This window comes from Paramesorhizobium salinisoli (assembly GCF_003335045.1).
Taxonomy (GTDB): Bacteria; Pseudomonadota; Alphaproteobacteria; order Rhizobiales; family Rhizobiaceae; genus Paramesorhizobium; species Paramesorhizobium salinisoli.
Genome location: NZ_QOZG01000006.1, coordinates 283,480 through 364,550, shown reverse-complemented (window position 1 = coordinate 364,550; position 81,071 = coordinate 283,480). Strand labels below are relative to the sequence as shown.

The window sequence follows — 81,071 nt, the reverse complement described above, 5'->3', positions numbered from 1 at the left end:
GGCGCCGGGGGCTGAAGGCGTTCTGGAGGCCGGTTTCGACGGCAACCACGGCTGGTTCTGTCGCAATCGCGGCAAAGCTGACGTCACCATTACCCTGCGCACGAATGGCGACTATGCCGAGATCAAGTGCATGATGTGACCAGTTCGTCCTATCGCATCACCAGACCGGCGCGATAGCGAGAGGGAGGCCCTGCCCATACCGGGCAGGGCTTTTTCACAAGAGGCAGCGCAAGCAGGATGTTCACGAGGATCTGTCGACCGGGATAAGCATTTCAGCGATCACGCGGGAAATTCGCGACCAGCCGACAGACTATTATGACGGTACGCGACGAGGGTTCACCATCCGTTCGATCTTAGCGTGTCTGGGAGAACAAACCTTGTTCCGACCCCATCCTTGATTTTTTGAACCGCTTCCAGCCGGTTCAGCTCTTTCTGCGACATGGTGATCAAACAAGACATGGAAGCTCCATCAGCACTTCGGCGTCGGACACCAGTCTTCCTCCCAGCGTTGAACTTGACCAGCTAGAAGGGCGAAAACTGTCGCATATCTAACTGGCCCAACTGTCGCATTACTAAATGGCTGCTATATAATCCGATCACATAACATGTATTATGGAACCAGCACCGAAGGTTCCGGGAAGGCGATATTGGGATTTCCCTTATGCTTCGAAAGACTTCTTGCACAAAAGCCGGTGATCACCCGGCAGTCGGTCTTACCGTTATTTATTTACGCTGTAGGGGCATCTGCCTTGGCAGCGATCCATACGCTTGTTGATCTCGCGGCTGGGGTACGGGTCGATGCGACTACCAGAGCGGAACGTCGTTCCTCGCCAAGTCAGCCGTCAACTGCAACAGCCATGTTCCCACAATGTTCTTCAGCTTGGCCAAAATCGAGCTTCGGGCAGACGGGGCCGCGAAGTTGTGCTTCTTCGTCACAAACATAGATACTTGATGCGTATCCCGGATACGATTATATTGCCCCCTATCGGAGTTGTCACCATGTCTGCAAAAGAACGCATCAAGAAGTACCGAGAGACTGGAGGAGCATCCGATCTCGTGAGGGTGGAGGTTCTCGTTCCCAAAGCACGCAGAGATGAGATCGTGAGTGTCGCGGCAGAATTGCGATCTGCGCATCGGGCTGAAAAGAGTCGTCTTTTGGAGTTTATCAGGATTGCTACCGAGAGGTATGGGCTGAGAGTTTTCGATAACATCGACATCGAAAAGCTGAACGATCTTCCGCAGAAGGCGCGAGTTGTCGCCAATGCACTTATGGAGCGCGGTGACGCGCGAGCTTATGCGATGGGACGAAAAATGGTCGTCGAGCTTGGAGATGGGCGCTGATGGTACTGACACAGATCCAAAAAGAAATCATGGCCTCCATCGCCGGGAACAGATCTGACACCAGCTACATTGCTGGCGGCTTGGTCTTAAATATGAATTGGCCACGAATGTCCGATGACATTGACATCTTTCATGATACCGACGAGGAAATTGGGGTCTCTGCGGGTACTGATATCGCGAAATTAGAGACTGACGGTTTCAAAGTCTCGATCGAAGTCAACGTTTACGGTTGCGTTGAAGCAAGTGTAATGCGCGGCGGGGAGCGTACCCTTGTCCAATGGATGAGCGAGACCCGGACACGCTTCTTTCCACTTGTCAGGGATGATGAATGGGGAGCCCGTCTGCACCCTGCTGATCTTGCCGTGAACAAGGTGATCGCTGCCTCTACGCGGACGAAGGCTCGGGATTACGTCGATTTGCTGATGATCGAAAACCATATGTGCCCGTTAGGGTCGGTAATTATGGCCGCGGCAGGCAAACCTCCTTACTTCTCGCCATTGCGTATAACCGATGAGATTCGGCATAAAGCCTTGTCCGTCACGAATGAGGACTACACGACGGTTCGTGGTCTACCTTCTGATTGGACTGCCACAATGATCCGGGACGAACTTATTATTGCTCTGGATCGCGCGGAGAACTACCTGCGCAATGCGCCCTCCGAACTCGTAGGGATATTGGCTATAGACTCTGCGGGCGTTCCGTTGAAGGTCTATGACCTCAACACCACCGGGATCGGATACCGGAAGGCGACCTCTGAGCCTGAGGTGACGCCAGATTTGCCTGAAGCACGCAACCGCTGGGGGGATAAAGTCTAACTCGGCGCATGAGTGGATGCTGTGGACTTCTCACGCCTATTCGTCTGGCGGCAGTTGCTACCTAATTCCGTAGGCTAACGCCGCCAATCTCCCTACTGCAACCGAAGGCCGAATGCGCAGGAACACCTCAACTGCGATTGCCGGCTGTATTATTGATTGGGATAGCAGGCGGAAGCCTTCAACTCCGTTCCACCCGCGAGAACGTCGATCAGCTTTGGCACGGCGGTTCGAAATTGGTATTCGATCGCCACCGACGAAAAACCGTTGAGCCCCCGACAATCTGCGTCATGGTCCAGGCGGATCAATGTAGGGTCAAGTGTAACGAACCAGCCGTTGGAGGTACTCTCGGCAAATGCGGTTGCTCGAGCCAGGTTATAAATTCCTTCCAGGCTGCACTCAACCTGCGGAACGCCCATGCACCGCGCGGTGGCAATCGCCGTCTCCTGCAAGGCATGACTTGTCCAGAAAAGCCGGCCGAACTCAACGATCCCGAACAGCATCAGCAGAAAGACCGGCAGGACAAGAGCGAACTCCACAGCGCTGGCTCCGCACTTGGATTGCCGAAAAAGCTTCAGGACACGTTTCATTGAGTTCGCGCGATTGCAGCGGCGGAAATAGTATCGTCCCGGATTATGCCATAGCCCGAAAAGAGCGGTTTATAGGGCTGCTGCACGGCAATCGCGACAAACTTTCCAGCTCGTGTTCCATCAGGGCAGAGCGCGCCGCATTCTTTCATGGCGCCCCAGACAAGCGACCTTGCGCTACCCGTTGGACAGTAACATTTGTTCGCATTCGAGGATTGCTGACTGACCTTGATGACAACTCCGTCGTAGCCCGCATCGGGACCGTTGTTTACGACGACGGTCGCCCCCGTGTTACCCGCCCTCACCGCGATCAGGCTAGCAATCCGCTTGGCCAGCTCTGAGCCATTTTCGGAACTGACCATGCTCGAATTCACCAGCGCGTAGCTCGCTGCGCTGGATACAGTGGAATCCAACTGGAAGCGCGAATAGACGGCCATGCCGAGGTCGAGACTGCCGGCCAGAATAAGGGCGAATACCGGCGCAATTACTGCGAATTCTATGGCTGAGGCGCCCTTGTTTTCGCTGACCAGGAAACGCTTGAGGAAGATGTGGGCAGCCTGTAACCATCTCAACGGGCTTTGGAAAATACTCATTGGATCAAAGCCACTTTACCGTTTCCATCCAGGCCGGCACATTTTGAGATTGCTTTTGCGCCGCCGGACAACGCAATGCTTGCGCCGATGAGCTGCATGCAATCGGTAGGGCCGTTTTCTATCCGTCCGCCTCCTCCAAGATCGATTTTCGCGTATGGAAAATAGAACGCCCCGGAGATCTGGCCGCGCCCGCCCGCCGCGATCGTCACGCCGCCATCATTATCAGAGGATTGAGGACCGACGACCGCCAGCCTGGCAAAAGGGCCGGACTTGGGCGCCATCAATGTAATGCCGTTGCCGCCGTCGAGGCAAAACACCTGTCCCCTGCATGCTCCGCCCGATGCAGTATCGCGCCCTGAAATCAGAAGCGTGACGTCCTTGCCATAGACCGCGCCGGTTCCGTCGCACGTCGCGCCGCCTACGTCCGCCGCGAAATATCCGTCAATGGTATAGATGCCCGCCCCGAGCTTGACCGCACCAGCCAGGTGAACGTTACCTGAAATATCGTGGTGCTCACTGGCCGGCAGAACGATGCAACTTCCGCCGCCGTGGCCATTGATGTTGCCGTTGAGCCGAAAGACGCTGCCATTCGCGCTCGCATCGGCAAAATAGGTTTTGGAGCCGCCGCCGACACTGATGCCATTGCCTGCGCTTGAATGATTGATGATGTAACTATTCGACTGTCCCGAGCCGAGCGTCAGCGTCGCACCGTCACCGGTATAAATCCCCCCGTCGAGTATGAACCTGCTCGGGCCCCCAAACGTCATCGTTCCGGAACTGCAGACGCTGTAGCGCTGCTCCGGATATCCACAGGCTTCATCACCCATTCCAATATGGAAGGTGCCCGCACCAAAGCTCATGGAAGCGCCATATACACCTTTGGCGATATTGAAGATGCCAGGGCCAAAGACGATGGAAGTTCCAGGTCCGCCCTTAATACTTCCTGAGAAGTTATAGATGGTATCAGGACTTCCAGAGGCGTTGAACGATACTTTTGCGTCGTTTCGGACCTCAATTGATCCGATATATATTTTCTTTTTGCTACAAGTAATAACCCACGTGGATGTATAATACTGATTATAGTATTTCGGATCAAAACTGCATTGAATATCATTCAATGCTTTTGCGGCGTCGGCAGGGTTTCCGTCTCCGAAAATTATCTTCGGCTCTATTCCATTGGAGGTAACTTTCGCCGGCCAGGATGCCTTCCAGATCGTTGCGAACCGATCGTCGAATGTCGCAACTCCGGAATTGTTCTTCAGCGGATCATCCGTGTACTGTTTGACGACAGGCGCCGGATTCCCCTTCAGGGTCACGAAACTGTTGTCCCATTTGCAGGGTGCAAGCTCTCCCGCATAATAGGTGACGCTCTCGGTCGTAATTCTGGTGCCGCATGGCGCCGTAATGCCCGCATTGGAGGAGACGCGATAACATTCGCCATCGATATGAACGCCACCGGAAAGCGTGATCCCTGATCCAGCTTCATCAAGGGCCAGGATGCAGCTACTGCCTGATTTGCCGACTGACGCAAAGGCGCCGGCAGCAATGCTCAACTCAGGCTCGACGCCAAGGACCGGCGCAAGATAGAGTGTGTTCTTGGTGGTAATCGTGACATTCACAGCCTTGCTGCTGGAATCCTTCGGCGATGTTACGAGCGCGACCGCAACGTCATTCGCTGCCACGCCGTTGAGTAGAGCGGCGCTGCGCGCCGCGGACGCCATATCCTCTTGTGAGCTCGTTTCGTTGTAGGCAAGCGCACCGGCATACGAAGCCAAATCGGCTACACGCTGGTTCTCAGCCCGGCGGAGCAGACCGTAGCCATATTCAACCGAAAGTGCGGCAAAGCCGAGCACGACAGGCAGTGCCAGCACCGCTAGGATCGTAATCGTGCCGGATCTGTCATGCAGAAATGCTGCGCAGATCCTACGGTATCCGTCTCTTTCCCCATTCTTCCCCATTATTCTTGCGTGCTCCCCTATGTCGTTGGTTTCTTAATTGAGGGGGGGTGGGTAAATGAACCGTTTACAATGGAAAACTTGGCACGAAATTGTATGCAATTTGGACAGGACAGACGTGCGCTCGTCCCCGTCGGGAGCAGAGGAGCCAGGCGATATTGCAACGGTTGTCCGGCGCGCTCGGGTAACGATATGGCATCGGGTTCTCAGAAGCAGCCGGCATCCGATTTCGATGCCTGGTGTTTCATCGTCTGTGCTCCAGCCGCGGTCAGCGGCGGGATCGCCACAGCGCAATGCGGTCCTGCAGCCGGTAGCCTTGAATGATGGCCGGCATGAACCACGGATTGCCACGATAAAGCGGGATGAAAGCAGGTGGCCGGAAGTCAAAAGCCGTGCGCGCTCGCTCGCTGTACCCCATCAGCTTGTAAGCCGCACGGGTGCCAATCCATGGCGCCCAGACAACCCCCGAACCGCAGAAGCCGGTGGCATAAACCACGCCGTCTTTCTCGAAGATGCGGGGCATCATGTCGCGGTTCATCGCCACATTGCCGAACCAGCTATGCGAAAGGCGAACCTTTTCCAGTTCCGGGAAAAGCTCCACCAACCCGTTACGCAGGCGAAGCGTCGGCGCCGCTGGATCGCCCACGCGGGAACTGTCGCGGCCGCCCAGCAGAATGCGACTGCCATCGGGTGAAGGGCGATAATAGAAGCCCAATTCACGGTTCTCGCCCATCATCATCAGCTTCGGCATCAGGCGGGCCATCGTTTCAGGCGCGAGTTCCTCGGTCGCGATGATCCGGCTGCGAACCGGCACCAACCGCCGGCGCAGAAAAGGGCTGGCACCATCGGTATAGCCGTTTGTGCACACCAGAACCTGCCGCGCCTGAACGGTTCCGGCAGACGTCACAACACGGAATCCGGCGCCATCTCTCTCTATCGAGATCACGGGCGTACTCGAATGGACCGTCAGTCCGGAAGCGAGCGCCACCCGCAGGAGCTCGGCGTGGAACTTGGCCGGGTGCAGCCCGCCAATGTCCATCCGCACCGTGCCGCCGCGGTAGAAGTCGGTACCGATGTAGCTGCGCTGCTCGGCATGCGGAACGGCACAGGACTCGATCCCTAGCCTCTTCGCCAGCGCCTCGGCACTGCGCGCCATCTTCTCGTACTGGTCATACCCGATAGCACCAGTAAACCGGCCGATCAGTTGAAAGTCGCAGTCGAGCTTTTCGGTCTTGATGAAGTCGTAAAGAAATTCGCGCGCGATCTTGCCTTCGGCCTCGATCGCTATGGCCTTCTCCTCACCGAAGCGCCGGGTGATCGTGGCGTAGTCCGGCCGGATGCTTCCACTGGTGATTCCGCCGTTGCGCGACGAGGCCCCCTCGCCCGGGTTCATCGCATCGAAGGCCGCAACCGAACGCCCCTCGCGCGCCAGCGCCATCCCCGCCGAAAGTCCTGCATAACCCGCGCCCACGATGAGCACATCGAGCTTTTGGGGCAGTGGCTGGCGCGGCAGTGGCTTGACGGGTGCGGCTTCCCACCAAAAGGATGTGTTCTTGTCTGCGACCTTGGGCTCGTGCACGGGACTGACTTTTCGTTTCATGTTCAGGAAGCGGGAATTTGCTGAGAAATCAAATATGGTCATTTCTGACATCCAGAGCGTCGCGCAGCCCATCGCCGATGAAGTTGAAGCTCGTCACCGCGATCGTGATAGCGGCGCCGGGGATGATCGCCAGCCACGGCGCGCTGGCTAGATACTGCTGGGCGCCGTTGAGCATGTTGCCCCAGCTCGGCAGCGGTGGCTGGATGCCGTAGCCGAGGAAGCTGATATAGGCCTCCAGTAGAATCGCACGGGCGACCGTCAGGGTGGCGGCCACGATGATCGGGCCCATCGCGTTGGGCAGGATCTCGCGGAACATGATATGCGCTCCACTCAGCCCCAGCATGCGCCCGGCCTGGACGAACTCGCGTTCGCGTAGCGAGCGGACCTCGGCCTCGACAATTCGGGCGACCTCCATCCAGCTCGTAACGGCGATGATGACGGTGATCATCACCGGGCTCGGCTTCAGCGCCGCCGCCAGCGCCAGCAGGAGGAAGATCGACGGAAATGCCAGAAAGCCGTCCACCATGCGCATCAGCGCCGCGCCGATCCAACCGCCGCGATAGCCGGCGATCACGCCGATGAGCGTGCCGACCAGCGTCGAGAGCACCATGGCGAAGAAGCCGACCAGCAGCGATATCCGTCCGGCCATGAAGAGCCGTGCCGCAACATCACGCCCCAGCGGATCGGTGCCCAGATAATGCTCACCGGCCAGCGGGGGGGCAAAGCGTGCGCGCAAGTCGATGTGAAGCGAGTCGTACGGAAGGACATAAGGGCCAAAGACGCATGCCAGCGTCAGTACAATGATCATCGCCAGCCCCAGAAGCGCAAGGCGATGGCTCATGAAACGGTGTGCCGCACGGCTGTGCCACCAGCGGCTTGCACCTGGATTTGCGGCGAGAGCGGTCATATCAGAAGCCTCCTAGGACGTAAGGTCACGCGCTCAGCTAAGGCGGATGCGCGGGTCGACGATAGCCACGACAATGTCTGCGATCAGGTTTCCGAAAATGGCAAGGATCGCGGAGAACATCAGCAGCCCCATCACCACCGGGTAGTCGCTGTAGCCGAGGCTATCGAGGAACAGTCGCCCCATTCCTGGCCAGGTAAAGACTGTCTCGGTCACCAGCGCGCCGGTCAGGATCGATGGAAGCTGCATCCCCGCCAGGGTGATCATCGGCAGAAGGGCGTTGCCGACGACATGTTTCATCAGGACCCGGCGCTCGGTTAAACCCTTGGCGCGCGCGGTCTTGACGAAATCGTGGCTGATAGCGTCAAGCGTCGCCCCGCGCATGTAGCGGCTCCAGATCGCGACATGCACCAGCGATAGCACGATGCTTGGCAAAATCAGGTGGTGCAGGTAATTCAGCACCGAGCCGTCGCCGATCGTGTACATATTGCCCGCAGGCAACCAGCCCAGTTTCAGAGAGAAAACGTAGATGCCGACGAGCCCGAACCAGAAAGTCGGGATCGACAGCGCGACCATGGCGCCGACGGTCGCCGTATAATCGAACAGCGAATAGCGATGCGTGGCGCCGCGGATGCCGATCCAGGTGCCAATCGCGATTGCGAACGCGGTGGACGTGCCCATCAGCAGCAGGGTGGCGAAGAGGTGCCGGCTGATCACCGACAGCACCGGCGCGCCGTCGCGGAAGGAGTGCCCCCAGTCGCCCTGCACAAGCCGCCAAGCCCAATCGAAATACTGGATCCAAAGCGGCCGATTCAGCCCCAGCTGCTCCTTGAGGCGTGCGATGTCCTCCTGGGTCATGCCAGGATCGAGCCCATATTGCGCCAGCGGCCCCCCCGGAATGAGGTTTAGAATGACGAAGCCGATGATGGAGACGATCACCAGCAGCACTGCGCTCTGCGAGAGGCGATTGAGCAGGAAGCCACGCATTCAGCTCTCCATTTTGTTTTACTATGACGGTATCCCTGAGTTGCCGCCGCCCGTGACCCCGAAGGACCTGGCGGCGGCGGCGTGCATCAGCTCGCCCAATACCAGTCTGCTGCCTTCCAGGATTCGGTGCGCGTGTTGGTGTTGGGCACGAATCCCTCAATCCCTTCCTTGCGTCCGTACACTGAAGTATTCGCAAACAGCGGCAGCAAAGGCAGGTCATGACGGACCAATTCCTGGACACGGAAATAGATCTCGCGCCGCGCTTCCGGATCGAAGGTGCGGCTGCCTTTCTCAAGCAAGGCATCGACCTCGGGATTGGAGTATTGCGCATTGTTCGAGCCGCTGCCGCCCTGTGCGGCGATCGCACGCGTGTGGAAGCGGTTGGTAACGTCCGGGTCCGCGCCGATCAGATAGGTGATACCCACCATGGCCGTGTCGAACTGCGATTGTGACCAGAACTCGCCCCACATCACTGCCGCCGGCAGGTTCGAGATGGTCATCTCCACGCCGATTTCGGCAAACGTCTGCTGAAGGAACTGCTGTGCTTGCTCGCGCAAGTGGTTGCCTGACGTTGTGGAGTTGGCGAAGGACAAGCGTACCCCGTCCTTGGCACGGATCCCATCCGGTCCGGGCACCCAGCCGGCATTGTCGAGGATCTTGCGCGCGCGCTCCAGATTGAACTCCTGCTTCGGCAGGTCAGGGTCGTAGTAGAAGGACTGCCGAGGCATGAAGGTCTCGGTCAGGCTCGGCACACCGTAATAGAGCCCTTCGATGATCGCCTTCCTGTCCATCGCCGCGTAAAGCGCCTCCCGGACGGCGAGGTCCTTGAACTGCGGGCGTTTGAGATTGAGATAGATCGACTCCACCGAGGATGCGGGCACAAGCGACACTACCCGGCCCGGCAGGGTGCGTGCCTCCTCGTAGTTGTCGGGGGTGATGTATGTCTGGCCCACCAGGTCGATGTCACCGCTCTTGAACTGCGTATAGAGCACGGTGACGTCCGGGATATATTTGAAGATCAGCCGCTCGACATAGGGTCCGTCGCCGAAGTAGCCGGGGTTTGCGACGAGCTCGACATGGTCGCCCGGAACCCGCTGGCCCCACTTGAACGCGCCGGTGCCGATTGGAGCCTGGTTGAAGGCGGCCGCATTGGGATCGGCGTCTTTCTCCAAAATGTGCTTGGGGACGATAAAGGTTTCAGTCAGGAATGACAGATAGGGCGCGAAGACCTCCTCCATCCGCCAGGTGATCTCAGTGGGTGATACCACAGTGATGTCGCGCACCAGTGAATGGCCGGTCGTGCGCCAGGCGCGGAAATCCGGATTCGTGATGAGTTCGAGGGTGAACTTCACGTCCTCTGCCGTGAACGGCTCGCCGTCGTGCCAGCGGACGTCGTCCCGCAGGCGGATGCGCCAGTTCAAACCGTCTTCGGATATCCCGCCATTGGCCTGGGTCGGCACTTCGACTGCCAGATTAGGCTGGATGGAGCCATCGGGAGCTATGCGGAAGAGCGCGTCGAAGAGCGAGAAATGCACACCGTCGTCAACCTCGATATGCGCCATCAAGGGGTTGAAGACAGTTGGTTCCTGCGAAATTCCGACGATGACGCGGCCGGCAGGGGTCGCAGGAGGGGTCTGGGCGAAAGCGGGCCTGCCCAGCAGATTGGGCGCAATAAGGCCGGCAGCGCCGCCGATTGCCATCATGCGCAAGGCATCGCGCCGGGTATAGGCTGATTTGATTTTTGATCGCTCGGTCATTGGAAGTTCCCCTTGTTATCGGCGGCGTACGCCGTTTCTTTAACCGTTTGCTGCAACCGGCCGGGTTCCGCCCGGTTGCTCCCCTGGAATCGCCGCCACCAGCTCACGCGTGTAGGCTGATTGCGGGTCCAGGAAGATTTGCGAGGGCGGTCCGCGTTCGACAACCCGCCCTTTCTGCATCACTGCGATTTCGTCGCAGATCTGACTTGCGACGCGCAGATCGTGGGTGATGAAGATCATCGATACGCCGGTTTCCCGCTGAATCTGGTCCAGGAGCTTCAGGATCTGGGCCTGGATCGATACGTCGAGCGCCGAAACCGCCTCATCGGCAACCAGCAGCTTCGGCTTGAACATCAGTGCCCGCGCGATGCCTATGCGCTGGCGCTGCCCGCCCGAAAACTCATGCGGATAACGGCCAAAGGCTCCGGCATCGAGACCGACATGGGCAAGAAGCGCCCGCGCCTCCTCGCGCGCCTGGACATAGGGCGTTCCGTGCGCGACCGGGCCAACGGTCAGGATGTGGCCGATCGTCGAACGCGGGTTGAGCGAAGCGAAGGGGTCCTGGAAGATCATCTGGATCTGCGGCCTCAACGGGCGGAATTCGGCCTCGGAAAGACCTGCAATGTCGCGGCCCTCGAACAGAATTCGGCCGCCGTCGCTATCCAGCAGCTTGATCAGAACCCGTCCCAGCGATGATTTACCGGAACCGCTTTCGCCCACAACGCCCAGTGTGCGCCCGGGCGCCAATTCGAAGGAAACGTCCTTCACAGCGGGCACGATCCGCTGCTTGCCAAACAATGTGCCGCCGCTGCGATAGGTCTTCACAAGTCCCTCGACCTTCAGGATCGGCTCGTTGCTGGCGACATCCAGAGGTGTGCGATCCTTGCCGGTCAGACGCGGCACAGCCGCGATCAGGCGCTTTGTATAGGGGTGGCTGGGCGACTTCAGCACCTGCTCGGCGCTGCCCTGCTCGACGATCCGACCCTTCTCCATCACCACGACGCTGTCTGCTATCTCAGCCACCACCCCGAAATCGTGGGTGATGAACATGACGCTCATTCCCTTACGGCGCTGAATGTCGCGGATCAGCTCCAGGATCTGCGCCTGGGTTGTCACGTCGAGCGCAGTCGTCGGTTCGTCCGCGATCAGGATCATTGGCTCGAGCGCCAGCGCCATGGCGATCATAACGCGTTGCCGCTGCCCGCCAGAAAGCCGGAACGGATACTGATGATACATGAGCTCCGGATCGGGCAGGCCCACCTCGGTCAGCAGCTCAATGGCGCGGCTGCGGCGGGTCTGCGGCGTACCAACGCCATGCGCCGCCATGACCTCGTCGATCTGCGCGCCTGCGGTCATCAGCGGATTGAGCGCCGAGAGCGGGTCCTGAAAGATCATAGACACGACCCGGCCGCGCAGACTGCGCAGCCTGTCGTACGACAGACCTACGACATTCACCCCGTCCAGCTGAATTGCGCCCGAGGAGACGTGGATGACCCTGGGCAGTAGCCCCATTGCCGCATTCGCGGTGACCGACTTACCCGATCCGGATTCGCCTATGATACACAGGATCTGGCCGCGCTTCAGATCAAAGGAGATGTTTTCCACCGCATGGACCCGCTCCATGCCTTCCGGCAGGCGTACGGTCAAGTCGCGCACCGAAAGCGCCACTTCGTGGGGGACTACAGCGTGAATGCCAGCGACCATCGATTCTCCCCCCCCCCCTAGCAACCGCGCCGGCTCGCAATCGAACGATCCTGCCCGTCAAGGTCCCCCGCGCCTACCTGCCTGTTGGCAGATATTCGGAATGTATTCCTCCGTTGTGCCAATGAGTTTGGCACTTTCTGTCCAGCAGAGTCGCCGAAACGTGGCGCTTGTGCAGCACGAACTTCTGAAAAGGGCGCCGAAACTGGCATATCACTCTGCGCCCAATACGCTCAATTGTAGTTATCGGCCTGGCTAAGCGCGTGGACCAGTTCCCAGTCTTCACGTCGATGCGGCCATCCGGCCTGTCGGGACAATTCGACGGCATCGTCCAGATGCTCTGGCATCATCGTTTCGAATATGATTTGTTTTGCCGTCATGAGGCATTCCGGGCCGAGATATTCATGAGCCCAAGATAGAATGCCGAAGACAGCAGTTCCTCCTGACCAGCAACTGCGAGAGACGCGGTTTCACTGTCCTTTGCAGGCGGCGCCGCATCTTATGCCGACGCAACCGCGATCCCGCCGGCAAATCGGCGCTGCCGCCCGGGTTCCGAGTGAGCCTGGCGCAACTCTGTGCCAAAGCCGCGATGCAATACAAAACGATCTGCTTGATGCCGCTGCGAATGCAGTGATTAGTCTCCCCATCGCTCGTTATGATGATTGCGGTAGAGGCACGGTGCCGAAAGGATCAGGAGGATTGACGCCATGACCAAGTTCAGACCGAAATACATTACCTTCGACTGCTACGGAACGCTGACCAATTTCGACATGGCCGGCGCGGCGCAGCGCGTTTATGGCGCGCAGCTGTCGCCCGCCGCCATGACGCAGTTCATCAAGGATTTCGCCGGCTACCGGCTGGACGAGGTCTTCGGCGCCTGGAAGCCCTTCATCGAAGTGGTGCACAATTCCGTGGAGCGCACCTGCAAGCGCAACGGCATCGCATTTCGGCCGGAGGATGCCCAGCGCATCTATGACGAAGTGTCCACATGGGGTCCGCACCCGGACGTTCCAGCGGGCCTGTCCAAGGTTGCCAAGGAGATCCCGCTGGTGATCCTGTCGAACTCGATGAACAGCCTGATCATGTCGAATGTGGAGAAGCTCGGCGCGCCCTTCCACATGGTCATCACGGCGGAAGAGACCGGCGCCTACAAGCCGCTGATGAAGGGCTTCGAGTACATGTTCGACAAGCTCGGCTGCGGGCCCGAAGACGTCACCCACGTGTCCTCCTCGTTCCGCTACGACCTGATGACCGCCTACGACCTTGGCATCAAGAGCAAGGTCTGGGTGAACCGGGGCCATGAGCCCGCGAACCCCTACTACGAATATACCGAGATCAAGGATATCGGCGGACTGGCCCGTGCCGTCGGCCTGGAGCCCGCGCTGCAAAGCGCTTGAGCGGCGACATCGCTTCTTGGGACAAGACACCAGGACATCGAAAAAGGGGGCGGTTGAGCCGCCCCCTTTCCATTTTTCAGCCACCGGCCTTTACAGCCCGCCGACATGAAGCGTCTTGACCTCAAGATATTCCTCTATCCCGAGTTGCGCGCCTTCACGCCCCACCCCCGACTGCTTCACGCCACCGAAGGGCGCGACTTCGGTCGAGATCATGCCGGTGTTGAGCCCGACCATACCGAACTCTAGCGCGTCGGCGACCCGCCACCGCCCAGCCACTGGTCTTCAGCGCCTGTTTTGCAGCCTGTACCGCGCGGTCCAGGAGAGCTTCATCCGCGACCGGACATGCACCATAGTGTTTGCCGTCGGAAGGCCGTCGCATTTCCAGTGCGCCAGCCGCCTCGACGCGTTCACCACCGATGAAGTATAAAGGGGAAGCTCGAGTGTGTCAGGATCGAAGCTTAACGTCATGAGAGCACCTCGCACCAAAGCTTTTTGCAGTCAGATGGGTTCACCTGACGTCGCCCAAATGCGGCGAACCAACGGATAGAGCGAGCGAACCCATTCCGCTCTGTTTCTCCTTAGAATAATAGGGGACCGAACGCCGCATTTTTCATTGAGGACGAACCGCCTGACGGCGTCGAAATGCGTCAGGCTGGACCTGGAAAGTTGATTGTTCTGGAATTGCGGTGCGCCGTCATGGGCGCACCTTGAGCACCTTGAACATTGCACTTAGTCGTAGGCGCAGACGTAGATCTTGCGCACGGTCTCGATGGTGCGCCAGACGCCGACAAAGCCAGGTTTCATAACGAAGCTGTCACCGGCGCGGTAGGTCTTCGTCTCACCGCCCTTTTCCTCGATCTCTACGAGACCTGAAATGATGTGGCAGAACTCGTAGGTGGTGCCCTTGATCGAATGCGTCTCGCCGGGGGTAGCCTCCCAGACTCCTGTCGCCACCTTTTCTCCCTTTGAGGCATCCTGTGCCCAGGTCTTGAAGGATGGGTTGCCCGAAATGAGCCGTTCCGGGGCCGGCACGGCCTCCTTCGGTGTGAAGTTTGGGTCAGTGTCGATGGTGATCAGAAGTGACATGCCGTGTTTCCTGGTTTAGTAGCCGAGTGTCCGATCGACGAGGCCGATCAGGTTTTCCCCGGCGCGGTGGCGCCGGATATTTTCAATGACCGATTGTGCTGCCGTGCGCGGTTGCGTCACGGAGGCGATATGCGGCGTAATCATCACCTTGGGATGCGACCAGAGCGGATGGTCTTCCGGCAGCGGCTCGGGATCGGTGACATCCAGCATTGCCGCGGCAAGATGGCCGCTGTCGAGCGCCTCGATCAGCGCAGTCTGGTCAAGCTGCGGCCCGCGCCCGACATGCAGCAGCCGTGCGCCGGCGGGCAATGACGAAAAGAGCCTTGCGTTGAGAATGCCACGCGTTTCGTCGGTCAGCGGCAGAAGGCAAACAAGAATATCCGTCTGCGCCAGAAAACCGGCAAGCTGGTCGGCACCATGAAAGCAGGTAAGGCCTCCAATTTCTTTTGTGCTGCGGCTCCATCCGGCGAGGGGAAACTGAAACGGCTTCAGACGCTCGATGACCGCTTGCGCCAGCATGCCAAGCCCCAGGAACCCCACCCGACGCTCCGAGGCCTGCGGAGCCGCAAGCGCTTGCCACCTATGCTCTCCTTGCTGCTCACGATAGGCGAGCATTTCCCGGTGAAGCGTCAGCACGCCGAGAACGGCATATTCCTGCATCATGCGGATAATGCCGTCTTCAACCATCCGCACCAGTTTCACATGTCCAGGTACCTTCTCGCTCTTGAACTGATCGATACCGGCGCCGATGGAAAACAGCACTTCTAGATTGCGATAGCGGGATATGTCCTCAGGCACCGTCCAGGTCACGAGATAGCATATCTTCTCAGGGTCCACGACTTCGCTGGCGTGGAAGAATTTCAGGTCCGGGAGTTCGCGCGCAAAAGCCTCGCGGAAGACCGTCCCGCGCGCGGCATCTGAATTGAAAAGAAATGCCATTAGAGATCATCCTATTAAGTCATGCGGCAAGGCGCGCGCCAAGATCCTCGATCATCTTCTGGCACGCCGCGAGTTCGCCCAATTCGATATATTCATCGGGACGATGGCCGCGGCTGATATCGCCGGGTCCACAAATGATCGCGTCGATGCCGGCCTGCTGAAAACCCGGCCTCCGTGCCATAGCTCATCGCAACGAAGGATTCCTGCCCTGTCAGCTCAGTCAGAAGGGTCGTCAGTTCGCTCCCCTCGGCAGGCGCAAGGGCGGGATAGGCGCTCAACTCGTGCCAGGCTACTTCGAAGCCGCTGTCGCGGAGGGCGAAAAGCTGCGCCCTTATTGGCTCGAGCAGGGACGACGGATATAGACCAGGCACAGCGCGGACCTCGATATCGGCAGTGCAGCGATCGGGAATGATATTGACCGCCTGACCGCCGGCGATGACGCCAACCTGCAGGGAAGAATACGGGGGCGCGAAATTACGGTCAAAGGGCCCTTCCATCAGGGACTGGCCGTAAGCTGCAGCCTGCGTGATCACGCCGGCCATGGCGTGAACGGCATTGAGTCCCAGATCAGAGCGTGACGAATGTCCGGACCGTCCGATCACCTCGAGCCGCACCGCCGCCTTGCCCTTGTGTGCCCGCACGGCCTGCATCCGGCTCGGCTCACCGATAACCGCACCGAGCGGCTTCTCGCACAGGCTCGGCAGCGCGGCGATGAGATGCGGAACGCCACGGCAACCCGCCTCCTCGTCATAGGAGAAGGCAAGATGAATCGGCCGCTGCAAGTTCATGACCGCAAGCCGTGGCAAAGCGGCCAGCGCGCAGGCAAGAAAACCCTTCATGTCCGTAGTGCCACGGCCGTAAAGCCTGTCACCATCGCGGCGCAGGACAAAGGGGTCCGCGCTCCACTCCGGCTCGCTCGCCGGCACAACCTCCATATGGCCGGACAAAATGTAGCCGCGTACCTCACGTGGGCCAATCGTGACAAACATGTTGGACCGGTCGCCTTCGGGACCGGGGAGGACCGACATTTCGACCCCAGCTGTCTGGGAATATCCGCGGATCCAATCGACAATTGGATCGGTTGGCATTCCCACAACGGAGGGAAAACCGATCAGCCTCGCGAGAATTTTTTCAACATTCATAAGCGGCCATATTGTTTGCGGAATTTATCGGATGCCGACCAATTTAGGTTTAGCCGCGAGTTTTCTCTGCCAAATAGTGCTGCGCATCGGCTGAAGATTGCGAATTATGCCCCTGAACAAGCAAAACTTGCTGGCTTTTCGATGCAATGCTGCGCAAAAGAGATGTGCTGCAGCATTGCAATAGGCAGCAGAATGAAAAACACCATATGCCCATAGAAGGGGCATGGGGTGAAGGAGCGGATAAGCTGAAATGCAACGATCAGTGCGCCTGAAATCATTCGAACTGGTGGCGCGGGATATAGCTGAAGTTGATGTGAAGCTGCTTCACGCGCTTTCCATCGGTGTTGGCTGGCCGCACCGGCCCCAGGATTGGGAGTTACTGCGCCGCGCCGGTCACGGTATCGTTGCCGTTGACGGCATCGGACGCGTTTTCGGCAGCGCAATGTGGTTCCCTCAGGGAGACGACCTCGCCACGATCGGCTCGGTTATCACAGCGCCCCGTGGCCAGGCGCAAGGAGGCGGCCGATGGCTCATGGACCTGGTGCTTGAGCAGTGCGGCGATCGCATTTTGACCCTGAATGCGACCCATCCCGCCTATCCTCTTTATGTGTCACTCGGCTTTACGGCGGAAGCGATCGTATATAAGTGCCAGGGAGAAGTGCCGCCAGAGCTTCCGGCAACGCCTGTTCTGGAAGGTGAACTGAATGTGAAATCAAGCAACAGGCTCAAGGAGATCACGTCGCTGGATACGCGTGCATTTGGGACGAACCGCGAAAGGGTGCTCGCATTGCTTTCGGAAAATGCTTCCGTTTGTACTTTAAAGCGCGGTGGGGAAATCGTCGGATATTCCATGAGGCGCGAGTTCGGCCGCGGGCATGTGATCGGCCCTATCGTCGCTAAAAATGATCATGACGCGATCCATCTCACAGCCGTTCATCTGAAGGATCTCACAAGGCGGTTCGTCCGCGTCGATACACGCGAAAAAGACGGCATGTTTGCCGAGTTCCTTCAGCAGAGCCGCCTCGGCTTATCCGACACCGTTACGACCATGTCCAAAGGACGCCGATTCCTGACCCGGGAAGACAACGGGCCATGGGTTTACGGTTTGGCCGGCCATGCATTGAACTGATTGCAGCAAGCTCTTGCATTCACACTCTCCGGTTGCAGGAGGCGTGCCTCACTCGGTAGATTTCATCGCCGTGCATGGCTGGAAGCTTCTAGCTTCTAAATGTGGCGCGCCGGTTTCGACGAACGATCTCGTCCAGCATATCTGTCTTCCATTGTTCGGCATGACCCATTGGACGTTCATTTCGGCAGGAAGGGAAAGGCAGGTCCGCCTTTCCGCACGTTTTTCCTCCAGTACGATCCAAGGCTACCATGCGACGTGCCTTGCCGGTGGCGGCATCGCCCTCCTCGCTGTCTGGAGTGTTGAAGAGGATTCTGAAGGCGGGTCGTCTCAGCGCATCGATCTAGGGAGGATGCGGTGCCCCGGGCCGATCAATATGGGCTATCCATCCGACAAGCAGACTGGTCCCGCAAAAGGTTCGGGTGCTGATATTGGAATTGCGCGGCGCGCTCACCGCAGCAGGATCAAAGAGTGAGATGCAGCAACGCTTCCTTCTCGTTACCCGAGCGCTAGATGCGGCTTCGCCGATGGGAAATCAGCCTCAGCCAGGGGCTTGCGTGAAATAAGGCCATCAACCCATACATCGTTGCCATACCGGTGATTTGCCATGCACCATGCGTGGTCGAGCAGAGCATAGCCGGCGCTTCACCGGAAAGACCAGAAAGCATAGCCATGACTGCGAAAGCCGGCGCCGCCGCGAGAGACAGCAAGCCAGCCACACGGTCGGGCGCATCCCTGCATTCACTGTGGGCCGCATCATACAGGCTTGCGCCGATATCAGCTTTGGTCGGGGCCATTGCTCTTGTCTCCTTCTTTTGGCTTGATGGGGCACGGGATAGATTAGCGCCGGACCGCGAAACAATAGGAGTGACAAGTGTGACGGGATTCCGATGGACTCGCTGATTACCGCCGCCGCACGCGCGCTCGCGGCCGGTGATCCCATCAGCGCATTGAAACGGGTCGCGCTGCGTGACGATGCCCCTGCGCTTGCCCTTCGTGGCATCGCGATGGCTCAGCTCGGCGATTTCGTGCGAGCGAAAACGCTCCTTAAGAGTGCGGCGCGCGCCTTTGGCCCGAGGGAGGCGGTTGCTCGCGCGCGGTGTGTTCTCGCAGAAGCCGAGATCGCCCTTGTCTCGCGCGACCTCACCTGGCCTCAAAAGGCCCTGGAAAGGGCGCGCACGACGCTCGAAGCGCGTGGTGATCGCATCAATGCGGCGCATGCGCGCAATCTTGAAATCCGGCGCCTGCTCCTGATCGGTCGGCTGGGCGAGGCCGAGCACCTGCTTGCCGGCATGGACCCCGCGGCGCTCCCGCCTGCATTAAAGGCAGCTCACGAACTCGCGATCGCCGGAATCGCCATCCGGCGCATCAAGGCGAAGGCGGCACGTGAAGCCCTGACACGGGCGGAGCTTGCCGCACGGGCGGCCGGCATACCCGGCCTGACAACGGAGGTCGAAAGCGCCTTTCGCCTGTTGAACACACAAGCAGCGCGGCTGATTGCCTCCGGCGAAGAGCGTCCTCTTCTGCTCGATGAGGTCGAAGTGCTGCTGGCGTCAGGGGCGCTCGTGGTGGATGCGTGCCGCAATGTCGTACGAGGAGCTGACGTGGTCGTCTCGCTCGCGACACGCCCGGTTTTATTCGCATTGGTCCGTGCTCTGGCCGAAGCTTGGCCCGCAGATGTTTCGAGGAGCGCCCTGCTCGCCCGCGCTTTTGGCGCCAGATATGCCGACGAATCGCATCGCGCGCGGTTGCGGGTTGAAATCGGACGGCTTCGCGCCGAACTTCGGGAACTGGCTGATGTCAGCGCGACGACCCGCGGCTTTGCGCTGGCGCCCTGTCGGGCTCCAGAGATCGTCGTATTGGCACCGCCCGTCGAAGAGAGCCATGCGGCAGTGCTCGCCTTCCTTGCCGACGGCGAGTCATGGTCGAGCTCGGCCCTGGCGATTGCGCTCGCAACCAGCCCCCGCACTGTACAACGCGCGCTCGAACACCTCGCGGCAGCGGGCAAGGTGCAGTCGTTTGGCCGGGCGAGAGCCCGGCGTTGGATGATGCCGCCCTTGCCCGGATTCCCGACGGCATTGTTACTCCCCGGCCCCCTGCCGAGCGGCTAAGCTTCTTCACAGGTGAAAAAAATTATCGAGGAAGAGACCATGAAACAGACACAAGCCGAAATCCTCCATGAATACGGCCCCTTTCCGGGCGCTGACCAGGTTCATGGCGTCACCTTTGACGGTCAAAACATCTGGTTCGCCTCAGGAGACAGGCTCAACGCCCTGGATCCGACGAGTGGGAAGAAGGTTCGCTCGATCGATGTCGCCGCGCATGCGGGAACGGCTTTCGACGGCGAGCATCTGTTTCAACTTGCCGAGGACCGCATCCAGAAAATCGATCCTGAAAGCGGTCGCGTGCTCGCCACGATCCCGGCGCCGGGCAATGGCGGTGGTTCAGGCCTCGCCTGGGCCGAAGGAACGCTGTGGGTGGGACAATATCGCGAGCGCAAGATCCATCAGATCGATCCACAGACCGGGGCCATTCTGCGCACCATAGATTGCAGCCGCTTCGTCACCGGGGTCACCTGGCTTGACCACGAATTGTGGCACGCCACCTGGGAAGGTGACGAAAGCGATTTGCGGCGCATAGATCCTGAAACAGGAGAAGTCCTGGAAAAACTGGAAATGCCTGCCGGGGCGGGCGTGTCGGGACTTGAGTCCAATGGCGGCGATCAGTTTTTCTGTGGCGGCGGAGACAGTGGCAAGATAAGGGCAGTCCGCCGACCCAGATGAGACTGCGGAGGACGACAATTCCTAATCCTGCGATGAAGCGAGTAGCTGAGCGCTGGCTGCAACATTGATATAAATGTCGCCAATTCAGCCAGCCTCGCAAGCAGGCTGGGTCTACAGGCAACCGGGCTTGCAATGTGCAAAACCGTGGACATGGAACATGCGGCTGCTCTATGTCCGCCGACAGTCACAATAGAGAAGGCCGGCCTTCGATCTGCATCGTGCGGGGCGTTGGTGGGTCTATCGCCGCAAGACTCGACCATTATCTGGCGCGCGGACCGTACGTCATTTTGCAGCGGTCCGAGCAGCGCATTACCGGCTTGACGAGACCCGCGCATAGGCGCCGAGGATGAAACGTTCCGCTTGAACGAGGTAGGCCTCCAGCGTGTCGGCGGCATCGGCGGCCTTGCCGCTCTCCAGCTGCGTTACGATGCTGCGGTTCTGATCGATGAATGGGCTATGCAGAAATTCCGGGTCTTGCAGCAGCCCGAAAACCAGCCTGAGCTCCAGCGCGATCTGCGCATAAAATCCCGAGAGCCGAGGACTATCCGCCAGTTCGATGATTGCGGCGTGAAACGCGATATCCGCACTGCCCACGCCGAGCCAGTCGCCGGCTTCCTGGCATTGGTGGGCCGCCTCGACCGCAGCCCGCATGTTCTTTGCGCCGGGATGGCGTGGATGGGCATTGGCCAGGGCGGGGCACTCGATGAAACGCCTGATCCGGTAGATATCGATAATGGTGGACATGCTAGGCGTCGATACGAAGACGCCGCGATTGGCCTCGTATCGCAGCAGGCCTTCCTGGGTCAGCAACCGGAAAACCTCACGCAAGGTATTGCGCGAGACCTGCATTTCTTCGCTGAGTGTGAGCTCCGAGAGATGGCTGCCGGGGGTAAGCTTGCCTGAAACGACCTTCTCGCGAATGCGCGAAGCCACCGTTTCCGCCAACGTCAGGGTCGGCTCGGATGAGGCGCCGCTCGTCCGATCCACGGACTTCGCGCCATCTGTCTTTTGCTTGCTCGCCGCCAAAGCCGTTTTTCCGCCCATCCCAACCAATTTCATTGTCCCGATGCTCGCGCTGCATAAGCGATCGCAGAGATATGCGCTTCACTTCAACAGGAAAGCGAGGGGATTTCGATTCTCACAATCCATATCTGATTTGCATGGCACCGGCAATTTGTAGGATGATAAAGGATAATTGTTCAACACTATGGACAGGATTGTCTGCTCTTGCTAGCGTTCATCATCTTGAGTGGAGCGGTTCTATGCTGACGATCGACCTTAACAGCGATTTGAGTGAAAGCTTCGGTGCCTGGAAGATGGGCGACGATGCCGCGATGCTCGACGTCGTGAGCAGCGCGAACATTGCCTGTGGCTTTCATGCAGGCGATCCGGCGGGTATCTTGAGGACACTGCGCGCGGCAGATGAGCGCGGCGTGGCCATCGGCGCCCATGTCGGCTATAGGGATTTGGCCGGGTTCGGACGCCGGAACATGGATCCGAGCAGCGAGGAGCTCATCGGCGACGTCATCTATCAGATCGGTGCGCTGAAAGGGCTGGCAACGGCAGCCCGCACGCGGATCACCTATGTGAAGCCGCATGGCGCCCTGTACAACACGATTTCCTTTGATAAACGCCAGGCAGGTGATGTCATTGCCGCGATACTTGCGGTTGACCCGAGCCTGGTGCTTGTCGCACTGGCCGGTTCGCCGCTGATCGAGCAGGCACGGGCCTCCGGCCTTTCAGTCGTGGCCGAGGCCTTTGCGGATCGCGCCTATACGGCGGAAGGCAAGCTCGTGTCACGGCGGGAAGCAGGCGCGGTCCTGCATGATCCGGACCTCGTGGCGCAGCGCATGCTTCGCCTCGTCAAGGAGGGTGTAGTGGAAGCGATCGACGGCAAAACGGCAAAGGTCGACGCGCAAACCATATGCGTGCACGGCGACAATCCGGATGCGGTCGCAATCGCGGTCCGGTTGCGCGCCCTTCTCGAAGCGTCCGGTCTGGTCATCCGCCCATTCACTGACCTGGCAAAAGGGTGACAATGCAGGCTGCAACGCTTGGTCCGACGCGAGACGCATCGATGCGCATTCTGCCTGTCAGGGCGGGATGCATCCTGCTCGAACTTGCCGATCTCGATACCAGCCTCGGCATGCTCGATGCCTTGCGGGCCAATCCCATCACTGGCATTCGCGAAGTCATTCCCGGCGCCCGCACCTTGCAGATCCAGTTCGATCCCGGCCTGATTGGCCTGGCGGAACTGACATCGGCGATAGCCTCCCGGAGCGGAACCGAAAGAAAGCTCTCGAACGGCCCGCTGGTGGAAATACCCGTGCGCTACAATGGCGAAGACCTTGCTGAAGTCGCAGATTTTGTGGGGATGAGCGTGGCGGATGTGGTGCGTCTGCACACGCAGAGCGAATATCGGGTGGCGTTTACCGGTTTTGCGCCCGGATTTGCATATCTGGCGGGGGGCGATCCCCGTCTCGTCGTGCCGCGGCGCAAATCGCCCCGCACACGCGTTCCCGCCGGTGCGGTTGGTCTGGCCGGTGAATTCAGCGGCATTTATCCCAAGGCCGGTCCAGGCGGCTGGCAGTTGATCGGGACGACGCAGCTTGCCCTGTTCGACACCGATCGGACGCCCGCTGCGCTGTTGCAGCCGGGCAGCCGTGTGCGCTTCCGCGACATGGCGAGGGATAAGGCGTATGAGATAGCCACGCCGGTCAGGATGCCCGCCGTGGCACGCGGCGCCTCCAGCACCGCATCGCCAGCCCTGGAGATCGTTTCCGTCGGTCTCCCGGCCCTGTTTCAGGATCTGGGGCGGATGGGACAGGCAAATCAAGGGATCAGCCCTTCCGGCGCGGTGGATCGGGGCAGTCTCAGGAGAGCCAACCGCCTCGTCGGCAATGCGCCGGGTAAGGGTGCTCTGGAGATCACTCTCGGGGCTTTAAGCTTTAGGATGCGCGGTCGCGGCGTCATGGCGGTCGCCGGTGCTCCGACTGTAATGACGATCATCGATGCCGAGGGCAAAGAGATCGCCGCGCCGCATGATCAGGCCGTCGCGCTCGATGACGGTGACATGGTCACGCTCCAGCCACCATCCGCGGGCCTGCGCTCCTACCTCGCCTTGCGTGGCGGCTTCGACGTACCTGATGTTCTGGGCAGCGCCTCGAGCGACACGCTGGCCCAGATTGGACCGCTTCCCGCGATGCCGGGCGACATCATCCCGATCCTCGCCGCGCCGCCAGGATCGATTGTCTCGACACACGAACTGCCCGCCTTTGTGATGCCGCATCGCGGTGAAACCGTGAGGCTTGACGTGAACATGGGTCCGCGCACCGACTGGTTCCTGTCCCGGTCGGTCGAGAGGTTTCTCGCGCAGGAATGGCTGGTGACGCCGCAGTCGAGCCGCGTTGGCATCAGGCTTGAGGGCGAAGCGCTCGAACGCGGGAACCATGGCGAACTGCCAAGCGAAGCGACTGTCCGCGGCGCTATTCAGGTGCCGGCCAATGGCCAGCCGATCCTGTTTCTTGCCGATCACCCTCTCACCGGCGGCTACCCCGTCATTGCCAATGTTGCAGAGCATCATCTCGATCTTGCCGGGCAAATTCCCCCCGGCGCGCGCATCCGCTTCTCCGCAATCAGCCGGTTCACTTCTGATTTCATTCCCGGGAAACAACGATGAAAAAGGTTCTGGTAGCAAATCGCGGCGAGATCGCGGTGCGGATCATCCGGGCCTGCAAGGATTATGGCCTCACATCGGTGGCGGTCTACGCGGACGCGGATGCCGATGCCCTGTTCGTCGGCCATGCCGACGAGGCCTATGCGCTGGGTGGCGCAACGGCTAAAGACACCTATCTCGACATCAATAAACTGGTTGCTGTCGCCAAACGATCCGGTGTCGATGCGGTCCATCCCGGTTACGGCTTTCTCTCGGAACGTGCCGAGTTTGCACGAGCGGTAATCGACGCCGGCCTCATCTGGATTGGTCCTGATCCGCAGGTGATCGAGGCGCTGGGCGACAAGCTCCAGGCGCGCCGCATCGCCCAGCGGGTCGGAGCGCCGCTGGTGGCCGGCAGCGAGGGCGCAATCGCGAGCGCCACGGAAGCGCTGACATTTGCGCGCCGCTTCGGGTTGCCAATCGCCATCAAGGCGGCATATGGCGGCGGCGGGCGCGGCCTGAAGATTGCCAGGCATCTTGATGAGGTGGAGGAACTGTTCGAATCCGCAACCCGTGAAGCCATGGCGGCCTTCGGGCGCGGCGAATGCTACATCGAACAATTTCTCGACCGCCCGCGACATGTCGAGGCGCAGGTGCTGGCGGATCGTCTCGGCAATGTCGTGGTTGTCGGAACCCGCGATTGCTCATTGCAGCGCCGCAACCAGAAACTCGTCGAGGAAGCGCCTGCGCCTTTCCTGTCGCCTAAGCAGCAAGCGAAAATCGAAACGGCGGCGCGCGATATCTGCACGGATGCCGGCTATACCGGCGCCGGTACCGTCGAATTCCTGCTCAGTGCCGATGGCGTGATCTCGTTCCTGGAGGTGAACACGCGCCTTCAGGTCGAGCATCCCGTGACCGAAGAGACGACCGGCCTCGATCTGGTGATCGAACAGTTCCGTATCGCCGAAGGCCTGCCGCTGAGCATCACCGAAACGCCCGCGCCGCGCGGACATTCCATAGAATTCCGCATCAATATCGAAGATCCGGGTCGCGGTTTCCTGCCCTCATCTGGCGATATCACCCGGTTCTCCCCACCGTCCGGCCCCGGCATCCGCCTGGACTCAGGCGTCGAAACCGGCTCCGTCATCGCGCCGATGTTCGATTCTTTGGCCGCCAAGCTGATCGTATCGGGCGCAACTCGGGAACAGGCCATCGCGCGGGCGCGCCGCGCTCTGGGCGAGTTCCACATCGAGGGCGTTCCCTCCGTCCTGCCTTTCCACCGTGCCGTGCTTGAACACGCGGATTTTTCCGGACCGGATTTCCGGGTTCATACAAGATGGATCGAGACGGACTTTGCCGGCACCGTCGAAGCGATGACCCGTCCGGTAGCGTCCGGCCAGACCGGGATGCTGCGCGGCAAGGTCGAACTGGACGGCAAGCGTGTGGAAATCGGGATTCCCGCCACATTCCTGGCGCTTCTCGGTGGGACGCCGCCTCGGCCAGCGCCCGCGGAAGCCGCCGCCGGGATCGCGGCGGACGGCATTGCCGCCCCGCTTACCGGAACGCTGGTGCAATGGAATATTGCCGACGGCGATTTCGTCGAAGCCGGCGCGGTCGTCGCGATGATGGAAGCAATGAAGATGGAAACCCCTGTAACGGCTCCCCTTTCGGGCCGGGTGACGATCATCGGCGAAGCCGGATCATACCAGCCGGCAGGCGCAATGCTCGCGCGGATCGACCGCCACTCGAAGCCGGAGGCAAGCGCATGAATATCTCTGCCGGCACCAATGCCCCTCTCCTATCGATCAAGGATCTCAGTGTCCGCTTCGGCCCAGACCGCGTGGTGGAAGACCTCTCATTTTCCGTGAAAGCAGGCCGCACCCTTGCGGTGGTCGGCGAGTCCGGCTCAGGCAAGTCGGTGACGTCGCTGTCCGTCATGCGGCTTGCCGACATGATGGGCGCGCATTTCGAGACAGGTAGCATCCTGTTCAACGACACAGACCTTCTCAAGGCCTCGCAGAAGCAGATGCGGCTCATCCGGGGCAAGGAGATCGCCATGATCTTCCAGGAGCCGATGACCTCGCTCAATCCGGTCTTCACCATCGGCGACCAGATCTGCGAAGTGCTGCTTTTGCATGAAAACATCAGCAAGGCAGCGGCCACGGCAGAGGCCAGGCATCTGCTCGACATGGTGCGGCTGCCGGATTCCGAACAGCTTCTGAAGCGTTATCCGCATCAGCTGTCCGGCGGCATGCGCCAGCGTGTGATGATCGCCATGGCGCTGGCCTGCCGCCCGAAGCTTCTTATCGCCGACGAGCCGACCACGGCGCTCGACGTGACGATCCAGGCGCAGATCCTCAACATCATGCGGGATTTGCAGCGAGATTTCGGCATGGGAATGATCTTCATCACCCACGATATGGGCGTTGTCGCCGAAATGGCCGATGACGTGGTGGTCATGTGGAAAGGCCGGAAAGTCGAGGAAGGTCCGGTCCGCGAGATATTTGCCAATCCGCAGCATCCCTATACGCGTGCCTTGCTGTCCGCTGTCCCGCGTCTCGGCAGCCTGACAGGCGAGGATTTCCCCAAGCGCATGCCGCTGACCGTGCTTGATGGCGACACGCAGACGATTGTCGGCGAGGAGCGCGTGCAGGACACCGCCCGCTACGACCTGCCACCGGTGGTCTCGGTCAAGGATCTGTTCGTCCGCTTCGACATCCGCAAGAACATTTTGGGCAAGGCGACGCATCGTTGCAGCGCCGTCTCCAAGGTCAGTTTCGACATCCATCCCGGCGAGACGCTCGCCCTGGTGGGGGAATCCGGGTCCGGAAAATCGACCATTGGCCGCACGATCCAGCAGTTGCAGACGTCGCTCTCGGGCGAGATCAGCTTCAACGGCAAGAGCTATCTCAACATGTCCGCCGCCGAGCGCTTCCGGATGCGGCAGGAAGTCCAGTACATCTTCCAGGATCCCTTCGCTTCGCTCGATCCCCGCAAGAAGGTCGGATTTTCAGTCGCCGAGCCGATCAATACCCATCAACTGATCGACGGCAGCAAGGCGGTGCGCCGCCGCGTCCACGAACTGCTGGAGCGCGTCGGGCTGACATCCGCTCACGCCGACCGTTATCCGCATGAGTTCTCCGGCGGCCAGCGCCAGCGCGTCTGCATTGCCCGCGCGCTTGCTTCCAATCCGAAGCTCATCATCGCTGACGAGGCGCTGTCGGCGCTTGACGTCTCGATCCAGGCGCAGATCATCAACCTGTTCATGGATCTGCAGGCCGAACGCGGCCTCGCCTATCTGTTCATCAGCCACGACATGGCCGTGGTCGAGAAAATGAGCCATCGCGTTGCCGTACTCTATCTCGGCCAGATCATGGAAATGGGCAGCCGTCGGCAGGTGTTCGAGACACCGAAGCACGATTACACGCGCCGGCTTCTTTCCGCCGTGCCGGTTGCCGATCCGACAGCCGAACGCAACACGGATCTGATCGAAGGGGATATTCCCAATCCCGTCCATCGTGTCGGCGATGAGCCGGCGATCCTCAGCCATGACGAACCCAATCCAGGTCACTTCGTCGCGACAGCATCGGCCCGAAAATCGGCCCCGATTTTCGGAAAGCACGATGCCTAGATTCAAGAATGTTTAAAACCTACGAAAAATCGCAATCATCTGAAGGAGCAGATCAATGAAAATAACCAAACGGGGACTGACGACGACTTTCATGGCGCTTGCCTTGTCAGGCGCGGCCATCTTTGCCGGGCCAGCGTTCGCCGCTGGCAAGATGACCGTTTCCTCGCCTCAGGATCCGGGAAGCTGGGACCCGGTCGACACGTTTCTGGTGCAATGGGCGGCGGTTGCCACCAATATTTTCGACGGGCTGACCTATCGCGGTCCCGATCTCAAACTCGTGCCCGGCCTTGCCGAATCCTGGGAAGAACTCGACGACGGCAAGCGCATCCGCTTCAAGCTGCGCGAAGGAGTCAAGTTCCACGATGGCGAACCCTTCAACGCCGAGGCGGTGAAGTTCACCTTCGAGCGGCTTTTGGGCGATGAAGGCGCCAAGGGGCCGCAGCGTTCCAACTATATCGCCATCGACAGCATCGAAATCATCGACGATTTCACCGTCGACATGAAGCTCAAGGCTCCGGATCCCGTCCTGCTCACCAAACTTGCAGGCTATGGCGCCATGATCGTTCCGCCGAAATACATCCAGGAAAAGGGCGAGGATAATTTCAATCTCAATCCGGTCGGCACCGGAGCGTTCAAGTTCGTTTCGTATGCGCCGAAAATAGACATCAAGCTCCAAGCCAATCCGGACTATTGGGGCGGCGCACCAAAATTGTCCGAGCTTGAATACCGTTTCATCGCCGAGCCCGCGACGGCCGTGGCCGAGCTTCAGGCCGGCCGCGTCGATCTGGTCATTCCCCCGACCATCCCGATCGGCATGATCCCGGTCATCCAGGGGGATTCCAAGCTGGAAGTCATCAGCGTTCCCGGCCCGACGGTCGATGCGCTGCGCTTTAACACGCGCGACGGCATCACCGCCGATCCGAAGGTGCGCAAGGCGATCATCATGGCGGTCGATCGCGCCACCATCGTCAAATCGATCCTGGCGGGTCAGGCTTCCGAGATCAGCAGCTTCCAAAGCGCGCTTTCCTTCGGATACGATGAGGGCCTCAAGACGCTCCCCTACGACCCTGAAGCCGCAAAGAAGCTCCTGGCCGAAGCCGGCGTAAAACCCGGCGCAACGGTGCAGATCGATATTCGCGGCAATGACGCCACGATGAATGAGGTAGCGCAAGTCGTCTCCAGCTATTTGTCCATGGTCGGCATCACGGCAACCATCAAGCCGTATGAAACCAATGTTCTGCTCAACGATATCATCCCGCAGGGCAAGACCGGCGCGATGTTCCAGCAGAAATGGGGCGGCTGGACCTTTGACTATGACAACACCGCCTATGCGATGTACCACTCCGGTGAAAAGTGGAACCCGTATGACAAGGACGAGAAGCTGGACAAACTCCTGGAATCGCAGCGTCCGCTGACTGATCGCGCGGAGCGTGAGAAGATCCTGCAAGAAGTGGCCCGTTATGCGGCCGACCGGGCGCTCGAACTGCCGCTCTACAACAGCAATGCCATCTACGGCATCAGCAAACGGGTAAAGGGCTTTGTTCCCGCGCCCGATAACCGCATGAAGCTGAACGACGTCACGGTCGAATAATCTGAACTCAGGGTGCCGTCTGTTCACGGGTGGCACCCTCTCGAATTGCAAGGAAAAGCACCGTGGCCGGTTTTCTTATCAAGCGATTGCTACAGGCGATCTTTGTCGTCATCGCCATCACGCTCGTGGTCTCTTTCGCCATTCGCCTGACCGGCGACCCGGCCGTGACGATGTTTCAGGGCGGCGGCGCCATGACGGAGGCCGATCTGGCGCGCATTCGCGCGGCGCTTGGCACCGACCAGCCATTTATCGTCCAGTATCTGCATTTCCTGAAAGGCCTGGTCACTCTCGATCTGGGCCGCAGTTTTACCGGAGGAACCTCCGTTTCGCTGCTGATCGGCGAGGCCCTGCCGGCGACGCTATTGCTTGCCTTCATCTCGATGGCGGTATCGGTCGTGCTGTCCATCCCGCTGGGGATCAAAGCCGCGACTTCCAAGGGCAAGGGCGCCGATCAGATCATCCGCATTTTCTCGCTCGTCGGACTATCATTCCCGAACTTCTGGCTCGCGACCATGCTCGTGCTGCTGTTCTCGATAACGCTGGGATGGTTGCCGCCAAGCGGCATGTCGGGCGCGGCCAGCTATGTCATGCCGGCTATCACGATGGGCATCATCCTCACCGCGACGAATGTCCGCCTCGTCCGCACCTCGATGCTGGAGACCCTGCAATCGCAATATATCATGGTGGCGCGCGCCAAGGGGTTGAGCGAAACCAAGGTTTTGTACAAGCATGCGCTTCGCAATTGCGCCATCCCGCTGATCACCTATTTCGGCCTGCAGTTCGGCGGGCTTTTGGGGGGCATCGTCGTCATTGAGCGCGTCTTCAACTGGCCAGGCCTGGGCACCCTCGCCTTCGATGCGGTGGGCGCGCGCGACTATCCCGTCCTCCAGGCCGTGATCACAGTGCTTTCGCTGTTGATCGTCGGCATCAATCTCCTTGTCGATATTGCCTACGGGCTCGTCGACCCGCGTATTCGTACGGAGTAGATGGCCCCATGACCGTCAAGCTTTTGTCTGCTGCCAAGACTTTCCGCCTGTCGCGCTTCAATAGCCTGGAATTCATCCTGGGCGCGTCGCTGACGATCATCATCTGTCTCGCCGTACTCTTTTCCAGCCAGCTGTTTCCCGGTGGCGCCGACAAGATCGACCTGATGGCGCGTCTTGCCAAACCGTTCACCACCGCAGCCCATCCCCTTGGCACCGATCCGCTCGGCCGCGATGTGCTGGCGCGGGTCGTCGCCGGCGGCAAGATTTCACTGTTCGTCGGTTTCACTTCTGTGGCCGGCTCGGTGCTATTCGGCGTCCTCATGGGCCTTGTTGCCGGCTATTATCGTGGGTTCTGGGACATGGTCGTGATGCACTTCGCAGATCTGCAACTCGCCATGCCGTTCATCCTGCTGGCGATCACTTTCATCGCCATTGTCGGCGGCAGCCTGACCAACACCATCATCCTGCTGATCGTTTCGCAATGGGTGCAATATGCCCGCCTCGTCCGCGGATCGGTGCTGACTTTGCGCGAGCGCGAGTTCATTCTGTCGGCACGTGCGATCGGTGTGCGCGACTGGCGCATCATCTTCCAGCACCTGCTGCCCAATCTGATCGGGCCTGTCATCGTGCTGATGACGCTGAACGTCGCCAACAACATCCTGCTGGAAAGCAGCCTGACCTTCCTGGGCATGGGCGTCGATCCGACCATCCCAAGCTGGGGCGGGATGCTGGCGGATGGCCGCACCTACCTTCAAATCGCCTGGTGGGTCAGCGTTTTCCCGGGCCTCGCCATCCTGCTGACCGTGCTCGGTCTCAATCTTCTGGGCGACTGGCTGCGCGACAGCCTCGATCCAACCGGACGAACTTCGAGGTAAAGCGAGATGACCGAGATATTCGCCAAGTCTTTCGACCGCACCCTGGATCAGCTTGTCGCCAAGGGCGTCCCCGGCCAAAGCTTCGAAGCATGGACCTTCGACGACAGGAAAAGCCGCCTGGCTGCCCAACGAAAGCTTGCGGAGAAAGGCGTCACAGCCCGCATCCGCAGCGCCTACAAGCCCCTGCTCTGCGTCTTCCTCGAAGAAATCGACCTTGCCGGGGTCGAATCGATCGAGATCCGCTATCCCATCCATGAAAAAGCGCCACAGAACCGCTTCCGACTGGAAGCTTATCCGCTGGCAGCGCTGGTCGGCAACATCAAAATCAACTTTAACCCACGCGACGATGCTCGGTTTTTCTATGACGTAAAGCTGGTGCGTGACGGAAAGGTTGAAACCGTGACCGTTCTGGCCCCCAACCGGGTCCATATCGATACATCTGGCGAGACCAATGTGTCGCCTACCGGCTGGTTTTGCCGTGAAGGCGACGGTATCGGTGAGCGGCTGGAGACGGAATATGAGGCGCTCTTCGAAGCCGCCATCGGCGCGGTGACCGAGGCCGCATGGGGCGATGAAGAGCCCTATTTCGAAGAGCTGAACATCCGGGTGGAATTTCCTGCTGAAGATGAACCACTGGCGGTTGGCGACGAGGTGATGAGCCTGCGCGAGGCTCTGCATGAGGATTTCTATTTTTCGCTTCTCGAGTTTTTTCAGAAGAAATCGGGCCGTCCTCTCGGTGATCGCGGCCTGAAGCCCGGCCAGATCGTGCCGGAAATCATCGGGAGCGACGGTATTGTCACGGTTACTGTCGAGACAATACCGCTTTCAACCGGCTTTCTCGATGGCGCGGACCAGGCGATTGACACAGCGGCGGAGCCGCTGGCCGCAGGACAGGTCGCCAGGGCGCTCGAGCAACTCGGCGGCGTGCCGCTTCAGGCGCGATCCCGCGCCGGCCGCGCCGTTTCGGCGCGCTATCTCAGGGGAACGGACGTCCCGGTGATGATCAGCGGTGGCCAGCATCCCAATGAAACGACCGGCATTGTCGGTGCCTTGCGAGCGGGCCTTGAGCTCGCAAAACGTTCCGGTGCGCATTTCACGATCTCGCCACTTGAAAACCCCGACGGCTATGCGGTTCACCAGCGCCTGCGGGCCGACAATCCGCGCCATATGCATCACGCGGCGCGCTACACCGCGCTGGGCGACGATCTTGAATACCGAACACAGGAGAATGTCGGCCCCCATCTCAATGAGAAGGAAATCCGCTTCAAGGCACAGGAGGTCAGCAGTGCCACGCTGCATATCAACCTGCATGGCTACCCATCGCATGAGTGGACACGACCGCTATCCGGTTATGTGCCGCGCAACTTCGCCATGTGGACGTTGCCAAAGGGCTTTTTCCTCGTGGTGCGCCACCATGCGGGCTGGGAAGAACAAGCCGAAGCGCTTCTGGACAAGGTGACGCGCCATCTTGGCACCATCCCCGGACTGCATGACTACAATGCTCGTCAGATCGCCCTTTACGAGGTCCATGCCGGCGAAACCGGCTTCCGGATCATCAACGGCTTTCCCTGTCTCTCCTCGGTTGATGATCGCCACGATGTGCCGATGACCCTCATCAGTGAATATCCCGACGAAACCATCTACTGCAAAGACTTCATCGCCGGCCATACGGCCCAGATGGAAATGGTCCTTTCCGCCTACGCCGCCTGGCAGGAAATATCAGACAGTGTGCACCCGCAACCTCAATCCATTCTCTCTGCGCTTCAACTGACTGGGCGCTGAGGCGAGGCACCATCGCGCATCGCAAAATTTTTCGCGGTGCTCATTCAGGACGAAGACCTTGCGCGGTCCGTGTTTTGGAGGGCGTTCAGAAGCAATTCCTGCATGAGGCGCTGGAGTGCATCCGTCGCGGTTCGGACATCACGCATTGCCTTTTCCACTTCCACTTCGTTGAGCGGAGAGGATTTCGCCACGGATGCCAATTGGCCACGTGCTTCTCTCAGTTTACGAAGCGCTTCAACGGTCCGGGGCCTGTTTTCACGTAGCAACCGCCTGAATTCGACGCGGACCTCCTCCGGATAAGCCGAGAATGCACCTTCAGCAAGTACTGACATCGCCGGCGCGTCACGCTGGCTGTTGAATACGTAGCCCAGCGCAAAGAAGTTCCCGACCAGCGACGCTGCGAAGACGACGAAGAAGACTGCTCGCAGCCATGAAAACGGTTTCACAGGTGACCTCCGTTGTTTTGCGTGACACCTATCGTTTCTGCGAGCTCGGTTGGGGAGCCCCCTACTGCGAAGGCCATGAGCTCATTGTCGGAGATTTCCGTTTCCACGCCCGCGACCATGTAGCCGCCGATAGCCGAGACCATCAAAACGACGACCATACTCGCCGCCATGGCCGGCATCGACCATGATTTGATATCGAGCGAAAGACCGAAGACCTTATGCTTTGGCCGCCCAATCTGGGCGATTACCGCGCGGGCGAGCGCATGCTCGTCAGTCGGCGCGGTCGCTGCCTCAAGAATAAGACGATCGAGCTTCTCATTTTCGTCGATTGCATCCTGCCGATCCGCCGTTAGGAAGATCAACGCCTCTCGATGGTAAGGCGCCGGCCATGCGGCGATCTCAACGCCAAACCGAACCTTCAAACGTTCGAACTCGCCCCTGTTCATTTTGAAATCCTTTCTTTTCGCGATTCAGACGTTCCGGCTGCCGCAAGCCAGGCCCTCAGCGTTCGCCTCGCTCTGACAAGCAACTGTTCTATCGACCCAGCACTCGCTCCCATCACGTCGGCTATCGCAGGGACGTCAAGGTCGGCGACCGCGCGCAGGAGAAGCGCCATGCGCTGCCGGTCCGGCAAGTTACCCAGACCCGCGCGAACAATGGCCAAGTCTTGCCGCGCACCGATCTGTGTATCGGCTTCAGGGTTGTCTGATGGAAACTGGTCGTGGGTATCATCGAACCCGACAAACACGCGGAACCTGCGCCAACGCTTGACGTCAATGCAGCGATTTGCGGCGATCCGGTAAATCCAGGTGGTCGCTCGTCCCTTGGCGTAATCATAGCGTCCAGCGTTCTTCCAGACGGCTATGAAGACCTCTTGCACAACATCCTCAGCTTCATCGGCATTTCCGAGATAGCGCCCGGCGAACAGGCGCAGGCCACGCCCGTGCCGGTCAATAAGCTGCCGAAGGGCAAGCTGCTCGCCCGCGGCGATGCGAGCGAGCAGCGCCTCGTCATCGTGACGCTCAGGCACTCCTGCCATTTCCGGGGCACGCGATGGGTTCACGTCGGCTCACCGCCAACGGCGGCGAAAACCCACGCCGACATGACCTCGCGGGCCGGTGTGAACACCCATCGAACGTACACGGTAGGGACCTCTTGCCGTCGCCGTATTGCCGGAAATAGTCCGGCCGTTGGGGCCGGAAGCGGAATAGCTCCGGCGGCAGCGATCGACGACACCGGCCTGGCAGGCCGAATTCGATGTGTAGGTCCCACCATCTGGCCCGACGCGCGTCGTCTTTCCCGAATAAACGTTGCCGTCCTTCGTAATGGTGCGGGTGATCTGCCCTCCGTTCCGGGTATCGCGGGTCCATTCCTCCGCCTGGGCAGGAAACGGAGCAAGCAATACGGCAATGACAAGCACGGCAAGCGGTGTTTTCAAGGAAGAAATCATTGTAAACTCCTCATGATTGATTGAATTCCGGGCTCAGCCGGCGGTCAACCTCAGCGGTTGAACATGATGTTGCGGATGACGAGAAATTCGGCGGCGGACAGCTTGCCATCCCCGTCACGGTCGGCAAGGTCGAAGAAGAACGTGCGAGCGCGAAACTCATCCTCGGACACCCTGCCATCGCCGCTGGTATCCAGCCGTTGCATCTGATTTGCGAAACGCGCTTGCATCGCCATCGCGCGGTCCATGATCGCATCACGTAACCGTTCCTTCTCGTCTTCGCCGATTGCACCATCGCCGTTCAGGTCGAGGCGAGCGAACAGTTTTGCGCGCGTTGCCAGGATCTCCTCGCGCGAGATAGCGCCATCACTGTTTGCATCGAGCCGCTGAAGGATGGGAGACGCCTGCGCCTGCGCCGAGGGGGCCGACAGGAAGAGCGCGGCGACCATGGTTGCAGTCAGCCAGTATGAAGCCTGTTTCATGGGATGTGTTTCCTTAGATCAGGTGGTTTCGGTTCGCCCGTGGGACGGTTACGCAGACCTATACGAGCCGCTGGCTCACCTCCTACGCGCTTCCTGACGATTCCATGTTGGTCCGGCGTGCGCCGCCGCCCCCAAAGCTCCCGAAAGAAAAATCCAAGCACTGCGTAGGAGCGACCTGTTGCGCCCGTAGAAGCTCGCATTGATGCCACGCCCACCTGAGGAGGGAGAAGAGAATGAATTGGAAATTGCTTGCCTGCGTGATGGTTGCCCTCACAACTGGCGGCGCTTGTGCGGCGGACGGGCAGAAAGCCCGGCAGGCCTTTCGCCAAATGGATCAGAACGGTGATCGAGCGCTTCAGTTTGCCGAGATACAGACGGCGCGGGCCGCCCTGTTTGACCGACTGGACGCAGACCACTCGACAATAGCCAGGTCGTCGCCGCCCTGCAGCATGTGAGGAAAGGCGGCGGGCTTCAAATTGCGACGGCTGAAGGCCTGGAAAAGCAGGTCCTGCGCATGGATGCGAATGGCGACGGGCGGATTTCCAGGGCCGAGTTCTCTCGGTTCATCCCGGATCGCCTGTTGCGTGCCGATATCAATGGCGACCGCTCACTTTCCCTCTCGGAACTCAGGACGCTCCGCCACCCCTAACCCACTCCAGCAACAGGATCTTCAAGCCCATGAACAAGCCAGCTGCCTCCTTTTTCACCTCCGCACTTCTCCTTTTCACCCTGCCCACCCCCGTGTTGGCGAGTTCGCTTTACCGGCCATCGGTTGTTGTAGAGAATAAAGGCTTGGTTGAGGAAGTCGGCCACAGACACAGATACTACGTCGTCGGCGGCATTCACTACTTTAACGGATATCGCGGCATCGTGGTGGCTCGCCCCGGCTACCGCTTTTATCGGGGATATTGGTTTCCCCCCGCCGCCTTTGCCAGAGGCGTTATTGTTGGCGGCACGCTGGCCCACCCGGTACCGCTCCCTCGCCGTCTGACGGCGGCACACATCCACTGGTGCTTTGATCATTACCGGTCGTACCGAGCCTACGACAATACCTATCAGCCCTATGATGGTCCGCGCCAACAGTGCTGGTCACCGTACAACTGACTGGTTGGGAGACGATAATAGAATAGGAGCCGACCGGTGGTGGCAGCCACCGGTCGGCTTTTCGGTTACGGGAAATGTGGCGCGGCAGCTTTGCAGATGCTCACCAGAAGCTCCGTGAGTTGCAGCCCGGTTCCTGATATTCGATCTCACGGAGATCGCCGGACCTATTCGAAAACAAAGTCGGCGGGCACCATTTGCGTTTCAATCACCAGTTTGACTTCGTCGCCCAGTTCGGGGATCGCGAAATCCAAGCCCCACATGCTTCGGCGGATCGTACCGGTTGCCGAGAAGCCGAGTTTGGCCACCCTCATCATGGGATGGTCGGCCATGGATCCGTTGAACACGACGTCCAGGCTGGCGGGATGGCTCTTGCCGCGGAAGGTGAGCAAGCCCTCCACTGTTCCTGTCTTTTCTCCTGTCACGATGATTTTTCTGGAACGAAAAGTAATCGGCTTTCCCGCGAGGAACATTTCATGACCACCGATCTTGCCATCAAAATCTACTTGCTCGGGCCAAGGATAGTCGGTCCGCACGGAAAGCGGATCAATTTTCACCGTTAAGGCCGAGCGTTCAGGCTTTTCAGGATTCCAGACCAACCGTGCATCCACCTTCGTGAAGCGGGCTGTAAAGCTGGACAGACCGTAATGGCTGAAAGACCAGTGAAGGCTTGAATGTGATGGATCTGTTTTATAGGTGCCCGCAGGCGCCAAACTATTCGCCGCAAGGGACCCCGGCGACCAGAAAACGCCCAGCATGGCGCAGAATACAGCAGTGCGAAACATGGTTCTTACTCTTTCGGGTATGGTTGGGATAGGGCCGAGGATGAGCGTTTTCAGTCACCCTTGCCTGGATAGTTGTGGTCGAGCTTTCCCGCACATGGGGCGTCAGCGAAAGCTAGAGGGATCGAGGCAGTTTTCATGCCTCTATTCGTTCGCGCATATAAAACTCAGCATCCAGGATCAGGCGGCTACAGGGGTTTCTAGGCCGAGAAGACGGCGCAGCTGATTTTCTTCAGGTGTGTGGACCTCTCCGCAGATAGCGCCAAAAGCAGCGGCGGCCTCAGCTATTCTATCCGCCGCATCATCCAGACAGTCAGGACCCTGCAGGCGAAAGCTCACGGCTGACAGCGGACCGAACAGAAGCGCGCGCTCGAGTTGCGGGAATTCGCGCAGGTCTGGCTCCACGCCGGCCTTGCGCGCGAGCATGACGGCGAGCGCATGAAGTACCGGCTGTTGCCCTCGGGCGCGCATCTCACGGGAGGACCTCAGTCCCTCCTCCATTTCCCCGGAGGTTGGCGGTGGCACGAGACCTGCCATCATATAGGCAACCCAGCGGGCTTGAAGCTCCAGAACCGGCAGGTAGGGGCCGATAAGATTGTAGAGCCCCACGAAGGCCAGTCCGGGCAGAGCCGGATGGAATGTATGTGCATGCAAATCCATCCCGTCGTCGCCAAGAGCAAGTGTTTTGACAAGCCTCGGCGCCAGCCAGGGCAGCGAAAGGCGGTATCCTGTTGCGAGTAAGATGGCGTCGGCTGCTTCGGCCGTTCCATCGCAGAAATGCACGTGCTCGCCGTCAATCCGGTCGATCCACGGGCGCACCGCGATGCGTCCCTCTGCGACCGCAGGCAGGAATGACTGGGACTGCGTTATACCGGCGGCAAAAATATTGGCTTCAGGTGCCGGCGCACCATATTGTTGCGGGTAGCCGCCAGCGCGCAGGACTGCCGCTTTCAACCCTTCCGCCTGCGCCTCCGGCGGCAGTAACTCGCCCGCAAGGGCGGCTGCGCGGGTGAACATGACATGCTCGGTCGGAATACCCGCGATGAGCTTGGGAAGAATATAGCGTTGGCGACGTGTGGCGGAAACGACCCTGGCGCCATTGAAGGCGAGGTCGGAGGCGATCTCCAGTGCGCTGATCGAACCACCGGCGACGACGACTGTGCGCCCGCGAAAACGCTCCGGTCCGTCATATTGAGAAGTGTGGACGAGACCAAGGCCGCCGGCGAAGCTTTCTATGCCTGGTACATCAGGCACTTTTGCCGCTGACTGCGCGCCGGTCGCCACGATAACCCGGCGGAAGATTTCCTCGCCCTCTACGCCCCCCGCCTTGTAACGGATGGCCCAGCCACCGTTCCCAGCCATGTCCAGATTAAGGACGCGTGTCCCGAAGCGGACCTGGCGGATGAGATCGTATTTTCTGGCATAGTGCTCGAGATAGGAGAGCATCTGGTCCTGACGCGGATAGACGGCGACATCGGGTGCGTGATCCAGATCGGAAAAGGCGGTCATGATCCGGCTTGTATTGGTGCGCATGCCGCTCCAGGTCGCACTTGCGGTGCTGGCGGCGTTCCACTGGCCGCCGAGGCTGTCGGTCGCTTCGAACAGAACCGGCTCAAACCCGTGCGCAGCAAGCCAGCGTGCGGTTACCAAACCGCCTGGTCCGGCACCGATCACGGCTACGGATTCTTTTACAACATGCATCAAGGTCTCTCCATTGTTTCGGAAAAACGCTTTATAGTCAGTCGCCCGGGCTGATATTGCTAAATGGTTCCTAATCGCCGGCGCCGCTTACTAAGAGTTTCCTAAGAGGCCTGAATGTGAAGCTGACGGACGACATAAAACACTTCATCGCCAGCCCTGTCATGATCATCGCCGGAACGCGAGATGCGGACAATCAACCCGCGATTGGCAGAGGTGTGGGCGCGCGCATATCGTATGAGGATCGCGTTGAGATCGTTTTTTCATCCTGGCAGTGGCCGGAGACGGCCGCAAACATTACCAGCAACGGGCAGGTCGCTATCACCTTTGCGCGTCCCGCCGATTACGTTTCCTACCAGCTCAAGGGCGATGCGACGCTGCGAGCAGCCGAGCCGGAGGATCTTGCGCTGGCGGAGCGCTATTGTACGGCCACGACAGCGATGTTCGCGCATCTCGGGGTCGAGCCGGATCTCGTGCGGCCCTGGCTGGAATATCGCGACGCGGTCGTAGCAAACGTCATTGTGCGGGAACTTTATGTCCAGACACCAGGCCCGAAGGCGGGCACCACCATCGGGGCGGAAACCCGATGATCCGGTTGTGCGACCTCGACGATTGTTTCGAAGGCGTCATTCCGTCGATCATTGCGACGACTGCGGCGGACGGCACTCCCAATATTTCCTATCTCTCACATGTCGTAATGGTCGATGACAGTCACATCGCTATCTCCAACCAGTTCTTTGCAAAGACCGCCGCCAACATCCGGGCCAATCCGCGTGTCACGCTGCAACTCGTCAGCGGTCGCACCAGCGCGCAGTACCAGCTCGTGGCGATCTGGGTCGGCTCGGAGGATCACGGACCGTTCTTCACGCGTGTGGAGGGCCAGTTGAACGCTAGCAGCGCGCAAGTGGGTATGGCAGGCATCATGCGCCTGCGGGCAATCGACATCTTCCGAATAGAAAAGATCATGGCTGTCCCCTCTCCTTTTACGCAAGAGAACACGCCGGGCGACGCTCTGGCGCCGGATCTCCAGGCCGTCGGCCGCGCGGCAAGGGCCATCGCGAGCGAGGGCGACACGGAAAGCGTGATTGGCGCGCTTCTTTCGGGCTGCCGAGCTCTCGGTTTCAACCATGCAATTCTGCTCCTCGCTGATCCGGCACGCGGCCAACTCGCGACGGTGGCGAGCAACGGCTACGATCGCTCCGGGGTAGGCTCGGAAGTGGCCTTCGGCGAGGGTTTGATTGGCACGGCTGCGGTTTCCGGGCTCTCTGTCAAGGTGAGCGACATGAGCCGGGTCCGCCGGCTCGGTGCGGCCATTGGCGCTGGTGCGCCGGCCGACGAGAACCGAACCCGCACGATTGCCCTGCCAAGCCTACCGGACCCGATGAGCCAGATAGCCGTGCCACTTCTGGCACACGGCTCGCTGCAGGGTGTGTTGTTCGTTGAGAGTCGAAGCCGTCTCGCCTTTGGCCGGAACCACGATCAGGCACTGGAGATCCTCGCCTCTGCGGCGGCTCTCGCGCTTGCTCTCAGTGAGAATCTTGCGTCGCAGGCACGGCCAGCTGTGTCGCTTCCTGTAAGCTCCCCCATCGAAGGGCGTGCAATCCGGATATTGCACCACCCCTTTGACGACAGCGTGTTCATCGACAACATCTATGTCATAAAGGGCGTTGCCGGGCGGCTGCTCGCACATATGCTGGAAATCTACGTGAGAGAAGGCCGCTGCGAGTTCACCAACCGCGAAATCCGTGCCACCGAAAGCCTGCGCCTGCCCGAGTTCAAGGATAACCTTGAGACGAGGCTACTACTCCTTCGACGACGCATGGAGGAGAGAAATCTGCCGATAAGATTGCTCCACACGGGTCGAGGACAAATCAAATTAGCTGTCGATGGAATACCAGAGATCAACCGCAAAGGGGAATAAAACCAGTGAGAGCTGCCTCAAGTCACGTGGGCTGGCGGGCGATACTGGCGTCTGTGCAGGTTCACCTGCTGTATCTATAGGTCCAATGGGATAAAGCGGTGCTGCATCGCGCATGGCCGGGCTATGGGCCATATGGCCCTGATGGGTTTTCAGGTTCTACCAGTCAGTTCGACCCCAAAGCAAATTCCGGTGCCGTTCTGATGAGGATTGGCACTGACCCTTACAGGCTCGTAGGCAACGGACAGATCGGCTCCGGGAGCCACGCTTTACTCCTGGTCCGGGACCAGACAGAACCATCCTTCTCCTACCGGACCCGGGCTACCGGGTTCGGCTCTTTCATTTGTGTCGCGCCGAACCGCGATCCACGACAGGTATCGAACGCGTCAAATCAGGCGCTTTTGGCTCAGCGTTTGATTTTCACGATATTATTCTGCCCCTTGGAACCGTCGTCTTCGGAACTTGCAACATCGCCGCGCTTCACGCGCTCTGCGAATTTCGTCGTGCCTCCCTTGGCCAATACACTGGCCTGATCCACCCACTGCTCGCGATCGATGCGACCGGGGAAAGCAAGATAACTGCCGACCCAGTTGATATTGTCGCGGCTCCAGGCTGCGATCTGGCTGAAATGCCAGATGCCGAGGCCGTGCAGCCGTGCTTCGTTCTGCCGACCTATTCCTTCGATCAGTTTGAGATCATCGGCAGCACCTTGAGGCTCTGCCATTCCGAAAGGCCGCTGGCCTTCATGCTGGTCCTCGCCCTCAACCTGGCCGAGGGCTTGCGGCAAGCCGGCTTTGAGCTTGGCAATATCCTTGGCACCGATCGGTTTATCGTCCACCCGCAGACCGGCACGAACCGCCCTGGAGTGTTCGGTCTCCCCGCCGGCAGAAAGAACTTTTGCCTGCTCTATCCAGAGTTCGCGTTCGATACGGCCGGGAAAAGCCATATGGTGGCCCATCCATTCGGCTTCTGCGGGGGTCCAGGCGGCGATCTGGCGAAAGGTATGGATGCCTTGTGCGTTCAGGACGCGCTCGTTTTGCGGCCCGACACCTTTGATCAGCTTCAGGTCGTCCTTATCGGCCGTTTTCCGTGATGCAACGACTGATGGCTTCTTGCCAGGATGGCTGGCCCCAGTCGTGACGGGAGAGACACGATGCGCCGTCGTCTTTCGTACACGGACAACGGCATTGCTGGCTGCCGCCGCGCTAACGGCGGGAACGCGTTCGGCGTGGCCGGTAAGCAGGCCGCGCATCAGGCTGCCGAGAAGGCAGCCAATGATGTAGGTGCCAAAAAACAGCAGGCCAAGATCGAGTTCATAGCCGGCTTTCCCCGGCAGCAGCTTGAAAGCGGCAACGGCAAGGCCGATCAGAAAAGCGGGGATGGCGATGCCCAGCCATCCAGCCCCAGACCAGCCAGGCTTTTCGTGGAGAAAGCTCAGCCATCCAACAAAACCGCCAAGGATGAAGGCCAGGAGCAGCCATATAGAATGAAATTCAGACAGATACAGCATGACCGCTCTCCTACTTCACGAGAAATTCAATACGGCGGTTCTTGGCCCGACCGTCGGGGGTGTCATTGGAAGCGACGGGCTTGGCCGGACCATATCCGATCGCCGTCAGGCGCGAGCCATCGATGCCGGCCTTGGCCAGATACTGCTTCACGGCATCGGAACGGCGCTGGGAAAGCGCGAGATTGACTTTGGACGATCCCTCGCTGTCGGTGTAGCCCTGGATCTCGATATTGCCGGTCGGGCAACGTTGCGCCGTGGCGACGACAGAATCGAGAATTTTCGCAGAATCCGTATGGATGCGCGTGCTGCCTATTTCGAAGTGGATTGTGTCGTCGCGGGTAATGTTGCTCAACAGCGACTGGCAACCGGCATTGTCCAGCGGTGCCTCCGACTGGGCGACAGCGACTTGGGTTTGCCCCGCACTCCCATCCGAAAGAGGAGTGGTGACTGTGTCACGGGATGCGGCCTGGGGTTCTGTCGACTGCACCGAAGCTGTCTTCTCCATACTGTCAGGAGCATCGGCTTGCAGATTGACCTGTCCCAGCGCTAAATCACCCGGGTGGGTTTTTAAGGCTGCCATCAAGCTGGCGAGGCTGTTTCGATCAGGAGCAACACCGTTTACCGTTAAAGTGCCGTCGCGCAGTGCCATTGAGGCGGAACTCAGGGCCGGAAGCTGTTTTACTGCAAATTTAGCAGCGGTCTCGAAGCCTGCCGGAGCGCCCAGCGCATAGGTCAGCTTGTCGACAACGTTGGTGGACGGGTCTTCGGCCTTGACCGTGTCCAGAATGGACCGACGGACACTAGGCCCCGGAACATTGCCGGTCAATGTCACGGTGTCGCCCGTCTTTTCGATACCGAGATTGTAGGGCTGCGCCGTGGGTGCCAGCCTGGCCTCGTTGTTTAAAAGGCGCACGCCTGCTGTAGCGCCGATTGCCGCCGTGGCCTCAGTGATGTCATGGGCCGTAAACGCATTTGCCGAAAGAGTTCCGTCGCGGCCGCTGAAGTTCAGCGAGGGTTTGTCCAAGGGCACCTGTTGAAGAGCGCTCGCCGTCCGGGCGGACAAATCCTGTTGCATCGGTTCTGTGTGGGTTGCGGCTGTGTAGCCCCAAAGTCCAGCCAGGGGGACGGCTCCCCACCACCATTTGTTGGGTCTATGCATCGTCTGATAATCTCCACATTCGGTTGATCACGGCTGCTTGAGCGTTTGCTTTCCACGCGGGTTCAGACCGCGTTTGCGCTGGTCAGATCTGCCTTCCATGACGATTTGCCGGAAGCAGAAATAATAGAAAGTAGACATCCCTAAGCGTTATTGTCGGCGTCCAGATTATAGTGAATCAATTTGTCCAGGCATTATGTTTTCAGAAACAGGTTAAATATTAATTGCATGTATGTATCGAGTAAATTCGAGTAAGCATTTATTCGTTTACAGAGCAGAAGTATATATTTCCTGTAATTTCAAAACATTCCATGCGTCGAAAAGTAATTCGGAAGCCACTAAGCCTGCGTGGCGACGGCAACACTCGCCTGCAGTCAGTTCAGCCAGGAGCAACGCGTCGAGGGTGTGGTCGGGGTCTTCCGCGCGGAGCGGATGGCGGCGTCATCGTCGCCCGCGTGGGTGAGAGCCGCTGCATGCGAAGATTGGCAAACGTCCTGCGTCGGAAACAAGGGGCGGTAGCCTCACCGTTGAACGAATGTTCTGCATGATAGTTGGCCACCCCAAAGGGTGTGGCGTTTATGAACGGACCACCGCGATGACTTTGTGGAAGGATACACCCGTTTCCCCCGGCTTTGGTGCAGTCGGTTGCGCGCTGATCGCCCTCCTCGCTTGAGGGGTACTGCTAGCCAACCAAATGTCCGGGACTTCTCATCCCCTCCTGAAGCCTGCACCGGCATAGTCTCAATCCGTGTCTTGTTGTAAATGCGACAGGAATTCCAGGGACCGGGCAAGCGCCTGTTCGCCTGCCGCATCATCAAGATCGAACTGGTATTCGTGGGGCAGTTCGGGCTTATGGCTGGCGGGGAAGAACAGGCTGTCGACCGAAACGCCCTTCGCGGTGAGCACCCTGGCGAATTCGACCGATTGCGGGAGCAATGGATCGCCATTACCGGCAGAAATGAATGCCGGCGGGAAATCGGCGGTGACATAATGGACCACCGAAGCCGAGGCAAAACGTGGATTGGTGGTATAGTCCTGAACGCCGGTATATGACCAGAGTACCGTCTTCAGGAAGCCGCGGAACGCTCCATCCATCTTGATCAGGGAGAGATCGTAGGCGCCGCAAAACAGGATCACGCCGCGTAATTGCGGGCGTGCGATCGCGGGAGCGATGTCCATAATGGCGGCGTAATCCGGAACGCTGATGATATTGGCAACCTGTGCGGCGATCTGCGATCCGGCGGAATCGCCGGCAAGCACGAAGCGCGATGGATCGATGTGAAGTTTTCCAGCGTTTTTTGCGAGATAGCCGAGGGCCCGGTTCACCTGCCGGACCGGGACAGGATAGGTCTTGCCTGGGGCGATGGAATAGCCCACCGCAACGACCGTATAGCCCCTGGCGGCGAGAATGCGCGCATATTGTCCCAGCATGTCCTTGCTGCCGGAGACCCAGCCGCCGCCATGCACCCACACGACGGTCGTCAACGCTTCGGCAGTACCCTCGATTTTTGCGGGGTAGTAGACATCCAGCAGCGCATCGCTATCGGCCGGGTCATAGGAAAGGTTGCGCTGAGCAGCGATCCCGGGAGGGACATGCTTGTCCAGCGCGCGCGATATTTTCGCGCTGCCCATATCGAACGCATAGCGAATGAGAAGCGCGCCGGGCCATGGGCTTAGTTGAAAAGCGGCGTAGGCCACCGTGACCAATACGATGGCGACACCGCTTGCCCAGAGGAGAAACCTCATCACATCAGCACCTGCCGCAGCACTGCCGGGCCTGCAGTGCAACTTGGCCAGTGACCCGGTCCTCACACAATGCAGCGAGGGCGTTACCAGTCCATTAAGACCGGACGTCCGGTTGTCCCGGTTGATGGTAAAGTTCCACCATTGAAATACTCACACCTTCACCCGCAATCCATTTTGTGAAGATTCGGCTTGGAAATTCGTATCGTCGGCCAGGGGCAGATCATGCAATTCTTCCAATTGCCCGACCAGATCCTGAACGCGCCGTTGCGCTATTTCTGCATCCGTCATTGCCGCGCGAAGATTGCGCATGAGAAGGTCAAGCTGGAAAGTATTGAGCTCACCAGAGCTTTCTTCTGTCGGTCCAGGCCCTCTTCCCATTAAAAGCCAGGACGGGCTTACGCCCAGAATACCCGCCATCATCGCCACACGGTTGGCGCGCGGCGCGGCGCTGTCGGTTTCCCAAGCCCTCCAGCTCGAGGTTTTGACGCCAAGCCTGCGCGCCGCCTGGGCGATCGAGAGTTGCATGGCTTCGCGGGCCAGTGAAATCCGGCCCCCCATGGTGTTGTCCTGTGCGAATTCATTATCGGGATATTGATCGAAAATCGTTCTATCCTCCTGTCTCGCCTGATTATTGCTCCGACTCTTCCGCAAACATGATGCGAGCGCCTGGCTAGCTTCGGAAGTTCTACCTGAGAGGTAGAAGATGATGGACGCAGGATGCGCCAAGCGCTGTCCAGGCAAACCACAGGCTCGCCCGTATGCCCCGCCGACCATATGCGGCTCTCGTGCAAATTCTGCTTCGGCGGTGCCGGGCGAATAACATATGCACAACTCCAAGTACCGGCGAATGGACAACCGGGTCAACCCCCGAGTTGCTCAAATGCAAAACAGAAAACGGCCGAGCCGCCTGATCAAGGCTCGGCCATGGCGTCGCAACGGCAAAAATCAGAGCCGCGGCAGCACGGTCTCGACTGCATCGAGCGCTGCGGAAACTACGGTGTCGGCTTCCTCGCGCGTAAGGCAAAGCGGCGGCGCAAAGCCGAGAATATCGCCCTGCGGCATGGCCCGGCCGATGACGCCACGTTCAGCCAACGCCGTTGCGACCTTCCCGCCGATTTTCAGCGTTGGATCGAAGAACACCCGGTCATCCTTGTCCGCGACGAATTCCACCGCCGCCATCATGCCGTCGCCGCGCACGTCGCCGACATTGGGATGATCTGCCAGGGCATTGCTGAGGCTCTGGCGGAAATAGGCGCCTGTCTCGCCCGCATTGCTAACGAGATCGAGCTTGTCGATGAGCTCCAGGTTGGCGACGCCTGCTGCAGCACAGATCGGATGCGCCGAATAGGTCCAGCCATGGCCGATGGGACCGAGTTCGTCCGATCCCTTGACCAGCACCTGCCAGACCTTGTTAGAGACGATGCTGCCTGACAGCGGCGCATAGGCGGAGGTCAAGCCCTTGGCGATGGTGATCAGATCGGGCTTGATGCCGTAATGATGCGAACCGAACATGCTGCCGAGCCGACCGAACCCGGTGATCACCTCATCGGCAACGAGCAGGATGTCGTATTTCTGCAAAACGGCCTGGATCTTTTCCCAATAGCCGGCAGGCGGCGGAACGATGCCACCGGTCCCAAGGATCGGCTCACCGATGAAGGCGGCGACGGTATCGGGCCCTTCTGCCAGGATCATCTCCTCCAGCTTGTCGGCGCAAGCTTGCGAAAACTGCTCTTCGCTCATCGCGCGGTCGGCCCGGCGGAAATAATAGGGCGGTTCGGTGTGCAGAATGGGCGCGCGCGGCAGGTCGAACGCATTGTGGAAGAGCTCAAGTCCGGTGAGGCTTCCCGTCATGACGCCGGAGCCGTGGTAGCCGCGCCAGCGCGAGATGATCTTCTTCTTTTCCGGACGTCCAAGGATGTTGTTGTAATACCAGATGAGCTTGATGTTGGTCTCGTTCGCATCCGATCCCGACAGGCCGAAATAGACGCGGCTCATGCCTTCGGGCGCGCGGTCGATGATCATCTTGGCGAGCGTGATCGAGACATCCGTACCATGCCCGACATAGGAGTGGTAATAGGCGAGATTCTTCGCCTGGTCGGCGATGGCTTCAGCGATTTCCTGGCGACCATAGCCGACATTGACACAGTAAAGACCGGCGAACGCATCGAGGCTCCTGCGGCCGGCGCTGTCGGTGATGTAGACGCCCTCGCCATCCCGGATCACGCGTGTTGGTGTTTCACCACGCGCATGCATGCCCATATGGGTCGACGGATGGAAGAAATGGTCGCGGTCCCAGGCAGCGAGTTCGTTCGAGCGGTCAAGCATATCGGTTTCCTGTCGTTAGCGGATGATCCTGAAAAGTTGCAGACTTTTCGGACAAGATCATGCGGCAAAAAGCAAAAACTTGGAGCACCTGATTTGATGGAATTAAATCGGGTGCTCTAGCAGTTCAGGTCGAGGCAGAGATATTTGAGTTCGGTGAAGGCTTCGATGCCGTGGCGCGATCCCTCGCGACCGAGGCCGGATTGCTTGATCCCGCCGAACGGAATGGGCGCACCGGTGATCTTGACCCGGTTGAAGGCGATCATGCCGTATTCGAGGGTACGCCCCAGCCTGAGCATGCGCGCGCCGTCTTTGGTGACGACATAGGCAACAAGGCCATATTCCGTGACATTGGCGCGGGTGACGACGTCTTCCTCCGTCTCGAAGGATGTGACCGCCGCCACCGGCCCGAAGGTTTCCTCACGCATGATGAGTGCGTCGTCCGAAACCCCGGTTAGAAGCGTCGGGCTGTAGAAAAGCACTCCAGCCTCATGGCGGCTGCCACCGATAAGGCAGCGGGCGCCGCGTTGCAGCGCGTCCCTCACATGCTCCTCCACCTTGAGGACAGCGCGCTCATGCATCAGCGGACCGATATCCGCATCGCTTTCCAGACCTGGCGCGACTTTCAGTGCGGCAATCTTCTGGGCGAAAGCCTTGCAAAAGCTGTCATGTATCGGGCGCTCGACATAGATGCGGTTGGCGGCGAGGCAGTCCTGGCCCGAAGTGGCGAATTTGGCAGCGATGGCGATATCGACGGCGCGGTTGATGTCGGCATCGGCAAAGATGATCAGCGGCGCATGACCGCCAAGCTCCATGACGAGGTTCTTCATCGTCGGTGCACATTGCGCCGCGATCAGCCGTCCGATTTCCGTCGATCCGGTAAAACTCATCGCACGGACGCGGTGGTCGTCGCACAGGCGTCCGACGATCGTTGCGGCATCGCCGGTGACAACGTTGAATACGCCTGCGGGAATGCCCGCCCGGTCTGCCAGTTCGGCAAGTGCCAGCGCCGATAAAGGCGTTTGGGAAGATGGATGCGCGACGATCGTGCAGCCCGCAGCCAGCGCCGCCGCGGCCTTTCGCGTCAGCATGGCGGACGGAAAATTCCACGGCGTCACCACGCCGACCACACCCACCGCCTCGCGCCGGAGCATCATCTCGGCGTCGGCGAGATGGCTGGTGACGCCCTCCACATTGAGCCGCTTTGCCTCTTCCGCATACCATTCGATGAACGAGGCGGCATAGTCGATTTCGCCGCGCGATTCCGTGAGCGGCTTGCCTTGCTCGAGCGTCATGATCAGCGCCAGATCTTCCCTCGCCGCTAGGATCAGATCGTGCCAGCGGCGCAGCCTGGCGCTGCGCTCGCGTGGTGACAAGTCCCGCCATCCGGGAAAGGCCCTGGCGGCGGCATCGATGGCGAGATCCGTCTGGTCCGCACCGATTCGGGCTACCCAGCCGATGGCAGCGCCCGTTGCCGGATCGCGCACCTCGAATGTCTCGCCCGCCTGCCCTGCCGTCCAGTGGCCGTCGATATAGGCCAGTTCTCGCAGCATGCGGCGATCGGCCATGCGGTCGATATCAGGATGACGGTCCGGACGTGCAAAATGAGCGGACATGGAGCTCTCCCAGGCTGTTGTTCAGGCTCCATTCTGGGCGCAAACGCACAGAGAGAGAGGCTGTTTGCAGCGGGCTTTGCAGAGACATCGTCTCGATATCGCCTGTTTTGCGGAGAGATGGGCTAGGCCTGCAGGGAAACGAGGTCGGCGATCGGCAGGACGGCATCGTCCTTGACCGTTCTTGTCACGATGTAGGTGAAATAGCGGTCGATGCCGATTTCCCGCTGCAAAAGATCATCGATCAGGCGTTGATAGGCATCGATGTCGCGCGCGACGACCTTCAAGACATAATCGACGCCGCCGCCGACCGACCAGCAGGCCACGACTTCGGGAATTGCTTTGACCGTGCGCTCAAAACGGTCGAAATCCGCCTGCCTGTGCGCGCCCAGCGTCACCTCCACCAACACGGTTGCCACCGGCGACACGAGGCGCAGAGCGATGCGGGCGTGATAGCCGGTGATGATGCCGGCCTTCTCGAGCCGTCGCAGCCGTGTCCAGCAGGGGGTCGGCGAAAGCCCGACGCGTTCGGCGAGCGCCAGCTTGGTGATGCGGCCATCACGCTGGATTTCGTCGAGAATGCGGATATCGATCCGATCGAGTTTCAGAGAAGCCATTTCATGTCCATTGTGGATAGACAATGATCATGACGTTGTGATTTTTTGATTGTCAATTGCACTGACTTCGATCACTTATAAAATCATGACAATATGGCGACCAGATCCCGCTACCCTGCGCCGGCCGGCCTATCTCTCGCTGGCCGACCAGATTGCGCATGCCATCACGGAAGGGAAGCTCGAGAGCGGGGCACGCCTGCCGCCTCACCGGCGGATGGCTTATGAACTGAACCTGTCGGTGCAGACGGTGAGCCGCGCTTATGAGGACCTGATCCGTCGCGGCCTGCTTTCCGGCGAGACCGGGCGCGGCACATTCGTGCGCGCGCAGCGGCGCGAGCCCGATCCACCCTACCTGCCCGAGCGGCTTGGCGAGGTCATCGACCTGTCGATCCTGAAGCCCGTCTGCGAGACGATGCACCTGGAGCGGATGAAGAAGGCGCTTGGCTGGCTGGCCGAAACGCTTCCTGCGAGCGCTGCCCTGTCCTTTCGCCCCAATGTGGTCTTTCCCCGCCATCGCGCCGTAGCGGTCGAATGGTTGAAGATCTGCGGTCTCGACGTGCCTGCCGCCAACATAAGCCTCACCAACGGCGCGACGGCGGCGATGACCGTTGCCCTGATGAGCGCCGCCCCTCCCGGTTCCACGATCGCAACCGAGGCGATCGGCCACCATACGCTGCCCCCGCTCGCTTCCTATCTGGGATTGACGTTGCAGGGCCTCGCTATCGACGGGGAAGGTATATTACCTGAAGCGCTCGATTCATGCTGCAAAACGACAGGAATCCGGGCCGTTTTTATTCAGCCCTCGGCGATCAGCCCGACTGCGACGCTCATGGGCGCCGGGCGCCGGGCCGCGATTGCCGAGGTGGCGCGGCGGCATGACATTGCGATCATCGAAAGCGACATTCTCGGCGCGCTGGTCGAGAATCGTCCTGCACCCGTTGCCACATATGCGCCCGAGCGGACCTTTTATCTCACGAGCTTTACCAAGACGGTCGTCCCTGGCCTGCGCATCGGCTATCTCGTGGCGCCTGACCGGCATGTCGCAGCGGTGGCAAACCGACATCTGGTCTCGAACTGGATGGCAACCCCCATGGTGGCGGAAATAGCAAGCCGCTGGGTCACCGATGGCACGGCGCTGGAACTGGTCGGCTGGCAAAGGGAAGCCTTGCGCAAGCGCCACCGGATTGTCGCGCAAATGCTGCCCGACATCCCATTTCTCTCCCATCCGCAAAGCCTGCATATCTGGCTCCCCTTGAGCGGCGAGCGCACCGAGGAGGCCTTCGTCTCGCATGCGCGCCTGCAGGGCGTGGCGATCGCGCCGGGCGCCTCATTTCGCATATCGCCTGATGAAAAAGGTCGCGCCGTTCGCATATCGCTCGGCTCGACGACCGAGGAAGAACTGCGTGCCGGCCTCGGCGTCGTTGCCAATCTTCTGCGCGGCGACCCGGAGCATCTGTTGCTCGCGATTTGAGCGCCCAGGTCAGCGAACGGCCATTTTTTCATCACGATCATTTAAATTGACATGATTTTATTTTTCGAATTGACATGATTTGATGGCTGCCGCATCGTCTGTGGATAAGCCTGTCTCAATCAGGGGGAGACACGCATGGCACCAGCCAATGCAGCGCCGACCATCGAAATCAACGGCATTAGCAAGAGCTTCGGCTCGTTCAAGGTGCTTGACGAACTCTCGTTCAAGGTTGCGCCACGCGAGAAGCTGGCGTTGATTGGCCCGTCGGGCTCAGGCAAGACGACGATCCTGCGCATTCTCATGACGCTGGAAGGCATCGACAGCGGCGACATCCTCATCGAGGGCGATAATCTGTATCGGATGCCGGCAAATGGGGGGCTGCGACCGGCCAATGAGCAGCATCTGCATAAGATGCGCACCAAGATCGGCATGGTTTTCCAGCTTTTCAACCTATTTCCGCATAAGAGCGTGATCGACAATGTGACGCTCGCGCCGATGCTGACCAAGGGCGTCAGACAAGCCGAGGCGGAGCGCCATGCCATGGAATTGCTGGAAATGGTTGGCCTTGCGGACAAGGCGAAAGCCATGCCGGCGCAGCTTTCAGGCGGCCAGAAACAGCGCGTGGCAATCGCCCGCGCCCTGGCGCTCAGCCCCAAGATCATGCTGTTCGACGAGGTCACCTCCGCGCTCGATCCCGAACTGGTCGAGGAAGTTCTCAATGTGTTGTGGCGGCTTTGCGCGGAGACCGACATGACCATGCTTCTCGTTACCCACGAGATGGGATTTGCCCATGATTTCGCTGACCGGATCCTGTTTTTTGACCGGGGCCGGATCGTCGAGGAGGGCAAGCCGGAAGAGATATTCCGCCATCCGAAGCAGGAGAGGACGCAAACCTTCCTGAAGAAGATCATCGCGGCCGGGCACCGCGTCTAGAGCATGATCCCGAAAAGTTGCAGACTTTTCGGACAAGATCATGCGGCTAAAACAAAGACTTAGAGCAGGATGCCTGATTCAGTTTGGTAGCATCCTGCTCTAAGCAATCCGCCCGTCGCAAAAAACGCAAAAAGCCAAAGGAGCTGGGAACATGATCAATATCAACCGACTGGGCGGTGCCGTAAGTGCCGTCATGCTTGCAACGCTTGTCTCCGCCATGCCCGCGAAAGCCGAAGACACCTTGGACAAGCTGAAGGAGCAGGGCTTCGCCCGCATCGCGATCGCCAACGAACCGCCATTCACAGCCGTCAACCCTGATGGCACCGTTTCCGGTGCTGGCCCCGATGTCGCCCGCGCCGTTTTTGCAAAGCTCGGAGTCAAGGATGTCGTGGCCTCGATTTCCGAATATGGCGCGATGATCCCCGGCCTCCAGGCCGGCCGGCATGATGCCGTCACCGCCGGCCTGTTCATGAAGCCGGAGCGCTGCAACGCCGTCGCCTATTCGGAGCCCATTCTCTGCGACGCCGAGGCTTTCCTGGTAAAAAAGGGCAATCCGAAGGGCTTCAAGAGCTATGCCGATATCGCCAAGGATGCGTCTGCCACCATCGGCGCGCCGGGCGGCGGCACCGAAGAGCGCCTGTCGCTCGAAGCCGGTGTTCCGCGCGACCGCGTCATCGTCGTCCCGGACGGTCAGAGCGGGCTGAAGATGCTGCAGGACGGCCGCATCGACGTCTATTCGCTGCCGGTCCTTTCGATCAATGATCTTGCCAAGAAAGCCAACGACCCGAACATCGAAGTGGTCGCGCCCGTCGTCGGTGCACCGGTCTATTGCGATGGAGCGGCCTTTCGCAAGAATGACACCGCATTGCGCGATGCTTTCGACAAGGTCCTGGCCGAGATGAAGACCTCAGGCGAATTCGCCAAGATCATCGAGCCATACGGCTTCTCGGCGCAGGCGGCGATGTCGACCACGCGTGAGAAACTCTGCGCGGCAAAGTAATTTCTTTCCTTCACGCTCCGGCCGTAACCGGCCGGAGCGCCTTTCCAACGTTCAGTAAAGAGGCATGGTGCCTATGGGCCAGTGGGGCGGTTATCTCCAGCTTATCCTCGATGGCGCGCTTGTTACGATCAAGCTGACGCTGATGGGATCGGCCCTGGCGCTTGTGATGGCGTTTCTCGCGGGGCTGGGAAGGCTGTCGCATTTTGCCGCCCTGCGCTGGCTCGCGACCACCTATATCGAGTTCTTCCGTGGCACCTCCATCTTCGTCCAGCTCTTCTGGGCCTATTTTGTCCTGCCCTTGTTAGGCCTTTCGCTGACGCCCTTGCAGGCCGGCGTGCTGGCGCTTGGCCTCAATGTCGGCGCCTATGGCGCGGAGGTGGTGCGCGGCGCGGTCAAGTCCATCGGCAAGGAACAGTATGAGGCCTGCATCGCGCTGAATTTTAACCGCTGGCAGAGCCTTCGGCATATCATATTGCCGCAGGCTGTCGTGCTGATGCTGCCGACTTTCGGCAACAATGCGATCGAACTCCTGAAAGCATCCTCCGTGGTCTCCCTCATCTCGCTTGCCGACATGACGTTTCAGGCGCAGGTGGTGCGTGCGCAGACAGGCAGCACGCTCGTTCCGTTCCTGACCATCCTCATTCTTTATTTTGCCATGGCCAGCGTCATCTCCTTCGCCATTCGTGGGCTCGAACGTTATATGACGCGCGGCCTCGACGGTGTCAGGACATAGGAGGTCACGATGGAATGGGATTGGGCCTTTGTCATACAGATCCTTCCGACCCTTTTGCAGGGCGTGAAGATCACCATTCTGGCAACCCTGCTCGGCTCGATCGTCGCGGCGGTGGTCGGCCTCGTCATCGCCATCGTAAGGCGGTCGAAGAACCGGCTGGTGTCGATGCCGATGGGTTTCGTGGCGGAGTTCATCCGCGGCACGCCGCTCCTGGTGCAGCTCTATTTCATCTTTTACGTGCTGCCTGACCTGGGCCTTACCCTGTCGCCGCTCGTGGCGGGCGTCATCGGTCTCGGGCTGCACTATGGGACCTATACGGCCGAGGTTTATCGCGCTGGCATCGAAAACGTGGCGCGCGGTCAGTGGGAAGCCGCCAAGGCGTGCAATCTCACGCCTTTCCAGACCTGGACCCGGATCATCCTGCCGCAGGCACTGCCGCCGATGATCCCCGCGCTCGCCAATTATTTCATCGCCATGTTCAAGGAAACACCGCTTCTCTCGGCGATCACCGTGCTCGAACTGATGAACCAGGCGCGCAGTATCGCCAATTACAACTATCGCTATATTGAACCGATCACGCTTGTCGGCGCGTTTTTCCTGGTCATCAGCCTGATTTCGGTCATCGGGCTGCGCTGGCTCGAACGCCGTTATGGCCGGATCGGGTGAGGAGACGATCATGGATATTTCCACGTCTATCCGGCTGACCAGAACGCCGCTCGACTTTGACGTCCGTCCGGTGGAAAAGCGCATCGGCCTTATCATCCTCGCCACCGATCACACCACCGAGCCGGACTTCCGCAGGCTGGTCGCGAGCGACCGTATCGGGCTCTATACCGCGCGTATCGCCTATGCCAATCCAACAACGCCGGAAAACCTGCGGCGCATGCAGCCCGAACTGACTAGGGCGGCAAGCCTGATCCTGCCCGACGAGGAACTCGACGCGATCTGCTATTCCTGCACATCCGCCTCGGTCGTCATCGGCGACAAGGAGATTCAAGCCGCGATCCAGATTGCCAAGCCCGGCGTTGCGGTGGTGACCCCGACACTCGCATCGGTCAGGGCGCTCCATGCCGTGGGCGCGGCCCGCATCAGCATTCTCACGCCCTATACGATCGCTACCAGCACGCCGATGGCCGATTATTTCGCCGCCAGCGGCTTTGATATCGCACGCTTCACCTGTTTCGGCCTCGAGGACGACCGTCAGATGGCGCGGATAAGCCCCGCTACGCTTGTCGCCGCGGCGCGCGAGGCAATGGACGGGGATGCCGATGCGCTATTCATTTCGTGCACGGCCCTTCGGGCAGCAGGTGTTGCAGCCGAGATCGAACGAACCATCGGCAAGCCCGTCATCACCAGCAATCTGGCGACAAGCTGGGCGGCGCTTCGTCTTTGCGGCGAAACCGAGCCGCGACCCGAACTAGGGCGCCTGATGCGCCTGCCGATGGCGGGCTGGTAAGCCATGGGCGTTCAGACCGTCACGCTTGCCGAAATCGAAGAAGCGCGCCGCGCCGTCACGGGCAGGATCCTGCGCACACCTACCGTACCCTCGCCGTCGCTTTCGGAGTTGATGGGCCTGCCGGTGCATCTGAAGCTCGAGCACCGCCAGACGACCGGCAGCTTCAAACTGCGCGGCGCATCAAACGCGCTCAGCCGCCTTTCGTCCGAGGAAAAGCGCCTAGGCGTCACCGCGGCCTCGACCGGCAATCACGGCAGGGCGCTTGCCCATGCCGCCAGGCTGGAAGGCGTTCGCACAATCATCTGCATGTCCCGGCTCGTGCCCGCCAACAAGGTTGACGAGATACGCCGCCTTGGCGCCGAGATCCGCATCGTCGGCAATTCGCAGGATGACGCTCAGGAAGAGGTCGACCGGCTTGTCAGCGAAGACGGGCTGGTCATGGTGCCGCCATTCGATAATCCGGCAATCATCGCCGGACAAGGGACGATGGGGCTCGAAATCGTCGAGGACGTGCCGGATGTCGATACTATCCTCGTGCCGGTTTCCGGCGGCGGGCTTGCGGCCGGCGTCGCGGCGGCGGTCAAGGCGTTGCGGCCGCAGGCCAAGATCATCGGCGTTTCGATGTCGGCGGGAGCGGCCATGCGGGCCAGTCTTGATGCGGGACGTCCGGTGCTTGTCGAGGAAAGCCATAGCCTGGCGGATTCGCTTGGCGGCGGCATTGGCCTCGACAATCGCTTCACCTTCGCGATGGTGCGCGATCTCCTCGATGACATCCTGCTTCTTTCCGAAGACGAGATCGCTGCCGGTATCAGCCATGCCTATGCGATGGAACGCGAGATCATCGAGGGTGCGGCGGCCGTTGGCATCGGCGCAATTCTCGCAGGCGGGATCGAGGCCGCCGGCCCGGTCGTCGCCATTCTTTCAGGCCGCAATATCGATATGAAGCAGCATCGGCGTGTCGTCTGCGGCGATGCGTACCGGCAGGAGGCCTGATCCGTATGCCCCACATGACGATCCTCACCGAAACGGACCTGCGGAAAATCGTGCCGCTCGACCGCGACGCGATCGCTTGTGTCGAATCCGCTTTCGAGGCGCTGGCGACCAAGGCGGTCGCCATGCCGCCGATCCTCCGGCTCGACATTCCCGAATATCGCGGCGAGGTTGACGTCAAGACTGCCTTTATCCCGGGCGTCGAAGGTTTTGCGATCAAGATCAGCCCCGGTTTTTTCGATAATCCCAAAATTGGCCTGCCAAGCGTCAACGGCATGATGGTGCTGTTGAATTCGCGCACGGGCCTCGTCGAGGCGCTGCTTCTCGACAATGGTTATCTGACCGATGTGCGAACGGCAGCAGCCGGTGCGGTGGCGGCCAGACATCTGGCCAGGAGCGATGCAACCGTCGCCGCGGTTTTTGGCGCCGGCGTGCAGGCGCGGCTGCAGCTTGAGGCGCTGGCTCTCGTGCGGCCCATCCGCGAGGCGCGGATCTGGGCACGGGATGGGGAAAAGGCGCGCGAAGCGGCCCGCAGCTTACAGGCAAGGCTCGGTATCGATGTGACAGCAGAGAGCGATCCCGCACGCGCGCTGCACGGCGCCGACATCATCGTCACCACCACGCCAGCCAGCGAACCGGTGCTGCGCGCCGAATGGCTGGAGCCTGGACAGCACATCACGGCGATGGGCTCCGACGCGGAGCATAAGAATGAAATCGATCCGGCCATTATCGCCAGGGCCGAACCCTATATCGCCGATCGTCTCAGCCAGACAAGGCGTCTGGGCGAATTGCACCACGCCATCGCGGCGGGTCTGATCGCGCCAGAAGCGCATTTCGCCGAACTGGGAGACATCATATCGGGCAGGGCGGCCGGTCGCCCCTCCCCCCAAGCCATCACGCTCGCCGACCTGACGGGGACCGGCGTGCAGGATACCGCCATCGCCTCGCTCGCCTGCGACAGGGCGAAGCGCGCTGGGATCGGTACAATCTTCGAAAGCTGATAACGGGTTTTGCCCGAACGAGGAATGACAGGAAATGAGTGAGCCAAATCTGAAATTCACCCGGCAGGAATATGCGCGGCGGCTGGAGAAGACCCGCGTGGAAATGCAAAAACGCGGCATCGATCTTCTGATCGTCAGCGATCCATCCAACATGGCATGGCTCACCGGTTATGATGGATGGTCGTTCTACGTGCATCAGGCGGTCATCGTCCCGCCCGAGGGCGATCCCATCTGGTATGGCCGCGGGCAGGATGCCAACGGCGCCAAGCGGACGGCCTATCTCTCGCACGACCACATCATCGGCTATCCCGACCATTACGTTCAGTCGACCGAACGCCATCCCATGGATTATCTCGCGAACATCATCGTGGAGCGCGGCTGGGACAAGATGTCGATCGCCGTCGAGATGGACAATTACTGGTTCTCCGCCGCCGCTTTCGGTTCGCTGCGCAAGCACCTGCCCAATGCGCGTTTCGTCGACGGCACGGCGCTCGTGAACTGGCAGCGCGCGATCAAGAGCGCACAGGAGCTCGACTATATGCGCAAGGCCGCGCGCATCGTCGAACTGATGCATGAGCGCATCGCGGACAAGGCCGAACCGGGCATGCGCAAATGCGACCTTGTGGCTGAAATCTATGATGCCGGCATTCGCGGCACGAAGGAATTCGGCGGTGATTATCCGGCTATCGTTCCGCTGCTGCCGTCGGGCGCCGACGCCGCCGCGCCGCATCTGACCTGGGACGACAAGCCGATGAAATCAGGCGAAGGTACGTTCTTCGAGATTGCCGGCTGTTATAATCGTTATCACGTGCCGCTGTCGCGGACGGTCTTTCTGGGCAAGCCGACGCAGGAATTCCTCGATGCAGAGAAGGCGACGCTCGAAGGCATGGAAGCGGGTCTTGCGGCGGCGAAGCCCGGCAATAGCTGCGAGGATATCGCCAACGCCTTCTTCGCCGTCTTGAAGAAATACGGCATCGTCAAGGACAACCGCACCGGTTATCCGATCGGTCTGTCCTACCCCCCGGATTGGGGTGAGCGCACGATGAGCCTGCGCCCCGGCGACAGGACCGAGCTGAAGCCCGGCATGACCTTCCATTTCATGACCGGTCTGTGGTTGGAGACGATGGGACTGGAAATCACCGAGAGCATCCTCATCACGGAAACGGGCGTGGAATGCCTCGCCAATGTTCCGCGCAAGCTGCTTGTGAAGAACTGAGGCTCCGGATGCTTGCAAGCCTTTTGCCGCCCTCCCCGATCATGCCAACCGTCGCTTTCGACAAGGACGGCGTCCAGCACGGCTTTCTGCGACTGCCCTATAGCCGTGACGATTCCGCCTGGGGTTCCGTAATGATCCCGATCGCCGTCATCCGCAACGGTGGCGGCCCGACGGCGCTTTTGACCGGGGGCAATCATGGCGACGAATATGAAGGGCCTATTGTGCTCTTCGATCTCGCCCGCACGCTCGATCCCAAGCATGTGAACGGCACTGTAATCATCGTGCCGGCCATGAACTATCCCGCATTTCAGGCTGGAACGCGAACGTCGCCCATCGACAAGGGCAATCTCAATCGCAGCTTTCCCGGCCGTCCTGACGGCACGGTGACACAGAAGATCGCGGATTATTTCACCCGCGAGCTGCTGCCGCGGGCCGATCTCGTGCTCGACTTCCATTCAGGCGGCAAGACGCTGGATTTCGTGCCCTTCGCGGCGGCGCATATCCTTGCCGATAAGCGCCAGGAGGCCCGCACCTTCGATGCCGTGAAGGCGTTTTCCGCCCCCTGGTCGATGCGGATGCTCGAAATCGACGCGGTGGGCATGTACGACACCACGGCGGAAGAGATGGGCAAGATCTTCGTGACCACCGAACTCGGCGGCGGCGGCACGGCACGCGCCGAAACCGTCTCAATCGCCAAGCGCGGCGTCATGAACGTGCTGCGTCATTCCGGCATCGTCTCAGGTGAGATCGAGCATCGCGAAACCCGATGGCTCGACATGCCTTCCGGCGACTGCTTCGCCTTTGCCGAAGACGAAGGCATGATCGAGACGATGGTCGATCTGGGCCAACCTGTGGCGTCGGGCCAGATCATCGCGCGCATTCATCCTATCGGTCGTACAGGAACGGCACCGGCCGAAATCCGCGCCAAGATGGACGGCATCCTTGCCGCGCGCCATTTCCCGGGGCTGGTCAAGGCAGGCGATTGCGTAGCGGTGGCCGGTGTGGCCGACTAGTGGAGTATTCTCAACTGTTCTCTAACGAATCATGACCGCGAGATATCGGCCCCGCCAGCGCAGGAATGTCGCGTCGACGCCTGCAACCGGTGCCTTTGCCTGGCCGACATGGGCGAAGACAACGCCTCCAGGATGTGCACTCAGCCAGTCTGGCGCCTGGCTGACATTGTCGAGGGTAGCAACGGGCTCCGTGCGGGCGGCGGCAAAATTGATCTCGCCATTATAGCCGCCCACCCATGCCACGGGACGCTCACGCAGGCCGGCAACAGCCTGCACGATACGAGAGGGGTCGTTCTGCTGCCAGACCGGCGTGAGGCTCATCTGTGCAAGCAGCAGGGCGACAAGCCCGGCTGTGGCTCCAGCCGCAAGGCGCCAACTGCCGCGGGCCCGTGCGATGCGCCAGCAGGCGAAACCGCAAAACACAAGACCAACCGGCGGAAGGATGCCGCTCGCGGGGTCGAAGTCGAAAAACGAGCGGACCTCGGAGGGAAAAATTGCGCCGAAAAAAAAGGCCGTTCCTCCGGCAATCATCAGCATCGCGCCTGCAGCCATCGGAAATTTCAGCGCGTCCTTCCCTTCCGCCGCAGCGCTCTCGACAAGGCCGGCGATGACAAGCGCAAGGCCTGGCAGCGAGGGAAACAGGTAGTAGGCGTGCTTGCCCGCCGACAGAGAATGCAGCACGAGCGCGGAAACGAACCAGACGAGGCCGAGCCGAACGCTTTCCGATTTAAGCGCCCTGCCCCATACGGAACGGGACCAGGCGGCGCTGCTCAAGGTCCACGGAAGTACCAGTGCCGGCAGCAATGCGAACAGAAACCACATCGGGCGCGGATGGCCGAACTTGCCCCCGACACGGCCGAAGGTCTGGGTCCAGACCAGTTCCCAACCCGAAGATTTGCTCATTTCGATGAGGGAGGGCAATACCCAGACAGCATTGGCCGCCGCGCCACCCACGATGGCCGCCATCACCAGCAACGTCCATTTCATGCGCGAAACGGGCAGTTCGCCCGTAACCCAGAAAGGCGCGAGCAACGCGACCGGCACCGTATGAAGGAGGATGACCGGCCCCTTGCTGGCAAAGCCCAATGAGACGCCGAGCAGCAGCAGCAGCAAACCGGGGCGCATACGCCCATGAGCAGCGGTGACAGTGCCAATCACGGCGATGAGCGCACCACAGGCGAGCACGGTGTCGAACATGAACGCCTGGCCAAAGATTGCAAACATCGGCAGGCCGGCCAGTATCCAGTGCGGCTGTCCAACGGGCAGCGTATCTGTTTTATAGTCACGCACCAGAACTCCGGCGAGCACCCGGAGAAGGAGGATTGCGGCGGCGCCGAAAAATAATGGGAACCAGCCGCGCCAGCACCTGGTTCGGGCCGGTTACGTCCCATATCTCCTCGACCATTGCAAAGAGCAGCGGTGTCTTATGGGTATAGGGGAGACCGTTCAGCGACATGAGAAGATGATTGTCGGTGACGTAGGATCCCCACGCGACCGCGAGATAGCGGGTCTCATCGATCGCCAATGGCGGGCGTACCCAGAGTGCGGCAACCGCCACGAGCAGGAATATCAGTGCCGGCAGACTGGAAGTCCATGATAGCCCCCCTGCGCGGTTGAAGGCGAGGGATGAGGAGGACGGTTGGGAGACCACGAAAAATGCCTGTTTTTGGGAGGTTCTGCCTGCTCTTTGGGCGGTACACTGATGTTCCAACCGTGGCGGCAATGTGGCAGAGAGCGGCGGCGCCAGCGGAATTTCGGACGGCTTAACGCTTCCCCGCCTCATGGCAATGACGGTTCTTACTTCCCCTCGTCGGGGCAGAATTTCAGCACGATCGGCTTGCCCGCTTCGCTGCCGAGCGACCGGCACGAGCCATTGGCGCAAAGGGTCCAGCCCCCGACAGTCGCGCCTGATGCGGCAAGGCTGACGGAGGGGCGCGGCGGTATGTCGGGTGTATATCGCCACCAGCCGTTTTCCAAGACGGCATTCTCCGGTGGATCCATTCCGGCGCCGGATCCCTTGACCCTCGCTTCGACAATCTGCAGCCCCTCGGGCGTGACGCGCCAGTCTTCCTGCCAAGGGATTTTCTCGACGCTATGCGTCCATGACAGCATGAAGGCGGTGGTGGCGATTCTTGCCACCGCCCCACTAGCCAGTATGCACAGGCTCACGGAGCCGAACCGACCGTGGCGATTGTCTGCCGCGTGCGCCACCAATGCCAGACGATGAAGAGCACGCACCCCGCAATACCGATCTCGTCAGTCAGGGGAAGCGCGGCAATCATCAATGCCGCTGCCGCAAAGGCCCACAGGCGCTCCCACCATGTGAGCTTACCCCGGAGATAGCCGATCGCAGCGGCACCCCACATCAGGATCGACAGCAGAGCCTTGCCCACCATATAGGCCACGGCCGGCCAATAGCCCATTTCCGCCACGAGCGGTCCACCATCCTGCAACATGATGATGGGTGCATAGACTGCCATGAAAGGGACAGCGAAACCCGCAACCGCTATTCGGACGGCCTGAATGCCGATTTTCATGCCGCTTTCGCGGGCGATCGGCGCCGCAGCAAAGGCCGCGAGCGCGACGGGCGGCGTCAGGTCAGCCATAATGCCGAAATAAAACACGAACATGTGGGTGACGATCAGCGGCACGTCGAGTTGCAGCAAGGCTGGGCCCGCAATCGATGAGGTGATGATATAATTAGGGATTGTGGGGATGCCCATGCCAAGAATGAGGCAGGTGAGCATCGTCAGGATAAGCGAGAGAAACAGCGAGTTCTCCCCGATAGCGACGATCACGCGGGCAAAACTCGATCCCGCCCCGGTCAGCGCCAGAACCCCGATGATAATCCCGACCAGCGCACAGGCGATGCCGACCGGCAACGCATTCTTGGCGCCCTCGCCAAGGCTCTCGAGGCATAGACGCAATGTCTCGCGCCCGCCACGGATGAGAAAGTTCAAGACCACCAGCGTGGCAAGAAGTGCCAGGATCAACGTGATGCCGCGGAACTGATAGCCGAAGATGTTGAAACTCGTCCCGAATGCCGCCGCCGACATCAGGCCGAGCGCGATCCAGAACAACATGCGCAAAGGCATTGAAAGCCTGCCGGACAAGGGAACGCCGAGGATGATCAGCGCCGTCAGGGCCAGGCCCACGGTGCCGGCGAAAAGCGGCGTATAGCCCGAGAACAACAGCCATACGAGAGCTGCCAGCGGCAGGATCAGATACCAACTCCGCCGCAACGCGCCGATCGCGCTCGGGCACTCGCTTTTAGGCAGACCCTGAAGTCCTAGCCGCCCGGCCTCCAGATGGACCATGATGAAGACGGTGATGAAGTAAAGCACGGCGGGAATGATGGCCGCCTTGACCACTTCGATATAGGGCACGTTGAGCGTTTCAGCCATGATGAAGGCCACCGCGCCCATGACCGGCGGCATGATCTGGCCGCCCATCGAGGATACGGCCTCGACGCCGCCCGCAAAGGCCGGGCGGAAACCAAAGCGCTTCATCAGCGGGATCGTAAACGCGCCCGTCGTCACCACATTGGCCACGCCCGAGCCATTGATCGTCCCCATCAGCGCGGAGGAAATGACCGAGACCTTGGCCGGGCCGCCCTTGGTGTGACCGACCGTTCCAAGCGCCACATCGGTGAAGAGCTGGATCATGCCGGCGCGCTCGAGAAAGGCGCCAAAAAGAATGAAGAGGAAGATATAGCTCGACGAGACGTAAATCGGCGTGCCGTATATACCTTCCGTGCCGAGATAGAGCGCCTCGACGACCTGTGCGAAATCATAGCCACGGTGATTGAGTGGGCTCGGCAGATACTGGCCGAACAGGCCGTAGGCGAGGAATATTCCGCAAATGGCCGGCAACGCCCAGCCCATCATGCGCTGGCCGGCAAGAAAGACAAGTGCCGTGACCAGCACGCCCGCGACCAGATCGGCCTGGCTCGGATCGCCGGCCCGCACAATGAGATCCGAATAGAAAACCCAGTGGTAGAGGCTGAGTACGAAGGCGAGCACCGCCAGCCCCCACCAGAAAGCCGACCGTGCGCCGGTTGTCGTCCGGGCATTGGCGTAAAGGCCGAAAAGGAGCAGCATCAGGAAACCGACATGGACCGACCGAACAACCTGGCTTGGCAGTGGGGAATAGGCTGCCGTCCAAAGCTGGAATGCGGAAAAGGCGACCGCGATGCCAAAAAGGATGCGTGCGGCGGTTCCCACACCCCAACCCGGAATCTGTTCGGCGGCCTCCGCGGCCGTTTGCTCGCTTGAAGACATCAGCTGCGCTTTCCAGAAAAATTATTATTTCGGTAAAAGGTCCTGAGGCAGGTTTCCCCGCCCCAGGCACATGGGATCACTCGATCCCCTTTTCCTTGAAATAGCGTGCTGCTCCCGGGTGTAACGGTACCGGAGAGACGATGGAATTCTTGTCGAGCTTGATCATCTTCGCCGCCGAATGGGCTGCTGCAAGCTGATCGAGGTTCTCATAGAATCGTTTGGTCATCTGGTAGACCAGTTCCTCCCCGAGATCCTCGCGCGTGACGAGATAATTGATGACAGTCGCTGTCGGAACATCCGCGTCCTGGCCCTGGTAGGTTCCGGCGGGGATGGTATTGGCCACGTAGGGAGCACCAATCTTGCTCACGATATTGGCGGGAACCTCGACGACCGTGATGGCGACCGAATTGGCGAGGTCACGCAGGGACGCCACGCCGAGGCCTGCCGACTGCAGTGTCGCATCGAGCTGGCGGTTCTTCATCAATTCCACCGATTCGGCAAAGGGCAGATATTCGACCTTGCCCAGATCCTCATAGCTCAGTCCGGCCGCCGCGAGAATGGTGCGGGCGTTGAGTTCGGTGCCTGACTTCGGTGCACCGACTGAAAGGCGTTTGCCCTTGAGGTCCGCAAGAGTCTTGATGCCGGACTCCTTGGAGGCGACGATCTGCACGTAGTTCGGGTAGATCGCGGCGATGGTGCGCAATTTGTCCAGCTTCTTGCCGAAGCCCGCTTCCGCATTGCCCTCCCAGGCGTCGCGGAGCGAATCGCCGAGCGTGAAGGCGATCTCGCCACGACCGCTGTTGATCAAATTGAGGTTCTCGATCGATGCCTTGGTCGACTGGACCGAAGGACGGGCATCGGGAATATCGGCATAGATCTTCTCCATGGCGACCCCCAGCGGATAATAGACGCCGCTCGTTCCACCCGTCAGGATATTGATGAAGTCCTGCGACTTCGCCGCGACCGCGCCAAACCCGACTGACATTGCCGCCACCGCCGCAACCAACAGTTTCCTTTTTACGCCCAGCATGAATAGTCCTCCCTTTTCAATGTCCCGTGGATCGCCTCCACGATCCCCTCATTTCAATTAGTTCGCCATCAAGCAGGAATGCAACCATTAATGCATTTTTTTCCAAGTTATCGTGCCGGTGATGCCCAAGGGGCGGATCGTCAGTTTGGGCTTAGGCAATCCAGTGAGGGTAGACATCGAAAAGCATCTTTGCCGAGGTGATGGCTAGGAAAATGCCGAAAAGCCGGCGCCATTGACATAGCCCAGTGAGAATGGTGGAAGGTCGCCCACGTTCCAGCCATTGACACGAAGCCGATCGCGCCGGGCAACGCGATGATCAGTCCGATAACGGATGCCGTGCCGACCGCGCGGCGCACCGGATAATTGCACAGGCTCAATGTGGGAACGGTCAAGGTGCCGCCGCCAATGCCCATCAGGATGGAAATCACCCCGATAATGGTTGCCATGAGCGCCTGGAAGGGCCTGGCCGGGAGGCTTTTCATCAGATGCATTCCCTCCGGCGTCAGCAGCATGTGCAATGCAACCAGCGCTGCAACGACCCCGAACACTGCGGTCAGCAGTGCGCCCGGCGAGACACCGGCAAGCACCACGCCGATGAGAACACCCAATGCCACAAAGGGCGTCCACCATTTCAGGAGTGCCGTGTCCACCGCACCGCGGGCGTAATGTAGGTTGCGGCTGCCGAAGCAGCCACTGAACCGAGCCGATCGGACCGGGCATCGCGCATTGCCGTGCATGCGGTAACGCCCGGTTATCGGGTTATCACACGACGCGGGTGTGAATCTCGCCGACCCCGTCTATACCGCCATCAATCCTGTCGCCGCGCACGACAGCGCCAACACCGGCGGGCGTGCCTGCGAAGATCAGGTCGCCGGGCTGAAGCTCAAAGAGATTTGAGAGATAGGAAACCATTTCCGGCACTTTCCAGATCATCTGGTTGAGGTCGCCGCTCTGGCGCATTTGGTCATTCACCTTGACCCAGATGGCGCCTGCCTCGGGATGACCGATTTCCGAAGCGGGGACGAGCGGCGTGCATGGCGCCGACGCCTCGAACGATTTTCCGGGTTCCCATGGGCGGCCAAGCTTCTTGGCCTCACCCTGCAGATCACGCCGGGTCATATCGAGGCCGACGCCATAGCCATAGACATGCTCCAGCGCTTTTTCGACCGGGATATTGATTCCGCCCTTGCTCAATGCCACGACCAGTTCGATTTCATGATGTACGTCGCTGGTCTGTGACGGATAGGGGAAATCCTGTCCTGAAAGCAGCAGCGCGTCCGGATTCTTCTGGAAGAAAAACGGCGGCTCACGATTGGGGTCGTGCCCCATCTCGATGGCGTGGTCGACAAAATTGCGGCCGACGCAATAGATGCGGTGAACCGGAAACAGCGCATCGCTTCCCGAGACCGGAAGGGTCGGAATGGGCAGTGGCGTAAAGAGGTATTTTTGTTCCGAGGTATGCACGTCCATTATCTTTCTCGATGCGTTTTTGCCTTGCGATATCACGATTCCGGCGATGGCAAATACATTGCGTCTTAGTTTTACGAGCGCCACCCAGTTGAATACAATGGATGCAAATCGGCATTGCCGAGAGCCATATCGGGTCGTCTGCCTGAGCGCCGGCATCCAACAAGTTCAGTCCGCTCCTACAAATGCACGGGCGAGCATCTCGTCTCTCAGCGCAGCAGATTGGCTTTGGCCAGCTCCACGACCTCGTCGCCGCGTCCGTTGAGTACGGCCTTGAGCATGTAGAGCGTGAAGCCCTTGGCCATGTCGGTGGTGACCTTGGGCGGCATGGCCAGTTCCATTCGCTCGACGACGGCATCGATGACCACAGGGCCGTCATGAGCCAGCGCATCGGCAATTCCCTGTTCGAGATTGGCAGGGTCTTCGATGCGAATGCCCTTGATGCCCACCGCCTCGGCCATCGCGGCAAAGTTGGGGTTCTCAAATCCCGTGCCGAAATCGACGAAACCAGATGATTTCTGTTCAAGCTCGATGAAGCCGAGCGAGCTGTTGTTGAAAATCACGATCTTCACCGGCAGCTTGAGCTGCCTCAGCGAGAGGAGGTCGCCCATCAGCATGGTGAACCCTCCATCGCCGGAGAGCGAAATCACCTGCCGTCCGGGTTGTGCGGCCTGCGCGCCAATGGCTTGCGGCATAGCGTTCGCCATCGAGCCGTGCCAGAAACTGCCCATCAGCCGACGCTTGCCGTTCATCTTCAGATAGCGCGCGCTCCACACCGTCGGCAGGCCGACGTCGGCCGTGAAAATCGCATCTTCGCTGGCCAGCTCGCTCACTACCCGCACGACATGCTGGGGGTGAAGCCGTCCGCCGGGCCGTCCGACGGCGAGCTTGTCCAGCGCGGCGCGGGCCTCGACATAATGCTCGACCGAGGCGCGGAGATGCCTGTCATCCTGCTTGTCTTCCAGCTTGGGAAGAAGCGCGCCGACTGTGGTCTTAATGTCGCCGACCAGTCCCTGCTCGACGGCGGTTCTTCGTCCGATGACCTCCGGCCGTAAATCGATCTGCGCTATGCGGATGCCCTTGGGATAGAATTGTCGGTACGGAAAATCCGTACCCAGCATCAGCAGCGCGTCGCAGGCGCCCATGGCATAATAGCCCGAGGAGAAGCCTATCAACCCGGTCATCCCGACATCATAGGGATTGTCCCATTCGATATGTTCCTTGCCCCTGAGCGCATGAACAATTGGCGCTTTGAGACGACCGGCGAGTTGAAGCACCTCATCATGGGCGCCTGCGACGCCTGCCCCGCACAGAACGGTGACGCGGGCACTTGCGTTGAGAAGCTCAGCCAGCCGATCCAGAGCGGGTTGGGGCGGCAGCACGGTCGGTCTTGGCAGTATGAGGCCGCGTTCGCCGGGATTGGTTTTCTCCGAAATCTCCTTGAGCGCCACATCGCCGGGAATCACGACCACCGAGACGCAGCGCTCGGCAAGTGAGCGGCGAATGGCAATCTCCAGCACGCGCGGCATCTGTGCCGGGCTGGAGACAAGTTCGCAATAGCTGGAGCATTCGCGGAAGAGCTCTTCTGGATGCGTCTCCTGGAAATAGCCCATGCCGATCTCGGACGAGGGGATATGCGCAGCGATTGCCACCACCGGAACCCGCGAACGATGCGCGTCGAAGAGGCCGTTGATCAAATGAAGATTGCCTGGGCCGCAGCTTCCAGCGCAGACCGCCAGGCCACCCGCGATATGCGCGTCACCTGCCGCAGCGAATGCCGCGACCTCCTCATGACGAACATGCAGCCAGCGGATCTTGCCGTGCCGGCGCAGCGAGTCGGTAAACCCGTTCAGGCTATCCCCGACAATCCCATAGATGCGCTCTACGCCGGCGGCATACAGCGTCTCCACCATTTGATCGGCTACAGTCGGCATCGTCGTCTCCTATTCAGTCTTCATGGAAGATCGAGAATTCGCTTACTCCGTACCCATATATCCCTCGCCTGCTTTGCGATGCAGCGCGAAAAAGAAGATCGTGTGGTTCGATGCATGTCATTTTTTAGGCAGAATCAAACCATTAATCCTGGCGCAAATCGCAATTCAAGGTGACAATCTACGCATAAGCGGTGTTCGGCGCGAGTAAGTTCGGCGTGTTATTCATCGATTATGATTGAATTGGGGGCAGCAGAATGGAAATTGCTCTGCAAAGCCGCAGGAGGAATGAGGCATGCGAACGCGACCGGGTAAAAGAATAGTGTGGTGGTCCATACTTCTGATGGGAGTCGTTCTGGCACCCATGCCCTCACGAGCCGGGACGGCCCCCGACGCTCTGGCGCCGTTGATCGATGCCATTTCACAGCGCCTCTCCATTGCTGATCAGGTTGCGCAGAGCAAATGGGGCACTCATGCGGCGGTAGAGGATGTGAAGAGGGAACAAGCGGTTCTGAATGCCGTATCCGCCCAGGCATCGCGATTCAAACTTGACCCCGATGGGGTGAAAAGCTTCTTTTCTGCGCAGATCGAAGCCAACAAGATCGTCCAGTACGGGCTGTTGTGGCAATGGGTTGAGGCAGGTAAAGCTCCTTCAGGGGCATCCCCGGACTTGAAGAATATCCGTATTCAACTGGATCAATTGCAGGACGTGCTGCTCGAAAATCTTGCAGGATTCGGATCCTATCGCTCCGATGCACGATGCAACCAATGGGTAGCCTCGGCTATCGCCCAAGCTCCCCTTGATGATCTGCATCGCTGGGCTCTCGTCCGTGCGACGGGCGGGCTTTGTGCGGTCAAACCCGAATAGCTTCTTTCACCGCATCACCCGACCCGTGCTCCCTTCCAGCCAAGGAGCCGCATTGCATTGGCGGTGACGAGAACCGTCGCGCCGGTGTCGGCGAGGATGGCGGGCCAGAGGCCGGTAACGCCTGTGATGGTCGTGACAAGGAACACGACCTTCAAGCCGAGGGCAACGGTGATATTCTGCTTGATGTTCGTCATGACGGAGCGCGAGAGATGCACCATGCGGGCGACGTCGGTCACCCGGCCGTGCAGGATGGCGGCATCGGCGGTTTCCAGCGCCACGTCGGTGCCGCCTCCCATCGCGATGCCTATATCGGCCACCGCGAGCGCCGGTGCATCGTTGATGCCGTCGCCTACTTTGGCGACCTTGAAGCCTTCCTTCTGCAGTTCTGTGACGATCCGCTGCTTGTCCTGTGGAAGCAGTCCGGCCCGGGCCTCGATGCCGAGCCCGACTGCGATGGCCTCGGCCGTCTTACGATTGTCTCCAGTCAGCATGACAGTCCGGATGCCTTTTGCTCGCAGCATGGCGATGCCGGCTTTTGCGTCGGCCCTCGCCTCGTCCCGCATGGCGATGAGCCCGGCTACGCCGCCATTCGCGAGAAGGACCGAAACCGTCTTTCCCTCGCCGTTGAGATCTCCGATGGCGGTGAGATGTTGCGTTGCAAGCACACACCGTTCCGCTGCCGCCTGGCTTGATCCGAGAAATACGGGAACGCCGCCGACGCTGCCTTCGACACCTTTGCCTGAAACGGCCCTTGCATCAAAGGCGGGTGGGATCGGGGCGCCGTCAGTTCCGGCCTTTTCCAGGATGGCCGTTGCCAGCGGATGGCTGGAGCCCTGTTCGAGGGCTGCGGCCATGGACAGGACGTCTTGTGCCTGCCTACCGAACGGGACGATATCCGTCACTGTCGGCCTTCCTTCGGTCAATGTTCCGGTCTTGTCGAATGCCACGGCCGTGATGCGGCCAAGATTTTCGAGGACAGCGCCGCCCTTCATCAGCAGGCCGCGCCGGGCACCGGCTGCGAGACCGGCCGCCACCGCAGCAGGCGTGGAGATGACCAGGGCGCATGGGCAGCCGATCAGCAGGATCGCCAGCCCCTTGTAAATCCATTCATTCCAGCTCGCACCCATGACGAGCGGGGGCAGCACCGCGATCAATACGGCTACGGCGAAGACAGCTGGGGTATAATATCGCGAAAACCGGGCGATGAACCTTTCCGTCGGCGCCTTGCTTTCCTGGGCTTCCTCGACCAGTCGCACGACGCGTGCAATCGTGTTGTCCTCTGCCGCCGCGCTAACCTGGACCTTCAGCACGCCGTCGGTGCTGATCGTGCCGGCGAAGACCAGATCGTTCCGGCCCTTGCGACGGGGGATACTTTCGCCTGTAACGGGCGCCTCGTCCACATCGCTCGATCCTTCGACAATCTCCCCGTCGGCCGCAATCCGGTCGCCCGGGCGCACGACGATCACGTCGCCGATGACAAGACTGGTGGCCGGCACCACCGTTGTCCTGCCATTGCGCTCGACGAGGGCCGTTTTTGGAACGAGATCGACGAGCCCCTGAATGCTGGCCCGGGCGCGGCGGGCAGCCATGCCTTCCAGCATTTCGCCAACAAGGAACAACATAACGACGGTGGCCGCCTCCTCGGTCGCGCCGATCGATACCGCGCCAATGGCGGCGATCGTCATCAGCATTTCGATGGAGAAGGGCGTGCCTGCAAGAGTGGCCATGACGGCGCGCCGTGCGATCGGAATCCAGCCGATGAGCAGCGCTGCGAGGAAGGCCCAGGACTCCAGGGCCGGGACGGCTTTCCCCAGCGCATATGCGGCAAGCAGTGCTGCGCAGGAAGTCAAAATGAGGGCAGCGCGTTGCGACGGCTTCCAGGAATGGCCCCCCGCCTCGTGATGGCGGCTCGCCGCTTCTCCAACGGTGTTTGACGTGCCCCCACCGCCCGAGGGGATGATGCCATAGCCCAATCTGCCCACCTCCCGCATGATGGTGCCGGCGGCAACGGAATCCTGATGGAGGACTGTCATGCTCTGCGTGGCGACCGAGACGGTCACATCCTCCACGCCCCTGATGCGCCTGACTGCGGTATCGATCTTGGCCGCGCAGGACGCGCAATCCATGCCGCTCACCTGATAGCGCGATTGCGCGCCGGATGTCGCCAGGGCCGGCTTTCCCCCGGAGTTGGCGGGGCGCAGCGGTGACGGGGCGTCATGTAGGGTGTTCAGGGCACTCATGGTTCACCTCTTGTCTTTCCATCGTGAAGACCCTAAACCCTCCAGTGACTATAGGTTCAAGAGGAAAAATGGTGATGTATTCGATCGGCGAACTGTCCCGGCGCACAAGCGTCAAGGTGCCGACCATCCGCTATTATGAGCAGATGGGCTTGATCGACACGCCGGAACGCTCGGAAGGAAATCAGCGGCGCTACGCCAGGAGCGATCTGGAGCGCCTGGCCTTCATCCGGCATGCCCGCGATCTCGGTTTTACCATCGACGCGATCCGCCAGTTGATCGATCTCGGCGATCATGCCGAGAGGCCTTGTGCCGACGCCGACCGGATCGCGACGGAGCAATTGGTCTCGGTCCGCACGCGCATCGCGCAATTGCGGCGGCTGGAGGCGGAACTGGCGCGAATCGCCACCTGTTGCACCGGCGAAACCATTGGCGAGTGCTACGTCATCCGTGCGCTCTCGGATCATTCGCTATGCGAGAGCGAGCATTCGCATGCAGCATCCGGCGGGACAAATTTGGCGCTTGAGTCACCTGAGCCTCAGGCGCTCAAACACCAAATTCACAAACGCCGCTGAACGGATATTATTTCTCTCAGGCGGCCAGTTTCAACGCGCTCAACGCCTCATCCAGCGCGATCTCGCCTTTGAAGCCGCCATTCCCGGCGGGTGCGTCGCCGCGCTCCACGGCATGGGCGAACTGAACCGCAGGATCATTCTCCAGTTTCTCGAAGAGCCGCTGAAGTGCCGGATAATCGCGGCGGTCGATCACGTCGTGATATTTCGTCCAGCGCGCAATACCGACGAAATAAGCGTCGGCCAGCGAACGCCGATCGCCGAGCAGCCATTGGCGGTCGCCCAGCATCGCCTCCAGCTGAGCATGAACCTTGGCGAGAGTGACCGAACCATAGGCTCTCAACGCCTCCTTCTCGGCGCCTTCGCATCCATGTTCGAGAGCGTACCAGAGCGGAGCGAAACCGCTGAAGAGGCTGGTGTTGAGATAAGCAAGCATCTGATTGAGCCGGTCGAATTCCGGCGTTCCCTGGGTGAATCCAAGCCCCTTGTCGATGCCCAGTGCGCCAATATGGTTCAGGATCGCCATGCTTTCACTGATGATTTCGCCCTTTTCCGTCATGAATGCCGGTGTTTCGGCTGCGGAATTGATGCGCCGGTAGGCATCGCTGGTGATCATGTCGCTCATCATGTCGATCCGGCAAAGCCGATAGGGTCGGCCAAGCCATTCAAGAGCAACGATCGAGCCGAAGGAACATCCCGAAGGGATGCCGTAAAAGAGGATCGGTTCCATTTTTTCTGTCTCCATTCTTGTCGGTAGCAAGGGTGTTTCCCTTGCAGACAAGATGGGTTCGTGGACTTTATATGGGAAGTCATGATATTTTCGTCTTAAAGTCTATATTTGTGGACATTCATTCATGCTCAATCTCAATGACGTCAGAATCTTCGTTCAGGCGGTGGAAAGCGGCGGGTTTACCGCCGCGGCACGCCGGATCGGCGCGCCGAAGTCCACGATCAGCAAACGGGTGGCCGAACTGGAAGCCGAACTGGGCGTGCGTCTCATCCATCGCACATCACGCAATTTCGGGCTTACCGATATGGGGCGCGAATTCTTCGACCATGCCCGTGCAGCGATCATCGAAGCCGAAGCGGCCCGTGATGTCGTGCGGCGGCGATTGGCCGAGCCCATCGGCACCGTCAGAATTACGGCGTCGGTTCCGGTCGCACAATTCAAGATCGCCGACAGGCTGCCGGGACTTCTCCGGATCTACCCGAAAATCGAGGTACAGCTTCACGTAACCGACCGTTTCGTCGATCTTGTGCATGAGAACTTCGATATAGCGATCCGCAGCCATAGGTCAGCCCTTCCCGATTCCGGTCTGGTGCAAAAGCGGATGTCGGTCGAACGGACAATCCTGGTGGCGGCGCCCGTCTATATCGACTGCCGCGGGTTACCCCGCTCGCCCCACGAACTGTCCGATCATGACGGGGTCAATGGGAGCCTTACGGTACGGGATTGGCGGCTGCGCAATCAGTCCGATGAAGAGATCACGGTCACGCCGCATCCTCGCCTGGCCGCCGACGAGGCCGGGATGCTGTTGCAGGCGGCGAAGGCGGGTCTTGGCATCGTGTGCGTGCCCGAAACCATTGCACGCCTGAGCCTTGATCGCGGTGAACTGATCCATGTCCTGCCCGACTGGTTTGAAAACACGATCACCACGACGATCCTGACACCGCATCGGCGCGGCCAACTGCCCGCCGTTCGGGCTGTCATCGATTATCTGGCCAAGCCGCAATAGAAACGTCTTCGCCGGGCTGTTAGTCCTTCGCCAGCTTGACGCCGTTCATCTGCGCCACGATATCCGACAGCATCGGCACGTAGTCCTGCCCGTGGCCGGTGCCGACCGCGAGAGCGTAGGAATTGCGCACGGCGGAGCCGACCGGATTGGCGAGGCCGGCGGCGTTGGCGAAAGAAGCGAGATAGGTGGTGTCCTTCAGCGCATTGACAAGCGTGAACTTATGCGCATCCCGGTCGCGTTCGAGCACATATTTGAAGAAGGTCTGGTAGAACAGGCAATCCATCCGACCGCCGCGGATGACGCTGTCGAACACCTCCGGCGTCAGCCCCGCATGGGCGCCGAGCGCCAGTGCTTCAGCATAGATCGCCGCATAGCCCAAGGCGAGGAAATTGTTGAGGAGCTTCATCGTGTGCGCGGTCCCGACAGGTCCCGTTTTGATGATGCGCTGGGAAAAGGCTTCAAGCACCGGCCAGGCGCGATCGACCGCCGCCGGATCGCCGCCGACCATCACGTCGAGCGTCCCCGCTTCCGCGTCCGTCGGCGTGCGGCTGAGCGGTGTGTCGATCAAGGTGATGTTCCTGGGCGCAAGCTCCGCGGCAAGCTTGAGCGTCGAGGAGGGTTCGGAGGTCGAGCAATCGCAGATGAGCAGCGGCTTGCCCGCCGACGCCAGCCCATCCTGTCCGTTGATCGTGGCTTCCACCTGCGGGCTGCCGGTGACGCAGATGACGACGATATCGCTCTTTTCGGCAAGATCGCGCGGGTTGGCAGCCTCGGCCGCGCCACGGGCTTTGAGATCCTCGACCGGCGCGCGGTTGCGATGTCCCAGCACGGTCAGGGGCCAGCCCTTTTCCACGATATTCTTGGCCATGCCATGGCCCATCAGCCCGACGCCGATAAAGCCGATCCGTTCCTTGCTCATGATCGTTCCTTCCCTCCGCAGAACCTTCATCCAGCTTCAGTCTAGCCGCAGAAGATGGCAGCCGTCACCATGCATCAGGGGAGTTGCGCACCCGTCGCCGTGACATAGACCGAATAGACCGATTTCGTGGCGGTGATGAACAGCCGATTGCGGCGTGGGCCGCCGAAGGTGAGGTTCGCCACGACCTGAGGTATGAGGATCTTGCCCAGCAGGGTTCCGTACGGTGCAAAACAATGCACGCCGTCGCCAGCGCTGGTCCAGACATTCCCGCTCGTATCGACGCGCATCCCGTCGGGCGCGCCTTTGTCGATCGTGCAGAACACCCGGCCATTGCTCAGGCGTCCGCTGTCACCGACATCGAAGACGCGGATGTGGCGTGGCAGCGTGTCATTGCTGCCCCCCGATGAATCGGCGATATAGAGCTTGGCTTCATCAGGGGAAAAGGCAAGCCCGTTCGGCTGGACAAAGTCATCCATGACGGATTCGAGCGCGCCTGTATCGGGATCGAGGCGGAAGACATGGCGCGCGGCCTGTTCCGGCTCCGCCTTGTAGCCCTCATAGTCGGAGAGAATACCGTAGGTCGGATCGGTGAACCAGATCGAGCCATCCGAGCGCACGACGACATCATTGGGCGAATTGAGGCGCTTTCCCTGGTAGCTGTCGGCAAGGACGGTGATCGACCCGTCGTTTTCGGTTCGCGTCACGCGGCGCGTGCCATGCTCGCAAGAAACGAGCCGGCCCTGCCGGTCGCGCGTATTGCCATTGGTGAAATTCGATGGCGCGCGATAGGTCGAAACACCGCCGTCCGGGACCCAGCGCAGCATCCTCTGGTTCGGGATATCGCTCCACAGGAGGCAGCCCGCATCGGCAAACCAGACCGGGCCTTCCGCCCATCGGCAGCCGGAATAAAGCTCTTCCAGATCCGCGTTCCTGACGATCAGGTTCTGAAACCGCCGATCATGAATTTCGTAGATCGAATTGTGCAGCATGCGCCTGCTCCTCGTATAAAGATCTTGAAACGATATTGCCGATACGCGGCATCAGGCCCGGCCGCGCTTTCGTCCCGATGCCACCATGATCACCGCGATGATGATGACCCCTGTCATGACGAGACGGATACCCGCTCCCAGGCCGTAGGTGTTCAGCATGGAAACGACGAGGAACAGAAACAGCGAGGCTCCCCATATGCCAGGAACATTGGAATCGCCACCGGCAACGGCAGTGCCCCCGATGACGACGACAGCGATCGACATCAAGAGATATTCCGAACCCATATTGAGCGCCGCGCCGCCTGAAAAGCTGGCCAGCATGTAGCCGCATATGGAGGCAAGCACTGCACATAGCACATAGGTCGCGAAGCGGACGCCGTCGACCGGTATGCCAGCCATCCTGGCCGCGGGGATACTCTGGCCGATCGCTGAAATCCAGCGCCCGTAGACGGTCTTCTGCAACAGCACCCATGCGATCACGGAAAGTACGAATGCCACGAGGGCGACGTTCGGAACGCCCCATAAAGTAGAGGTGGTGAAATCCGCTAATAGCGCCGGCGGTTTGATCCGGATTCCGCGATTGGTCCAGATCGCCATCGACTGGACGATGAAGCTCATCGAAAGCGTCGCGATGATCGGCGGGATGCGCAGAAGCTTGATGAAGGCATAATTGCCGATGCCCACCGCAACGCCGAGCCCGATGGCGATGGCGAGGCCGGGCAGGATCAGCGCATTGTCCACACCCATCAGCTTCAGCGTCACAGTGCCCGAAAGCGTGATCATCGCGGGAACCGACAGATCGATATTTCCCGGGCCGAGCGTGATGACGAACATCTGGCCGATACCGACGATGACGGAGAACGCCGCGAAGGTGAACGCCGCCTGCGACAGGCCCGCGGCACTTGCGCCGCCTGTGAACATGATTGTTATGAGCCAGACGATGACGGTTGCCACGAAAGACCAGATCCATGGCTTCAGGACAAGCGAACGAAGCGCGTTCATCGGCCTTTCTCCCGCTTTTCCAGGCGGTTGAGAAACAGGCGCAGCGCCAGCACGACGATCAGGATCGCCCCTTGCGCGCCAATCTGCCAGTCCGGCGAAATCCTGAGGAACGATAGAAACGAGCCGGCGAGTGTCAGCGTCAAGGCCCCGATCACCGCACCGATGGGTGACACGCGACCGCCGACGAATTCGCCGCCGCCGAGGATGACCCCGGCGATGGAGAGCAGGGTATAGCGAAGCGCAATATTGGCATCGGCCGATGTGGTAAGCCCGACGAGCGCGATGCCGGCGAGGACAGCGAAGGAGGCGGCAAGCGCATAGGCCCCTGCCCGCGCGCTAATGATCGACCATCCGGCACGCTCGACCGAACGGGTATTGCCGCCGACGCCGCGTATTAGCACGCCGAACGAAGAGCGCATGACGATAAAATGGGTAATCACGGCAATGATGATGCTCGCGACGATCGCCATCGGCATCAGGGGCGGTTTGGACGTCATGATCCAGCGTGCCCAGACCGGAGCCTGACCGCCCGGAGAAGGCAGGATCAGCACCGCGAGGCCGCCCCAGACGAAGCTCATGCCGAGTGTCACCACGATCGAGGGCAATTGCCTGACATGGATGACGACGCCGAGAACCGCATAGGCGGCAATCGCTGCCAGGAGAATGATGGTGCCGATCAGTGGCGCTGTCGGCAGGAAGGTCGCAGCCACGCAGGCGACGAAGCTGACGAAGGCGCCCATCGACAGATCGAGATCATTGACCGTCATGATCAGCATCTGCGCGATCGTCGCAAGGGTGATGGGAACAGCGAGATTGAAGAGGAGATTGAGACCCGTATAGCTCATGGCGCGCGGCTGCAGGTAGAAGACCGCGCAAAGAAGGACGATCAGCGACAACGCCGGGATCAGGAGCCGGACGCTGTCGGTCGACAGGTTGATCTTCATGCGATGGAGCCCCCGATCACTGCTTTGGAAGCGACGGCTTCGGTGAAAGAGGCGGCGAGGATGTTGTCTTCGCTGATGTCGCTTCCGGTAAGTTCGGCGACGATAGCGCCGGCGTTGAAGACATAAACGCGGTCGCAGATACAGACTTCCTCCATCTCGGTCGAATACCAGATGAAGGTACGACCCTTTTCCGCCTCGCTGCGCAAAATACCGTAGACCTCCTGCTTGGTGCCGATATCGACGCCGCGCATCGGATCATCCATCAGCACAACAGGCGCGCGGACCGCCAGGGCACGGGCAAAGAGCACTTTCTGCTGGTTGCCGCCGGAGAGCGAAAGGATGCCGTTGTCCATGTCCTGCGTGCGGATTTCGATCTTTCGTTTCCATTGTTCGCCGAGTTCCGCCTCATGCCCGCTATCGACAAACGTGGCGCGCGACACATCGCCAAGGGAGGCGATGCTCATGTTCTTCAGGATGCTCCACAGCGGGAATGTGCCATTATAGCCGCGATCGCCGGCCACGAATGCCACCGCCGGATTGCTGCGCTGCAGCCAGTTCCCGCTGTGAGAATGAAAGAGATCGACGAGCGTGTCGGTCTGGCCATGCCCGCTCAATCCGGCTAGTCCGACGATCTCCCCGCTGAACGCCTCGAACGGCATTCCACGGCCGCCGCGGGGCGGCAGCGAAAGGATCGGAGCCGTTGATTTGAGTACGCGCGCCGCCCGCGCGTCCTTCTTTTCCGCGACAACGCTTCCCATTGCCTGGACAAGCTTCGCTTGCGTGAATTCTCCGGCCGCGCGATCAGCGACCACACGGCCGTCCTTCATCACCACGATCCGGGTCGCAGTAGAAAGCACCTCGCCGAGAATGTGGGAGATGAAGATGATGGAGCCACCGCCCACCACATAGGTGCGGACATGCGCCAGCAACTGCTCCGCAAGGCTCGCATCGAGCGACGAGGTCGGTTCGTCAAGAATGACCAGCTTGGGCTTCTGCCCGACATCGGCGAAGGCTGTGGCGATTTCGACCATCTGGCGCTCGGCGATCGAAAGATCGCCCACGGCACGGGAACAATCGATGCGGTGGCCGGGGAAAATCTCCCCCAGTTTGCCGGTAATCGCGGCGACGGCCTTGCTGCGCCAGTTCCAGCCGTTCAACGCGCGATGCATGACCCGCATATTCTCAATGACGGTCAGATTGGGACAGAGCGACAATTCCTGGAACACGCAGCGGACGCCGTGATTGCGCGCGCTGGCTATGCCATGACGACCCGGCGCTTCGCCTTCGTAGGCGATCGTTCCCTCATGCGGCGAGAGCCCGCCATTGATGACGTTGACGATGGTCGATTTTCCCGCGCCATTATGACCGACGAGGCCGACACATTCGCCAGGCCGGATGACGAGATCGACACCGGCGAGAGCCCGCACGGCGCCAAAGCTGACCTTGACGCCCTGCGCCTCGACGACCGGCACAAGATGGGAACTGCCTGTCATGATCTGTTTTACGGCCTCTCCTGGCTGAAATGAGGGCCAGCGCCGGACAGGCGCCGGCCGCAAACTCATTTCGCGCTGTTGATCACGGCCTGCGCGTCTTCCAGCGTATACTCGACATTCGCAACGCCACCCTTGGGGGTCTTCTCCAGATTGGCTTCGAGATTGTCCTGGTCGATACGCAGGAACGGCACGACGAGGTCCTTCTTGACCTCCTTGCCGTCGAGGATCTGCTGGGCGACCCAGAAGGCCAGCGTTGAAACCCCGGGGGCGATCGAAACCGACATGGTTTCGTAGCCGTTGGCGTCTTTCTGCTCCTTCCACCAGGCAAGCTCGTCCTGACGATTGCCCATGATGATGATGGGCGTCGGGCGCTTGGCGGCGGCAAAGGCCTGCGCCGCACCATAGCCGTCGCCGCCCTGTGTCACCACGGCTGCGATTTCCGGCAGGCTGGGCAGGATGCCCGCGACAGCACGTTGGGCGACGTCCTGCGCCCAGTCGCCATGCACCGATCCGGCAATCTTGAACTGCGGATATTTCGCGACGCCCTCATGGATGCCGCCCGAGATCGCGTCATCGACGAAAACCCCGGCCAGACCGCGGATTTCCAGGACATTGCCACCCTGGGGAAGTCGCTTGGCGAGATATTCGACTTCGCTGCGGCCCATTTCCTTGAAATCGACGGCGATGCGCCAGGCGCATGGTTCGGTGACAATGCCATCGAAGGACACGACAGTGATGCCGGCATCACAGGCTTCCTTGACCGCGCCGTTGAGCGCTGTCGGAGATGCGGCGTTGATGACGATCGCGTCATAGCCCTGCAGGATCATGTTCTGGATCTGCGCGGCCTGTTCCGTCGCCTGGTTTTCCGCTGTCGTGAATGCGTCGGCGGCGGCGACAACGCCTGTCTTCACCGCTTCGCCGGTGATTTTCTCCCAGCTCGTCAGCATCGCCTGGCGCCAGGAATTGCCGGCATAATTGTTGGACAGTGCGATCTTCTTGCCCGACGTATCCGCCAGGGCTGAAGCCGGCACAGCGGCACACGCGATCGCCACCGACGCCAGAAGCATCTTTCTGATATTCATTGTCTCTCTCCCTCATGGCCCGTCGCTATAACGGAGCCGAAATTTCTCTTCCGCTCTTCATGGACCGAAGAACTGCCCTAAAACTGAGTTTCCTCCCCTCAGTGACCAACAGGATGACGAAGATCGATAGCGTTGTACAGGCGCTTTGAGGCAAGCCGTTTGCGGGAAGTTCTCAAAAATGTGCGGGATCCCGCAACATGGAATAGCCTCTTGCGGCGCTAAATCGGTTATAGAGATCGAGCTGTATCGCCAGGGGGAGGCGAAACGAGGAGGAATACGAAGTGCTCAGCCCGGCGCCTGCCACGCTTTTGGATCATTATCTCGGCATATCGCGGCTTTTAGCAGGCCAGCTCGATTTTCATTCGGCCATCCAGTCGGTGGCAGCCGAGATCAACCATATCATCCCGCATGATCATCTCGACGTGTGCATGATCATGCTCGACGGCAAGTATCACATCGCCTATGAAATGGGAATAGAAACCGCCTGGGGCCAACCGCCCCCCGCCCCCCTTGCAGGCAGCCCGATCCGGGCGGTCCTTTGGGGCGAAGAACCGTTTTTGCTGACGGCCGACGCCTGCATCGATCCCCGGTTTCACTTCGAGGGCGCCTTTTCCGCGCCGATCCAGCAGCTCTCTCTTCG

General features: G+C 60.1%; 73 protein-coding genes and 4 pseudogenes (1 of these 77 running past the window's edge). 33 read left to right on the top strand and 44 right to left on the bottom strand.

Going from position 1 to position 81,071, the window contains the following annotated elements; genetic code table 11:
- Window positions 1-999: 999 nt before the first annotated feature.
- Both DUT91_RS16450 and DUT91_RS16445 read left to right on the top strand, forming a co-directional pair.
- Window positions 1,000-1,341: a hypothetical protein gene (locus tag DUT91_RS16450; protein WP_114441592.1), complete on the top strand. Its 342-nt coding sequence runs from the start codon at window positions 1,000-1,002 to the stop codon at window positions 1,339-1,341.
- Entirely contained in the window at window positions 1,341-2,156 is an 816-nt protein-coding gene (locus tag DUT91_RS16445; RefSeq protein WP_114441591.1) for a nucleotidyl transferase AbiEii/AbiGii toxin family protein, read from the top strand. Before DUT91_RS16450 ends, DUT91_RS16445 begins: the two co-directional genes overlap by 1 nt.
- Window positions 2,157-2,305: 149 nt before the next feature.
- Here the strand turns inward: DUT91_RS16445 and DUT91_RS16440 are convergent, their stop codons facing one another.
- The 9 genes and pseudogenes from DUT91_RS16440 to DUT91_RS16400 form a co-directional block, all read right to left on the bottom strand.
- Window positions 2,306-2,743: a TadE/TadG family type IV pilus assembly protein gene (locus tag DUT91_RS16440; protein ID WP_114441590.1), complete on the bottom strand. Its 438-nt coding sequence runs from the start codon at window positions 2,741-2,743 to the stop codon at window positions 2,306-2,308.
- Window positions 2,740-3,333, bottom strand: a complete 594-nt coding sequence (locus DUT91_RS16435) for a TadE/TadG family type IV pilus assembly protein (RefSeq protein WP_114441589.1) — start codon at window positions 3,331-3,333, stop codon at window positions 2,740-2,742. Before DUT91_RS16435 ends, DUT91_RS16440 begins: the two co-directional genes overlap by 4 nt.
- A complete protein-coding gene (locus DUT91_RS16430; protein ID WP_114441588.1) occupies window positions 3,330-5,291 on the bottom strand; it encodes a TadE/TadG family type IV pilus assembly protein in 1,962 nt (653 codons plus the stop codon). Before DUT91_RS16430 ends, DUT91_RS16435 begins: the two co-directional genes overlap by 4 nt.
- A gap of 265 nt (window positions 5,292-5,556) precedes the next feature.
- The gene (locus tag DUT91_RS16425) at window positions 5,557-6,888 is read right to left on the bottom strand and encodes an NAD(P)/FAD-dependent oxidoreductase (protein WP_425373810.1); all 1,332 of its coding nucleotides are present in this window, start codon (window positions 6,886-6,888) and stop codon (window positions 5,557-5,559) included.
- Window positions 6,889-6,916: 28 nt separating this feature from the next.
- Window positions 6,917-7,795, bottom strand: coding sequence for an ABC transporter permease (locus DUT91_RS16420; RefSeq protein ID WP_114441587.1), 879 nt, complete (start codon window positions 7,793-7,795; stop codon window positions 6,917-6,919).
- Between the two features lie 33 nt (window positions 7,796-7,828).
- Window positions 7,829-8,779 (bottom strand): ABC transporter permease, encoded by a 951-nt coding sequence (locus DUT91_RS16415; protein WP_114441586.1) that lies wholly within the window; start codon window positions 8,777-8,779, stop codon window positions 7,829-7,831.
- An 86-nt stretch (window positions 8,780-8,865) separates the two neighbouring features.
- A complete protein-coding gene (locus tag DUT91_RS16410; RefSeq protein ID WP_114441585.1) occupies window positions 8,866-10,536 on the bottom strand; it encodes a peptide ABC transporter substrate-binding protein in 1,671 nt (556 codons plus the stop codon).
- Window positions 10,537-10,575: 39 nt separating this feature from the next.
- Window positions 10,576-12,240, bottom strand: a complete 1,665-nt coding sequence (locus tag DUT91_RS16405; RefSeq protein WP_114441584.1) for an ABC transporter ATP-binding protein — start codon at window positions 12,238-12,240, stop codon at window positions 10,576-10,578.
- Window positions 12,241-12,488: 248 nt separating this feature from the next.
- Window positions 12,489-12,617 (bottom strand): annotated as a pseudogene (locus tag DUT91_RS16400) (GNAT family N-acetyltransferase); the annotation flags it as partial.
- Between the two features lie 327 nt (window positions 12,618-12,944).
- Here DUT91_RS16400 and DUT91_RS16395 point away from each other — a divergent pair.
- Window positions 12,945-13,634, top strand: coding sequence for a haloacid dehalogenase type II (locus DUT91_RS16395; protein WP_114441583.1), 690 nt, complete (start codon window positions 12,945-12,947; stop codon window positions 13,632-13,634).
- 90 nt (window positions 13,635-13,724) lie between these two features.
- On the opposite strand, the pseudogene DUT91_RS16390 reads toward DUT91_RS16395, so the two are convergent.
- From DUT91_RS16390 to argE, 4 genes and pseudogenes are all read right to left on the bottom strand, one after another.
- Window positions 13,725-13,898: pseudogene (locus tag DUT91_RS16390) on the bottom strand (aldehyde dehydrogenase family protein); the annotation flags it as partial.
- Between the two features lie 465 nt (window positions 13,899-14,363).
- On the bottom strand, window positions 14,364-14,720 hold the full coding sequence (locus DUT91_RS16385; RefSeq protein WP_114441582.1) for a cupin domain-containing protein: 357 nt from the start codon (window positions 14,718-14,720) through the stop codon (window positions 14,364-14,366).
- Between the two features lie 15 nt (window positions 14,721-14,735).
- On the bottom strand, window positions 14,736-15,659 hold the full coding sequence (locus tag DUT91_RS16380) for a 2-hydroxyacid dehydrogenase (protein ID WP_114441581.1): 924 nt from the start codon (window positions 15,657-15,659) through the stop codon (window positions 14,736-14,738).
- Between the two features lie 19 nt (window positions 15,660-15,678).
- A pseudogene (argE, locus tag DUT91_RS16375) lies at window positions 15,679-16,801 on the bottom strand (acetylornithine deacetylase).
- A 250-nt stretch (window positions 16,802-17,051) separates the two neighbouring features.
- Between argE and DUT91_RS16370 the strand changes: the two are divergent.
- From DUT91_RS16370 to DUT91_RS16350, 4 genes are all read left to right on the top strand, one after another.
- Window positions 17,052-17,930: a GNAT family N-acetyltransferase gene (locus tag DUT91_RS16370; RefSeq protein WP_114441580.1), complete on the top strand. Its 879-nt coding sequence runs from the start codon at window positions 17,052-17,054 to the stop codon at window positions 17,928-17,930.
- Window positions 17,931-17,973: 43 nt separating this feature from the next.
- Window positions 17,974-18,402, top strand: coding sequence for a LysR substrate-binding domain-containing protein (locus DUT91_RS27440; RefSeq protein ID WP_425373808.1), 429 nt, complete (start codon window positions 17,974-17,976; stop codon window positions 18,400-18,402).
- A 415-nt stretch (window positions 18,403-18,817) separates the two neighbouring features.
- Window positions 18,818-20,038, top strand: a complete 1,221-nt coding sequence (locus tag DUT91_RS16355; protein WP_114441578.1) for a helix-turn-helix domain-containing protein — start codon at window positions 18,818-18,820, stop codon at window positions 20,036-20,038.
- A 39-nt stretch (window positions 20,039-20,077) separates the two neighbouring features.
- Complete coding sequence (locus tag DUT91_RS16350) at window positions 20,078-20,710, top strand: Vgb family protein (RefSeq protein WP_114441577.1); 633 nt, start codon at window positions 20,078-20,080, stop codon at window positions 20,708-20,710.
- Between the two features lie 309 nt (window positions 20,711-21,019).
- Here DUT91_RS16350 and DUT91_RS16345 read toward each other — a convergent pair whose 3' ends face one another.
- Complete coding sequence (locus tag DUT91_RS16345) at window positions 21,020-21,754, bottom strand: GntR family transcriptional regulator (protein ID WP_114441576.1); 735 nt, start codon at window positions 21,752-21,754, stop codon at window positions 21,020-21,022.
- 218 nt (window positions 21,755-21,972) lie between these two features.
- On the opposite strand from DUT91_RS16345, the gene DUT91_RS16340 reads away from it, so the two are divergent.
- The 8 genes from DUT91_RS16340 (at window position 21,973) to DUT91_RS16305 (ending at window position 33,230) form a co-directional block, all read left to right on the top strand.
- Window positions 21,973-22,746, top strand: a complete 774-nt coding sequence (locus tag DUT91_RS16340; RefSeq protein ID WP_200834986.1) for a LamB/YcsF family protein — start codon at window positions 21,973-21,975, stop codon at window positions 22,744-22,746.
- Between the two features lie 41 nt (window positions 22,747-22,787).
- Window positions 22,788-24,389, top strand: coding sequence for a 5-oxoprolinase subunit B/C family protein (locus tag DUT91_RS16335; protein WP_114441631.1), 1,602 nt, complete (start codon window positions 22,788-22,790; stop codon window positions 24,387-24,389).
- Window positions 24,386-26,134, top strand: a complete 1,749-nt coding sequence (locus DUT91_RS16330; protein WP_114441575.1) for an acetyl/propionyl/methylcrotonyl-CoA carboxylase subunit alpha — start codon at window positions 24,386-24,388, stop codon at window positions 26,132-26,134. The genes DUT91_RS16335 and DUT91_RS16330 overlap by 4 nt, the downstream gene beginning before the upstream one ends.
- Window positions 26,131-27,996 (top strand): ABC transporter ATP-binding protein, encoded by a 1,866-nt coding sequence (locus tag DUT91_RS16325; protein WP_114441574.1) that lies wholly within the window; start codon window positions 26,131-26,133, stop codon window positions 27,994-27,996. The genes DUT91_RS16330 and DUT91_RS16325 overlap by 4 nt, the downstream gene beginning before the upstream one ends.
- A 55-nt stretch (window positions 27,997-28,051) precedes the next feature.
- Window positions 28,052-29,587 carry an ABC transporter substrate-binding protein gene (locus DUT91_RS16320; RefSeq protein ID WP_114441573.1) on the top strand — a complete coding sequence of 512 codons (1,536 nt, stop codon included), beginning with the start codon at window positions 28,052-28,054 and terminating at the stop codon, window positions 29,585-29,587.
- A gap of 62 nt (window positions 29,588-29,649) precedes the next feature.
- The gene (locus tag DUT91_RS16315) at window positions 29,650-30,573 is read left to right on the top strand and encodes an ABC transporter permease (RefSeq protein ID WP_114441572.1); all 924 of its coding nucleotides are present in this window, start codon (window positions 29,650-29,652) and stop codon (window positions 30,571-30,573) included.
- Between the two features lie 8 nt (window positions 30,574-30,581).
- Window positions 30,582-31,448 (top strand): ABC transporter permease, encoded by an 867-nt coding sequence (locus DUT91_RS16310; RefSeq protein ID WP_114441571.1) that lies wholly within the window; start codon window positions 30,582-30,584, stop codon window positions 31,446-31,448.
- 6 nt (window positions 31,449-31,454) lie between these two features.
- The gene (locus DUT91_RS16305) at window positions 31,455-33,230 is read left to right on the top strand and encodes a M14 family metallopeptidase (protein WP_114441570.1); all 1,776 of its coding nucleotides are present in this window, start codon (window positions 31,455-31,457) and stop codon (window positions 33,228-33,230) included.
- A 44-nt stretch (window positions 33,231-33,274) separates the two neighbouring features.
- Here DUT91_RS16305 and DUT91_RS16300 read toward each other — a convergent pair whose 3' ends face one another.
- Genes DUT91_RS16300 through DUT91_RS16280 form a run of 5 tightly spaced genes read right to left on the bottom strand, consistent with a single transcriptional unit; the run spans window position 33,275 to window position 35,605 of the window.
- Window positions 33,275-33,676 (bottom strand): periplasmic heavy metal sensor, encoded by a 402-nt coding sequence (locus tag DUT91_RS16300; RefSeq protein WP_114441569.1) that lies wholly within the window; start codon window positions 33,674-33,676, stop codon window positions 33,275-33,277.
- On the bottom strand, window positions 33,673-34,122 hold the full coding sequence (locus tag DUT91_RS16295) for a hypothetical protein (protein WP_114441568.1): 450 nt from the start codon (window positions 34,120-34,122) through the stop codon (window positions 33,673-33,675). The genes DUT91_RS16300 and DUT91_RS16295 overlap by 4 nt, the downstream gene beginning before the upstream one ends.
- Complete coding sequence (locus DUT91_RS16290) at window positions 34,119-34,715, bottom strand: RNA polymerase sigma factor (RefSeq protein WP_245419762.1); 597 nt, start codon at window positions 34,713-34,715, stop codon at window positions 34,119-34,121. Before DUT91_RS16290 ends, DUT91_RS16295 begins: the two co-directional genes overlap by 4 nt.
- Window positions 34,716-34,745: 30 nt before the next feature.
- Entirely contained in the window at window positions 34,746-35,126 is a 381-nt protein-coding gene (locus DUT91_RS16285) for a hypothetical protein (RefSeq protein ID WP_114441566.1), read from the bottom strand.
- A 50-nt stretch (window positions 35,127-35,176) separates the two neighbouring features.
- Window positions 35,177-35,605 (bottom strand): EF-hand domain-containing protein, encoded by a 429-nt coding sequence (locus DUT91_RS16280; RefSeq protein WP_245419757.1) that lies wholly within the window; start codon window positions 35,603-35,605, stop codon window positions 35,177-35,179.
- Between the two features lie 514 nt (window positions 35,606-36,119).
- Between DUT91_RS16280 and DUT91_RS27185 the strand changes: the two genes are divergently transcribed.
- Both DUT91_RS27185 and DUT91_RS16270 read left to right on the top strand, forming a co-directional pair.
- Window positions 36,120-36,254, top strand: a complete 135-nt coding sequence (locus tag DUT91_RS27185) for an EF-hand domain-containing protein (protein ID WP_281032618.1) — start codon at window positions 36,120-36,122, stop codon at window positions 36,252-36,254.
- Window positions 36,255-36,283: 29 nt separating this feature from the next.
- Window positions 36,284-36,709: a BA14K family protein gene (locus DUT91_RS16270; protein WP_114441565.1), complete on the top strand. Its 426-nt coding sequence runs from the start codon at window positions 36,284-36,286 to the stop codon at window positions 36,707-36,709.
- Between the two features lie 164 nt (window positions 36,710-36,873).
- On the opposite strand, the gene DUT91_RS16265 is transcribed toward DUT91_RS16270, so the two are convergent.
- Together DUT91_RS16265 and DUT91_RS16260 are read right to left on the bottom strand one after the other, a co-directional pair.
- A complete protein-coding gene (locus DUT91_RS16265) occupies window positions 36,874-37,491 on the bottom strand; it encodes a YceI family protein (protein ID WP_114441564.1) in 618 nt (205 codons plus the stop codon).
- A 177-nt stretch (window positions 37,492-37,668) separates the two neighbouring features.
- Window positions 37,669-39,189: a flavin-containing monooxygenase gene (locus DUT91_RS16260; RefSeq protein WP_114441563.1), complete on the bottom strand. Its 1,521-nt coding sequence runs from the start codon at window positions 39,187-39,189 to the stop codon at window positions 37,669-37,671.
- A gap of 116 nt (window positions 39,190-39,305) precedes the next feature.
- Between DUT91_RS16260 and DUT91_RS16255 the strand changes: the two genes are divergently transcribed.
- Together DUT91_RS16255 and DUT91_RS16250 are read left to right on the top strand one after the other, a co-directional pair.
- Entirely contained in the window at window positions 39,306-39,776 is a 471-nt protein-coding gene (locus DUT91_RS16255) for a pyridoxamine 5'-phosphate oxidase family protein (protein ID WP_114441562.1), read from the top strand.
- Window positions 39,773-41,107 carry a pyridoxamine 5'-phosphate oxidase family protein gene (locus tag DUT91_RS16250; protein WP_114441561.1) on the top strand — a complete coding sequence of 445 codons (1,335 nt, stop codon included), beginning with the start codon at window positions 39,773-39,775 and terminating at the stop codon, window positions 41,105-41,107. Before DUT91_RS16255 ends, DUT91_RS16250 begins: the two co-directional genes overlap by 4 nt.
- 403 nt (window positions 41,108-41,510) lie before the next feature.
- Here DUT91_RS16250 and DUT91_RS16245 read toward each other — a convergent pair whose 3' ends face one another.
- From DUT91_RS16245 to DUT91_RS16215, 7 genes are all read right to left on the bottom strand, one after another.
- On the bottom strand, window positions 41,511-42,614 hold the full coding sequence (locus DUT91_RS16245; RefSeq protein ID WP_114441560.1) for a hypothetical protein: 1,104 nt from the start codon (window positions 42,612-42,614) through the stop codon (window positions 41,511-41,513).
- A gap of 10 nt (window positions 42,615-42,624) precedes the next feature.
- On the bottom strand, window positions 42,625-43,638 hold the full coding sequence (locus tag DUT91_RS16240; protein ID WP_160113664.1) for an OmpA family protein: 1,014 nt from the start codon (window positions 43,636-43,638) through the stop codon (window positions 42,625-42,627).
- 873 nt (window positions 43,639-44,511) lie between these two features.
- Window positions 44,512-45,516 (bottom strand): alpha/beta hydrolase, encoded by a 1,005-nt coding sequence (locus tag DUT91_RS16235; protein WP_114441558.1) that lies wholly within the window; start codon window positions 45,514-45,516, stop codon window positions 44,512-44,514.
- A gap of 150 nt (window positions 45,517-45,666) precedes the next feature.
- Complete coding sequence (locus DUT91_RS16230; RefSeq protein ID WP_245419756.1) at window positions 45,667-46,242, bottom strand: helix-turn-helix domain-containing protein; 576 nt, start codon at window positions 46,240-46,242, stop codon at window positions 45,667-45,669.
- 219 nt (window positions 46,243-46,461) lie between these two features.
- Window positions 46,462-47,841: an aspartate aminotransferase family protein gene (locus tag DUT91_RS16225; protein ID WP_114441556.1), complete on the bottom strand. Its 1,380-nt coding sequence runs from the start codon at window positions 47,839-47,841 to the stop codon at window positions 46,462-46,464.
- 116 nt (window positions 47,842-47,957) lie between these two features.
- The gene (locus DUT91_RS16220; protein ID WP_114441555.1) at window positions 47,958-49,454 is read right to left on the bottom strand and encodes an NAD-dependent succinate-semialdehyde dehydrogenase; all 1,497 of its coding nucleotides are present in this window, start codon (window positions 49,452-49,454) and stop codon (window positions 47,958-47,960) included.
- Between the two features lie 122 nt (window positions 49,455-49,576).
- On the bottom strand, window positions 49,577-50,068 hold the full coding sequence (locus tag DUT91_RS16215) for an Lrp/AsnC family transcriptional regulator (protein ID WP_114441554.1): 492 nt from the start codon (window positions 50,066-50,068) through the stop codon (window positions 49,577-49,579).
- 85 nt (window positions 50,069-50,153) lie between these two features.
- Between DUT91_RS16215 and ehuR the strand changes: the two genes are divergently transcribed.
- From ehuR to doeB, 10 genes are all read left to right on the top strand, one after another.
- Window positions 50,154-51,539, top strand: a complete 1,386-nt coding sequence (gene ehuR, locus DUT91_RS16210; protein WP_114441629.1) for a MocR-like ectoine utilization transcription factor EhuR — start codon at window positions 50,154-50,156, stop codon at window positions 51,537-51,539.
- Window positions 51,540-51,674: 135 nt separating this feature from the next.
- The gene (gene ehuA, locus DUT91_RS16205; RefSeq protein WP_114441553.1) at window positions 51,675-52,472 is read left to right on the top strand and encodes an ectoine/hydroxyectoine ABC transporter ATP-binding protein EhuA; all 798 of its coding nucleotides are present in this window, start codon (window positions 51,675-51,677) and stop codon (window positions 52,470-52,472) included.
- A gap of 193 nt (window positions 52,473-52,665) precedes the next feature.
- A complete protein-coding gene (ehuB, locus tag DUT91_RS16200; RefSeq protein WP_245419761.1) occupies window positions 52,666-53,472 on the top strand; it encodes an ectoine/hydroxyectoine ABC transporter substrate-binding protein EhuB in 807 nt (268 codons plus the stop codon).
- 73 nt (window positions 53,473-53,545) lie between these two features.
- On the top strand, window positions 53,546-54,205 hold the full coding sequence (ehuC, locus tag DUT91_RS16195; RefSeq protein WP_114441551.1) for an ectoine/hydroxyectoine ABC transporter permease subunit EhuC: 660 nt from the start codon (window positions 53,546-53,548) through the stop codon (window positions 54,203-54,205).
- 9 nt (window positions 54,206-54,214) lie between these two features.
- On the top strand, window positions 54,215-54,871 hold the full coding sequence (gene ehuD, locus DUT91_RS16190; protein ID WP_114441550.1) for an ectoine/hydroxyectoine ABC transporter permease subunit EhuD: 657 nt from the start codon (window positions 54,215-54,217) through the stop codon (window positions 54,869-54,871).
- A 10-nt stretch (window positions 54,872-54,881) separates the two neighbouring features.
- Window positions 54,882-55,661, top strand: a complete 780-nt coding sequence (eutA, locus tag DUT91_RS16185; protein WP_114441628.1) for an ectoine utilization protein EutA — start codon at window positions 54,882-54,884, stop codon at window positions 55,659-55,661.
- 3 nt (window positions 55,662-55,664) lie between these two features.
- Entirely contained in the window at window positions 55,665-56,654 is a 990-nt protein-coding gene (gene eutB, locus DUT91_RS16180; RefSeq protein ID WP_114441549.1) for a hydroxyectoine utilization dehydratase EutB, read from the top strand.
- A 5-nt stretch (window positions 56,655-56,659) separates the two neighbouring features.
- On the top strand, window positions 56,660-57,652 hold the full coding sequence (gene eutC / locus DUT91_RS16175) for an ectoine utilization protein EutC (protein ID WP_114441548.1): 993 nt from the start codon (window positions 56,660-56,662) through the stop codon (window positions 57,650-57,652).
- A 34-nt stretch (window positions 57,653-57,686) separates the two neighbouring features.
- A complete protein-coding gene (gene doeA / locus DUT91_RS16170; protein ID WP_114441547.1) occupies window positions 57,687-58,868 on the top strand; it encodes an ectoine hydrolase DoeA in 1,182 nt (393 codons plus the stop codon).
- Window positions 58,869-58,876: 8 nt separating this feature from the next.
- A complete protein-coding gene (gene doeB, locus DUT91_RS16165) occupies window positions 58,877-59,881 on the top strand; it encodes a N(2)-acetyl-L-2,4-diaminobutanoate deacetylase DoeB (RefSeq protein WP_245419755.1) in 1,005 nt (334 codons plus the stop codon).
- 21 nt (window positions 59,882-59,902) lie between these two features.
- On the opposite strand, the gene DUT91_RS16160 is transcribed toward doeB, so the two are convergent.
- The 8 genes from DUT91_RS16160 to poxB form a co-directional block, all read right to left on the bottom strand.
- Entirely contained in the window at window positions 59,903-61,171 is a 1,269-nt protein-coding gene (locus DUT91_RS16160; RefSeq protein WP_114441545.1) for a glycosyltransferase family protein, read from the bottom strand.
- Window positions 61,164-61,532: an ArnT family glycosyltransferase gene (locus DUT91_RS16155; RefSeq protein WP_147272194.1), complete on the bottom strand. Its 369-nt coding sequence runs from the start codon at window positions 61,530-61,532 to the stop codon at window positions 61,164-61,166. The genes DUT91_RS16160 and DUT91_RS16155 overlap by 8 nt, the downstream gene beginning before the upstream one ends.
- 146 nt (window positions 61,533-61,678) lie before the next feature.
- The gene (locus DUT91_RS16150) at window positions 61,679-62,050 is read right to left on the bottom strand and encodes a DUF1850 domain-containing protein (protein ID WP_114441543.1); all 372 of its coding nucleotides are present in this window, start codon (window positions 62,048-62,050) and stop codon (window positions 61,679-61,681) included.
- Window positions 62,047-64,161, bottom strand: coding sequence for a TRAP transporter permease (locus DUT91_RS16145; RefSeq protein WP_114441542.1), 2,115 nt, complete (start codon window positions 64,159-64,161; stop codon window positions 62,047-62,049). The genes DUT91_RS16150 and DUT91_RS16145 overlap by 4 nt, the downstream gene beginning before the upstream one ends.
- Before the next feature lie 76 nt (window positions 64,162-64,237).
- Complete coding sequence (locus DUT91_RS16140) at window positions 64,238-65,191, bottom strand: TAXI family TRAP transporter solute-binding subunit (protein WP_114441541.1); 954 nt, start codon at window positions 65,189-65,191, stop codon at window positions 64,238-64,240.
- A 140-nt stretch (window positions 65,192-65,331) separates the two neighbouring features.
- Complete coding sequence (locus DUT91_RS16135; RefSeq protein WP_245419754.1) at window positions 65,332-65,805, bottom strand: sulfite exporter TauE/SafE family protein; 474 nt, start codon at window positions 65,803-65,805, stop codon at window positions 65,332-65,334.
- 148 nt (window positions 65,806-65,953) lie between these two features.
- A complete protein-coding gene (locus tag DUT91_RS16130; protein ID WP_114441539.1) occupies window positions 65,954-66,661 on the bottom strand; it encodes a fumarylacetoacetate hydrolase family protein in 708 nt (235 codons plus the stop codon).
- Between the two features lie 206 nt (window positions 66,662-66,867).
- Complete coding sequence (gene poxB / locus DUT91_RS16125; protein ID WP_114441538.1) at window positions 66,868-68,592, bottom strand: ubiquinone-dependent pyruvate dehydrogenase; 1,725 nt, start codon at window positions 68,590-68,592, stop codon at window positions 66,868-66,870.
- A gap of 292 nt (window positions 68,593-68,884) precedes the next feature.
- Here poxB and DUT91_RS16120 point away from each other — a divergent pair, with 292 nt between their 5' ends.
- Window positions 68,885-69,457 carry a chorismate mutase gene (locus DUT91_RS16120; protein WP_114441537.1) on the top strand — a complete coding sequence of 191 codons (573 nt, stop codon included), beginning with the start codon at window positions 68,885-68,887 and terminating at the stop codon, window positions 69,455-69,457.
- Window positions 69,458-69,471: 14 nt separating this feature from the next.
- Here the strand turns inward: DUT91_RS16120 and DUT91_RS16115 are convergent, their stop codons facing one another.
- Window positions 69,472-71,583 carry a heavy metal translocating P-type ATPase gene (locus tag DUT91_RS16115; RefSeq protein WP_114441627.1) on the bottom strand — a complete coding sequence of 704 codons (2,112 nt, stop codon included), beginning with the start codon at window positions 71,581-71,583 and terminating at the stop codon, window positions 69,472-69,474.
- A 188-nt stretch (window positions 71,584-71,771) separates the two neighbouring features.
- On the opposite strand from DUT91_RS16115, the pseudogene DUT91_RS16110 reads away from it, so the two are divergent.
- Window positions 71,772-72,182: pseudogene (locus tag DUT91_RS16110) on the top strand (MerR family transcriptional regulator); the annotation flags it as partial.
- A 103-nt stretch (window positions 72,183-72,285) separates the two neighbouring features.
- On the opposite strand, the gene DUT91_RS16105 reads toward DUT91_RS16110, so the two are convergent.
- Window positions 72,286-72,996: a glutathione S-transferase family protein gene (locus DUT91_RS16105; RefSeq protein ID WP_114441626.1), complete on the bottom strand. Its 711-nt coding sequence runs from the start codon at window positions 72,994-72,996 to the stop codon at window positions 72,286-72,288.
- Between the two features lie 124 nt (window positions 72,997-73,120).
- Between DUT91_RS16105 and DUT91_RS16100 the strand changes: the two genes are divergently transcribed.
- Window positions 73,121-74,002 carry a LysR family transcriptional regulator gene (locus DUT91_RS16100; protein ID WP_114441535.1) on the top strand — a complete coding sequence of 294 codons (882 nt, stop codon included), beginning with the start codon at window positions 73,121-73,123 and terminating at the stop codon, window positions 74,000-74,002.
- 19 nt (window positions 74,003-74,021) lie between these two features.
- On the opposite strand, the gene DUT91_RS16095 is transcribed toward DUT91_RS16100, so the two are convergent.
- The 6 genes from DUT91_RS16095 to DUT91_RS16070 all read right to left on the bottom strand — a co-directional run bounded on the left by DUT91_RS16095 (window position 74,022) and on the right by DUT91_RS16070 (window position 80,431).
- Window positions 74,022-74,951, bottom strand: a complete 930-nt coding sequence (locus DUT91_RS16095; protein WP_342634461.1) for an NAD(P)-dependent oxidoreductase — start codon at window positions 74,949-74,951, stop codon at window positions 74,022-74,024.
- Window positions 74,952-74,995: 44 nt separating this feature from the next.
- Window positions 74,996-75,910, bottom strand: coding sequence for an SMP-30/gluconolactonase/LRE family protein (locus DUT91_RS16090; RefSeq protein ID WP_114441534.1), 915 nt, complete (start codon window positions 75,908-75,910; stop codon window positions 74,996-74,998).
- A gap of 51 nt (window positions 75,911-75,961) precedes the next feature.
- Window positions 75,962-76,912: an ABC transporter permease gene (locus DUT91_RS16085; RefSeq protein WP_114441533.1), complete on the bottom strand. Its 951-nt coding sequence runs from the start codon at window positions 76,910-76,912 to the stop codon at window positions 75,962-75,964.
- The gene (locus tag DUT91_RS16080; protein ID WP_114441532.1) at window positions 76,909-77,856 is read right to left on the bottom strand and encodes an ABC transporter permease; all 948 of its coding nucleotides are present in this window, start codon (window positions 77,854-77,856) and stop codon (window positions 76,909-76,911) included. Before DUT91_RS16080 ends, DUT91_RS16085 begins: the two co-directional genes overlap by 4 nt.
- A complete protein-coding gene (locus tag DUT91_RS16075; RefSeq protein WP_114441624.1) occupies window positions 77,853-79,349 on the bottom strand; it encodes a sugar ABC transporter ATP-binding protein in 1,497 nt (498 codons plus the stop codon). The genes DUT91_RS16080 and DUT91_RS16075 overlap by 4 nt, the downstream gene beginning before the upstream one ends.
- 65 nt (window positions 79,350-79,414) lie before the next feature.
- Entirely contained in the window at window positions 79,415-80,431 is a 1,017-nt protein-coding gene (locus tag DUT91_RS16070; protein WP_114441531.1) for an ABC transporter substrate-binding protein, read from the bottom strand.
- A gap of 281 nt (window positions 80,432-80,712) precedes the next feature.
- Here DUT91_RS16070 and DUT91_RS16065 point away from each other — a divergent pair, with 281 nt between their 5' ends.
- Window positions 80,713-81,071: the start of a GAF domain-containing sensor histidine kinase gene (locus DUT91_RS16065; RefSeq protein ID WP_114441530.1), read on the top strand. 865 nt of this gene lie beyond the right edge of the window; the window shows 359 of its 1,224 coding nt (coding positions 1-359); the start codon lies at window positions 80,713-80,715; its stop codon lies off the right edge, out of view.

What these genes read in the sequence shown, in the direction of transcription:
- DUT91_RS16100 (WP_114441535.1), top strand. Translation starts at nt 73,121, where the DNA reads ATGCTCAATCTCAATGACGTCAGAATCTTCGTTCAGGCGGTGGAAAGC.
- DUT91_RS16385 (WP_114441582.1), bottom strand. Translation starts at nt 14,720, where the DNA reads ATGTCACTTCTGATCACCATCGACACTGACCCAAACTTCACACCGAAG.
- DUT91_RS16285 (WP_114441566.1), bottom strand. Translation starts at nt 35,126, where the DNA reads ATGATTTCTTCCTTGAAAACACCGCTTGCCGTGCTTGTCATTGCCGTA.
- DUT91_RS16090 (WP_114441534.1), bottom strand. Translation starts at nt 75,910, where the DNA reads ATGCTGCACAATTCGATCTACGAAATTCATGATCGGCGGTTTCAGAAC.
- DUT91_RS16335 (WP_114441631.1), top strand. Translation starts at nt 22,788, where the DNA reads ATGCGCATTCTGCCTGTCAGGGCGGGATGCATCCTGCTCGAACTTGCC.
- DUT91_RS16350 (WP_114441577.1), top strand. Translation starts at nt 20,078, where the DNA reads ATGAAACAGACACAAGCCGAAATCCTCCATGAATACGGCCCCTTTCCG.
- DUT91_RS16140 (WP_114441541.1), bottom strand. Translation starts at nt 65,191, where the DNA reads ATGCTGGGCGTAAAAAGGAAACTGTTGGTTGCGGCGGTGGCGGCAATG.
- DUT91_RS16080 (WP_114441532.1), bottom strand. Translation starts at nt 77,856, where the DNA reads ATGAAGATCAACCTGTCGACCGACAGCGTCCGGCTCCTGATCCCGGCG.
- ehuR (WP_114441629.1), top strand. Translation starts at nt 50,154, where the DNA reads ATGACAATATGGCGACCAGATCCCGCTACCCTGCGCCGGCCGGCCTAT.
- DUT91_RS16235 (WP_114441558.1), bottom strand. Translation starts at nt 45,516, where the DNA reads ATGAGGTTTCTCCTCTGGGCAAGCGGTGTCGCCATCGTATTGGTCACG.
- ehuB (WP_245419761.1), top strand. Translation starts at nt 52,666, where the DNA reads ATGCTTGCAACGCTTGTCTCCGCCATGCCCGCGAAAGCCGAAGACACC.
- DUT91_RS16130 (WP_114441539.1), bottom strand. Translation starts at nt 66,661, where the DNA reads ATGGACGTGCATACCTCGGAACAAAAATACCTCTTTACGCCACTGCCC.
- DUT91_RS16325 (WP_114441574.1), top strand. Translation starts at nt 26,131, where the DNA reads ATGAATATCTCTGCCGGCACCAATGCCCCTCTCCTATCGATCAAGGAT.
- DUT91_RS16430 (WP_114441588.1), bottom strand. Translation starts at nt 5,291, where the DNA reads ATGGGGAAGAATGGGGAAAGAGACGGATACCGTAGGATCTGCGCAGCA.
- DUT91_RS16085 (WP_114441533.1), bottom strand. Translation starts at nt 76,912, where the DNA reads ATGAACGCGCTTCGTTCGCTTGTCCTGAAGCCATGGATCTGGTCTTTC.
- doeA (WP_114441547.1), top strand. Translation starts at nt 57,687, where the DNA reads ATGAGTGAGCCAAATCTGAAATTCACCCGGCAGGAATATGCGCGGCGG.
- DUT91_RS16370 (WP_114441580.1), top strand. Translation starts at nt 17,052, where the DNA reads ATGCAACGATCAGTGCGCCTGAAATCATTCGAACTGGTGGCGCGGGAT.
- DUT91_RS16320 (WP_114441573.1), top strand. Translation starts at nt 28,052, where the DNA reads ATGAAAATAACCAAACGGGGACTGACGACGACTTTCATGGCGCTTGCC.
- DUT91_RS16450 (WP_114441592.1), top strand. Translation starts at nt 1,000, where the DNA reads ATGTCTGCAAAAGAACGCATCAAGAAGTACCGAGAGACTGGAGGAGCA.
- DUT91_RS16380 (WP_114441581.1), bottom strand. Translation starts at nt 15,659, where the DNA reads ATGGCATTTCTTTTCAATTCAGATGCCGCGCGCGGGACGGTCTTCCGC.
- DUT91_RS16305 (WP_114441570.1), top strand. Translation starts at nt 31,455, where the DNA reads ATGACCGAGATATTCGCCAAGTCTTTCGACCGCACCCTGGATCAGCTT.
- ehuC (WP_114441551.1), top strand. Translation starts at nt 53,546, where the DNA reads ATGGGCCAGTGGGGCGGTTATCTCCAGCTTATCCTCGATGGCGCGCTT.
- eutB (WP_114441549.1), top strand. Translation starts at nt 55,665, where the DNA reads ATGGGCGTTCAGACCGTCACGCTTGCCGAAATCGAAGAAGCGCGCCGC.
- poxB (WP_114441538.1), bottom strand. Translation starts at nt 68,592, where the DNA reads ATGCCGACTGTAGCCGATCAAATGGTGGAGACGCTGTATGCCGCCGGC.
- DUT91_RS16295 (WP_114441568.1), bottom strand. Translation starts at nt 34,122, where the DNA reads ATGAACAGGGGCGAGTTCGAACGTTTGAAGGTTCGGTTTGGCGTTGAG.
- DUT91_RS16410 (WP_114441585.1), bottom strand. Translation starts at nt 10,536, where the DNA reads ATGACCGAGCGATCAAAAATCAAATCAGCCTATACCCGGCGCGATGCC.
- DUT91_RS16095 (WP_342634461.1), bottom strand. Translation starts at nt 74,951, where the DNA reads ATGAAGGTTCTGCGGAGGGAAGGAACGATCATGAGCAAGGAACGGATC.
- DUT91_RS16405 (WP_114441584.1), bottom strand. Translation starts at nt 12,240, where the DNA reads ATGGTCGCTGGCATTCACGCTGTAGTCCCCCACGAAGTGGCGCTTTCG.
- DUT91_RS16440 (WP_114441590.1), bottom strand. Translation starts at nt 2,743, where the DNA reads ATGAAACGTGTCCTGAAGCTTTTTCGGCAATCCAAGTGCGGAGCCAGC.
- ehuA (WP_114441553.1), top strand. Translation starts at nt 51,675, where the DNA reads ATGGCACCAGCCAATGCAGCGCCGACCATCGAAATCAACGGCATTAGC.
- DUT91_RS16330 (WP_114441575.1), top strand. Translation starts at nt 24,386, where the DNA reads ATGAAAAAGGTTCTGGTAGCAAATCGCGGCGAGATCGCGGTGCGGATC.
- DUT91_RS16340 (WP_200834986.1), top strand. Translation starts at nt 21,973, where the DNA reads ATGCTGACGATCGACCTTAACAGCGATTTGAGTGAAAGCTTCGGTGCC.
- DUT91_RS16420 (WP_114441587.1), bottom strand. Translation starts at nt 7,795, where the DNA reads ATGACCGCTCTCGCCGCAAATCCAGGTGCAAGCCGCTGGTGGCACAGC.
- eutC (WP_114441548.1), top strand. Translation starts at nt 56,660, where the DNA reads ATGCCCCACATGACGATCCTCACCGAAACGGACCTGCGGAAAATCGTG.
- DUT91_RS16425 (WP_425373810.1), bottom strand. Translation starts at nt 6,888, where the DNA reads ATGAAACGAAAAGTCAGTCCCGTGCACGAGCCCAAGGTCGCAGACAAG.
- DUT91_RS16355 (WP_114441578.1), top strand. Translation starts at nt 18,818, where the DNA reads ATGGACTCGCTGATTACCGCCGCCGCACGCGCGCTCGCGGCCGGTGAT.
- DUT91_RS16310 (WP_114441571.1), top strand. Translation starts at nt 30,582, where the DNA reads ATGACCGTCAAGCTTTTGTCTGCTGCCAAGACTTTCCGCCTGTCGCGC.
- DUT91_RS16445 (WP_114441591.1), top strand. Translation starts at nt 1,341, where the DNA reads ATGGTACTGACACAGATCCAAAAAGAAATCATGGCCTCCATCGCCGGG.
- DUT91_RS16250 (WP_114441561.1), top strand. Translation starts at nt 39,773, where the DNA reads ATGATCCGGTTGTGCGACCTCGACGATTGTTTCGAAGGCGTCATTCCG.
- DUT91_RS16395 (WP_114441583.1), top strand. Translation starts at nt 12,945, where the DNA reads ATGACCAAGTTCAGACCGAAATACATTACCTTCGACTGCTACGGAACG.
- ehuD (WP_114441550.1), top strand. Translation starts at nt 54,215, where the DNA reads ATGGAATGGGATTGGGCCTTTGTCATACAGATCCTTCCGACCCTTTTG.
- DUT91_RS16270 (WP_114441565.1), top strand. Translation starts at nt 36,284, where the DNA reads ATGAACAAGCCAGCTGCCTCCTTTTTCACCTCCGCACTTCTCCTTTTC.
- DUT91_RS16345 (WP_114441576.1), bottom strand. Translation starts at nt 21,754, where the DNA reads ATGGGCGGAAAAACGGCTTTGGCGGCGAGCAAGCAAAAGACAGATGGC.
- DUT91_RS16245 (WP_114441560.1), bottom strand. Translation starts at nt 42,614, where the DNA reads ATGCTGTATCTGTCTGAATTTCATTCTATATGGCTGCTCCTGGCCTTC.
- DUT91_RS16415 (WP_114441586.1), bottom strand. Translation starts at nt 8,779, where the DNA reads ATGCGTGGCTTCCTGCTCAATCGCCTCTCGCAGAGCGCAGTGCTGCTG.
- DUT91_RS16260 (WP_114441563.1), bottom strand. Translation starts at nt 39,189, where the DNA reads ATGCATGTTGTAAAAGAATCCGTAGCCGTGATCGGTGCCGGACCAGGC.
- DUT91_RS16265 (WP_114441564.1), bottom strand. Translation starts at nt 37,491, where the DNA reads ATGTTTCGCACTGCTGTATTCTGCGCCATGCTGGGCGTTTTCTGGTCG.
- DUT91_RS16280 (WP_245419757.1), bottom strand. Translation starts at nt 35,605, where the DNA reads ATGAAACAGGCTTCATACTGGCTGACTGCAACCATGGTCGCCGCGCTC.
- eutA (WP_114441628.1), top strand. Translation starts at nt 54,882, where the DNA reads ATGGATATTTCCACGTCTATCCGGCTGACCAGAACGCCGCTCGACTTT.
- DUT91_RS27185 (WP_281032618.1), top strand. Translation starts at nt 36,120, where the DNA reads ATGGATGCGAATGGCGACGGGCGGATTTCCAGGGCCGAGTTCTCTCGG.
- DUT91_RS16120 (WP_114441537.1), top strand. Translation starts at nt 68,885, where the DNA reads ATGCGAACGCGACCGGGTAAAAGAATAGTGTGGTGGTCCATACTTCTG.
- DUT91_RS16105 (WP_114441626.1), bottom strand. Translation starts at nt 72,996, where the DNA reads ATGGAACCGATCCTCTTTTACGGCATCCCTTCGGGATGTTCCTTCGGC.
- DUT91_RS16435 (WP_114441589.1), bottom strand. Translation starts at nt 3,333, where the DNA reads ATGAGTATTTTCCAAAGCCCGTTGAGATGGTTACAGGCTGCCCACATC.
- DUT91_RS16225 (WP_114441556.1), bottom strand. Translation starts at nt 47,841, where the DNA reads ATGCTTGACCGCTCGAACGAACTCGCTGCCTGGGACCGCGACCATTTC.
- DUT91_RS16145 (WP_114441542.1), bottom strand. Translation starts at nt 64,161, where the DNA reads ATGTCTTCAAGCGAGCAAACGGCCGCGGAGGCCGCCGAACAGATTCCG.
- DUT91_RS16075 (WP_114441624.1), bottom strand. Translation starts at nt 79,349, where the DNA reads ATGACAGGCAGTTCCCATCTTGTGCCGGTCGTCGAGGCGCAGGGCGTC.
- doeB (WP_245419755.1), top strand. Translation starts at nt 58,877, where the DNA reads ATGCTTGCAAGCCTTTTGCCGCCCTCCCCGATCATGCCAACCGTCGCT.
- DUT91_RS16290 (WP_245419762.1), bottom strand. Translation starts at nt 34,715, where the DNA reads ATGGCAGGAGTGCCTGAGCGTCACGATGACGAGGCGCTGCTCGCTCGC.
- DUT91_RS16215 (WP_114441554.1), bottom strand. Translation starts at nt 50,068, where the DNA reads ATGGCTTCTCTGAAACTCGATCGGATCGATATCCGCATTCTCGACGAA.
- DUT91_RS16070 (WP_114441531.1), bottom strand. Translation starts at nt 80,431, where the DNA reads ATGAATATCAGAAAGATGCTTCTGGCGTCGGTGGCGATCGCGTGTGCC.
- DUT91_RS16220 (WP_114441555.1), bottom strand. Translation starts at nt 49,454, where the DNA reads ATGTCCGCTCATTTTGCACGTCCGGACCGTCATCCTGATATCGACCGC.
- DUT91_RS16115 (WP_114441627.1), bottom strand. Translation starts at nt 71,583, where the DNA reads ATGGATTGCGCGTCCTGCGCGGCCAAGATCGATACCGCAGTCAGGCGC.